The following is a 115343-nucleotide window of genomic DNA, read 5'->3' as shown; positions in this document are numbered from 1 at the left end:
AATTGCTCAAGGAACTGATTGCGTTAGTGCAGTAATGGCTTACGCGGTTCTGGTGGCGCTTTGACTGACAGGAAAACGCATGTCTTTACCGCAACTCTCGCTTTCAGCCGCACGTCATTTGCACCTTGCCGCACAGGGGCTGCTCAAAAAGCCCCGCCGCCGCGCGCAGCCCGCCGATATTCTCTCTACCGTTCAGCGCATGTCGCTCCTTCAAATTGACACCATTAATATCGTGGCCCGTAGCCCTTACCTTGTGCTGTTTAGTCGACTGGGGAATTATCCTCCTCAGTGGCTGGATGACGCGCTCAGTAAGGGGGACTTAATGGAGTACTGGGCGCACGAGGCTTGTTTCCTGCCGCGCAGCGATTTTGCCCTGGTTCGCCATCGCATGCTGGCCCCCGAAAAGATGGGCTGGAAATACCGCCAGGAATGGATGCAGGAGCACGCGACTGAAATAGCACAGCTTATCGAGCATATTCAGCAAAACGGTCCTGTACGTTCCGCCGATTTTGAACATCCGAGAAAAGGGACCAGCGGCTGGTGGGAGTGGAAGCCGCACAAACGCCACCTTGAAGGACTGTTTACATCCGGCAAAGTCATGGTGATTGAACGGCGTAATTTTCAGCGCGTGTATGACCTGACGCACCGCGTGATGCCCCACTGGGACGATGAGCGTGACTTACTCACCCAGGAGGCAGCGGAAGCCATCATGCTGGAGAACAGCGCCCGCAGTCTGGGCATTTTCCGGCCGCAGTGGCTGGCGGATTACTATCGCCTTCGCCAGCCGGCCCTGAAACCGCTACTGGAAATGTGGCAGCGTGAACATCGTGTTATCCCCGTCACGGTAGAAACCCTCGGGGACATGTGGCTGCATTCGGATCTCCTCCCGCTCTTACCCCAGGCTCTGGACAGTAAGCTTCAGGCAACCCACAGCACGGTGTTATCGCCTTTCGATCCGGTCGTGTGGGACAGAAAACGGGCCGAACAGCTGTTTAATTTCAGCTATCGGCTTGAGTGTTACACCCCCGCGCCAAAGCGTCAGTACGGCTACTTTGTGTTGCCTCTGCTGCACAAAGGGCAACTGGTCGGTCGAATGGACGCCAAAATGCACCGCAAAACCGGCACGCTGGAGATTATCGCGCTCTATCTTGAAGAGGGGATCAAGACCACCGCGGCGCTGGAAAAAGGATTAACCTCCGCCATTAGCGAATTCGCACGCTGGCAGGAGGCCCACGACGTGGCGCTGGGTAGGGTGCCTGACGGGTTGTTTAGCACCTGTCGACGTGGCTGGGAAACAGACACTCCCTGAAAAAGGAATGTGTTAAGCTTTAGCGATTACCCATACGGAGGAACTATGGATCACCGTTTACTTGAAATTATTGCCTGCCCGGTGTGCAACGGCAAACTTTACTACAGCCAGGACAAACAAGAGCTGATTTGCAAGCTGGACAGTCTGGCATTCCCGCTGCGCGACGGTATTCCGGTATTGCTGGAAAACGAAGCCCGCTCCCTGGTGGCAGAAGAGAGCAAACCATGAGTTTTGTTGTCATTATTCCTGCGCGTTATGCATCAACCCGTCTGCCGGGTAAACCGCTGGTGGATATCAACGGCAAACCGATGATTGTGCATGTCCTTGAACGTGCGCGTGAGTCCGGTGCTGAGCGCGTTATCGTGGCAACCGATCATCCGGACGTTGCCCGTGCGGTTGAGGCGGCTGGCGGAGAAGTGTGCATGACCCGCGCCGATCACCAGTCCGGCACAGAGCGGCTGGCAGAAGTGGTTGAGAAATGCGGTTTTAATGATGATACGGTCATCGTTAACGTACAGGGCGACGAGCCGATGATCCCGGCGGTCATTATTCGCCAGGTGGCGGAAAACCTGGCGCAGCGCCAGGTCGGTATGGCTACGCTCGCGGTACCTGTGCTCCACGCTGAAGAGGCGTTTAATCCGAACGCGGTGAAAGTGGTGATGGATGCCGAGGGCTATGCGCTCTACTTCTCTCGCGCCACTATTCCCTGGGATCGTGATCGTTTTGCGGTTTCAAAAGAGACCATTGGTGATTCATTCCTGCGTCATCTGGGGATCTACGGCTACCGCGCTGGCTTTATTCGTCGTTATGTCACCTGGGCACCCAGCCCGCTGGAGCATATCGAAATGCTGGAGCAGCTCCGCGTGCTCTGGTACGGGGAAAAAATCCACGTTGCCGTTGCGCAGGAAGTGCCAGGTACGGGTGTTGACACCCCGGAAGATCTTGAGCGCGTCCGCGCCGAATTGCGTTAATAGCGCCCGCATCCCTCCTTACGGGGGATGCTCTCTCCAGGTTATTTTCCCTTTCTTTTCCATAATTGATCTCTGTCGGGTGACATCTTCTGTCCGCGCGCTCATTATAAAAGCAGTAGTCTTAATGGGGGTAATCTCATATGGAACAGCTGCGTGCTGAACTGAGCCATCTGCTGGGTGAGAAGTTAAGCAGGGTTGAGTGTGTGAACGAAAAAGCAGATACCGCACTCTGGTCGTTATATGACAGCCAGGGAAACCCAATGCCGCTGATGGCCCGAAGTTTTACCTCGCCGGGCGTTGCCAGGCAGTTGGCCTGGAAAATGTCGATGCTTGCGCGACAAGGGACCGTCCGCATGCCGACGGTGTATGGCGTGATGACGCATGAAGAACACCCCGGCCCCGATGTCCTGCTGATTGAGCGGTTACGTGGCGTGCCTGTGGAAGCGCCTGCTCGTTCACCGGAACGCTGGGAACAGCTGAAAGATCAGATTGTCGAGGCGCTGCTGGGCTGGCACAGACAAGACAGCGGTGGGCTCGTCGGGCCGGTAGACAGCACCCAGGAAAACCTGTGGCCACTGTGGTACCGCCAGCGGGTGGAAGTGTTGTGGGGCACCCTTAACCAGTTTAATAACACCGGTTTGACCATGCAGGACAAACGTATTTTGTTCCGCACCCGGGAGTGTTTGCCCGCGCTGTTTGACGGCTTTAACGACAACTGCGTGCTGGTTCACGGCAATTTTACCCTGCGCAGCATGCTGAAAGACCCTCGCAGCGACCAGCTCCTGGCAATGGTAGGGCCGGGGATCATGCTCTGGGCACCGCGCGAGTACGAGTTGTTCAGGCTCAGCGACAGCGGGGCCGCAGAGGGGTTACTCTGGCATTATCTCCAGCGGGCGCCGGTTGCAGAAGCGTTTCTCTGGCGCCGCTGGCTCTATCTGCTCTGGGATGAAGTGGCGCAACTGGTCAATACTGGCCGTTTTAATCGCGCCAACTTCGATCTCGCCACGAAATCACTCCTGCCCTGGCTCGCCTGACGCGCCTTTTAGCCATTGCCAGAGGCGTCCAAGTGTTTCGTAACCGACACGATCGCTGTGCATCAGCCATACCGGGGACGGGATCGTCCGTTCCCACGGGTTAAGCGGCGCGTCGATGGCCATCTGGTTAGCCGGCGCGGGGAGGGGATGCAGGCCAACTCTTTCGAAGAAAATCATCGCCCGCGGCAGGTGCGAGGCGGACGTAACCAGCAGGAACGGGGCATCGCCAATCGCCTGCTTCACGGCGGCAGCTTCTTCTTCAGTGTCTTTTGGGCTGTCCAGCGTGATGATAGCGGAACGCGGTACACCCAGCGATTCAGCCACTCTGGCTCCGGCTTCGGCCGTGCTGACCGGGTTTGTTTTTGCCGCCGCACCGGTAAAGATCATTTTCGATCCCGGATTCGCCAGCCACAGGCGAATGCCTTCGTTCAGTCGAGGCAGGCTGTTGTTAATCAGGTTTGAACTGGGCGCCCAGTTCGGATCCCAGGTGTAACCCCCACCCAGCACCACGATATACTTTACCTCCTGATGACCCTGCCATGTCGGGTACCTGTTTTCGACAGGGCGTAACAGGCTATCCGCGACCGGTTGCAGACTCAGCAGCAGGAGGACCAGCCAGCCGACGGTAATAAGCGTTTTGCCACTCTTCTGAAAGCGACTAAACCACACCAGCGCCAGCCCCAGCGCAATGATGATAAGCAGCAGTGGAAGGGGAAGCATCATCCCCCCAATGTATTTCTTCAGGGTAAAAAGCATCCTTTTTGGTTCCTTTTTTAACCATATAGCAGGTGATTACTCGTGATATTACACCAGAGAGGTTCATTCTCCGCGCGGGTGTGACAAAATAGCGGTTTTGCAGTTAGCGAGTGGAACTCTCCCAATGCGGGATCGCAATTTTGATGACATCGCGGAAAAGTTTTCGCGCAACATTTATGGCACCACGAAAGGGCAGTTGCGTCAGACGATCCTCTGGCAGGATCTGGACAACATCCTGGCCTCGTTTGAGGGGCAAACGTTGCGCGTGCTGGACGCTGGCGGCGGTGAAGGGCAGACGGCTATTAAAATGGCCCAGCGCGGTCATCACGTAACGCTTTGCGATCTTTCTGCTGAGATGATCGCGCGTGCGACGCGTGCCGCAGAAGAGAAAGGTGTGAGCGACAACATGCATTTTATACAATGCGCCGCTCAGGACATCGCACAGCATTTGGAAACCCAGGTTGATCTGATATTGTTTCATGCAGTGCTGGAGTGGGTTGCCGATCCGCAAAGCGTGTTACGCACCCTGTGGTCGATGTTGCGCCCGGGCGGTACGCTGTCACTGATGTTCTACAATGCTAACGGCTTCCTGATGCACAACATGGTTGCGGGTAACTTTGACTATGTTCAGGTCGGGATGCCAAAAAAGAAAAAACGCACGCTTTCCCCGGATTATCCGCGTGATCCGCAGCAGGTGTATGGCTGGCTGGAAGAGATTGGCTGGCAGATAACCGGGAAAACGGGCGTCAGGGTGTTTCATGATTATCTGCGTGAAAAACACAAACAGCGTGACTGTTTTGACACCTTAAAAGAATTAGAAACGCGGTATTGCCGTCAGGAACCTTTTGTCAGTCTTGGCCGCTATATTCACGTCACCGCGCACAAGCCGCAGATGCAAGGATAACCTATGAGTGAATTTTCCCAGACAGTCCCCGAACTGGTTGCCTGGGCCAGGAAAAACGATTTCTCCATCTCGCTGCCGGTAGACAGACTCTCTTTCCTGCTGGCGGTTGCCACGCTGAACGGCGAACGGCTGGATGGCGAAATGAGCGAGGGTGAACTGGTGGATGCGTTCCGCCATGTCAGTGATGCGTTTGAGCAAACCAGCGAAACCATTAGCGTGCGTGCCAACAACGCAATCAACGATATGGTGCGTCAACGTCTGCTGAACCGCTTTACCAGCGAGCAGGCGGAAGGAAACGCCATCTATCGTCTGACGCCACTGGGTATCGGCATCACCGATTACTACATCCGCCAGCGTGAATTTTCCACGCTGCGTCTTTCCATGCAGCTCTCGATTGTGGCGGGTGAACTTAAGCGCGCCGCCGATGCAGCGGATGAAAACGGTGACGAATTCCACTGGCACCGTAACGTCTATGCGCCGCTGAAATATTCGGTGGCAGAGATTTTCGACAGCATCGATCTGACCCAGCGTCTGATGGATGAACAGCAGCAACAGGTAAAAGACGATATCGCGCAGTTGCTGAATAAAGACTGGCGTGCGGCCATCTCCAGCTGTGAAATGTTGCTGTCGGAAACCTCGGGTACGCTGCGTGAACTGCAGGATACGCTGGAAGCCGCAGGGGATAAGCTTCAGGCGAACCTGCTGCGCATCCAGGATGCGACCATGGCCCATGACGATCTGCATTTTATTGACCGTCTGGTGTTCGATCTGCAGAGCAAACTCGATCGTATTATCAGCTGGGGTCAGCAGTCGATTGACCTGTGGATCGGTTATGACCGTCACGTGCATAAATTTATCCGTACCGCGATCGATATGGATAAAAACCGCGTCTTTGCTCAGCGTCTGCGCCAGTCGGTACAGACCTATTTCGATGCGCCATGGGCGCTGACTTACGCCAGTGCCGATCGTCTGCTGGATATGCGCGACGAAGAGATGGCCCTGCGCGATGAAGAAGTGACCGGTGAACTGCCACCGGATCTGGAATATGAAGAGTTCAACGAAATTCGTGAGCAACTTGCGGCGATGATCGAAGAACAGCTCGCTGTCTACAAAACCAGACAAGTGCCGCTGGATCTTGGGCTCGTGGTGCGCGACTATCTGGCGCAATATCCTCGCGCGCGCCACTTCGACATCGCCCGCATCGTGGTAGACCAGGCCGTGCGTCTGGGCGTCGCGCAAGCAGATTTCACCGGGCTGCCGCCGAAGTGGCAGCCGATTAACGATTACGGAGCCAAGGTACAGGCGCATGTCATTGACAAATATTGAACAAGTGATGCCAGTTAAGCTGGCACAGGCGCTGGCGAATCCGTTGTTTCCGGCGCTGGACAGCCAACTGCGTGCCGGTCGTCACATTGGCTTAGACGAGCTGGACAATCACGCCTTTTTGATGGACTTCCAGGAGTACCTGGAAGAGTTTTACGCCCGCTATAACGTGGAGCTTATCCGCGCACCGGAAGGGTTTTTCTACCTGCGTCCACGTTCCACAACCCTGATTCCGCGTTCCGTGCTCTCTGAGCTGGATATGATGGTCGGCAAAATTCTTTGTTACCTCTATCTCAGCCCGGAGCGTCTGGCAAATGAAGGCATCTTCACCCAGCAGGAGCTTTACGACGAGCTGCTGGCGCTGGCGGATGAGAGCAAGCTGCTTAAGCTGGTGAACAACCGCTCCACCGGCTCGGATCTTGACCGCCAGAAATTGCAGGAAAAAGTTCGCTCTTCCCTTAACCGTCTGCGTCGTCTGGGCATGGTCTGGTTTATGGGCCATGACAGCAGCAAATTCCGCATCACGGAATCTGTCTTCCGCTTCGGCGCCGATGTGCGTGCGGGCGACGATGCGCGTGAAGCGCAGCTTCGCATGATCCGCGACGGTGAAGCGATGCCGGTGGAAAACCATTTGCAGCTCGATGATGAGCATGAAGAGAATCTGCCGGATAGCGGGGAGGAAGAGTAATGATTGAACGCGGTAAATTTCGCTCACTAACGCTGATTAACTGGAACGGCTTCTTTGCCCGGACGTTCGATCTGGATGAGCTGGTTACGACGCTCTCCGGTGGTAATGGTGCGGGTAAATCCACCACCATGGCGGCGTTTGTTACGGCACTGATCCCCGATCTGACGCTGCTCCATTTCCGTAACACCACCGAAGCGGGGGCGACCAGCGGCTCTCGCGATAAAGGCCTGCACGGCAAACTCAAAGCAGGCGTCTGTTATTCGGTACTGGACGTCATTAACTCCCGACATCAGCGTGTGGTGGTGGGGGTACGTCTGCAGCAGGTCGCAGGCCGTGACCGTAAAGTGGACATTAAACCGTTTGCCATCCAGGGTCTGCCAACCTCCATGCAGCCCACAGCGCTGCTGACGGAAACCCTGAATGAGCGCCATGCGCGCGTGCTGACGCTGCAGGAGCTGAAAGATAAGCTCGAAACCATCGAAGGCGTGCAGTTCAAGCAGTTCAACTCCATTACGGATTACCACTCCCTGATGTTTGATCTGGGCGTTGTGGCGCGTCGTCTGCGCAGCGCGTCTGACCGTAGCAAATACTACCGTTTGATCGAAGCATCGCTGTACGGTGGTATCTCCAGCGCCATTACCCGCTCCCTGCGCGACTACCTGTTGCCGGAAAACAGCGGCGTGCGTAAGGCCTTCCAGGATATGGAAGCCGCGCTGCGTGAAAACCGCATGACGCTCGAAGCCATTCGCGTGACGCAGTCTGACCGTGACCTGTTTAAGCACCTGATTAGCGAGGCCACCAACTACGTGGCGGCGGACTATATGCGTCACGCCAATGAACGTCGTGTCCATCTCGATCAGGCGTTAGAGTACCGCCGCGAGCTGTTTACCTCCCGTAAACAGCTGGTGGCTGAGCAGTATAAGCACGTCGAAATGGCGCGTGAACTGGGCGAGCACAACGGTGCCGAAGGCGATCTGGAAGCCGATTACCAGGCTGCCAGCGATCACCTGAACCTGGTGCAGACCGCCCTGCGTCAGCAGGAGAAGATCGAGCGCTATGAAGCGGATCTCGATGAGCTGCAAATTCGTCTCGAAGAGCAAAATGAAGTGGTGGCGGAAGCTGCCGACATGCAGGAAGAGAACGAAGCACGTGCCGAGGCCGCCGAGCTGGAAGTGGATGAGCTGAAAAATCAGCTGGCCGATTACCAGCAGGCGCTGGACGTGCAGCAGACGCGTGCAATTCAGTATACCCAGGCACTTCAGGCGTTACAGCGTGCAAAAGAGCTGTGTCATCTGCCTGACCTCACCCCGGAAAGCGCTGACCAGTGGCTGGATACCTTCCAGGCCAAAGAGCAGGAAGCGACCGAGAAACTGCTCTCGCTTGAACAGAAGATGAGCGTCGCGCAAACGGCGCACAGTCAGTTTGAGCAAGCGTACCAGCTGGTTGTGGCAATTAACGGACCGCTTGCGCGTAACGAAGCGTGGGAAGTTGCCCGTGAACTGCTGCGCGACGGTGTGAACCAGCGCCATCTGGCCGAGCAGGTTCAGCCGCTGCGTATGCGCCTGAACGAACTGGAACAGCGTCTTCGCGAACAGCAGGAAGCCGAGCGTATGCTGGCGGAGTTCTGTAAGCGCCAGGGCAAAAATTACGATTTCGACGATCTTGAAGCTCTGCATCAGGAGCTCGAAGCGCGTATTGCTGCGCTTTCCGATTCCGTATCCAACGCCAGTGAACAGCGCATGACGCTGCGCCAGGAGATGGAGCAGCTGCAGTCCCGTTCTAAGGTGCTGCTGCAGCGTGCACCAGTCTGGCTGGCTGCCCAAAGCAGCCTGAACCAGCTCAGTGAACAGTGCGGCGAACAGTTTGAGTCCAGCCAGGACGTGACCGAATATCTGCAACAGCTGCTGGAGCGCGAGCGCGAGGCGATTGTTGAGCGCGATGAAGTCGGCGCCCGTAAACGTGAGATCGATGAAGAGATTGAGCGCTTAAGCCAGCCTGGTGGTTCGGAAGATTCACGTCTGAACGCCCTGGCTGAACGTTTTGGCGGCGTGCTGTTGTCCGAAATCTATGACGATGTCGGTCTGGACGATGCGCCGTACTTCTCAGCCCTGTATGGCCCATCACGTAACGCGATTGTGGTCCCGGATCTGTCGCTGATTGCTGACCAGCTGGCAGGGCTGGAAGATTGCCCGGAAGACCTCTATTTAATCGAAGGGGACCCGCAGTCGTTCGATGACAGCGTATTCAGCGTCGATGAGCTGGAAAAAGCGGTTGTCGTCAAAATCGCCGATCGTCAGTGGCGTTATTCTCGCTTCCCTGAGCTTCCGCTGTTTGGTCGCGCAGCGCGTGAAAACCGGATTGAAAGTCTGCACGCCGAGCGTGAGACGCTGTCTGAACGTTTTGCGACCCTGTCGTTTGACGTGCAGAAAACCCAGCGTCTTCATCAGGCGTTCAGCCGCTTTATCGGCAGCCATCTGGGCGTGGCGTTTGAAGCTGACCCGGAAGCCGAAATTCGCAAGCTCAACACCCGTCGTGGCGAGCTTGAGCGTGCGATCTCAAACCATGAAAATGACAACCAGCAAAGCCGCGTTCAGTTCGAACAGGCGAAAGAGGGCGTTGCGGCCCTTAACCGCATCCTGCCTCGCCTGAATCTGCTGGCAGATGACACGCTGGCTGACCGCGTGGATGAGATTCAGGAACGTCTGAATGAAGCTCAGGAAGCGGCACGTTTTGTTCAGCAGTACGGTAATCAGCTGGCGAAGCTCGAACCAATGGTCTCCGTGTTGCAGAGCGATCCGGAGCAGTTCGAGCAGTTAAAAGAAGATTACGCCTGGTCGCAGCAGGTGCAGCGCGAAGCGCGCCAGCAGGCGTTTGCCCTGACGGAAGTGGTGCAGCGCCGGGCCCACTTCGGCTACTCCGATTCCGCGGAGATGCTGAGCGGTAACAGCGATCTCAATGAGAAGCTGCGTCAGCGCCTTGAACAGGCTGAAGCGGAACGTACTCGCGCCCGTGATGCGATGCGTAGCCACTCGGCACAGCTGAACCAGTACAATCAGGTCCTGGCCTCGCTGAAAAGCTCCTTCGACACCAAGAAAGAGCTGTTAAACGATCTTCAGAAAGAGTTGCAGGACATTGGCGTCCGTGCTGACAGCGGAGCAGAAGAGCGGGCGCGTATCCGTCGTGATGAACTGCATGCGCAGCTCAGTAATAACCGCGCACGTCGTAATCAGCTGGAAAAAGCGCTGACCTTCTGTGAAGCGGAAATGGATAACCTGACTCGTCGCCTGCGCAAGCTGGAGCGTGATTATCACGAAATGCGTGAGCAGGTCGTGACCGCGAAGGCGGGCTGGTGCGCCGTCATGCGGATGGTGAAAGACAATAACGTTGAACGCCGTCTGCATCGTCGCGAGCTGGCCTATCTCTCTGCGGATGAACTGCGCTCTATGTCGGATAAGGCGCTGGGTGCCTTGCGTCTGGCGGTGGCGGATAACGAACACCTGCGCGATGTGCTGCGTATGTCCGAAGATCCGAAACGCCCTGAGCGTAAGATCCAGTTCTTCGTGGCCGTTTATCAGCACCTGCGTGAACGTATTCGTCAGGACATCATTCGTACCGACGATCCGGTCGAAGCCATTGAGCAGATGGAAATCGAACTGGGCCGCCTGACGGAAGAGCTGACCTCCCGCGAGCAGAAACTGGCTATCAGTTCCCGCAGCGTGGCGAATATCATCCGTAAAACCATCCAGCGCGAGCAGAACCGAATTCGCCAGCTGAACCAGGGCTTGCAGAGCGTATCGTTTGGTCAGGTAAACAGCGTGCGTCTGAACGTGAACGTGCGTGAAGCGCACTCGACGCTGCTGGAAGTGTTGTCTGAACAGCACGAACAGCATCAGGATCTGTTCAACAGCAACCGTCTGACCTTCTCCGAAGCGCTGGCGAAACTGTATCAGCGCCTTAATCCGCAGATTGACATGGGGCAACGCACGCCGCAAACCATTGGTGAAGAGCTCCTGGATTACCGTAACTACCTGGAAATGGAAGTGGAGGTTAACCGTGGTTCAGACGGCTGGCTCCGTGCGGAGTCCGGTGCACTCTCTACCGGTGAAGCTATCGGTACCGGGATGTCGATTCTGGTGATGGTGGTCCAGAGCTGGGAAGATGAGGCGCGTCGTCTGCGCGGCAAAGATATCTCCCCATGTCGACTGCTGTTCCTGGATGAAGCTGCGCGTCTTGACGCCCGCTCAATTGCCACGCTGTTTGAACTCTGTGAGCGTCTTGATATGCAGCTCATTATCGCAGCGCCGGAGAACATCAGTCCTGAGAAAGGCACCACGTATAAACTGGTGCGTAAGGTATTCCAGAATACCGAACACGTTCACGTGGTCGGGTTACGCGGTTTTGCTCCCCAGCCGCCAGAATCCTTACCGGAAACAACGGCAGACGCGTCCTGAGGCGTTTTCTAACCGTGAGCGGCGCACCAGCGCCGCTTTTTTTTTCGCTTAACTTGTGTTTAAGGCTGCGTTATCTTTAAACTTCTTTACATAAGGTAAGGCAACAGGTTTGCCGTCACCCTATAATAAAAGAAAGCCCCAACGTGATGGGCATGTCGTGAAAACAGGGGGCAAGGGATGTTGCTAAAGAAAAAATGTGGTCGTCAGCTGTCTGCGCTAAGTTTATGCCTGGCAGTGACGTTTGCTCCACTGTTAACCGCTCAGGCCGACGAGCCTGAAATTGTGCCGACTGACAGCACAGCAACGACTGGCACACAGCCAACGTCGCTGTCTCAACCGCTGGAGCAGTCTCCTGCGACGGCCATCATGGCCGGTATTAAACCGTTGCCAGAAGGCATCGACGCGGAATCGCTTCGCCAGCAGCTGCTGTCTGGGCTGCCAGCAGGCTACACGCCTGTCTATACCAGCCAGCTCACGCTGCTCTATGCGGCGCGTGACATGAAACCCATGTGGGAAAACCGTGATGCCGTGCGCGCCTTCCAGCAACAGCTGGCAGAAGTCGCCATTGCAGGGTTCCAGCCGCAGTTCACAAAATGGGTTGAGCTCTTAACCGATCCTGCTGTCACCGGGCAGGCGCGGGACGTGGTGCTTTCCGATGCCATGATGGGGTATCTCCAGTTTGTGGCCGGTATTCCGGTCAATGGTAACCGTTGGTTGTACAGCGATAAGCCTTACAAGCTGGCGACTCCGGCACTGTCGGTAATTAACCAGTGGCAACTGGCACTGGATAGTGGCGATCTGCCGCGCTTTATTGCGAGCCTCGCGCCGGCACATCCGCAATACGCGACCATGCATCAGTCGCTTCTGGAACTGGTCGGGGATTCACGTCCATGGCCGCAGATGCGTGGTACCGCGACGCTGCGTCCTGGACAGTGGAGCAGCGATGTGCCTGCCCTGCGTGAGATCCTCAAACGCTCCGGTATTCTGGATAGCGGGCCTAAAATTGCCCTGCCGGGTGATGATGCGCAAAGCGTTGTTGTCAGCCCGTCAGCCCCGGTGAAAGAGAAAAAAGCCGCCGTTCTGAGTGATAAGCCCGCGGCCTACGATCGGGAGCTGGTTGCAGCGGTTAAGCAGTTTCAGGCTGCTCAGGGGCTGGGTGCTGATGGCGTGATTGGCCAGTCAACGCGCGACTGGCTGAACGTCTCACCTGCGCAGCGGGCAGGGGTGCTGGCGCTCAATATCCAGCGTTTACGCTTGCTGCCAGGGACCCTCTCTACCGGCATCATGGTGAATATTCCAGCGTATTCGCTGGTCTATTACCAGAACGGCAGTGAAGTGCTGGCGTCACGCGTGATTGTGGGACGTCCCGATCGCAAAACGCCGATGATGAGCAGTGCACTGAACAACGTGGTGGTTAACCCGCCGTGGAACGTACCGCCGACGCTGGCACGTAAAGACATTCTGCCCAAGGTCTGGAACGATCCGGGTTACCTGGAACGCCATGGCTATACGGTGATGCGCGGCTGGAACAGCAAAGAGGCGATAGACCCCTATATGGTCGACTGGTCAACCATTACCGCGTCTAATCTGCCATTCCGGTTCCAGCAGGCACCCGGTGCGCATAACTCGCTCGGACGCTACAAGTTCAATATGCCGAGTTCAGATGCTATCTATCTGCACGATACGCCGAACCACAATCTGTTCCAGAAAGATACCCGCGCGCTGAGTTCAGGCTGTGTGCGTGTCAATAAAGCCTCGGAGCTGGCTAATATGCTGTTGCAGGATGCAGGCTGGAACGATACGCGCATCTCTGACGCCCTGAAGCAGGGGGATACGCGTTACGTTAATATTCGCCATAATATTCCGGTCAATCTTTATTATCTGACGGCGTTTGTGGGTGAGGACGGGCGGACGCAGTATCGTACAGATATTTACAATTATGATCTCACGGCGCGATCCGGCGCACAAATTTTGCCAAAAGCTGAACAATTAATCAGGTAAATGAAGCAGTTCGGGAAAATAGGTTGTCGTAAGTAATGGTGAATACGGGGCTATATGGCTGGAGGCCGCGTATTTACTGGGGTTGGGTGCCTTGACGTAGTCGGCTTTGCCAGTTAAGGTGCCCTTCGTGCGCTAAGCATATTTACGATAAACATTGACCTGTAGACCTGATTATCATGGACAAATTTGACGCTAATCGCCGCAAACTGCTGGCGTTAGGTGGTGTTGCGCTCGGCGCAGCGGCCATCTTGCCGACGCCAGCATTTGCCACCCTCTCGACACCTCGTCCGCGAGTTTTAACGCTCAACAATCTCCACACCGGTGAGTCGTTAAAAGCGGAGTTCTTCGATGGCAGAGGCTATATTCAGGATGAATTAGCAAGACTTAACCATTTTTTCCGTGATTTCCGCGCGAATAAAATAAAAGCCATCGACCCAGGACTGTTTGATCAGTTATTCCGCCTTCAGGGCCTGCTGGGTACCAGCAAGCCAGTGCAGCTTATTTCTGGTTATCGCTCTGTTGATACCAATAATGAACTGCGCGCCCACAGCCGTGGGGTAGCGAAAAAAAGCTATCACACGAAGGGACAGGCAATGGATTTCCATATTGAAGGCGTTTCGTTAGCCAATATTCGCAAAGCTGCGTTATCTATGCGCGCAGGTGGTGTAGGATATTACCCAAGTAGCAACTTTGTGCATATTGATACCGGTCCGGTCCGGCACTGGTAATAACGAAACACAGGAGCAGTATGAACTATCGTATTATTCCGGTTACTGCATTCTCCCAGAATTGTTCATTAATCTGGTGTGAGCAAACCAAACTGGCCGCGCTTGTCGATCCCGGCGGTGACGCTGAGAAAATCAAGCAGGAAGTCGCTGATAGCGGTGTCACGCTGATGCAGATTTTACTGACGCATGGTCATCTTGATCATGTTGGTGCGGCGGCGGAGCTGGCACAGCACTTCGGTGTGCCTGTGATCGGTCCGGAAAAAGAAGATGAGTTCTGGCTGCAGGGTTTACCAGCCCAGAGCCGCATGTTTGGCCTTGATGAGTGTCTGCCCCTGACGCCCGATCGCTGGCTAAATGAAGGAGAGCGCGTTAACGTAGGGAATGTGACTTTACAGGTGTTGCATTGTCCTGGGCATACGCCAGGCCATATTGTCTTCTTTGATGACCAGTCCCGTCTGCTGATTTCCGGCGATGTGATTTTCAAAGGTGGCGTAGGACGCAGCGATTTTCCACGTGGCGACCACGGACAGCTGATTCAGTCGATTAAACAGAAGTTGTTGCCGCTGGGCGATGATGTGACGTTTATCCCTGGACACGGTCCGATGTCGACGCTGGGTTATGAACGACTCCATAACCCGTTCCTTCAGGACGAAATGCCTGTCTGGTAACCAGAATAAAAAAAAGCCTGCATTACGCAGGCTTTTTTTATGGGTGCAATTTACAGCACGGCGACGATGGCTTCGCACAGCGGCGCCATATTGTCTGGGGTCATGCCTGCAACGTTGACGCGGCCAGACGCCACGGCGTAGACGCCAAACTCTTCACGCAGACGCAGAACCTGTTCTTTGGTCAGGCCGCTGAAAGAGAACATACCGTTCTGCTTAATAATAAAGCTGAAGTCACGGTCAGCGCCTTTCTCCGCAAGGGTGTTCACAAACAGCAGACGCATGCGCTGAATACGCTGACGCATATCGTTCAGCTCTTGTTCCCAGATAGCACGCAGTGCATCGTTGCTCAGGATAGTCGCAACGACAGAGGCACCGTGTGCAGGCGGGTTAGAGTAGTTAGCGCGGATCACGGATTTCATCTGGCTGAATGCACGATCAACGGTTTCAGTATTCGCCGCAACCAGCGTACAAGCACCGACACGCTCATTGTACAGACCGAAGTTCTTGGAGTAAGAGCTTGCCACGATCAGTTCCTGATGCACGGCAGCAAAAGCGCGCAGACCTTCCGCATCTTCTTCCAGACCACGGGCGAAGCCCTGGTATGCAAAGTCAAACAGCGGCAGCCAGCCTTTTTCTACGGAGAGCTTCGCCAGCTGTTCCCACTGTTCCAGCGTTGGATCAATACCGGTTGGGTTGTGGCAGCAGCCGTGGAACAGCACCACATCACCCGCCTGAGCCTCATTCAGGCTGGTCAGCAGACCGTCGAAGTCCAGAGAGTGGTTAGCTGCGTCGTAGTAAGCATATTCACGGACTTCCAGGCCTGCAGAGTTGAATACGCTCTTGTGGTTTGGCCAGCTTGGGTTGCTCACCCAGACACGCTTAACAGAGGTGTTTTTCGCAAGGAAATCCGCCGCGACGCGCAGCGCGCCGGTACCGCCAGGGGTCTGTGCTGTACGCGCACGCTTGTCGCTCACAATTGCACTGCCTTTGCCGAACAGCAGTTCCTGAGTGCAACGACCAAATTCAGGGATACCATCAATACCGAGGTAATTTTTGGTGGTTTCATTTTCCAGCAAATACTGCTCAGCTTTTTTAACGCTGGTCAGCACCGGGGTTTTGCCGGTTTCATCTTTATATACACCAATACCCAGGTTGATTTTACCAGGGCGGTCGTCGGCACGAAACAGATCGGCCAGGCCCAGAATAGGGTCGGCAGGAGCGGCGGTAATGTTCTCAAACATGACGAAGTTCCATTGTGATTACAGAAGTGAAATCCGCTATCAGGTTAACGGTAGATTTACAAAATGCCAACCGTTTGCGACAAAAAGCGTGCGGCTTTTCAAAAGTCGCCATTTTTTGCTATCAGACATAAAAAAAACAGGGCCGAAGCCCTGTTCATTAAGCATATAACAACGTGGTGTACTGATTAGAACTGGTAGGTTACAGCCATTGCAACCTGGTCGTCTTTACCGTTCACGATACCCACGCTACGAGAGTAGTCGGTGTCGTCGATCAGGTTCAGCTGGTAATCAACATAGATGTTGAAGTTTTTGTTGAAGTAGTAAGTTGCACCCAGTTCAACGAATTTCTGCAGGTCAGCATCGCCGCCAGCGAAGGTGCCACGTTGTGCAAGGTTTTTACCTTTAGACTGCACGTAGGACACGGATGGGCGCAGACCGAAGTCGAACTGGTACTGAGCGATAACTTCGAAGTTCTGCGTTTTGTTTGCGAAAGAACCGTCGTCTTCACGGGTCATGTTACGCGTTTCAGCATAGGTGGTTGCCAGGTAGATGTTGTTCGCATCGTATTTAGCACCAACAGCCCATGCTTCCGCTTTCTCGCCTTTGCCGTCTGCGGATTGCGCGTCAGTACGGTCAGAGTTGCTGTATGCGCCGATCAGGCCGAAACCTTCACCGAACTCATAACCTACAGAGGTACCGAAACCGTCACCGTTAGCGGTTCTCACGTCAGTACGCTCGTTTTTGCCCTGATACTGCAGGCCCAGGCTCAGACCGTCAACCAGACCGAAGAAGTCAGAGTTGCGGTAAGTCAGGAGACCAGAGTTACGGCCAGTCATGAAGTTGTCAGAGTAGTTTGCCCAGGTCATACCTGAGAAAGATGGCGCCATATCGGTGTAAGATTCTACGTCGTATACGATACCGTAGTTACGGCCGTAGTCGATGGAACCTGCATCACCCGCTTTCAGACCGGCGAACGCCAGACGGGTACGCTGAGTCTGGTTGCTTTCTGCCTGGCTTGCCAGAGCACGGTATTCCCACTGACCGAAACCAGTCAGTTGGTCGTTAATTTGAGTCTCGCCTTTGAAACCGATCTGAGCATAGGTAGCGTCGTTGCTGTCAGTGTTGTCACCAGAGGTAACGAAGTCGTGCTCACCAACCACTTTCCCGTACAGATCCAGTTTGTTGCCGCTTTTGTTATAGATTTCTGCAGCGTTAGCTGCACCGGCTACCAGCAGGGCAGGGATTACCACTGCCAGAATATTGCGCTTCATCATTATTTATTACCCTCATTGGTTTTTTTATGACACTCGCCACTGCCGCCAATAAATTCTGTCAATAAATATTTCCGGAACTATTGATGAGAGTTAGGTGTCTTTATGTATCTGACAGGCATCTTTCCATTCATAGAACCGTTTCGCTAGCCTGAAAGTGCTACAATTCTCAAGATTAAGTTACAAAAAGAAATCATGTGTAAACAAATGTGTATTTTTCGGAACTTTGTGAACCACCTCAAATTTCAGTGTCCACTGGCGAATTAAACGGCAGATACTTTGATATCTATATGAAAAGCTTATAATTAATTTAGATAAAGGCAATTCCTATAAACAGAAGCCAAACGGCTCATTTTTTCTTATGACCCGAAAAAGACTTCTGGATGGCTGTAAAACTGGTTGAATTTTGTGCTATTGCTTCAGATTGCAATAAGCGCAATAAGAATAGGGTTTATTTTTTGTGCGTAGATGTTTCGTGGAAACAAAACGTAACAGGTAGTGGTTGTAACGGGGTTGTGGTTTAAAAATGCTGACTTTGCGCTGACGAAAACTGACAATGCAGAATAAAATAATGGCCAGCAATTGCTGGCCATTTGTTATTCAGTCGATTAGAAACTGGCGTTACGCGGTGTGCGTGGGAATGGAATAACGTCACGGACGTTCTGAACACCGGTGACATAGGCGATGAGACGCTCAAAGCCCAGACCAAAACCGGCATGCGGGACGGTACCGTAACGGCGTAAATCGCGATACCAGCTGTAATCCGCAGGATTAAGGCCCATCTCTTCCATGCGTGCGTCCAGAACGTCAAGACGCTCTTCACGCTGAGAACCACCGATGATTTCACCAATGCCCGGTGCCAGGACGTCCATCGCCGCAACGGTTTTACCGTCTTCGTTAAGGCGCATATAGAAGGCCTTAATGTCTTTCGGGTAGTTTTTCACCACAACCGGTGCTTTGAAGTGCTTCTCGGCCAGGTAACGCTCGTGCTCAGACGCCAGGTCAACGCCCCAGTAAACCGGGTTCTCAAACTTCTCACCGCATTTCTCGAGGATGGCCACCGCGTCGGTGTAGTCCACCTGCGCGAAATCTGCTGAGACGAAACGCTCCAGACGTGCGACTGCATCGCTGTCGACACGCTCTGCGAAGAATTTCATGTCATCAGGACGCTCTTCCAGCACCGCTTTGAAGACATATTTCAGCATCGCTTCTGCCAGACCCGCGACATCATCCAGATCTGCGAACGCCACTTCAGGCTCCAGCATCCAGAATTCCGCCAGGTGACGGCTGGTGTTGGAGTTTTCTGCACGGAAGGTTGGACCAAAGGTGTAGATTTTGGACAGCGCGCAGGCATAAGTTTCACCGTTGAGCTGACCAGAAACCGTCAGGAAGGCCTCTTTACCGAAGAAGTCTTTGTCATAGTCCACTTTACCTTCTGGCGTACGCGGCAGGTTTTCCATGTCCAGCGTAGAGACGCGGAACATTTCACCCGCGCCTTCCGTATCGGACGCGGTGATCAGTGGGGTAGACACCCAGAAATAACCCTGCTCGTCGAAGAAACGATGCAGCGCCTGCGCCAGCGTATGACGCACGCGGGCAACCGCACCAATCAGGTTGGTGCGTGGACGCAGGTGCGCCACTTCACGCAGGTATTCGATGCTGTGACGTTTTGCCGCCATTGGGTAGGTGTCGGGATCTTCAACCCAGCCAGTGACTTCAATGGCTGAGGCCTGAATTTCGAAACTCTGACCCTGACCAGGTGATGCCACAACAACACCGGTTACGATAACGGAACAACCCGTTGTCAGGCGCAGAACGTCATCATTGTAATTGGGCAGAGAATTATTAATGACGGCCTGTACAGGATCAAAGCAGGAACCGTCATAGACGGCAAGGAAGGAGATGCCAGCTTTAGAATCTCGGCGAGTACGCACCCATCCGCGCACGGTGACTTCTTGGTCAACGGCGACACGGCCCTGGAGTACGTCGGCTACAGGCACAACGCTCATAATATTCTCTCTGTTAATAGTCGGAAAAAATAAACACTTGTCCACCCTTACTGGGGGGGATATCTATGTTACCTGGCATCCGCCATCAGACAAGCAGATTTCGCAGTCAAAAGAGAAGAATTAAGAAATAAATTGAGGAGAGGGGAGCCTGAAAGGCTCCCGAAAGCGGTTAACTGGCTTTTTTGATCTGCGGCAGATCGAATGCTTTGCGTAATGCGCGCACAAAGGCTTTGTCATGGCAGATGGTTTTACCGGGGCTATCGGAGAGCTTCGCTACCGGCTTACCGTTACATTCCACCAGTTTTATCACGATGTTCAGAGGTTTTACCTGAGGGATGTCGCAGGTCAGGCGGGTGCCAATCCCAAAGCTCAGGTTAATTCTGGAGGTGAAATGACGATAGAGATCGACCGCTTTCGCCAGATCGAGGTTATCGGAGAAGACCAGCACCTTGCTCATCGGGTCAATGCCCAGTTTTTCGTAATGGGCAATGGCCTTTTCACCCCATTCAACCGGATCCCCGGAATCATGGCGTAATCCCTGATAACGTTCGGCAAATTCAGGGCCAAAATCACGCAAGAACGCGTCCATCGTAATACAGTCGGTAAGCGCGATGCCCAGTTGATTGGGATATTCTTCCAGCCACGCGGCCAGTGCGGCGCGCTGGCTGTTTGCCAGGTCCGGGCTTATCTGCTGATGCGCCTGGAACCACTCATGCGCCTGGGTACCCATTGGGGTCAGATCCAGACGACGTGCCAGATCGTAGTTGCTGGTGCCCACGAACCACGGCTCCTGCTGCAGACGCTTCACAATAGCCTGCTGCACTTCGCGAGAGAAACGGCGACGCGTGCCAAAATCCATCAGGCGGAAGCGGGACATATCCAGCCCTTCGGTCAGCGTTGAGAATGCGGCCAGTTTATTTTCCAGCGACGCGACCGCCTGCTCAACGCCGGTTTCCGGCGAACGGTAGCGGTGGGCCAGTTCACTGATCACCGCGAGAAGCGGAACTTCCCACATGATCACTTCACGCCACGGGCCTTCAAGACGAATATCCAGCTTGCCGTTATCATTGACCACGGTCACCTGCTCCGGCTTATAGCGGAAGTCGCGCAGCCAGTTCAGGTAGTCAGCTTTAAAGAAGGGCAGGCCAGAGAGCCACTGATATTCGTCGTCCTGCAGCGTCAGATGCTGCATAGCATCGACCTGTTCACGAATGGAGTCTGCGTAGATACCGAGCAAGTCGTCACCACGGCAGCGGAATTCCGCCGCGACATGGACGTCATAGTAATGGTGGAAAACGGCTTGCTGCATATGCAGTTTATACGCGTCGGTATCCAGCAATGTATGCAGAACAGGAGAAGCGAATTGAGTCATAGGTGCGCAGTAGCATCCTCTCACAGGAGCGTTTAGTACAATAAACAACTCCGGAGTATACCTTGTTTAGTGATTTATTGAACCCCGATCACAACATAAGCGCTCTTTATGGTCGAGGGCATTTTGTGCCCCGTGTTATACAAATGTAGCGAAAAAGGTGTTTGTACCTGAAAAGATGAACATTCTGCATAGCGCGTTTTACACAACAGGAATAGACTGGATTCGTTATTCGACAAACGATGCATAAGGTTTTCTATGACACAACAGCCACAAGCCAAATACCGCCACGACTACCGTGCGCCGGATTACCTGATTAGCGATATCGATCTGACTTTTGACCTGGATGCCACTAAAACCGTTGTCACGGCGGTAAGCCAGCTCACGCGCCAGAGCGCGACGGCTGTGCCGCTGCGTCTGGATGGTGAAGACCTGACGCTGGTCTCCGTGCAGATCAATGATCAAGCATGGTCTGACTATAAGATAGAAGGCAACCAGCTGGTTATCGACAACCTGCCGGAACGCTTTACGCTGCGCATCGTGAATGAAATCAGCCCGGCTGCCAACACGGCGCTGGAAGGGCTTTACCAGTCTGGCGTGGCCCTGTGCACCCAGTGTGAGGCCGAAGGTTTCCGCCACATTACCTGGTATCTTGACCGCCCGGACGTGCTGGCACGCTTTACAACGAAAATCATCGCCGATAAAACCCTCTATCCGTTCCTGCTTTCCAACGGCAACCGCGTAGGTGAAGGCGAGCTGGAAAACGGTCGCCACTGGGTACAGTGGCAGGATCCGTTCCCGAAACCGTGTTACCTGTTTGCGCTGGTGGCGGGTGATTTCGACGTGCTGCGTGATACGTTCAAAACCCGTTCAGGCCGCGACGTCGCGCTGGAGTTGTTCGTCGACCGCGGCAATCTGGACCGCGCGCCATGGGCGATGACCTCGCTTATCAACTCCATGAAGTGGGATGAAGAGCGCTTTGGCCTCGAGTATGACCTCGACATCTATATGATCGTTGCTGTCGACTTCTTCAACATGGGCGCGATGGAGAATAAAGGTCTTAACGTCTTTAACTCCAAATACGTGCTGGCGCGAACCGATACCGCGACCGATAAAGATTACCTGGATATTGAACGCGTCATCGGACACGAGTATTTCCATAACTGGACCGGAAACCGCGTCACCTGCCGTGACTGGTTCCAGCTGAGCCTGAAAGAGGGCCTGACCGTCTTCCGTGACCAGGAGTTCAGTTCCGATCTGGGTTCCCGTGCGGTGAACCGCATTAACAACGTGCGCACCATGCGTGGCCTGCAGTTTGCGGAAGATGCCAGCCCAATGGCACACCCTATCCGTCCCGATAAAGTCATCGAGATGAATAACTTCTACACCCTGACGGTGTACGAAAAAGGGGCGGAAATTATCCGCATGATCCATACCCTGCTGGGTGAAGAGAACTTCCAGAAAGGGATGCAGCTCTACTTCGAGCGTCATGACGGCAGCGCAGCCACCTGCGACGATTTTGTGCAAGCGATGGAGGATGCGTCTAATGTCGATCTTTCCCATTTCCGCCGCTGGTACAGCCAGGCCGGCACGCCGATTGTTACCGTCAAAGACGACTACAATCCGGAAACCGAGCAGTACACCCTGACCATCAGCCAGCGCACGCCGCCAACGGCAGAGCAGGAAGAAAAACACCCGCTGCACATTCCGTTCAGTATTGAACTGTATGACAACGAGGGTAACGTGATCCCGCTGCAGAAGGGCGGCCATCCGGTCCACCACGTACTGAACGTGACCCAGGCGGAACAGACCTTTATCTTTGATAACGTCTATTTCCAGCCGGTTCCCGCGCTGCTGTGTGAATTCTCTGCGCCCGTGAAACTGGAATATAAGTGGAGCGACCAGCAACTGACGTTCCTGATGCGCCATGCACGCAATGACTTCTCACGCTGGGATGCGGCGCAAAGCCTGCTGGCGACCTACATCAAGCTGAACGTTAATCGTCATCAGCAGGGCCAGCCGCTGTCGCTGCCGGTTCACGTTGCGGACGCATTCCGCGCAGTCCTGCTGGATGAGAAGATTGACCCGGCGCTGGCGGCTGAAATTCTGACGTTGCCATCCGCAGGCGAAATCGCCGAACTGTTCGACATCATCGATCCGATTGCCATTGTGGCGGTGCGTGAAGCGCTGACCCGTACGCTGGCGAACGAGCTTGCGGACGAATTCCTCGCAATCTACAACGCCAATAAGCTTGACGCTTATCGTGTGGAACATGCTGATATCGGTAAACGTTCCCTGCGTAACACCTGCCTGCGTTATCTGGCCTTCGGTGAGCGCGAGCTGGCAAACACGCTGGTGAGCAAGCAGTATCACGAAGCAGACAACATGACCGACGCGCTTGCAGCCCTGGCTGCAAGTGTTGCCGCTGAACTGCCATGCCGTGATGCGCTGATGCAGGAGTACGACGACAAGTGGCATCAGGATGGTCTGGTGATGGACAAGTGGTTTATCCTGCAGGCCACCAGCCCGGCGGCCGATGCCCTCAGCAATGTACGCAGTCTGCTGAAGCATCGCTCCTTCACCATGAGCAACCCAAACCGCGTGCGTTCCCTGATTGGTGCGTTTGCCAGCAGCAACCCGGCGGCGTTCCATGCGGAAGATGGCAGCGGTTATCAGTTTATGGTGGAAATGTTGACCGAGCTGAACAGCCGTAACCCACAGGTGGCGTCACGCCTGATTGAGCCGCTGATCCGTCTGAAACGCTATGATGCACAGCGCCAGGCGAAAATGCGTGCTGCGCTTGAGCAGCTGAAAGGGCTGGAAAACCTGTCTGGCGATCTGTACGAGAAGATCGCTAAGGCACTGGCCTGATCGAAAGACCCATCCTCCCTCTCCCGGTGGGAGAGGGAGGATGTCAGCCGTGAGCCGTCATTAACGCTCGCTCGCTGACCCCGCGCTTCATCACCCGATTCAGCACTTCCGCCTCCAGCTCTGCCAGTCTTGCCGACCCTACGCGGCGCGGACGCGCAATATCGACCGTGACATCAAGACCGATTTTCCCTTCTTCTATTAGCAGCACGCGGTCTGCCATCGCGACGGCTTCGCTCACGTCGTGCGTCACCAGAAGTACCGTAAAGCCATGCTTTTGCCAGAGCGCGGCAATCAGGTCCTGCATTTCGATTCGCGTCAGGGCGTCGAGCGCGCCGAGTGGCTCATCCAACAGCAGCAAGCCCGGACGATGTATCAGCGCTCGCGCCAGCGCCACGCGCTGCTTCTGCCCGCCGGAGAGCGCAGCAGGCCATTCATCCGCACGGTTTTCCAGCCCTACGGCGGCCAACGCCTGGCGGGCTTCATCCCGCCAGTTGCCGTTGAGGCCCAGTCCGACATTATCAATCACCGTTTTCCAGGGCAGCAGGCGCGCGTCCTGAAACATCATGCGGGTATCATCCTGAATAGTGGCCAGCGGTGTCGCGCCTGCCAGAATTTCGCCGCCGTTGGGGGATTCTAGCCCGGCTAAAAGGCGTAACAGCGTACTCTTGCCGCCGCCACTGCGGCCCACAATGGCGACAAATTGTCCGGCAGGAATATGCAGATCCAGCGCGTTGAGAATCGTGTTTTCGCCATAGCGCTTCGTGACACCGTTAAGGAGCAGCGGTGTACCCTGAGTCAGTCGGGCAGTATTCATGCTTTAGCCTCCTGTGAAATATAGGCTGGATTCCAGCGCAGCCAGCTGCGTTCCAGCCACTGGGCGCTGACGTCGGCAAGTTTGCCGAGCAGGGCATAGAGGATAATGGCCACCACCACCACGTCCGTTTGCAGGAATTCGCGGGCGTTCATCGCCAGATAGCCAATCCCTGAGTTTGCAGAGATGGTCTCTGCCACAATCAGCGTCAGCCACATCAGGCCGAGCGCAAAGCGCACGCCGACCATTATGGAGGGCAGGGCGCCCGGCAGGATCACATGCATAAAGAGGGCAAAACCGGACAGGCCGTAACTGCGTGCCATTTCGACCAGTCCGCGATCGATGTTGCGGATCCCATGCCAGGTATTAATGTAAATCGGGAACAGCGTACCCAGCGCGACGAGAAAAATTTTGGCGCTCTCATCAATACCAAACCATAAAATGACCAGTGGGATCAGCGCCAGATGCGGCACATTACGCAGCATCTGAATGGAGGTATCGAGCAGCCGCTCGCCCCAGCGAGAAAGCCCGCTGATCAGACCCAGTACCAGGCCGATGCTTCCGCCAATCGAAAAACCAATTACCGCGCGCCATGAGCTGATGGCCAAATGCTGCCAGAGTTCGCCGCTGACGCTCAGCGACCAGAATGCCTCTATTACGCCCTCCGGAGAGGGCAGAATACGGCTCGACAGCCAGCCGGCAGAAGACGCGAGTTGCCAGACAAGCACAATGCCAACGGGTAAAAACCATGGGGCGGCACGTAGCAACCATTTTTGTGTGGGGGCAGACATGGCAACTCCTTAGCTTTGTGCGGCTCTTCGCGGGATAAACTCGTTAGCCACGGCTTCGCCCTGAAGCTGGAGCTGGCGGGGCTGCGGTACGTCCGGGATGGCGACATCCAGATGCGGGAATAACAGCTCGCCCACTTTGTAGGCCTCTTCCAGGTGCGGATAACCGGAGAGGATAAAACTGTCGATACCCAGGTCCGCGTATTCATTGATCCGCGCAGCCACAGTTGGACCGTCGCCGACCAGCGCGGTACCCGCACCGCCGCGCACCAGGCCGACGCCCGCCCACAGGTTCGGGCTGATCTCCAGATTCTCGCGCTTACCGTTGTGCAATGACGCCATTCTGTGCTGGCCGACGGAGTCGGTTTTCGCAAACGCCGCTTGAGCTTTAGCGATAGTCTCATCATCGAGATGCGCGATCAGCCGGTCGGCCGCCTGCCAGGCTTCTTCATTGGTTTCACGCACAATCACATGCAGGCGAATACCAAAGCGTACCTTGCGACCATGCGCTGCCGCTTTAGCGCGCACCTGGGCAATTTTCTCTTTGACCAGCTCGGGCGGCTCACCCCAGGTGAGGTAGAGATCAACCTGTTCTGCCGCCAGATCCTGCGCCACATCTGATGAGCCGCCGAAGTAAAGAGGAGGGCGCGGCTGCTGCACCGGCGGGAAGTAGAGCCTGGCGTCGCGAACGTGAATATGTTTACCTTCGAAGGTGACGGTTTCCCCCTCCAGCAGACGTCGCCAGACGCGGGTGAACTCGGCGGACGCTTCATAGCGTTCGGTGTGATCGAGGAACACGCCGTCACCCGCCAGCTCCTGCGGATCGCTTCCGGTGACCAGGTTAAACAGGGCCCGGCCGTTAGAGAGCCGGTCGAGCGTTGCCGCCTGGCGCGCCGCGACGGTCGGGGAGACCACGCTCGGACGCAGTGCCACGAGGAACTTCAGGCGTTGGGTCACGGGGATCATCGATGCGGCTACCAGCCACGCATCCTCGCACGAGCGTCCGGTGGGGATCAGTACGCCGGTAAAACCGATTCGGTCGGCTGCCTGCGCAATCTGCTGCAGATAGCCGTGGTCAACCGGGCGTGAACCCTCTTCTGTGCCAAGATAGTGTCCATCACCGTGGGTGGGTAAAAACCAGAAAAGATTCAGACTCATGATTTGGTTCCTTCTTTGCCTGCGGGTTGCCAGATGCGTTCGCGAATATTCACCTGTTTTGGAACAAGGCGATTTTGATAGAAGAGATCTGCGGTTTGCTGCTGCAGCGCAGCGACGTGTGCGTCCACCGGGGTAATGGTGGTCTGTGGACGGTGATCGAGATAGCTCGCGATCACCGGCTCAGGTAAGCCCATGGTTTTCGCCAGCAGGGTAATGCTTTCCTGACGTTGGCTTTGCGTTAGCGCATCCGCCTGAGTAAAGGTGTTAAGAACATCCTGAATAAAAGCGCCATTCTTTTCCGCATACGGGCGCGCGGCGAGGTAGAACGAGCCGGTTTGTTTCAGCGTGGTGCCATCTTTTAATACCCGCACGCCACCCTGCAGTAAAGCTGCGGAGTAGTAGGGATCCCAGATAGCCCACGCGTCGACATTGCCCTGCTGGAAAGCGGCGCGAGCATCAGCCGGCGTCAAATAGACGGGTTGAATGTCGGTGAATTTAAGCCCCGCCTCCTGCAGGGCCCGCAGCAGCAGGTTATGCGAGCTGGAGCCTTTCTGGAATGCAACCTTGTGGCCTTTGAGATCGGCGACCGTCTTAATGGTGCTATTTTCAGGGACCAGAATGACCTCAGCCTTCGGCTTGGCCGGCTCAACGCCGACATAAACCAGGTCGGCCCCCGCCGCCTGCGCGAATATTGGCGGAATATCCCCGGTGCTGCCGAGGTCGATGCTTCCGACATTCAGGGCTTCCAGCATTTGCGGGCCAGCAGGGAACTCAATCCAGGAGAATGTGGTCTTCGGGAAGCGTTTTTCCAGAAGCTGATGGCTTTTAGCCAGCACCATACTGACGCTGCCTTTCTGATAGCCGATGCGTAAATGTTCAGGCGCCGTCTCTGCCGCGTGGGCCAGCGAGGTGAGCGCTAACAGCCCGGCCAGTCCGAGACGGGTTAATCTTTTAAACATGGGCGACTCCCTGTGACGGGTTAAACGCCGGGGCGTGGATATCTCTGCGGTGCAGGGCATGCCAGAAGGTTTCCAGGGCGCTGTCGAGGCGGGTTTGCAGATTCGGCGTGAAGCGAGGCTTGTGTTGATAATCGATAACCTGCGAGTCGTCGGCAAAGACGCCGTGGAGGATCTCCTGCGCTTTTAGCGCATTGAGTACCGGCTTGAGGGCATAATCCACCGCCAGTAAATGGGCCACCGTGCCGCCCGTTGCCAGTGGCAGAACCACTTTGCCGTCCAGCGCACGTTCAGGCAGCAGATCGAGCAGGGTTTTCAGGGCCCCGGAAAACGAAGCTTTATAGATAGGCGTCGCCACGATTAAGCCATCAGCCCCTTTAAGCTGTTCAGTCAGCGTTTGCAGCGCCGGACTGTCAAAACGGGCGTAGAGCAGATCCTCGGGGGCGAAGTTATGCAGATTCCAGTGGCATACTTCCACATCCAGAGCATTGAGCTTTTCACGGGCATATTCCAGCAGTGCGCTGGAGCGAGAGGGGAATCGTGGACTTCCGGCCAGGGTTATGACGCGCATGCATGCTCCTTATAACTAATTGTTTGCTTTTATCTAACATTCATAACAATTTTCAGGAGTGTGACACTGCCCGGTTATTCCACTAAATGATTTATCTGCAATTAAAATGCGAAAAAGCGCATAAGAACGGGGCTGCGAGGTAAACGATTGCGTCTAACGGTGTTTTTTTTGCCACAGGTCAATTCCCTTTCCGGGCCGGATCGCACATAATCCCCTCCCGGTTTGCACACCGGGAATCCAGGAGAGTTCATGTACTACCCCTTCGTTCGTAAAGCCCTTTTCCAGCTCGACCCTGAGCGCGCTCATGAATTTACATTCCAGCAGTTACGTCGTATTACCGGAACGCCGCTGGCCGCACTGGTGCGTCAAAACGTGCCTGAAAAACCTGTGCAATGCATGGGCCTAACCTTTAAAAATCCGCTGGGTCTCGCGGCGGGTCTGGATAAAAATGGTGAGTGCATTGATGCCCTGGGCGCGATGGGCTTTGGCTCCATCGAAATCGGTACCGTCACGCCGCGTCCGCAGACAGGTAATGATAAGCCGCGTCTGTTCCGCCTGGTCGAAGCCGAAGGGCTGATCAACCGCATGGGCTTTAATAACCTCGGCGTTGATCACCTTGTTGAGAACGTAAAAAAAGCCCATTTTGATGGTGTATTGGGCATCAATATTGGCAAAAATAAAGACACGCCGGTAGAGCAGGGTAAAGATGACTATCTGATTTGTATGGAAAAAGTCTATGCCTACGCGGGGTATATTGCGGTGAATATTTCCTCACCAAATACCCCAGGTCTGCGCTCTTTACAATATGGCGAAGCACTGGACGATCTTCTGAGTGCCATTAAAAATAAACAAAATGAGCTCCAGGCGATCCACCATAAATATGTTCCGGTCGCGGTTAAGATCGCACCGGATCTTTCTGCTGAAGAATTGATCCAGGTTGCCGACAGTTTAGTTCGCCATAATATTGACGGGGTGATTGCGACCAATACCACACTCGATCGCTCGCTCGTTCAGGGAATGAAAAACTGTGACGAAGCGGGTGGGTTAAGTGGACGTCCGGTACAATTAAAAAGCACAGAAATTATTCGTGCCCTGTCAGCAGAATTAAAAGGACGACTGCCGATTATTGGCGTCGGTGGTATCGACTCCGTGATTGCGGCTCGCGAGAAGATGGCGGCGGGTGCCTCACTGGTGCAAATCTATTCCGGTTTTATTTTTAAAGGACCGCAACTGATTAAAGAAATCGTTACTCATATCTAATCTTTTCTCTTTATCAGACAACCAGGGCTTTATTTCCAGCCCTGGTTGTTTTATATTCCGTCATTGTTGCTTATTTAGTCATTATAGTCTTTTATTAATGGTGTTATAAACGAAGCGGCGAACAGGACATTTTTAGTACAGGAAGTTTGGGGACGGGAGAGAAACATGCGAATTAAACCTGACGATAACTGGCGCTGGTATTTTTGTGACGAGCATGACCGCATGATGCTCGATTTAGCCAATGGTATGTTGTTTCGTTCCCGTTTTGCTCGCCGAATGTTAACCCCGGACGCCTTCTCCCCGTCAGGCTTTTGTGTTGACGACGCTGCGCTTTATTTCTCCTTTGAAGAAAAATGCCGCGACCTGGTGCTTTCTAAAGAGCAGCGTGCCGAACTGGTATTAAACGCGTTAGTGGCTATTCGATTCCTGAAACCGCAAATGCCGAAAAGCTGGCATTTTTTACCGCACAGCATGAACTGGACCCCCGCCACCGGCGATGCGGCAAGCGTAAACCTGAGCGATACCGCTGAAGAGGTGAGCCTGCTGGTGGTTGAGCCTGGCGAAAATGCCGCACTCTGTCTGCTGGCCCAGCCCGGTGTGACCATTGCCGGGCGGACGATGCAACTGGGGGATGCCATTAAGGTAATGAATGACAGGCTGAAACCGCAGCAACGCGTAGACGCTTTCAGCCTCGAGCAGGCCGTTTAAGCTTCCAGCTGTACCGACGTTTTCGGAATACAGCTGCAGCACAGAATTGTACCATCATCGCCAATCGCGGATTTTTTCAGCGCGCTGACTTCCCCTTCGACCAGCTTGATTCGACAGCACCCACAGATGCCTGCCCGGCAGGAGTAAGGTACGCGGATCCCCGCTTGTTCCAGCTGTTCAAGTAAAACCTGCTGATTGTTGCCGCGGATAACGGTGCCCTGCCAGTGAATGTCTACGGGCGAGCTGGCCGGCGTCTCAACGTCGACGAACTCTTCTTCCTGACCTGCGCCATACACTCTTGCGGGTCCACGGGCGAGAATTTCGACTTCGTCGCCCACGCGGATGACGCCGCTTGAGCGCGGAATGAGGTTCTGGCCGAAATCCACATCGCCATTGTCCTGCGCTGTGCGGAATGACTGCAGGGTTTTTAACGGCTCGCCGGAAGGGTGTTTCTGGCCTTTTTCGGGACTGACGGTGGTAAAGATACAGCGGCTGCAGGGCTTCACGACATCAAATACCACGCTGCCGATACGGATCACTTTCCAGGTATCCTCTTCCCAGGCGTCAGCGCCTGTAACAACCAGGTTGGGACGAAACTGCTCTATCTGAACGCTGGCTTTACAGCGACGCTGCAGGTCGCGCAGGGAGGCGTCGTTAGTCAACAGGAAGGGGAAGCCGTCCGCGAATGAGAGCGGGACCGCCTCGTGGCGCTTAACGCGCCGCGTCAGCGCCGGGCCGACCCAGCGCAGCTGCACATCCCGGGAGAAGAAGCCGCTCAGCCAGCGGTTAATGTCATCCGGGGCGATGCGCGCGGTAAAATGATTGCCCCACACTTCCGTTGGCGCTTCGACAGGCGCAAAATCAGCAAAGCGGATCACCACGCTGGAGCCATCCGGCGCGGTGAGATGCAAACCGTCATAAAGCGGGGAAGGGGTAAAGCGAACCATTTGTGGGAACTGGCGTGCGGTAATGAACGTACCGTCAGGTTCGGTGACCATAAAGATACGATCGAAGGCAAATCCGCTCATGTCGGCCAGCGCGTGTGAAACGCCGATCCCGCGCATGGATTTCACCGGATGAATAAAAAGCCTGGATAACGTCGCCACTGCACAGCCCCTCGAATGAAAATAAGCCTTCAACTTTATGACATACACGCCATATTAGCTATAATGCGCGACAATTTTCTAAGAGTAAAAGTGACGATATGAATTCTCTGTTTGCCAGTACGGCCCGTGGGCTGGAAGAGCTGTTAAAAACTGAACTGGAAACCCTGGGCGCGCAAGAGTGCCAGGTGGTTCAGGGTGGTGTCCATTTTGAGGGCGACACACGGCTTATTTACCAGAGCCTGATGTGGAGCCGTCTGGCATCACGCATCATGCTGCCGATGAAAGAGTGCAAGGTTTACAGCGACCTTGACCTCTACACCGGCGTACAGATGATCGACTGGACAGAGATCTTCTCCCCGAATGCTACCTTTGCCGTGCACTTTAATGGCGTGAACGATGAGATCCGCAACAGCCAGTACGGTGCCCTGCGCGTCAAAGACGCCATTGTGGACTGCTTCACGCGTAAAAATAAGGAACGCCCAAACGTCGATCGTGAAAATCCCGATCTGCGGATCAACGTCTGGCTCAACGGCGACACCGCCAGTATCTCTCTGGATCTGAGCGGCGCGGGTCTGCACCTGCGTGGTTATCGCGATCGTACCGGTATGGCGCCCATCAAAGAGACTCTCGCCGCCGCCATCGTGATGCGTTCCGGCTGGCAGCCAGGCACACCGCTGCTCGACCCGATGTGTGGCTCCGGTACGCTGCTGATTGAGGCCGCTATGCTGGCCACCGACCGCGCACCGGGCCTGCACCGCGGCCATTGGGGCTTCGGCGGCTGGGCGCAGCACGATGAGGCGCTGTGGAAAGAGGTCAAAGACGAAGCGCAGACCCGTGCACGTAAAGGTCTGGCGGAGTACACCTCCCATTTCTATGGCTCTGACAGCGACTCACGCGTCATTGAGCGTGCGCGCAGCAACGCCCGCCGTGCCGGTATCGGCGAGCTGGTCACCTTCGAAGTGAAAGACGTGGCGAACCTGACCAATCCGCTGCCAAAAGGCCCATACGGTACCGTTATCAGCAACCCGCCTTACGGCGAGCGTCTTGATAGCGAACCGGCGCTGATTGCCCTGCACAGCCTGCTGGGCCGTAATATGAAAAATGACTTTGGCGGCTGGAACCTGTCGCTGTTTAGCGCCTCGCCAGAACTGCTGAGCTGTCTGCAACTGCGTGCCGAACGCCAGTTTAAGGCGAAAAACGGTCCGCTGGACTGCGTGCAGAAAAACTACCATCTGGCCGAGAAAGCGGCGGACAGTAAACCATCGGGTGTGGCGGAAGATTACGCTAACCGCCTGCGTAAGAATCTGAAGAAATTCGAAAAATGGGCGAAACAGGAAGGTATCGAATGTTATCGCCTGTATGATGCCGATCTGCCGGAGTACAACGTGGCGGTTGACCGTTACGCTGACTGGGTTGTGGTGCAGGAATATGCGCCGCCAAAAACGATTGATGCACAAAAAGCGCGTCAGCGTATGCTGGACGTGATTGCGGCAACAATTTCGGTGCTGGGCATTGCGCCTAACAAACTGGTGCTGAAAACCCGCGAGCGTCAGAAAGGGAAAAATCAGTATCAGAAAATGGGTGAGAAGGGTGACTTTATCGAGGTGGGCGAATACAACGCGCGCCTGTGGGTTAACCTGACCGATTATCTGGATACCGGTCTGTTCCTTGACCACCGTATCGCCCGCCGCATGCTGGGCCAGATGAGCAAGGGTAAAGACTTCCTGAACCTGTTCTCCTATACCGGCAGCGCCAGCGTGCATGCTGGCCTTGGCGGCGCGCGCAGTACCACCACGGTGGATATGTCCCGTACTTACCTGGAATGGGCAGAACGTAACCTGCGCCTGAACGGTCTCACCGGGCGTCAGCATCGTCTGATGCAGGCTGACGTGCTGGGCTGGCTACGCGAAACGGACGAACAATTTGATCTGATCTTCATCGATCCCCCAACGTTCTCTAACTCCAAGCGTATGGAAGATAGCTTTGACGTTCAACGCGATCACCTGCGCCTGATGACCGACCTGAAACGCCTGCTGCGTAAGGGCGGTACCATTATGTTCTCGAATAACAAACGCGGCTTCCGCATGGATCATGAGGGGCTGGCTGCTCTGGGACTGAAAGCACAAGAAATTAGCCAAAAAACGCTGTCCCAGGACTTTGCCCGTAATCGTCAGATCCATAACTGCTGGTTGATCTCCGCGGTCTGAAAGGAATAATACATGTCTTTAATTAGTATGCACGGCGCGTGGCTCTCTTTCAGCGACTCGCCGCTTCTCGACAATGCAGAACTGCACATCGAGGACAACGAGCGCGTCTGTCTGGTCGGCCGTAACGGCGCGGGTAAATCCACGCTGATGAAAATCCTCAACCGCGAACAGGGCCTGGACGACGGGCGTATTGTTTACGAGCAGGATCTTATCGTCTCTCGCCTGCAGCAGGATCCGCCGCGTCACGTGACCGGCAGCGTTTACGATTTTGTTGCCGAAGGTATCTCTGAGCAGGCTGAATACCTGAAGCGTTATCACGAGATTTCTCACCTGGTGATGACCGACCCGAGCGACAAGAATCTTAACGAACTGGCGAAAGTGCAGGAGATGCTCGATCACCACGGCCTGTGGCAGCTCGAAAACCGCATCAATGAAGTGCTGGCGCAGCTCGGACTGGAACCGGACATGGAGCTGTCGGCGCTTTCTGGCGGCTGGCTGCGTAAGGCTGCGCTTGGCCGCGCGCTGGTCAGCGGGCCGAAAGTGCTGCTGCTGGATGAACCGACGAACCACCTGGATATCGAAGCGATAGACTGGCTGGAAGGGTTCCTCAAAACCTTCAACGGGACCATTATCTTCATCTCCCACGACCGTTCGTTTATCCGCAATATGGCCACGCGTATTGTCGATCTCGATCGCGGCAAGCTGGTGACCTACCCTGGCGATTACGATACCTATCTGCTGGAGAAAGAAGAAAACCTGCGTGTGGAAGAGTTGCAGAACGCTGAATTCGACCGCAAGCTGGCGCAGGAAGAGGTCTGGATCCGTCAGGGCATCAAAGCTCGTCGTACCCGTAATGAAGGCCGCGTTCGCGCGCTGAAAGCGATGCGTCGTGAACGCAGCGAGCGCCGCGAAGTGATGGGCAGCGCCAGAATGCAGGTTGAAGAGGCCTCCCGTTCCGGCAAAATTGTCTTCGAAATGGAAAACGTCAACTATCAGGTTGATGGCAAAGTGCTGGTGAAAGACTTCTCCGCACAGGTTCAGCGTGGGGATAAAATCGCGCTGATCGGGCCGAATGGCTGCGGTAAAACCACGCTGTTGAAGCTGATGCTGGATCAGCTGAAGCCTGACAGCGGCCGCATTCACTGCGGGACTAAGCTCGAAGTGGCTTACTTCGACCAGCACCGTGCGGAGCTGGATCCGGACAGAACGGTGATGGATAACCTGGCGGAAGGTAAACAAGAGGTGATGGTTAACGGTAAGCCGCGCCATGTGCTGGGCTACCTGCAGGACTTCCTGTTCCATCCGAAACGCGCGCTGACGCCGGTACGCGCGTTGTCAGGCGGTGAGCGAAATCGTCTGCTGCTGGCACGTCTGTTCCTGAAGCCAAGTAACCTGCTGATCCTCGATGAACCAACAAACGACCTGGACGTGGAAACGCTCGAACTGCTGGAAGAGCTGATCGACGGCTATCAGGGAACCGTGATGCTGGTAAGCCACGACCGTCAGTTCGTCGATAACACCGTGACCGAGTGCTGGATCTTCGAAGGTGAAGGGCGAATCGGACAGTATGTGGGCGGCTATCACGATGCGAAAGGACAGCAGTCGCAGTCTCAGGCGCTAAAACAGGCTAAATCCAGAACCAGTTCCGAACCTGCTGTAACAAAAGCAGAAACTGTCAAGAAAACCTCGGTTAAACTAAGCTATAACCTGCAGCGCGAACTGGAAGGACTCCCTCAGCGTCTTGAAGAGCTGGAAGCCGCACTTGAAGATCTGCAGGCGCAGGTCGCTGATGCGTCATTCTTTACCCAATCGCATGACTATACTCAAAAAGTACTGGCAGAACTGTCCGCGGCTGAAAAAGCCCTGGAAGAAGCATTTGAGCGCTGGGAGTACCTTGAGTCTCTGAAGAACGGCGCATAAACAGGGATACAATATGTGTGACCAGCACCATGCCGACAGGCATATATTATGCTCTCAATGCGATATGCTCGTGGCGTTGCCAGAGCTTGGTCACGGACATAAAGCCCTGTGTCCCCGTTGCGGTACGACGTTGACAACCGAGTGGGACGCACCAAGGCAGCGTCCCACTGCTTATGCGCTGGCGGCGTTGTTCATGCTGCTGCTTTCCAATCTCTTCCCCTTCATTTATATGAAGGTGGGAGGGATGACCAGCCAGGTCGATTTGCTTGAAATTCCGGGGGTTATGTTCTCGGAAGACTATGCCAGCCTCGGCACCTTTTTCCTCCTGTTCGTACAGATCGTCCCGGCTTTTTGTCTGGTCGTCATTCTGTTGCTGGTGAACCGCGTCGCGATGCCCCTCGCACTTAAAATCTGGCTCGCGCGTATCCTGTTCCAGTTAAAAAGCTGGGGCATGGCCGAAATCTTTCTGGCAGGTATCCTGGTCAGTTTCGTCAAACTGATGGCGTATGGCGATGTGGGTATCGGCAGCAGCTTTGTACCCTGGTGTCTGTACTGCGTGCTGCAACTGCGCGCCTTCCAGTGTGTGGACAGACGCTGGGCGTGGGACGATATCGCGCCGGCACCGACGCTGGTGCAGACGGTAAAGGTGGGGGTGCCAGGCATCCGTCAGGGGCTTCGTTCTTGCCCATGCTGCACCGCTGTGCTGCCAGCCGATCTGGATGTGTGCCCGCGCTGCGAAACAAAAGGATACGTGCGACGTAAAAATAGCCTGCAGTGGACAATGGCGCTGCTGGTGACTTCCATCATGTTGTACCTGCCGGCCAATATCCTGCCGATTATGATCACCGATTTGCTCGGTGACAAAATGCCCTCGACAATCCTTGCCGGGGTAATACTGCTGTGGGGTGAAGGCTCCTATCCCGTTGCGGGGGTGATCTTTATTGCCAGTATTATGGTACCCACGTTAAAAATGATCGCCATTGCCTGGCTCTGCTGGGATGCGAAAGGCCATGGCAAACGCGACAGCGAACGCATGCACCTGATTTATGAAGTCGTCGAGTTTGTTGGACGCTGGTCAATGATTGATGTGTTTGTTATTGCCGTTCTCTCTGCACTGGTGCGGATGGGCGGATTGATGAGTATTTATCCCGCGATGGGGGCATTAATGTTTGCGCTGGTCGTTATTATGACCATGTTCGCGGCCATGACCTTCGACCCTCGTTTATCGTGGGATCGTGAGCCTGAATCAAGCCATGAGGAACAGTAAGAGCATGGAAAATAAGAGTGGAGAGGCGAAAGTGCAGAAGGTCAAAAACTGGTCGCCGGTGTGGATTTTCCCCATCGTGACCGCGCTGATCGGTGCATGGATCCTGTTTTATCATTACAGCCATCAGGGACCGGAAGTGACGCTCATCACCACCAATGCCGAGGGGATTGAGGGCGGTAAAACGACCATCAAAAGCCGCAGCGTCGATGTGGGCGTGGTTGAAAGCGCAACCCTGACCGACGATTTAACCCATGTGGAAATCAAGGCACGCCTGAACGCGGGCATGGAAAAACTGCTGCACGGTGATTCAGCTTTCTGGGTGGTCAAGCCGCAGGTAGGACGTGAAGGGATCAGCGGCTTAGGTACGCTGCTCTCCGGTGCCTACATTGAACTGCAGCCGGGTAAAAAAGGAAGCCAGCCGGCGCAATACCAGCTGCTTGACTCGCCACCGCTTGCGCCGCCAGATGCGAAAGGCATCCGCGTGATCCTGGACAGTAAAAAAGCGGGCCAGTTAACGGCGGGCGATCCCGTGCTGTTCCGCGGTTATCGCGTGGGATCGGTTGAAACAAGTACCTTTGATCCGCAAAAGCGCACCATCAGCTATCAGCTGTTCATCAACGCGCCAAACGATCGGCTGGTCACCAGCAACGTCCGTTTCTGGAAGGACAGCGGGATCGCGGTTGATCTGACGTCAGCGGGAATGCGCGTGGAGATGGGCTCCCTGACCACGCTGTTTGGTGGCGGTGTAAGCTTTGATGTGCCGGAAGGGCAAGATTTGGGACAGCCGGTTGCAGAGAAAACGGCGTTCAGGCTTTTTGACGATCAACGCAGCATTCAGGACGCACTCTATACCGATCACATCGACTTCCTGATGTTCTTTAAAGATTCCGTCCGTGGCCTTCAGCCGGGCGCCCCTGTTGAATTCCGCGGCATTCGCCTGGGTACGGTGGGGCAAGTTCCGTTCTTTGTACCGGGTCTGCAGCAGGTACTGGATGACGATTACCGCATTCCGGTACTGATTCGCATTGAGCCGGAACGTCTGCTCAACCAGATTGGCGAGAATCAGGATATTGGTACGCATATTACCGAACTGATGAACCGGGGTCTGCGTGGGTCGCTGAAGACGGGCAACCTGGTGACCGGTGCGCTGTATGTGGATATGGACTTCTATCCAAAAGCCCCGCCGATTACCGGTATCCGGGAGTTCGGTGGTTATAAGATCATCCCGACGGTGAGCAGCGGCCTGGCACAGATCCAGCAGCGTCTGATGGAGACACTGGATAAGATTAACAATCTGCCACTGAATCCGATGATTGAAGCCGCGACCAGTTCGCTCAGCGAAAGTCAGGCAACGATGCGTCGCCTGCAAACCACGCTGGATAATATCAACAAGATCACCGCAAGCCAGAGTATGCAGCAGCTGCCGCAGGATATGCAGAAAACGCTGCGTGAGCTTAACCGCAGTATGCAGGGCTTCCAGCCTGGCTCGGCGGCGTACAACAAGATGGTGGCAGATATGCAACGTCTTGATCAGGTCTTGCGTGAACTGCAGCCGGTTCTGAAAACGCTCAATGAGAAGAGCAACGCGCTGGTGTTCGAAGCGAAAGATAAAAAGGATCCTGAGCCTAAGAGGGCAAAAGAATGAATAAATGGCTATTAATGGTTGGCGCTCTGCTGTTAACGGCGTGCAGTTCAGGCGTGGAGAACAAGAGCTACTATCAGTTGCCTCTTGCAGCGCAAAACGGGGTACAAAGTACCGCCAGTCAGGGAAACCGTCTGCTGTGGGTTGAGCAGGTTGCCGTGCCGGATTATCTGGCAGGCAACGGCGTGGTCTACCAGACCAGCGACGTAAAATACGTGATTGCGACAAACAACCTGTGGGCCAGCCCGCTGGATCAGCAGCTGCGCAACACGCTGGTGGCCAATTTGGGCAGCCAGCTTCCGGGTTGGGTTGTCGCGTCGCAGCCGCTGGGTAACGACCAGGATACGCTGAACGTCACGGTTACGGGTTTCCATGGCCGTTATGACGGTGCGGTGGTGATTAGCGGAGAGTGGTTGCTGAACCATCAGGGCCAGATGATTAAGCGTCCTTTCCATCTTGAGCTGAAACAGCAGAAAGATGGCTACGATGAAATGGTGAAAGTGCTGGCCCAGGGGTGGGCGCAAGAGTCGGCCAGCATCGCCAGGGAGATTTCCCGGCTGCCATAAGTAAAATTCATCGGTAAAAACCGCAGTCGGCCTGTTGCTGATTGCGGTTTTTTTTTCAGTTTCACTTCAGACCGTTACTTGTGCCGGGTCACAATTTTTGTACAAATGATCTTCCAGGTAGCTCACAAATATGACACCCGTATGAATTTTGAACATTGACGCTGCGACTAATTCGGGGTATTCGTTATCTGTGCCTGCGCAAGTTTGTGCAGACACTGTTTTCTTTCCACCAGACAAAAGAATGAGGGAAACGAGGCATGAAGAGACAGAAACGAGATCGCCTGGAACGGGCTCATCAACGTGGTTATCAGGCCGGCATCGCTGGACGATCTAAAGAAATGTGTCCTTATCAGACGATAAATCAAAGGTCACAATGGCTTGGAGGCTGGCGAGAAGCCATCGGCGACAGGGCACTCATAGCCTGATAACGTCTCTTTCAAAAAAAGAAACCTCCGCACTGCGGAGGTTTCGCCTTTATGGGGTCGCTCAACGCGAAATCAGAACGCGGAAGTGTCCTGGAACAGACCCACTTTCAGGTCGTTTGCGGTATAAATCTGACGACCGTCTACCAGCACTTCGCCATCTGCCAGGCCCATAATCAGGCGGCGGTTAACGATGCGTTTGAAGTGAATACGATAGGTCACTTTCTTCGCAGTAGGCAGAACCTGTCCGGTGAATTTCACTTCGCCCACACCCAGCGCACGGCCTTTACCTTCACCACCCAGCCAGCCCAGATAGAAGCCAACCAGCTGCCACATTGCATCCAGACCCAGACACCCAGGCATTACCGGATCGCCAATAAAGTGGCAACCGAAGAACCACAGGTCCGGATTGATATCGAGTTCTGCTTCTACGTAACCCTTATCGAAGTTGCCGCCGGTTTCGGTCATTTTCACGACACGGTCCATCATCAGCATGTTCGGGGCCGGTAACTGTGGGCCGTTAGCACCAAACAGTTCACCGCGACCAGAGGCAAGAAGGTCTTCTTTTGTATAGGATTCGCGTTTATCTACCATGTTCTCAGTAAGCCTTATTTTAGTGAAGGACGCAGGATAGCTAACACGTGTACGCTGAACAAGTCCGATCAGTTTGAACTAAACCAGCCTAACCAGCGTAACGGCCAGGGATAACGATGACGAGCATCCTGCTGCGTCGCCTGAGCAATGCGCTCCTGGATAGTCTGCATCAGGGTTGTTTGCCCTTCGCCGTCCCATACCAGGTTTGTCAGTAAGGGTAGTGCATCATCAATGCCTTCGATGGCCCAGATGGTGAATTGTTCCTGGTCCACGGCATCCAGAATGTCCTGGCTGAGGCTCAAATGGCGCGCGTTAGGGGCAGGAATAATCACCCCCTGTTTGCCGTTTAACCCACGCTGCTGACAAATCGAGAAGAAGCCTTCAATCTTTTCGTTCAGACCACCCACTGGCTGCGCACGACCAAACTGATCGACCGAGCCGGTGATCGCGATGTTCTGATTAACTGGCACTTCTGCCAGAGCGCTGATTAAGGCGCACAGTTCCGCCATAGAGGCGCTATCACCATCGACTTCACTGTATGATTGCTCAAACGTCAGCGAGGCGGAGAAGGGGATTTGCTGCTCAAGCTGCAGCTCTGACATCAGGAACGCCTGCATGATCATCATGCCTTTAGCGTGAATGTTGCCGCCCAACTCGGCTTTGCGTTCGATATCAGTGAACTCACCGTCACCGACATGCACAACGCAACTGATGCGGGAAGGTTCCCCGAAAGCGCGCGGGTGGCCGGGGAATTCAATCACCGACAGGGCATTGATCTGCCCGATACGTTCGCCTTCGGTCTCAACCAGAATTTGTTCCAGCAGAATTTCATCCTGCATACGGTCAGCAAGATAGCCTTCACGCCACTCACGCTGCGCCAGCATCTGGGTAAGCTGCTCACCGGTGAATGCGCCGTTACCGCTGACGACACCCACTTCACGTAACTGCTTGCCGATCCAGAGCGGGCAGAGCGGCAGCGTCTCCTGGTCACCGGTGTAGCGAACCGCTTCGCGGATCAAACCAGGCCAGGCGTCGGCGGCCGGCGTTGGCAGTGCGAAACGTTCCGCAACGCTCAACACCCACTGGCACCACTGTGCCATATCATCGGCATCGGTAATCTGGATGTTATCTTCGTATTCGCTGTAGACCGCCTGCTCAGCCAGTTCGGGCTCCATCTCCTGGAAGTCAGCCAGCGATTCACGATCACCCGTCAGCACCACGGTCAGCGACAGCGGCATTGAAGGAACTGAGACAGGCAGGGGACGAGACTCGTCGTAGCCAACCCAGTCAAAACGCTGCTGGCTAACCACCGTTTTCAGGCGCATCCACAGCAGAGGTTGTGAGAGGAGGGTGCGCAACGAGATGATCAGTACGCCGCCATTGGCGCGGTGCACCAGCCCTGGTTGCAGCGAGAGCTCACCGTTAAACTGGCGCAGACAACCAAAGAGTTGTTCAGCCTCGACCCAGTTAGCGGTAATCACCTCACCCCTGGCAGCAAAGCGGTCGTCGGGCTGCTCTGCCGGTTCGAATGTGACATCATGTCCCGCGATACGATATTGGCCGCCAAAGACGGCGTTCGCTTGCGGTCGCAACTGGCGCATGGCATCACCCAGAAGCGTCAGATATTCCGCTTCTTCCGGGGCCTTGAGCATCATGAAGGGTGATGTTGCCCAGGGGCTTAACACCTGCTCCAGCGCATAATGCAAACGGGGTTGCGTATCGCTAAGGATGAATTCGTGTTCTTTTGCGAGATCGGGTCGTGCAAACAGTTCCTGATAGCTCTCGGTATCCGGAACGAGGTCACGCCATGCAAGTTTCGTAATGGTCAAAGTTGATGTTTTTTAGTTAGATGTAAAAGCGTGGAGTATACCGTAAGCGGGGGGCTCTACCCAAGCAGGATTGGGCATTTCGGCAGGGCGATTGGCTGCATTCACTCACAGGATATGATTTCTTTTCAGCAGATTGCCAAAAAACTGATATTCTGAACAGAGTTACGTGGTAACACTGAGATCGCAATGAAATATCAACAACTGGAAAATCTCGAAAGCGGCTGGAAATGGAAGTACCTGGTCAAAAAGCACCGTGAAGGGGAGCTGATCACCTGCTACATCGAAGCCAGCGCAGCGCAAGAAGCCGTGGATATTTTGCTGACCCTCGAAAATGAACCGGTACAAGTTAACGGCTGGATTGAGAAACACATTAATCCTGCGTTGTTAAACCGGATGAAGCAAACTATTCGTGCGCGTCGCAAACGGCATTTTAATGCGGAGCATCAGCACACTCGCAAAAAATCCATCGACCTGGAGTTTATGGTCTGGCAACGTCTGGCAGGGCTTGCGCAACGGCGTGGGAAAACGCTGTCAGAAACGATAGTGCAGTTGATTGAAGATGCCGAGCATAAAGAGAAGTACGCCAACCAGATGTCGACGCTGAAGAATGATCTTCAGGCTCTCTTGGGTAAGAAATAGATTTTTGTTTTCTTCAGATTCAGATAATAAAAAACCCCGCAATGCGGGGTTTTTTTATAAGACGATAACTTATGCCGCTGGCTGAGTTACAACGTCTTTGATGCCTTTAACTTCGATCTCTACGCGACGATCTGGAGCCAGGCAGTCGATCAGTGCAGCGCGAGCTTTAACGTTGTCACAGGTGTTGCCAGTAACTGGGTTAGCTTCGCCCATACCACGTGGGGAGATCTTGTTAGCTGGGATACCTTTAGAGATCAGGTAATCAACAACAGACTGAGCACGTTTCTCAGACAGTTTCTGGTTGTAAGCGTCAGAACCGATACGGTCGGTGAAGCCCAGAACCACTACAGAACCGTCTTTAGGATCCAGGTTGCTCAGCTGGGTGTACAGCTGATCCAGTGCCTGCTGACCTTCTGGTTTCAGGGTAGCTTTGTTGAAGTTGAACAGAACGTCAGACTTCAGAGTGAAGTGCTTGGTCTGTACTTCTGGAGCTGGAGCCGGCGCTGGAGCAACGATTGGCGCTGCATCTTCCTGCTGGCCGAAACGGTAGGAAACACCTACGCTCAGCATGCCGTTGTCCGGACGAACACCAACGGTGTTGCCGTCGCCGATGTTGTTAACCCACTGGTATTCCAGGCGGGTAGCGATATCACGGGTCATAGCCCACTCAACGCCACCAGCGAATACTGGGGAAACACCGGTGTCATGGTCGTCGCCAGCGATGCTGTTGCTGGAGTCAGCGCGCCATACCATGCCGCCCAGACGAGTGTACACGTCCAGATCGTCAGTTACTGGGTAACCCAGTTTAGCGGTCAGCTGTACGCCCTGAGCTTTAAAAGCGCCGTTTACGTTGTCGCCTTTGTATGGCATACGACCTAACCAGTCGTAACCCATTTCAAAACCAACATACGGGTTAACCTGATAGCCACCGAACGCACCTGCACCAAGCTGGCTCTCGTGAGTAGGGCCATCGTTGTTCAGGCTGCTGTTGTACCAGCCGGTGTCATGGAACTGAGACCAGCCCAGTTTACCACCTGCATACCAGGTATTATCTTTCGGAGCGGCCTGCGCTACGGTAGCGAAGCCAGCCAGTGCCACTGCAATCGCGATAGCTGTCTTTTTCATTTTTTGCGCCTCGTTATCATCCAAAATTCGCCATGAAGGTCTCAATAGAGATTCACGGTTAAATCCTTCACCGGGGGGCGTGGTCAAATATAAATCTACCGATATCTTCGGCTTAGGCCGAGCACCCCTGGCGATGTAAAGTCTACAACGTAGCTGAAAACTTACAAGTGTGAAGTCCGTCAGGCATATGAAAAAAAAAGTTCCGTATACCGATTATTTAACATTTTTCGAACGAGTTTTGTGCAATAAAATTAAGGAGAACCGCACCAGACAAGCCTTGCCGCAGTTTTGGCGCCTGGAACTAAAATCGCATCTTGTGGTCAAAAAAAATTCCAGGAATAATCTTAATTTTCCTCAATGATACAAATTTGAGTGAATTTTTAGGCCAGAAAGTTGTCCTCTGCGATAAGAATCTGGTCGAACCGGACGCATGATCAACCCGATCGCACTACCTTCTTCAGCCGCTTCAGTCAGTCGAAAATGTTCCTCATCGGTCAATTCGTCTGATAACCATCCAATCACCACGCTGTAATTCCCCGTACGTAACGCCCGGATCATCGATTCCACGGTATCGCAGGGAGAGAGTTGGTTAATTTGCATGACCTTTGTCAGCGGCAGGCCCGCGGACTGCACCCATTCACGGCTCAGTTTTTGTTGAGGCGTCAGCCAAAGCTGCCAGCGCGACTGCTGACCAAGCTGTTGTAATAACGGCAACAGCAGAAGTTGAGTGAGCAGGGGCTGGTCTTCACGATAAACCACTTCACTGATAAGCCCTGTCGAAACACGCCCGGTGGAATTCTGCGTGACATTGCCAGCGGAAGAAGAGAGAGAGGTTGAGCGATTTGCATAGCCTGAAGTGTACATATTCATTCCAGCCCTGTAGTTACTGTATGGATATACAGTAACCCCTGTATGCATAAAGATCAACCTCATTTTCGGAAAGCGACTCGCAAAATTCATTCATTATTGATGCGCCTGGAAAAATCATCTTGCTCAACGACGATAAGTTGCCTATTTTCCTGCTAACGGATCCGCTAGTAAGAAATTTCGTTGTTACTTTATGATTTTGAAGGGAAATATCATGAAAAAGATATCTTATGAACGGATTTATAAATCCCAGGAATACCTTTCACCCTTAGGTGAAATCCACCATCGTGCGCTGTTCGGGGGGTATACCCTGGCCGTAGATGATGCCGTCTTCGCTATGGTCTCCGATGGGGAACTGTATCTCCGGGCCTGTGAGGAAAGTGCAAAATACTGTGTAAAAAATGCCTCGTCATTCTTAACCCTCATGAAACGGGGTCGTCCGGTGCTGCTCAATTATTATCGTGTCGATGACGGACTGTGGCAGGACAGAGAACGGCTGCTTCAGCTCTCCTCGTTCGCGCTCAATGCGGCACGAAAAGAGCGTTCGCAGCGTGATCGGCGAAACCGCCTCAAGGACTTGCCCAATCTCACCTTTCAGCTTGAAGTGCTGCTCTTTGAAGCCGGAATCACTAATGAAGAGACGCTGCGGGAGCTGGGTGCCCGTGCGAGCTGGCTAAAGATGCGGGCGAAAAATAAAGCGCTCAGCATTAAAGTGCTGTTCGCGCTGGAAGGGGCCATCGCCGGACTTCATGAGGCGGCACTCCCGGCGGGAATTCGCCGGGAGTTAACGGAGTGGTTTAATGCGCTGCCTGAGCCACAGGAGAATCACTCCTCCAGGTAGCGATCTGCAGTTGCAGTCGGCAAATTTCTGGCAGCAGAGCGATAAGGAGGCCAATCTGCTGAAGAACCAGCGGTGCTTTGCTGTCGCTTCCCGGGTCAATATGCGTTATACGCTGAGCCAGTTCATCCAGCGCGTGTTGAACGCGAGGCTCATCGGCTGGTCGGTGATGAAGCGCGTCATCGACATAGCATACGGCATCATCCAGCAGGGCGAGGATGGCCGGGTGAGTCAATTTCTCACGGTGGGCACCCAGCGTCGAAATATAGCTGGTGAAGGTATGGTTCAGACAGAGCAGGCGGAAAGCCGTTTCCCGAATTTCTGCCGTGGCGCGAGGCTCCGTGGACATGTTAGAGACCACCGAAGCCAGTTCAGCATCACAGTTATGCGCATCGCGGCGTGCGATACGATAAGCCAGACGGTTATCGCGACCCTGATGATACTGCTCAAGGATGGCATCAAGGTATCGACAGTTCGCGTTCATCGCCCTGTCTACCACACGCGGTAAATTACGGAATCGCCAGTCCGGCCAGATAAAACTGACCGCCGCCCAGGCGATAGCGCAGCCAATCAGCGTATCTATCACGCGGGGCAGGGCCACTTCAAATCCTTCACCCAGCAGGTTAAAGCAGAGTAGCACCAGCAGCGTGATGAACATTGTGGCATGCGCATACTGCACATTACGGAAGGCGAAGAACAACACACCGGTGATCACGATCAGGATCAGCTGGCCTTCGACAGAGGGCACGAAATAGAGCACCGGCAGCCCAATAGCGACGCCCACCAGCGTACCAATAATACGTAGCGCAAGGCGGTGGCGGGTGGCGTTATAGTTTGGCTGGCAAACAAACAGGCTGGTCAGCAGGATCCAGTAACCGTGATGTAACCCGGTTATCTGAATGATGGCATAACCCACGCACAGCACCAGTGACATCCTCACCGCATGGCGAAACAGTGCCGATTCCGGCGTAAAGTTGCGGCTCAGTCGCAGCCACATATCGCTGAAGCTATGCACGCTGTCATCAGCAAGCTGATTCTCCACATCTTTATCGGGGAGCGCCATCGCCTGCTCGGATTCAATGGTAGCCAGCTGAGCATCTATCGCCCGCAGGTTATTCAGCAAAAATCCCAGTGCTTTAATATGTTCCGGCGATGATCCACTAGCCTGAACGCGATCGAGCGCCGCATCAAGATGGCTAAATACGCGTTCGAAGCGCGGGTCATGTTGATAGGGCGTACGCAGCAAAATGGAGCGTGCCAGCTGCTGGCATGCCTGAGACTGCATCGACAGCAGGCGCTGGAAGCGGAACATCACGTCGCTGTAGCGGAACTTCTCGCGCAGGGCAGCATACTGAACGTGCGAGGAGCTGGCACGCTCATGTATATCCTGCGCCGCGAAATAGTAGTGCAAGGTTCTTCGCGTTCCGCGCTGACCGCGATCGCCCCGCAGACGGGTAAGCAGTGAGGCTTTCGTCTGGTTAAGCGTGGCGACCAGTTGACCGTTGGCCAGAGCCAAATCGTAAAGCGGAGACTGGCTCTCCTCCTCGATATCCGGATCGAAGAGCCGGGATTTTAGCTCAAGATAGTGGGCCAGTTGCTCAAAGCTGCGGGCAAGGTTGTCCTGAAGAGGGCGAACCGGAAAAATAAGATGCCCGGTTAACGTCAGCAGGTTATACCAGATGGCCCCCAGCAACAGCAGTATGGGTTGCTGGTACCATTGATCGTAAAGGGAAACACCCAGCATGGTGTAAATGGCGATCAGCAGGGCACCAAAGGCGATAGTGGCATAGCGCTGCCCAAGGCCGCCAAGCAAAATAAACCCGCTGGTAGAGAGCGTAAGGCCAATGGCAAACAGCCAGGGCCAGGGGAAGAGCAGCTCCACGGAGGCTGACGCGATAAAAAAACAGACCAGCGTAATTACAAGATTACGCAGGCGCCCGGCAAGGCGATCGTCCAGATCCGCCAGCGCCCCCGCAACCACTCCCAGCGTGAGCGGGATGGTGAGTTTTACGTCATTCAGCCACCACGGCAGAGCAACCGTGCCGCACAGTGCGATAAATATTCTGACGTTATAAAGCCAGATGCTGTTCCAGGTATAACGGCGAAGCAGTGGGCTTAGCATAAGCACGGCCAGTCCTTATTTACTGAAAACGACGACGCGCGTTTGCTTCACGTGCCGCCTGTGCCACTTCTACCGGAACGACCCTGCGCCCAACTGGCCAAAGCGCGATGGCGGCAATCTTAAAGTTCGCGATCCCCACCGGAATACCAATAATGGATATGCACTGGGCAATACCGGCAAAGATATGCATCACACACAGCCACCAGCCGAAGAAAACCAGCCACAAAATATTGAGAACCGTGCCTCCCGTGTTCAGCAGTGCGTTTTTGCTCTCCGGATTCAGTTCGTCAACGTGGACGGCTTCATTCCCGTACGGGATGAAAGAGAGTTTGGTGATTTCCCAGCAGGAGCGGGTCAGGGGGAGCGTAAAAATAAGGACGATGCTCACCAGCGTGGCAAAAAGCCAGGCAAGAGTGGTGGCAAAACCGCCTAACACAAAATTCAAAACATTCAGAACAGTACGCATAAACCCTCAGTTCCTTTCGATATGATTAACGCCCAGTGATTGTAACGTTTTTTTAGGCTGGAGCACCTTAAAACTGGCAGTTAAACTGTCAGGTAAATTATCTCTTCGTGGATTCGGCTGGACATGGAACTGAAAGCAACATCATTAGGCAAACGCCTGGCGCAACACCCCTACGACAGGGTTGTCCTCCTTAATGCCGGAGTGAAAGTCTCCGGAGAACGCCACGAATACCTCATTCCGTTTAATCAACTGCTGGCTATCCACTGTAAACGCGGGTTGGTCTGGGGCGAACTGGAGTTTGTCCTGCCTGACGATAAAGTCGTGCGCCTTCACGGTACCGAGTGGGCTGAGACCCAGCGCTTCCATCATCACCTGAATATGCTCTGGCAGCAGTGGAGCCAGGATATGAGCGTGATTGCCGCTCAGGTACTGCAGCAGGTACTGAACGATATTGCACAAAGTAACGAGCAACAAATGTGGCTCACCCGCCAGCAGACGGCCGGGTTGCAGCAAAAGATTAGGCAGGCGCTGGCGGCACTGCCGTTATCCGTGACGCGTCTTGACGAGTTCGACAATTGCCGTGACGCCTGGCGTCAGTGTCAGGCCTGGCTTGGCGATACAGACAAGAGCCGGCTGGCGCACAACCAGGCGTGGACAGATGCCATGCTGACCCGTTATGCCGACTTTTTCAGCACGGTTGAATCTTCACCGCTTAACCCTGCACAGGCGCGCGCCGTGGTTAACGGCGAGCACTCCCTGCTGGTGCTGGCGGGTGCCGGAAGCGGCAAAACGTCGGTGCTGGTGGCCCGTGCGGGTTGGCTACTGACAACGGGTGAGGCTGTTGCCGACCAGATACTGTTGCTGGCGTTTGGCCGTAAGGCGGCCGAGGAGATGGACGAACGCATACAGGAACGCCTGCATACCCGGGATATTACCGCCAGAACCTTCCATGCCCTGGCGCTGCATATCATTCAGCAGGGCAGTAAAAAAGTGCCTGCCATCAGCAAGCTGGAAAACGACACGCAGGCGCGTCAGGCGTTGTTCATTAAAACGTGGCGTCAGCAGTGCAGTGAGAAAAAGGCGCAGGCTAAAGGGTGGCGTCAGTGGCTGGAAGAAGAACTCAACTGGGACGTACCGGAAGGCAATTTCTGGCAGGATGAAAAACTGGCTCGTCGCCTGGGCTCTCGCCTCGACCGCTGGGTTAGCCTGATGCGGATGCACGGCGGATCGCAGGCCGAGATGATTGAAAGCGCGCCGGAGACGATCCGCGCCCTGTTTTCGAAGCGGGTTAAGCTGATGGCTCCGATACTGAAAGCCTGGAAAACCGCGCTGAAAGAGGAAAATGCCGTCGATTTCTCCGGTTTGATCCATCAGGCCATTATCATTCTTGAGAAAGGCCGTTTTGTCAGCCCGTGGAAGCATATCCTGGTGGATGAATTCCAGGATATCTCGCCGCAACGTGCCGCGCTGCTCTCGGCGTTAAGGGCGCAAAATAAACATACCTCGCTGTTTGCGGTGGGCGATGACTGGCAGGCTATCTATCGCTTCAGCGGGGCACAGCTCTCCCTGACGACTGCATTCCATCACTATTTTGGCGAAGGCGATCGCAGCGATCTGGATACCACCTACCGCTTCAATTCCCGGATTGGTGAAGTTGCCAACCGCTTTATCCAGCAGAACCCGCATCAGCTGGTAAAACCGCTAAATAGCCTCCGGGCCGGGGACAAAAAAGCCGTTACCCTGCTGGTGGACGATCAGCTGGAGCCGCTGCTGGACAAACTGAGCGGCTATGCGAAGCCGGATGAACGTATTCTGGTGCTGGCACGCTATCACCATCTTAAGCCTGCGGCGCTGGAAAAAGCCGCGACCCGCTGGCCGAAGCTGCAGCTCGATTTTATGACCATCCACGCCAGCAAAGGACAGCAGGCCGACTATGTGATAGTGATGGGGCTCAAAGAGGGGAGCGATGGTTTCCCTGCTCCGGCACGAGAGTCGGTAATGGAACAGGCGTTACTGCCGGTCCCGGAAGATTTTCCGGACGCCGAAGAGCGGCGTTTGCTGTACGTGGCGATGACCCGCGCGCGTCATCGCGTGTGGCTGCTGTTCAACAAAGAGGAGCCGTCGGTGTTTGTCGATATTCTGAAGAGTATTGATGTGCCAGTGGCGAGGAAGCCTTAACGGGATAGCGGAGCGGTAATATTGCAGGCCCGGTAAGCGTGTCGCCACCGGGCAAAAAACTACTTCAGTCTTTCGGAAAGATAGCGCTGATAATCCGGGATCAGGATCTCAACCGGTGAGTTGAAGTGCGGGGATTCAATGATGAAATCTGCCGTCGACAGGTTTGTCGCCACCGGAATATTCCATACCGTTGCCAGACGCAGCAGGGCTTTGACATCCGGGTCGTGCGGAACCGCATTCAGCGGATCCCAGAAGAAAATCAGTACATCAATTTTCCCTTCAGAAATCTGAGCGCCGACCTGCTGGTCGCCGCCCATCGGGCCGCTCAGCATGGCATTGACCTCCAGACCCGTTTCGCGGTGGATCAGGTTACCGGTTGTCCCGGTCGCTGAGAGAGCATGCTTTTCCAGCAATGGCTGATGGCGGCGAACCCAGTTAAGCAGCATTTGTTTACAGTGATCGTGCGCAACCAGAGCAATGTGTTTGCGTTCCGGTAGCGTGCGTGTTGTCAGTTCCATAATCTTATCCATCAGGTTAACTGACTACACGATGACGGGAACCGCCTGACGCTGCAAGAGAAAGGCGAAAAAAATGTGGCTTATGATGAAGGTTGTTGCTTCACCCACTGTAAAAAACGCGCCCGGGTCTCAGGATCGGCCTGCTGGAACCAGAATTTAAGACGCTGTTCCGTCAGCGTCTGGGACTGTGGCGGAATAACATCCAGCTCTGAGACACCGGACAGCAGCGTACTGTCGTCGGCCATCCTGGTGGCAAACTGTGGAAGGGAAGCGCGTTTGCCCGCCTTGTTATAGATTTCGGTCGCGGCCTCGTAATCGGTGCCTTTCGGGGACGAGGTTAACGCCAGAATATCGAGTTTTACCGGAATCGGCATTGAATCCCCGTCCAGCAGTTCAAGGCGCGGAGAGGCGTCAAAGGCCGCCGACTCTTTTTCGGTTTCAAGACGCGGGAGGGTAATGTTCACCTGACTGACCCGCTGGGTATTAAAGCTGACAATCAGCGGCGCAGAGATATACATGCGTTGTTCATGATTAGCGAGGCCGATGGTTTTTTCTACCCGCAATACCAGCTGGTGTGGCCCATTATCAAGTTCGATGCTGTCCGCACCGCGCAACAAGGAACTGGACACTTTTTTTCCGTCCAGCACCAGCAGATCAATATCCGTTGTAAGCCGTAGCGTGGTCGCAAAGACGCAAACTGGCATCACTAACGCAATCACAGCAGTGGCAATGCCGGTTTTCATAGAGGGCTCCTGTTGAAATGACTCGGCCGCGGTAATGTATCCAAATATTTCGATAATCACGTTTACTAACATATAGACATATTCTGCCGTTTTGCCCTCATGCATCTGCATGGGATGCATGGTTGAGATGTGCGCTTTGACGTACACTCATAAAAAAGCCTGGAGGAAAACCATGAAAGAGAACGAAATTGCCGAGATTCTGACATCGACGCGCACGATTGCACTGGTAGGGGCAAGCGATAAACCGGATCGCCCAAGCTACCGGGTGATGAAATACCTTCTCGATCAGGGCTATCACGTCATCCCTGTGTCGCCGAAAGTGGCCGGTAAAACCTTACTGGGTCAGCAGGGATACGCCACGCTGAACGAGGTACCTGAAAAAGTCGACATGGTGGATGTTTTCCGCAATTCCGAGGCAGCGTGGGGAGTGGCACAAGAGGCCATCGCCATCGGCGCGAAAACGCTGTGGATGCAGTTGGGTGTCATTAACGAGCAGGCGGCGGTGCTGGCGCGAGAAGCCGGTCTGACGGTGGTAATGGACCGATGTCCGGCGATTGAGATTCCCCGTCTGGGGCTGGCGAAGTCATAAAAAAAAGCCCGTTTATCGGGCTTTTTTTACACGCTTAGTTCCGCAGGCGCGGGGCCTGTAACTGTTTGCGGATAGTCTGAGCAAGTTCATCCATCGTGGGTTGCTCTGGATGCTCATCCTGCAGTTCGCTACTCAGCTGCGCTTCAGCAAGGTAGGTGTGAACGGGTTGTCCATCATCCCCCTCCATCACCACATGATACCAGGGCGCGGCGCGAAGCTCTGCGTTAACCGCCAGCTCATCCGCTGACGGTTCATCAAGGGAATACTCCGGGTCGATATCCACGACCACACCCAAATACCCTAGCAAAGTGTGGCGGACCTGCTGGCCGATACCGAATTTGCTGGCAATCATAGTCACCTCCCGGGAAACACTACTTACACGTTATGTGCGGGCAATATTTCTCTTTTCAAGTTACATGACGCGACAGGCAAACCCTTTCAGATACAGCCCTTCCGGGTAGGTAGCGATCACCGGGTGATCGGCTGCCTGACGGAACTGTTCTATAAATTGTACATCACGACCAGCATCTATTGCGGCATCAGCGATGATTTTCTGAAATAAATCTGTGGTCATCAGGCCGGAGCAGGAGAAGGTGAGAAGCACTCCACCCGGGTTCAGCAACTGGATGGCCAGCATGTTGATATCCTTATAGCCGCGGCAGGCACCCATCAGCTGACTTTTGTTCTCCACAAACTTCGGTGGATCCATCACGATGACGTCGAATTTCTCGCCCTGATCGCGATACTTACGCAGCAGTTTGAAGACGTCATCGCGAACAAACTCGGCTTTGCTCAGATCCAGCTTGTTCAGCTCGACGTTTTGTTTCGCCACGTCCAGCGCTTCCTGAGAGGTATCAACGCTGACAACCTGGGCACAGCCGCCCATCAGCGCCGAGACGGCGAAGCCGCCGGTATAGGAGAAGCAGTTCAGCACGCGTTTGTCGGCAACATACTGGCGAGTGGCCAGGCGGCTGTCACGCTGGTCCAGGTAGTAACCCGTTTTATGGCCGCCCTGGATATCCACCAGCAGCTTCATACCGTGCTCTTCGATTGGCAACAGGGCAGGCGGCAGTTCACCGGTGACCGGACCTTGCGTCAGCTCCATGCCCTCTTTTTTGCGCACTGCCACATCACTGCGGTCATAAATGGCGCATTCCGGGAAAACCGATTGCAACGCGCTGATCAGCGCAGCACGTTGATATTCAGCCCCTGCGCTTAACAGTTGCAGTACCAGGAAGTTACCGAAGCGGTCGATCGTCACGCCAGGCAGACCGTCAGACTCACCGGCGATCACACGGTAGCTGTCCAGACCGTCACGCTTTGCCAGCCACTCACGCCACTGCTGCGCCTGCTGTAAACGACGAACGAAGAAATCAATATCGATCGTTTCATCTTTATCAAAGGTCCAGACGCGAGCGCGGATTTGGGACGCTGGCGAATATGCGCCTCGCGCTAACCATTTCCCCTGATGGTCAACGATATCGATGGTCTCTCCGAGGCTGGCTTTGCCTTCCATACGGGCTACTGCACCGGAAAAGACCCAGGGATGGCGGCGCAATAATGACTTCTCGCGCCCTTTGGCTAACACTAAACGTACACTCATAATTTGCTATTCTGTCGATTCCAGGGAAATGGCGCGTAGAGTAGCACATTCAGCAAGTCGCAATCATCTGCGGATGCCTTTGAGCGTTTCGGCACAAAATCAAATCGCTTAGGCACAGTACTGCGCTGCAGTGGGCTTTACAGTAGGGTTTCCGGTATAGCAAAGGGAAACACAAATGAAAAAGCGCCGTGCGATAGCAGTAACCACCCTGGTGGTGGTCAGTTTTCATGTTTTAGCGGCATCGTCTTTCACCATCAGCAGTCAGGATCTGGCCAGTGAACGCCCGTTGTCGCAACAGCAGGTGTTTGACGGGTTTGGGTGTCACGGTGGGAATCACTCTCCACAACTGGCGTGGAAAAATCCGCCTGTCGGGACGAAAAGTTTTGCCGTCACGGTATTTGACCCTGATGCCCCTACCGGAAGTGGATGGTGGCACTGGACGGTGGTCAATATTCCCCTCCAGACGCTGACGCTTCCCGCCGATGCCGGAAACCCGAAGGGTGAGACATTACCGGCCGGGGTTGTGCAGGGGCGTAATGATTTCGGTTATTCTGGTTTCGGCGGCGCATGTCCGCCCAAAGGGGATAAGCCGCACCGTTATCAGTTTACCGTCTGGGCGCTGGATGTGGATAAATTGCCTGTCGACAGGAATGCCAGCGGCGCGCTGGTGGGTTTTATGCTTAACAGTCACGTCCTGGCAAAGGCCAGCTTAACCGTTACCTACAGCAGATAAGGATGGCATGGTGCAGGGAGTCCAGTTTCAACATAAACATTTGACGGCTGGTGAAGTGAGTGCCAGTAAAATGCATCACCTGCACCAGGTTAAACTCTTTCTTCCTGCCATTTGCCATATCACTCACGGCAGTAAAGTGATTGTTCAGGACGATAACCGCCTGGTGGCGACGAAAGCGTCGCTGATCATTATTCCCGCCAATACGCCGCTGGAGATCATAAATCAACCCGCGAATGGTCTCTTTCGCTCTGACTTATTGATGTTGTCACCGGAGCTTCTGGCGGAGTTTAAAACGCATTACCTGAAATCCTGGCCGCGCACAGAATTACATTCCCTCTGTGCTCCCCTGAGTGAGGGGCTGGCATTTATGTGGAGTAGCCTGCTGCATGCCGTGCGTCAGGATTTACCGGAGGCGTTACAAAAGCATCAGGCTTTCGGACTTTTGCTGGCATTGCTTCATGACGGCGTCGCAGGGCCGTTGCTTATAGAGCGTAATAGCCACCTGTCCGAGCAGGTGCGGCAGTTCATCATGCTGTCGCCCGCCAGGGCCTGGACTGCACAGGATGTTGCCAGCCGCCTGGCATTGAGCGTGCCGACGCTACGCAGACGGTTACGCGAAGAGTCGCAGAGTTTTCGCCAGATTGTTGAGGAGGTGAGGATGGCCGTTGCGCTGTCACACTTACAGTCAACCCGGTTACCTATTGGTGAAATCGCATTACAATGTGGTTATCTTTCCAGCTCTCGTTTTACTGCCCGTTTCCGGCAACATTATGGCTGTTTGCCGAAAACGCTACGTTAAGGAGTAGAAAAATGTCAAAAATCTGCACAATTGCCTGGGTACACGGCATGGTTCAGGGTGTCGGATTCCGTTACAGCACGCAGCGCGAAGCTATGCAGCTGGGGCTCACGGGATACGCGCGAAACAGGGATGATGGCAGCGTTGAGGTGGTTGCCTGTGGTGATGCGGAGCAGGTTGAAAAGCTGGTGGCATGGCTGAAAGCAGGTGGGCCGCGCAGCGCGCGGGTTGATAAGGTTTTAACCGAACCCCATCAACCCGGCCGGGAATACGTTAACTTCGGTATTCGCTACTAAATGCATTTCACCGGTTTTGGCAGGCCGGCGATTTTGGTGGCCTGTTTTGCCGGACCTTTCGGGAACAGGCGATACAGGTAACGGCTGTTGCCTTTCTCTTCACCGAATTTATTGGCCATTGCCTTGACCAGCATGCGGATCGCCGGGGAGGTGTTGAATTCGAGATAGAATTCGCGCACAAAACGCACCACTTCCCAGTGTTCCGGGGAGAGGGCGATACCTTCGTTTTCGGCGATTTTTTCCGCCAGCGGCTCGCTCCACTGGCTGCTCTCTGTCAGATAACCGTCGTTATCAGTTTCAATCTCTTTACCTTCAAAACTCAACATAGTCATTCACGCGTCAGTCAAAAACCGCAGCAGTGTACCAAAAAACAAAGCCCCGCATAAGCGGGGCTCTGGTTCACAGCATTGTTGATTAATCGCGGCTGGCGAAGCCCAGGATGCTCAACAGGCTGACAAAGATGTTGTACAGCGATACATACAGGCTCACGGTGGCGCGGATGTAGTTCGTCTCACCGCCGTGAATGATGTTGCTGGTTTCATACAGGATTGCGCCAGAAGAAATCAGAATAAACACGGCGCTGATCGCCAGGTGCAGGGCAGGCAGCTGCAGGAAGATGTTTGCCACCATACCTACCAGCACCACCACAATACCTGCCATCAGCATACCGCCGAGGAAGGACATGTCCTTACGGGTGGTCAGCACGTAGGCCGAACAGCAGAAGAACACCAGCGCGGTACCGCCCAGCGCCATGCCAATCACGTCGCCCATACCGGCGGACAGATAGGCGTTAAGGATGGGCCCCAGGATATAGCCCAGGAAACCCGTAAAGGCGAACGCGGACAGAATACCCACCGGTTTATCAGCAGTTTTGTAGGTCAGGAACATCAGACCATACATCCCCACCAGCGTCAGGATCAGACCCGGTGATGGCAGCATCAGCACGGTGCTGGCAGTTGCGGTCATCGCCGAGAATGCCAGCGTCAGGCTGAGCATGAAATAGGTATTGCGCAGCACCTTGTGGGTACTGAGTAGCGATGTGCGGTCGCGTGAAGAAGTAATTATACGATCCATGAGTCACTCTCTTATGACAGATGTAATTAGCGGAAAGAATAGGAAACGGCGCGCCAGTCTCAAAGTGGTTTTACCCATCTTTACTCAGGACGTTAGCGTTACTGTTGGTTGTTTATTCTTCAGAAAACCTTTTCAGCAGAATGAACAACGGTTTGCTTCATTTATTCAGATCAAGCTCTTATAGGTTACTGAAAAATATTGCGTTATTACACGTTGAGCGCTAAGTGTTATTTCCGGATCGTCAAAAAACAGACAATAAGGCGAAGGAAATGAAACCACAAGCACGCACGCGCTTTACACTCTCTTTGTTAACGGCAGGGATCCTGTGCGCCAGCACGGCGACCTGGGCGGCTAACGTGCCAGCAGGAACACAGCTGGCCGATAAACAGGAACTGGTCAGAAACAACGGTAATGAACCGGCCTCACTTGACCCGCATAAAGTCGAAAGCGATGTCGAATTCAATATTATCAGCGATATCTTCGAAGGGTTGGTTAGCGTTTCTCCGACTGGCGAAATACAGCCACGGCTGGCAGAAAAATGGGAGAACAAAGACAACACCGTCTGGACTTTTCATCTGCGTCCAGGCATCACATGGAGTGACGGCACCGCGATTACCGCGCAGGATGTGGTCTGGAGCTGGCAGCGTCTGACAGACCCCAAAACCGCCTCGCCGTATGCCAGCTATCCGGGCAACATGCATATTGTTAACGCCGCTGATATCGCTCAAGGGAAAAAAGCACCGGATACGCTGGGTGTAAAAGCCATTAACGATACCACGCTTGAGGTCACGCTGACTCAACCTAATGCCGCATTCCTTGCCATGCTGGCCCACCCGTCGCTGGTGCCGGTGGATAAGGTGCTGATTGGTCGGTTTGGTGATAAGTGGACCAAACCGGAGCATATCGTCACCAGCGGAGCGTATAAACTGTCGCAGTGGGTGGTTAACGAGCGCATCGTGGCGGAGCGTAACCCGCGCTACTGGGATAACGAACATACCGTTATCAATAAGGTGACCTATCTGCCGATCACCTCCGAGGCCTCGGATGTAAACCGTTTTAAAGCAGGTGAAATCGATATTGTTTATACGGTGCCGATCAACCAGTTTGCCCAGCTCAAGAAAACCCTGGGTAGCCAGCTGGATGTCTCCCCGCAGCTTGCCACCTATTACTATGAATTCAACACCACCCGGCCGCCGTTCAACGACGCGCGTGTACGTAAGGCGCTGAACATGGCGCTGGATAAAGAGATCATTGCCGGGAAGGTATTAGGGCAGGGGCAGCGTCCGGCGTGGCTTATCAGCCAGCCAGATATTGGCGGTGTGACGCTCCAGAACCCGGACTATGCCAGCTGGCCGATGGATAAACGAATCGAAGAAGCGAAAAAGCTGCTGGCCGAAGCCGGCTTTAACGCCAGCCATCCGCTGCGTTTTAACCTGCTCTATAACACCTCTGAATCGCACCAGCGCATCGCGATTGCCGCCAGTTCGATGTGGAAGAAAAACCTCGGGGTGGAGGCGAAGCTGCAAAATCAGGAATGGAAAACGATGCTCGATACGATGCATACCCACGACTTTGACGCAGTGCGCTACGCCTGGATTGCCGATTACGACGATGCTGCCACTTTCCTGAACAACTTCCGTACCGGTGACAGCGAAAACACCAGCCAGTACAGCAATCCGGAGTATGACCAGGCGCTGGTGAACGCCGCGAAAGCCAAAACACCGGCAGAGCGCGGTAAGTTCTATCAGCAGGCGGAAGATTTGCTGGCGCGCGATGTGCCTGCCATTCCGGTTTATCACTATGTCCGCACGCACCTGGTCAAACCGTGGGTGGGAGGATTCACGCCGGACAAGCTGGGGTACTATTTCACCAGGGACATGTATATCAAAAAACACTGATCATGAACGCTGAATTTTGTGCTGATAAAATGGCCGATACGTTGTCTATTCAACCGATTAAACGCGTTTTGGCTATTTTTAAAGCGAACGAATGCGGTCACTCTTTACAGCATGCGGAGAGGTGTTTATAGTTCGCCTCACTTAGGAAGTGTGGCCGAGCGGTTGAAGGCACCGGTCTTGAAAACCGGCGACCCGAAAGGGTTCCAGAGTTCGAATCTCTGCGCTTCCGCCAGACATAAAAGCCCTGCGATAGTCATATCGCGGGGCTTTTTGCTTTTAAGGGGCATGGATAGCACCCGCAGAAAAAAATAGAAAAATTCCTGCTTTACAAGGCGCTAATAGATGTTTATAGTGCGCCTCACTTTGGAAGCGTGGCCGAGCGGTTGAAGGCACCGGTCTTGAAAACCGGCGACCCGAAAGGGTTCTAGAGTTCGAATCTCTACGCTTCCGCCAAATTTGAAACCCAGGCCGTTATGCGACCTGGGTTTTTTGTTTTTGTCGGTTTTCAGTATGCCATTGCCGTCTGGCTTGCGTCGGTGGGGCTAAGAATCCATCGGACGAATTAGTAACCGGCATCTGTTACATCTTGCTCCTGGTGTTCCAGGATAATGCCAGCGATGATGTCATTGGGGTTATCCACCCGATCTGGTCGTTTTATGACGTGAGTCGTTCCCTTCTCAAAATAGTTAATAGCAAACATCTCATCTTCATAACGATCGCAATGCCTGTTTTCATCAATGAGAGCATTCAGTCGTCTGGTTACATTTTCATGGTTATCGGATGTAGCCACGCGATCTAAGGGAATCAGCTTCACAGATACGCCCTTATGCATATAACTTACGGAACGATGGACACCCTTCCGAATTTTTTCAAACTACACAGAACAGGTTGTTGTTCAAGGTCGTACCCACTCCTCGAACGATACCTGAGATGTACATATCACGAGTACTGGGGCGAGGCATGCAAAAATCCCCTGCGATATTTGTTTTTCTGATGAAAATAATAAGACCCATTTAAATAAATAATAAAAATGGTGAAGGCCAGTAAATGTCGCCAATTTTTCACACAGGCAGGCACGTTCTGCCTTTCATTTTTTGATAAAAGTACAAAATCAGATATTTCATGTGATTGATGAGATTTTATACAAACTTGCCCCTAAATTAAATTGATCACTTACTGTACACCCTTATTTCATAAGGGTTAAAGGGGTGTGCAAGAAAATTCTTATAAATCAGAAAGATGATCTTTGGCTGTCAGGATTTCTACTGGAAACATTTTGTTACATTTTTTGATTTCCGATCGAGTGGGGAACGTTCCTACACTCCGGCCATTGGGTCTTATCCGAAATTTTTTCATTTCAGACAAATACTCAAAAACACAATGTCGATATGCTGGTGAATGGAATGTGCCCGCTTTTAATTCCGGGGTTTTGATTTTCGTCCGATGACGTGAGCCTGGAAGTTGTTCTGGCTGGGTTTGCCTTTCTTATTAATTTCTCACTGGCATTGACCGTTTTTATAACTCCAAAAAACAGGGATAGCCATGTCTAACTCTTCTTTTCAGTCCGAAATACCCAAGGCACGTATTAATTTAAAGCTTGATTTGCATACGGGCGGAGCGAGCAAGAAAACTGAGCTCCCACTGAAATTACTGGTGGCGGGAAACTTCAGTAATGGTCAGGAGACTGCACCACTATCGGAGCGCAAAAAAGTTAATCTGAATAAAAACAACTTTGACTCTGTACTTTCCGAATATTCCCCAATCGTAAATATTACCGTTAAAAACACGCTTGCTGGTGATGGCAGTGAAGACAACATCAATCTGACATTCCAGAGTATTAATGATTTCTCTCCGGAGCAGGTTTCGCGGCAAATACCTCAGCTGAAGGCCATGCTCTCCATGCGCAATTTGCTTCGCGATTTAAAAGCAAACCTGCTTGATAACCAGGCTTTCCGAAAAGAGCTGGAAAAAATTCTTCTCGATCCTGCATTAAGTGCAGAACTCAGAGCCGAACTCTCAGCCCTGGCTCCGAAACAGCCATAACGGCCATATGCTTTTAACGGATTAATAAGGAATATGTTGATGTCTGTAAAAAATGAGAATGCCGCGGGTAACGAGAGTGTAGTGCTTGAACGTCCTGCAGCAGGCGGGGTATATGCGTCCCTGTTTGAAAAAATCAATCTTAACCCTGTCTCTGAGCTAAGTGCGCTTGATATCTGGCAGGATGCACAGGCGATGTCGGATGCAACAGCAGACGAACGTTTAACTGCCGGCATGAAGGTGTTCCTGGAATGTCTGACAAAAGCGGGCTCAAAAGTTGAGAAACTCGATAAAAACCTGATTGACCACCATATCGCGGAACTGGATTACCAGATCAGCCGTCAGCTTGATGCTGTTATGCATCATGAAGACTTTCAGGCGGTAGAAAGTCTGTGGCGCGGTGTGAAATCTCTTGTCGACAAAACCGATTTTCGCCAGAACGTGAAAGTTGAACTCCTGGATATGTCTAAAGAAGACCTGCGTCAGGACTTTGAAGACTGCCCGGAAATCGTCCAAAGCGGGCTGTATAAACATTCATATATTGATGAGTATGATACCCCCGGTGGCGAGCCGATTGCTGCGCTGATTTCCGCTTACGAATTTGATGCGTCTGCGCAGGATGTAGCCCTGCTGCGCAACATCTCTAAAGTGTCTGCTGCTGCACATATGCCGTTTATCGGTTCTGCCGGCCCGAAATTCTTCCTGAAAGACAATATGGAGGACGTGGCGGCCATTAAAGATATCGGTAATTACTTTGACCGCGCTGAGTACATCAAGTGGAAATCCTTCCGCGAGACGGATGATTCCCGCTATATCGGTCTGGTCATGCCGCGTGTACTGGGGCGCCTGCCTTATGGTCCGGATACCGTACCTGTGCGTAGCTTCAACTACGTCGAAGAAGTGAAAGGTCCGGATCATGACAAATACCTGTGGACCAACGCCTCGTTTGCCTTTGCATCCAACATGGTACGCAGCTTCATTAACAACGGCTGGTGTGTACAAATTCGTGGCCCGCAGGCCGGTGGCGCCGTTCAGGACCTGCCTATTCATCTGTACGACCTCGGTACCGGCAATCAGGTAAAAATCCCGTCTGAAGTGATGATCTCGGAAACCCGCGAATTTGAGTTCGCGAATCTGGGCTTCATTCCACTTTCCTACTACAAGAATCGCGATTACAGCTGTTTCTTCTCGGCGAACTCCACGCAGAAGCCGGCCACGTATGACACCGCTGATGCTACTGCCAACAGCCGCATCAACGCCCGTCTGCCTTACATCTTCCTGCTGTCGCGTATCGCGCACTACCTGAAGCTCATTCAGCGCGAAAACATCGGCACCACTAAGGATCGTCGTCTTCTGGAGCTGGAGCTGAACACCTGGGTTCGCGGTCTGGTGACGGAAATGACCGATCCCGGCGATGAGCTGCAGGCGTCCCACCCACTGCGCGATGCGAAAGTGGTGGTGGAAGATATCGAAGATAACCCGGGCTTCTTCCGCGTGAAGCTGTACGCCGTGCCGCACTTCCAGGTAGAAGGGATGGACGTCAATCTGTCACTGGTATCCCAGATGCCGAAAGCCAAAGCATAGGGCAGGAGCAGGGATGAAAATATATCGTCCACTGTGGAACGAGGGGGCTTTACTGTCCCCTCAACAGTTCCAGCAGCAGGCTGAATGGGAGTCTTTTCGCGGTGCCGGTGCATCAGCGCTAGCATCCCCATTCCCCTGGGGGGTAGAAAAGATTGAGTTTAATGACAGCCTTCTTTCGTCTGGTCTGATCCAGATTACGCAGCTACGCCTCTGGCTGGACGATGGATCGCTGATTGATGCTCAAAGGAGCGATCTGCCTCCACGTCCACGGGAGTTAGATGCCAGCCAGCTGGCAGGTCTCGATTCCGTAACCGTTGTCATCGCACTGCCTCACATGCTGCCGGGTATTGCCAACGTAGAACAGGAAGGTGTTACCGCAGACCGCCCGCTCCGCTATCGCGAGGAATGGGTGACGTTGCAGGATGCCTTCGGGTCCGAAGAAGAATCCATAGCCGTTGCCCGGTATAATTTCACCATCCGGTTTGCCCATGAAAGCAATGATTCCTGGAAAGTGTGCCCGGTGGCCAGACTGATCCGTGATGGACAAAATGCATGGCGACTGGATCCGTCCTTTATTCCGCCCGTTGCGTCTTTTGCGGCAAGCCCTGTCCTTCGCGAACGTCTGGTGCTACTCAATCGTCAGTTACGCTCCCGGCGCCAGCGTCTGATGACGATGCGTCGTGAAAGCAACGAAAGGCTCGCCGATTTTGCCGTCGCCGATGTTTCCCTTTTCTGGTTGCTGAATGCACTGAATTCTCACGCCAGAGTGCTGACAGAATACGAACGTTTTCCTTCCCGGCCACCTGAACAGGTGTGGGCGGAGCTTGCACGTCTGGCAGGCAGTATGCTGACCTTTTCCCTGAACCATGATCTTGACGCCATTCCGGGTTATGACCACGAGGAACCGGCCAATGCGTTTCCTCCGCTGTTTGATCTGATAACGGGTTTGCTGGAGGCCAGTCTGCCATCCCGGGTCATTGCCCTGGAAATGTCACGCCCGGACGGACAGACATGGAAAGCCAACCTCCACGATATCCGCCTGCGTGAAGAGGCCGACCTCTGGCTCTCTGTGCGCTCCGATATCCCGGCCTGGCAGGTCGCCGAGAAATTCCCTGCACTCTGTCAGGCAGGTTCACCTGATGATGTCAGCGAGATCTATGGCGCGGCACTTAAGGGTATCCCGTTGATCCCGGTGAGCAGAGTCCCGGCAGCGTTGCCTGTACGCATGGAAAACCAGTACTTCGCACTCGATATGGAAAGCCCCGCTGCGCATGAAATGCAGGAGCAGGGCGTGTGCATGTTCTATGTGCCTGAGTTGCTTGGTGCTCTTGAACTAGAACTGTTCGCGGTATTGCGCTCATGAGACAGGATATCGACATCGACCAGCTGATGACGGAGACCTGGCTCACCGTCACTATGCTTAAAAAAGGTGCCGTTACGCTTAATGGCACTGCGCTTTACAACAAATGCGTTAAACAGGTTGAAAGTGTGCGAGAAGCGCTGGAGCGTGCCGGGTATGACGACGCCAGTGTGGAGCATATTTCCTACGCACAATGTGCCTTGCTGGACGAAACGGTGATGAGCCGTAAGTCTGAAAAAGGCGAGGAAGGAGAGGAGCCGAAAGTTGATGAAGGCCAGGTGGCCTGGCGTAAAGCGCCGCTTCAGGCCCGTTTTTTTGGCTCATTCCGGGCAGGCGAAGCGTTGTGGGATCGGATTGCAGAGGTTCTGCGTCAGCCCTCACCTAACCCGGCCGTTTTAACCTGCTATCACCGGGTGATAGCGCTGGGTTTTCAGGGGTTATACAGTCTGAAAACGGTCAGCCAGTCGGAGCGTGATGAGGTAGTGAAAGCCCTTTCTGAACGGGTTTCTCCGCCTGATGCAGACCTGTCTCTGGTTGTTAACCGGATGGGGAAACATCGTTGGAGTCTGATGCGCTCAGTCTGGTTCTGGATAGCGCTCGCCGTCATTCTTACCGGCGTTATCTGGTGGGGTGGTCACCTCTGGCTCCAGTCACTGTTGTCGGCACAAATACCGGAGCTGCATGGCTAATGCGTAGAACAGTCATCATTCCGGTCGTCCTCCACGCCCTGGTAGCCGTTGCCACGTTGCTGTGGTTGCTGTGGTATTTCATCCCGACAGGCAACGTTTTTAAAGGCCTGGTCACTCTGCTGATCCTCCTTCTGGCAGGCTGGACTGTTTTTAAAAACTGTCGGAGTGAAGAGCACACATCTGACGTTACCCTCCCGGCTGCTGAACTGCCATTACTCGATACCCAGAGCCCCGTTGTACTGGTGTGTGGTGACATGCTGGAAGCGTTGTTCCAGGGAGGCCCTCTGCGTAAAACAGCCCAGGGATGGTGGCTTCGGGCCGGTGACGTCAGCCGGTTAACTGACGTTGTCCGCAGCATACAGAAACAATTCCCTCGACAGGTTGGTCAGCTTTCGGTGATGTATCGCTGCCTGCCAGATGAACATCAGGATGAAGCGGTACTGCGCTCCACACTGAAAACGCTCCGCCAGCAGTGTAAACAAATTAAATCCCTGACGGGTTTCACACTGCCGGTGGTGGTGAATGCCGAATTTTCCGGGCCCGAAACGCCGTGGATCATCGTTCGCGGTGACAAGCCGATAGTCTGTCCGGTTAATGATTCGCCTCAGGCGTTTATTGACTGGCAGCAGGCGGAAGACAATATCCTGCTACTGCCAACTGTCAGCCAGGCATTTTCCTTTATCCGTAATACGCTGACTGACGAGCTGGAGAAACCGGACCGGCTAACGCCGCTTGTACGTGTTTTTTCCGTGGCCATGCGCCTCGGGGTGGTCAATCCTGAGGCTCAGTCAGTCTGGTCCACCTGGCTTTGTGCCCGGACCTGCTTGCACTTTTCCCGCCAGCCCGGTCAGTCAGTTCTGGCAACCCTTTTCCCGGATGCCGTTCTGCCACTTCTGGCACCTTTTGCATCAACCGTTCAGGGGGGGCAGCGTACCCGCCGCCTGGTGCTGCTGATGTGGCTGTGCGCGCTGACCGCATTGGGTATTTCCGCGCTCAATAATCGTGACCTCATCCGTCAGGTGAGTGCCGATTTACAGCGCTGGAACGCGATCCCGATGAATCACTACCGTCCTAAAGCAGACTCGCTGGCTGCTCTGAAACAGGATGCACTTCTGCTTGAACGCTGGCAACGGCAGGGAGAGCCTTTACGTTACAGCCTGGGCTATTACCCGGGACAACGCCTGTGGCTGGCCTTGCAGCAGGCCATTGATACCTGGACACCTCCACCTGCCCCTGAACCAAAACCGGTCCCGAAAATAGTTCGTCTCGATAGCATGTCGCTTTTCGATTCCGGCAAATCAGCGCTCAAAGAGGGGTCAACCAAAATACTCGTCAACGCGCTGGTGGGGATCAAAGCCAAACCGGGCTGGCTGATCGTGGTCAGCGGCCACACAGACAATACCGGTAGCATACAGCTCAATCAGACCTTGTCTTTACAACGCGCTGAAGCCGTCCGTAACTGGATGCGTGATACCGGGGACGTCCCGGAGAGTTGCTTTGCCGTTCAGGGCTACGGCAACAGCCGACCGATTGCTTCAAACGATACGCCTGATGGCCGTGCGCATAACCGGCGTGTCGAGATCAGTCTGGTACCGCAGGCTGACGCCTGTCGTCTGCCAGGCTCAAAACATGCGTCACAGGATGTACGTGACGTTTCAACTCAAGAAATGGAGAAGTAAACATGGCAATCCCAGTTTATCTGTGGCTGAAAGACGATGGCGGCGCTGACATTAAGGGCTCTGTAGATGTGAAAGATCGCGAAGGAAGCATCGAAGTTGTTGCTCAGGAACACACACTGTATATCCCGACTGATAACAACACTGGAAAGCTGACCGGAACCCGCATTCACACGCCGTTCCTGTTTACCAAGGAAATCGACTCTTCCAGCCCGTATCTGTACAAAGCCGTGACCACGGGCCAGACCCTGAAGTCTGCTGAGTTCAAGTGGTACAAGATCAACGATGCCGGTCAGGAAGTTGAGTATTTCAACACCAAACTGGAAAACGTCAAGCTGGTGAAAGTTGCACCAAAAATGCACGACATCAAGGATGCTTCCTTCGAGAAGCATAACCACCTTGAGCAGATCGAGCTGCGCTACGAAAAAATCACCTGGACCTACAAAGACGGCAACATCATTCATTCCGATTCCTGGAACGAAAGAACCACCGCGTAAAAACCAGGCGGACAGTTTCCCTCTGTCCGCCTTTTATTTTGTTCCGCACAGCGCCTGCCAGACGGACGCTTTGCAGAGCAGTTTCACCATTTATCGGCATGAACCTTATGGGCATCGGTTGACGGCCAGGGGCGGTAGCGTGCCTGAACACGAGGGAACGACATGGAACATCATTCAGCAGTCCTGTTACGACGACTTAACCCTTACTGCGCCAGAGCGCTGGAAGGTGCAGCCTCTTTATGCCAGACCCGTGCGCATGCAGAAATCACACCTGAGCACTGGTTGTTAAAATTACTGGAGCAGGGCGAAGGTGATCTGACCGTTCTCGCCCGCCGTTATGAATGGGATATGGATACCGTCTGGCAGTCACTCCTGAGCTGGCTGGATGCACAGCCACGTTCTGTCCGCACCCGACCGGAGCTCTCAGCGTCTCTCCAGACCCTGCTGAAACAGGCCTGGCTTGCCGCCACGCTTGCCGGAGATGAGCAGATCCGCAGCGTACATTTGCTCGCGGCCATGGTTGAGACGTCCGGACTGACACGCTGTGATGGCCTCTGGCCTTTGATGACGCTGACCACCAGCCAGCTGGAAAGGTTACGTCCCTTACTGGAAGCCCAGTCGGATGAGCGGCATGACGTTGCGCTCAGTGAGAAGCCTGGCAATGTCAGCATTATTGGGCGGGCCGCACCGTTACAGCATGAAGCACAACACCAGGCTGAAGGCGTAAGTGCGCAGCCTGCCGTTTCACAGGAAGAGTCCGTTCTCAATCGCTTTACGGTCGATGTGACCGCCCGTGCCCGGGAAGGAAAGATTGACCCGGTCTTTGGACGCGATAACGAAATCCGTCAGATGGTGGACATTCTCTCCAGACGCCGTAAGAACAACCCGATCCTGGTCGGTGAACCCGGCGTGGGTAAAACGGCCCTGGTTGAAGGACTGGCGCTGCGTATCGCTGAAGGTAATGTGCCCGAAAGTCTTAAGCCTGTCATCGTCAGGACCCTGGATCTGGGCTTGCTTCAGGCGGGAGCAGGTGTAAAGGGTGAATTTGAGCAGCGACTGAAGAATATCATCGACGCCGTCCAGCACTCCCCGGTGCCGGTGCTGCTCTTTATCGATGAAGCACACACCATCATTGGTGCCGGTAATCAGGCGGGCGGGGCAGATGCAGCCAACCTGCTGAAACCGGCACTGGCTCGCGGTGAACTGCGCACCATTGCGGCCACCACCTGGAGTGAGTACAAGCAGTACTTCGAACGTGACGCAGCCCTGGATCGCCGGTTCCAGATGGTCAAGGTTGATGAGCCCGATGATGACACCGCCTGCCTGATGCTGCGTGGCCTGAAATCACGCTATGCCGAACACCACGGTGTACATATTACCGGCGATGCCGTCCGCGCAGCGGTGACGTTGTCTCGCCGTTATCTGACCGGACGCCAGTTGCCAGATAAAGCAGTGGACCTGCTGGATACCGCAGCGGCCCGGGTGCGGATGAGCCTGGACACGCTGCCGGAACAGCTTACCCGGTTGCAGGCTGAACTGACTGCGCTTGGCATGGAGCAGCAGGAGTTACTGGAAGATATTTCGCTGGGTAACAGTGTTGATGCCAGTCGTCTGCCGCAGATTGAACAACGGACCCTGGCGCTCAGTCAGCAAAAAATGGCCCTTCAGTCACAGTATGAGACCGAGAAGCAGCTCACCGACTCGCTGAAAGCCTGCCGTGAAGACATTAGCCGCCAGGAGGAACTCTCCGCCCTTCAGCACGAGCTTTCTCAGATTCAGAATAACAGTCCACTGCTGGGTCTGGATGTTGATGTCCGCACCGTCGCGACCGTGATCGCCGACTGGACAGGGGTTCCTCTCTCGTCGCTGATGAAGGACGAGCAAACCGAATTACTGACGCTTGAAGAACAGCTTGCAACCCGTGTAGTTGGCCAGAGTCCTGCACTGAATGCCATTGCCCAGCGCCTGAGAGCGTCAAAAACCGGACTGACGCCGGAAAACGGTCCGCAGGGTGTTTTTTTACTGGTGGGTCCAAGCGGAGTGGGTAAAACAGAAACCGCACTGGCGCTGGCTGACGTTATGTATGGTGGTGAAAAATCGCTCATTACTATCAACCTGTCGGAATACCAGGAGTCGCACACCGTTTCGCAACTGAAAGGCTCTCCACCGGGGTATGTAGGATACGGCCAGGGCGGCATTCTCACCGAGGCTGTGCGTAAGCGGCCCTACAGCGTGGTGCTGCTGGATGAAGTGGAGAAAGCACACCGGGATGTGATGAACCTGTTCTATCAGGTGTTTGACCGGGGCTTTATGCGCGACGGGGAAGGGCGTGAAATTGATTTCCGCAATACCGTGATCCTGATGACGTCCAACCTGGGCAGTGACCCGCTGATGCAGTTGCTGGAAGAACAACCAGAAGCCACTGAGAGCGATCTGCACGAGTTGTTACGTCCGATCCTGCGCGATCACTTCCAGCCAGCGCTGCTGGCTCGCTTCCAGACGGTGATATACCGCCCGCTGGCAATAGATGCCATGCGTACCATCGTCGACATGAAACTGGCACAGGTGAGCACGCGGCTGCAACGTCACTATGGCATTTCCACTCACATTGGCGAAAGCCTCATCGACACCCTGACGACTGCCTGTCTGCTGCCGGATACCGGTGCCCGCAACGTGGACAGCCTGCTTAATCAGCAGATTCTGCCGGTTCTGAGCCAGCAGTTACTAAGCCATATGGCAGCAAAACAAAAGCCTTCCTCGCTACAGCTGACCTGGGATGATGAAGAGGGCATTGTGCTGGCCTTCGATGAAAATACAGAAGTGGTGGCGTCATGACCGATTCTTTAATAAGCAAGGCAAACAGCCAGATACAACAACTGCTGGGCCAGTCACGCTATCGCGTTGACGTGCATGGCTGCACTGAGTTTCTGGATGTGGTGTGCTTCAGTGCGGTGGAGTCACTCAGCCAGCCCTGGCGGTATGACGTGGCGGTGACCTGCACCTCTGCGGATATCGCCTGCGACACGTTACTGCTGAAACCGGCGTCATTTATTTTCCAGACCCCCGTGTTTGACGGGACACCAGCGCTGCCGGTCCGGGCGATATTCGGCGTGGTTAAGTCATTTCGGCGCGTGTCCACCTCGAATGATGAGACCCGTTACGCACTGACGATCGTTCCCCGTATCGCCCTTCTGGACTATACGAAAGGGAGCGAAATCTACCTCAATCAGTCAGTTACAGAAGTGGTTGAACGGGTATTGCGTAAGCACGGACTTGAAGGTCCTGATTTTGAGTTCCATCTGTCTCGTGACTATCCGGCCCGCGAACTCATTACCCAGTGGCGGGAAACCGATCTGGCATTTATCCAGCGCCTGCTGGCGGAGGTGGGCATTTACTGGCGCTATGAAATGGACAGCCGTCTTGAGCAGGACGTGGTGATTTTTCAGGACAGCCAGCAGCAATATGAATTTGGTGTCACGCTGCCATTACGCAACCAGGCCGGGATGAGTGACAGCGGGCAGGAGAGCATTTGGGATATTCAGACTGCATATAACGTGGTAAGCGGAAGTGTGGCCACCCGTGACTACAACTACCGTGATGCACTGACGCCTCAGGACAGCACCGAAAGTATTTTCAGCAAAGAGGGGATCACCACCGGGGAAACGTATCATTATGCGGAGCCTTTCCTGACAGCAGGTGACGCTGAAAGTACAGAGACCGGGGCATACTTCGCCCGTCTGCGTCACGAACGTATTCTGAACGCGCAGTATCACGTCAAAGGTCATTCCTCTAGCCCTCATCTGGCTCCGGGTCAGGTACTGGAAACGGACGGCTCATTACCCGATGCCGTAAAAGGCGGTATCGTCATCACCACGGTACGCACCAGTGGTTCACGCAAAAGTAGCTTTACGCTGACGTTTGAGGGCATCCCCTACAGCGAAACCGTCTGCTGGCGTCCGGCATTACTTAATCGCCCGGTCATATCCGGCTCGCTTCCGGCCCGGGTGGAAAGCACTCAGAAAGGCGATACCTACTCCTGGCTCGACCCGGAAGGGCGCTACCGGGTGAAACTGGACTTCGACCGCAACAGTCCGGAACAGGGCTATGCTTATTTGTGGCTTCGGCTGGCAAAACCCTATGCCGGTGATACCTACGGATTCCACTCCCCGCTTATCGACGGAACGGAAGTGGCCATCGTATTTGACGGCGGAGACCCGGATCGTCCCTACATCGCCTATGCCTTGCATGACTCAGAACATCTGGACCACGTCACCAGTGACAATAATACGCGGAACGTCTGGCGCACTCCGGCGAACAATAAGTTGCGGATGGAGGATAAGCGCCAGGAAGAGCATATCAAGCTCGCGACGGAATACGGCAAAACGCAGCTGAACATGGGACACCTGGTCAACAGCCAGCGTGAAAAGCGCGGGGCCGGTTTTGAACTGCGAACGGATGAACATGGCGCTGTACGTGCGGCAAAAGGGCTGTTCCTGACGGCGGATGCCCAGGCCAAAGCCCAGGGACCGGTTCTGGAAATGGCGCCTGCGATTAACCAGATTAACCAGGCCAACAGCCAGATGCAGGCCCTGAACAGCGCCGCTGAAGCAGCCGGTGCCCTGGTATCCGACATCAGCACCCAGATTAGCCTCGTAACCGACAAAATCAAAGACCTCCAGTCTGCGGTCCTGCTGGGGAGTGCTCCACAGGGCGTGGCATTTACCTCAGGTGAACACCTTCAGCTCAGCAGTACCCGCAATACCATGATCAATGCAGGGCAGCATCTTGATGTCGGTGCGATGAAAAATTTGTCCGTGAGCGTTGAAAAAGCGCTTGGTCTGTTTGTGCATAAAGACGGGGCGAAGCTGGTTGCCAACCAGGGTGACATCGAGATTCAGGCTCAGCACAACACGATGGCCCTGTTTTCTGAAAAGCAGCTGACGGTGACCAGTAGTGAAGACGAAATTATTATCAGCACGCCTGAAACACTGACGCTTAACGGTGGTGGGTCTTACCTGAGGCTGAGTAAGAACGGTATTGAGCATGGCTCTGAAGGGATGATGATAATGAAAGTGGCTAGTTACCTGGTGCCGGGGACCGGTGCCAGCCAGCAGATGGATACACCGGACTTTAAAGTGACGAACGTCACGGTCACAACTAAAAACTCCGCCAAATGGACGAGTGAATAACAAGGAAGGTTAGTTATGGCTGCAAAGATGCCCAAAATCAGCTTTCCCGTGCCCTCAAACAAAAAAGGTCATCCCTTTTCCTCTGTGGAAGAGTTGTTATCGATGATCGGAGGGGAAAGCTCAGGATTGTATCTGGTGGGAAGTCAGGGAATGTGGCATGGGGGGATCCATATTACTGATGCCACTATTCCCTGGTGCGCCCTGAGTACTGACAGTAGAGCTGAGAATGAATATTGTCGCGAGCTCTATAAAGGGGAACAATTTATTCGTTGTATGGCGGACGGTGAGATAGTTGCCTGGCGCGTCAGTAAGGACTATGAGAGTGCTGGGATTGAATGGCGCGGTGAAAAATTGTTCCTTTCGACCTCATTTGTGCTGGTGAAACATTATATCCAGCCGGGTGATACAGAAGAGAGCGGACTGACATTTTTCACTCTGTATATGAATCTGGCGCCTTATGCTGCTTATAAACAACAGGGCAGCCTGGCGGACAGAAAAGTGGCTGGCGTTCAGCGCTATTACTCCAGTGCGGAAGATTTGCAGACAGGGCGCGCAGCCGGAAAACTGGGGAAAGACACCGTAGTCACGCTGAGTGACACTATTGTGACCCGCAGCAGCGACCAGCGTCAGTTTACCGAAGTAACCATTACCCGTGAGACGAAGAATACAGCAGGAGAAACACTTGCCGCAGGCACCCGAATCTGGACGGTATCAGACCAGGGGTATCTGAAAGCAACAGAATCGGTGCCCGTTCCGTCCTGGTGGGCAAAATGTTCTCCGGCTTACACTAATGAGTCAGAAGGCGTTGTGAACTGCACTTCGCGTACAAACTGGGCGTACTATCTGAGCAGTGACGATGTTCTCCAATATAAAAATGCAGGCAGTCTGGTAGCCGATTTTCCGCTTTCATACGAGCCCGGTAATACCGCACAGCAGGTCATACGTCCAGGTAAGAATCCAGGCGATGCAGCTAGAACATTCAGTCTGGTCACTCTGGGCCGGGATAAGGATAAGTTGAAAAAGGGCGACCGGGTATGGGTAGTATCAGACGGCGACAGTCTGACGCCTGTTGCACCGGCAGCATCCGGTAGTGGACCCGTTTTTAATGATGTGTATGTACCTTCAGAGCCTATACCGATCAATGCCGGAGACAGTCTCGGGCATATGGGTTTTTATCAGCTACCGGAAGAAAATGGCAAACGCTCGCGCTACCAGGTACATATAGAATGCCTGAGCATGGATGATATGGAGAAATTCATCACCAATCCAGGAAGGGTGGGGGAAGATAATCCGGTTTATCTGACGTGGCAAGCCGATGCACCGTTGTTTGAAAAGGGTGAGCAGGGGATGGTTGCGGGCAGTCGTAAAACAAAGATATCGGGTATTGTTACGCTTGCAAAAGTGCCGGGTGCCGATGCTGAGGGGAACGCACTGACAAATAACCGGGATGCGGCTTATTTTCAGATACGTCAGGAAGGTGGCTGGCTATCTGCCACCAGTGTTCAGAAAGTGTCGCAGTATGCGTTAGGCGAGCTCGGGTTTGTGACGCTGAATAAGGCACCGGAGAGTTTTGACCTGATTGATGGCATAAAACAACCGGATAACGTGGTGAAGGGGATTCTGGAGCAGTTGTATAAAGCGGCACAGGATGAAACTCGGACCACCCACGCACTCAATAAGTACAACTACAAGCGCCTGCTGGAGTTGATTGACAGTAACCAGGATGGGTATTACTCGGAGCAGGAGTACCTTCAGGCGATTCACAATGTTTCCTACCGTGATCATCTGTACCGGGTGATAGCAAAGCATGCCAGTGAATGGTACTACGGCAAGGACGATCAACTATGGAAGACCTATCTGGATACGTTAACCACGGATGCGCCGTTGTGGAAAACATATCTGGAAGCGTTTCTGGTTAAAATGACGTGGATGAAAGCAGTATCGGAAAAGGGTGTGGTGCTGGGGCCTGAGGTGTGGCATATGCATCCGGTCGTTTTTCTTAAAGCTATAGGGACTAGTAATGGTGTTACTTATAATCAGTTAAATACTATTTTCCCGCAAGCTTCTGATGCTAATTTAAATATAGTCGTTGCTGAACTTCAGGGGAGGTTGGAAGAGTTTAAGTTAGATACTCCAACGAGGTTGCGTCATTTCTTCTCCCAGATTAAAGGAGAGGTTGGCCCTCAAATGAAAGGAAAAACAGAAGGATTTCAATTTTCACCAGCAACTTTAAGGTCGTTTAGCCGGTATTATCGAGAGCATCCGGTTGAGTCCGAAAATGATGGCTATGAGAAAAACTCTGCGGGGAGAATTATTCGCCGTGCGGATGAGCAAGCCATAGGTCGTAAACATTACTTAAGATTGAATGGTAATAGACAAAATAATCCAGATGATGGCTATAATTTCAGAGGTCGAGGGCTCATTCAAGTTACCGGATATGAAAAATACATTGGATTTATGGAGGGATATCATGAATACTGGAGTGATGAAGCACCAGACACTGTTTCAGAACCTGAAAAAATAAATACAATGCCTTATGCTATCCGAAGCGCTTTATGGTTTTGGTTGCATTACGAAGTTTATTCATTAGATAAAGGTAACGGTTATAGTGATGTTGTTGCTGTTACAAAAAGAGTAAACGGTGGGAATATGGGGTTAGCGGAACGACAAGAGGCTTATTTATTATGCGAACAAGTATTTCAATGAGAAAATATATAGTATTTTTAGCGGGAGTGCTTTGCTTTTTTTTGTCGGCAGGCGCGATGGCAACAAAGCAGAATGTGACTAATATTATCACTTGCTCATTACCTGGAGAAGGAGTCAAAGAAGCTTTATTTTTCATTGATAATATTACAAAAGAAATAAATTATAATTTTAAAAGAGATGGAAAAGTAGAGCTAAATGTTATTTTTAACGAAGCGAATAAACTAAGGCGCACCAGAGATAACGAAATGGGGGTTACTTATTATGGATTCAAGCGCGGTAAATATAGTTATGTTATTAATGTAATTGATGGTTCTGAAAATAATGAATATACGATGTCATTTGACATCCTAAAGAATAAACGAATTATTCAATCAAGGGATTGTTTACCTAGTTCATTCAGAAGTGATGATATTGTAAGTGATTATATTGTTGACATTCCTTATGTGAATAAAAATGGGTACTTTTTCCCATGAGTCGCCTTAAATGCTATTTTTTTGTTGCAGGGCTTAATATAAACTCACCCGCCTCAAACCTGTAAGTGTGAGTGTGTTTCAAATGAAATTAAATGGCTGGAGGAGTACAAACTAACAAGAAGAATGACCGATTCTACACTCCGTTATAATTCATTAAAGGCTAAATTATGATTTATCGCATATCTATATTTATTGTGTTATTCACCAGTTTTTTTTCCGTAAGCTATGCAGATGTCGTAATCAGTTCTCCAACTGAAGGGAGTTTGACTTTTTCACAGAAAAAAAATGGTGAACATTATGAGGATAATTCATGGGGCAAAATTTTTTTTCCAATAAAAATTACTCTGCTGATCTCAGTCGGGATGACCGTTTTTACATTGAGGATGGCTCTTCAAAAGTCTCACCCTCAGGAAAATACCTGATTGTTAATAGTGTCTCAGGTGGAACTGTTGAGTTCGGAGATGGAACGTCGAAGTATACAGAAAGGGCTTATTGTAGTGTTATTGATATGAGCAATGGTTGTATTGTAAGTGACTGGGATGGAGAAGCATGCGGATATACCTGGACTGAAGGGAAAGATGTACTGGCCAGTTCTGAAGAAGTTGGTGCTGATATTTTTGATTTCAATACTATGCGGCCTTCAATTATTAAAATGAAAGACAAACTTTCTTCGCTTGATGCCAGAGGTGCAAGTAACTTGCTCCGTTGTGATGCCCCCTCCATAGAAAATATAGATAAATACCAACAATTAGCAAGGGAGAATAAAATTAATAAAAAACTTGCATTAGATGCAATATTATCATTTTTGCACACCCGTAAAGAAGAATTATCAATTACTGAAAGGGCAAATTTATTTTCCGCCCCGAACAATAACAGCCAAACTAAAAATTACCTGATCCCAGGTGATAAAATAAAAATCATACAGTACTCATCAGATAGGAAATGGGTGAATGTAGGTTACATTAATCACAAAAACATACCCCTAATCACTTGGATCAAGTCCGATACTATAGCCAAATGATTTTATAGCGAGGGAGTGACAGCAAAATTATCACCCCTTCGCTTAATTAAAAAGGAATTTCGCATTTTATCATTTGTTCGAGATCAGGCCACTCAATAATTTCGAAAAATCACATACAACCTAACAATGAGACCGTAAATAATGCTCCAGATTATCCGAAAAGGCGATCAAACCACTCACGGTGGTTCAGTCATGACCTGTTCTGCCACAATGATATTTGGCGGGGTTGGCGTGGCGCGTAAAGGTGACATGGTTTCCTGCCCGATACCAGGTCATGGTCTTACAACGATCATAGAAGGTAACCCGGATTACCTTGATAACGGGATCCCTGTAGCCTTTCACGGCCACAAGTGCGGTTGCGGTTGCACATTGATCAGTTCTTTTGTACCAGCTAAGGTTGCCTGAGTATGCCCGTGTTGCTGGATGCTATCCCCGATAAAGCGGCGAAAGTGCCGCGACCCGATACCCGCCGTTGGCTACTGTTCCTGGCATTTGTCATGTCAGGGGGGATTGCGTTAGCGCTCTGGAACTGGACGACGGAGCGAACAGGTTTTATTTTCTGGTTTACCGCGCTGGGATTACCCTTCTGCACATGGGGACTTTTTTTCTCCGTTCGACGGTTCGCATATAAAGCAGGGCAGGTTGGGTCTGAGTCCAGGAATGTGGAACGGGAGAAACTGATTGAACGTGAAACGCGCCGGGGTCAACGCTGCGCGTGGATACTCGGTACTTGCATTCAACATATTTCCGGAAATAAACCAGGGATGCTTAGTAATGCGGTTATGCATCCCACACCGACAACCGGGATATCCACGCCACGTGGAGGTACCGCTGCCGTCAGATATGCAGCCCTCACGGCCTTTCAGACCGACTTAGAGAACGAAATTATTTCCACCGCGTCAACGCTCGTTGCCCATGTACAAAAAATTACCGACACCCTGCCTAAGGATATTCCCTGTTGTGTGATGCTGGACTGCGACGACGATATCCTGGAACCGGTGGAGAAACACCTCAAAAATGAACTCGCTGCAAAAACAGGGCGAGTTTTCAGGCTTCTTGCGGGAAAAGGTCTTGTTGCGTTTGATGCCTGGCTGGATAACCGATGGGAGCATCCGGGCATTCTTGTCGCAATGACGTTTTCATTGCCAGCGCAGCCTAATGTAAATGACGCTGATGCAATTACTCTTGTGGTGCTCAGCAACCGTAAGGCTATTGGTTATCCAGATGCGGTATGCCTTCATCGTCCTGAAAAGGGCCTTGAACACACGCTGGGAAAAACACTGCAACGGGCAATATTATGGGCTGGGAAAAGTTCTGAAGCACTAAATGCTGGTTGGCATACCGGACCAATCACATCCAGGGGGAGCGCGTGGAATAAAGCCTGCGAAGATAACGGAGTAATGTTCAGCTTGTCAGAAGACAATCGCAGTATTGATCCGGCACTGGGATATGCCGGTCGTGCCGCCCCCTGGCTTGCCATAATTCTTGCCTCGGCTGTCTGTAACGAGAATGGCCCCCAGGTTATCGCCGCACAACCCGCCGCTGACAAAGACGACATCTGGGTAGCGGTCATCACCAAAGAAGAAGTTCGCAAGGGAACGCCCAAAAATGTCTAAGGTAAAAGTAAAAACACTCATCGGCTCCGTTGTGACTGTCGCCTTTTTTCTGACGGTCATCGTGGCATTTCTCTTTTATGCCTTTCCGGAAAATGTCGCCTCGGCCACGGGGTTTGGGCCGTATGACGGGCAACGGATCCTCACGTTCAGTGCCATCCTGGTTGCCGCGATGCTTTTATTCGGCTGGCTGATTGAGAAGGCCTTCGACTTCGCAGGTAAATCGGGGCTGTATTTCCACTGGAGTCAGAAAAAGGCGCAGATGGTCGCCCCGGCAACAGGCACCATTGCGAGCGAAGATGATGAAGAAGAACCTGTCTTCAGCGAAGACGCCGTGTCCGAACACCTGCGCTTTCGCTATGGACGCCGCTGGCAGCGTAAGGTGCGAATCCTGCTGGTGATGGGTAATCCGGACGACGTCCAGAAAGCGGCCCCAGGCCTGTCTCATGACCTCTGGCAGGAAGGCGACGGCAACGTGCTGATTTATGGCGGTGATGCGCAGTCACTCCCGGATGAGATCTTCCTTTCAAAACTGGTACGCCTGCGATCCGGGCAACCGATTGATGGCATCATTCAGGTGATGAGTACCTCAGCGCTCCCGACGGACAGCGAGCGGGATGCCTTCTTGCGTTGCCGCCAGAAAGCCGACCATCAGCTTGGCTGGCAGGCGCCTGTCTGGCTGTGGCTGACTGATAAGGCTACCGGTGTTCATCAGGACGCGGAAACGACTGCGACAGGGGTCATATTCGGGCCGGAAGGCACCGTGAAAGGTGCGGGTGAAGGGTTTTCTACACTGGCGCTACACCTGCAAAAAGCAGGTATGGCACAGATAATGAATAATCCGGCTGACTTTGGTCTTCTTCAGTTGTCCCTCCGACTGCGGCAGGAGCTGAAAGCCAGTCTGGCTGTTTTACTCAGCGGGCTGATGCAGGGATCTGCGGCCTGGCGTTTACGTGGTGTCATGTTCAGCCCCGAACTGGCCGTTGCCGGAACGGTACCAAATACACGCCTCGACACACCGACCTGGAAAGCCGTCATTGATGACTGTGATGCCGTCAGCGGCAGAAAGCTGGGCTTCGACTGGCTGAAGATGCTGCGGTTAATTCTGCTTTCCCTGATTGTTCTGTGGGGGGCCGGTACACTGCTGTCCCTGATCGTTAACCGTACCCAGATTTATCAGGCACAGGAAACGGCGAGTCAGGCAGCGGATACCACAAAACCCCTGGCAGAACGCCTGCACAACCAGCTCGTACTCCAGCAAGCCATTGCCCGTCTGCAACACCGTGAGGCGACCGGCGCTCCATGGTACACCCGATTTGGTCTTAATCAGGACAGCGACACGCTGGCCGCACTCTGGCCGCTGTATGCGAAAAACAACGCACAGCTGATGAGGGATGCCACCGCAGATAGTCTCAGGCAGCAGCTGAATGCTTTTGTGCAACTGCCTCCTGCCAGTGATGCCCGAATGCAGGGCACACAGCACACCTATGACGTGCTCAAAAGTTATCTGATGCTGGCCCGTCCGGACAAAGCGGACGCAGGCTGGCTGGCAAAAAACGTGCTGAAAGCCTTACCGAAACGCCAGAATGTGCCGGATGGCATATGGCAGGACATTGCACCTAAACTGCTGGGCTTTTATGCGCAAAACCTCCCGGCACATCCGGAATGGAAAATTAATCCTGACGCGGAATTAATCAGCACGATCCGTCAGATCCTGCTTAAGCAGGTAGGTCAGCGTAACGCTGAATCTGGCCTGTATCAGGACATGCTAAAGCGCGTGGCCAGCAACTGGCCTGATTTAACGCTTGCCGATATGACAGGCGACACCGATGCCTCAACGGTATTCAGCACTGACGAAGTCGTCCCCGGTATGTTTACGCGTCAGGCCTGGGAAGAGCAGGTTCAGGATGCGATTAACGAGGTCGTCAAGACACGCCGTGATGAAATTGACTGGGTACTGACGGATAAGACGCACCAGACAGGGAGCGATATCTCCCCGGAGGCGCTGAAAGCCCGCCTGACTGAACGCTATTTTACCGATTTTGGCAATGCCTGGCTGAACATGGTCAACAGCATTCAGTGGCAGGAAGCCACGTCACTTTCTGAGGCGATTGCCCAGCTCAACCTGATCGGCGATGTCCGTCAGTCGCCGCTGGTGGCACTGATGAACACGCTGGCCTGGCAGGGCAAAACAGGGCAAAAGGGCGAGGCACTGGCCGATTCGATTGTCGATTCGGCGAAAAAGCTAATCGGTCAGAAAAAAAATGCCAGACAGTTTATTGAACAGGCACAGGGCCCAAAAGGGCCGCTCGATGAGGTGTTTGGACCGCTGATGGGGCTGATGGAAGGTAAAGAGGGCACCGGTGCCAACGGTAACCTCAGTTTCCAGTCCTGGCTTGCCCGCGTCACGCAGGTACGCCTGAAACTCCAGCAGGTTACCAGCGCCCCGGATCCGCAGGCCATGTCGCAGATGCTGGCCCAGACAGTATTCCAGGGCAAAGCAATCGATCTGACCGATACCCGCGACTATGGCAGTCTGGTTGCGGCGAGTCTGGGGCAGGAGTGGAATGGATTTGGCCAGTCGTTATTTGTGCAACCGCTTGATCTGGCCTGGCGGCAGGTACTTGCCCCGGCTGCGGGAAGCCTCAATGCCCGCTGGCAGTCGACCATTGTTGAACAGTGGAATAAGGCCTTTGCGGGACGCTATCCGTTTAAAGCCACCGGCAGCGATGCCTCGTTGCCGTTGCTGGCTCAGTTCCTGCGTAGCGACTCGGGTCGAATCACGACCTTCCTGAAAACGAATCTTGGCGGGATCCTCCACCAGGAGGGAAATCGCTGGGTCGTTGACCTTTCCGCAAGTCAGGGGATGGTTGTCAGCCCGGATTTCCTCCGGGCGATTAATCAGCTGGCGGAACTGTCAGATATCGTGTTTTCGCAGGGCGATGCGGGTGTTCACTTCGAACTGATGACGCGTCCTTCACGGGATGTTGCCAGAGTGCAGTTTACCCTTGATGAGCAGAACCTGGATTACTTCAATCAGATGGAAAGCTGGCAAAGCTTCACCTGGCCTGGAAACACTTACTATCCTGGCGTGTCGCTCAGCTGGCGTAGTGTGAACAGCGGCATGCAGCTGTATGCCAGTAACCAGGGCAACTGGGGGTTCATTCGCCTGCTGGACAAGGCTCTCATCACTCCGCTTGACGCCAGCCGTACACAACTGGTGTGGATCACCGCCGATGGCAACCCTCTGAAGTTTGTGATGCGTAGCGAGCTCGGTACAGGTCCCCTGGCATTGCTGAAACTTCAGGGATTCACGCTGCCCGACACTATCTTTAGCGTCGCAGCTGGCGGAGAAGAGCGCCAGTAATGATGGGCGGGAAAATTTACCTGGCACGGGCTTTCGCAAAACAGGTTGAAGGCTGGTCTCAGGGTATTTGCAGCAAAGTGAACCGATGGCACGAAACTGAATCCTCATCCCCATGCCAGTTTATGACCTTTCGGTAGTGTCGCGCATGGCTCAGCGACTGGCTGAAGCATAATCCAGCGCCAGGTACACCAGGGGACAGCACCTCCGCGCCCCATCGGCGCCTTCGTCCCCATGTCAGAAAAGCCCACAGGTAAAGCTACTGGAAGGCCAAACCCACTCAGGGGGAGGAGAAAAGTATGCTGCTGAAATGGAAGCTACCGCAAATCGTCAATGGTAAGGACGACGATTCTCTGGAAGCGGTCGTGAGGTTTATGAAAGAGACAAACAAACGGGAAAAAGAATGAGCTCACCGGAAGAACTGTTAACCGCCTGCGCCACCAGGCAGGAAGAAAGGCAGCGCCTCATCTCGCGGGCAAATGATGCCCTGTCGCTCTGGGATAACTGGCTGCACCCGTTCACCTCCGGGGCAGAAACCGGGGACGATCCCGCATATGATGATAATTTTCAGCTGATGCGTGAGGAGATCAACAAGCTTTCAGGTACCGATTCAGCGTTATTGTGTGAGCTGGCCCAGAAGTGTCTTTGCGAATGCGCCAAAGACATTCGTGTCGTGACCTGGTACGTGCAGGCCCGACTCAGCCGCGACGGTGAAAAAGGGTTATCCGAAGGCTTACTGCTGCTTGTCGCGATGCTGACCCGCTACGGGCAGGCATGCCATCCCCGGCGTCCCGTAGCCCGTAAAGCTGCGCTGGAGTGGCTGAACAGTGCAAAAGTGATTGATGCACTGCTGTTATGGCCCGAGGTGGACAGCAATGATGCCGGTCTGACGGCTGGCGTCATCAGCCTGCTTGAATCCAGAGTGGCTGACTGGCCGGAAGCCGAGAAACCGTCTTTTGCAGGCCTTTGTACCGCTCTTGAAAACCGTCTGGCACGTTCGGGTGGCATGGAAGCGCTGGTCCCCCAGAACAGCAGTGCCCAGGAGCACGGGCGTGAACCTGCCCATTCTGATTCACCGCAGCTGTCAGCCGTGAAATCTGGCCGCGATTTACTCGACCAGGCAAAGTTACTTTCCCGCTGGCTAAGCGAGCAGCCGCAGGGCTGGCAGGCTTCTCATCGACTGATAAAGACCGTGCGGTGGGATACGGTCGATCAGATCCCTCCGCTGGACAGTAGCGGGCGCACCCGCCTGGTACCGCCTAAACCCGAGTATCGAGCTCAGTTGAAGCGCCTTTACCTTCAGAAAAACTGGGTCGAGCTGGTTGAGCAGGCCAGCCAGATGTATTGCGAAGGCGTGAATCATTTCTGGCTCGATCTCCAGTGGTATCTCTGGCAGGGGCTCAGCCATGCGGGTCAGCCCTGGGATACCTGGTCAGACTCCGTCCTGTTCGATCTGCGGTTGCTGCTTAAACGCCTCCCGGGCCTTGAAGGGCTGGCATGGAATGACGGCACTCCCTTTGCCGACGAAGTCACTACTGCCTGGATTGCTGAAAAAGTGAATGAAGAGGGCCTGATATACGGCGATGAATCCGCTACCGTCGTTAATGGTCAGGCGGACGATGTGCTGCTTCTTGAGTCCGAAGCCATGGAAAAGGGAGACACCGAAGGGCCTGAAGCAGCGCTTGCCTGGCTCCAGTCCCGACCGGGGATGGATACCCCGCGCCATCGCTGGCTGATACGCCTGCTCATGGCCCGGGTGGCAGAGCAGTATGGCCGAAACGATATGGCGCTTCATCTGCTTGGTGAACTCACTACCCGTGCGCCACTGCTGACGCTGGAAGACTGGGAGCCCGCTCTGTTATTTGAAGTCCAGGCCCGACGCCTGAAGCTGCTACGCATGAAAGCCGGTCGCAGCGAATCTGATAAAGCCCGTCTGATGCCTGAGATGGATACGCTATTGGCAGGTCTGATCGCCATTGACCCGGCCCGTGCCATGGTGCTCTGTGGCTAATGTTCTCTTTAATAATTTTCAGGAATGCCGTGCATGGATGATTTAACCCTGCGCTATTACGAAGCAGAGATGCGCTACCTGCGAGAAGCCGGTAAAGAGTTTGCCCGGGCTCATCCGGATCGTGCTGCGATGCTTAATCTGGATAAACCCGGCGCCCGCGATCCTTATGTGGAACGCCTGTTCGAAGGCTTTGCTTTCCTGATGGGCCGTCTGCGTGAAAAGCTTGATGACGACCTGCCAGAGCTGACCGAAGGTCTGGTGAGCCTGCTGTGGCCACACTATATGCGGACCATCCCGTCGCTGGCCATCGTCGAGTTCTCGCCTGACTGGCGTAGTCTGCGTCAGGCCGAAATGCTGGCTGAAGGCTTCTCCGTTCTGTCTCGTCCTGTCGGGCCGCACAAAACCGCCTGTCAGTACCGGACGACTCGCGATGTGCCCCTGCAACCACTGCATCTTGCGGACGCCCGCCTGCATACGGAAACCGATGGCCGCTCTGCTATCCGTCTGCGCTTCGAATGCCCAGAAAAAGTGGACTGGAGTCAAGCCGGGATCGACAAAGTCGCCATATTCCTCAACGCAGAGAGTCCGATCAGTTCAGCACTGCATCTGGCAATGTCCCGTCGCATCCACGCCATGTATGCCCGCCATGCAGGGACATATACCGAACGTCATCAGTTTGATGGCTGGTGTAAACCCATGGGCTTTGATGACAATGACGGCCTGTGGAAGAAAGCCGATACAGCCTTCAGCGGCTACCAGCTACTGCTGGAGTATTTTAGCTTCCGTCCGAAATTTATGTTTGTTGAGCTGCGCGGTCTCGACACCATCGGACTCACTGAAGCCAGCTCCTGGTTTGAAATCGACATCGTGCTCAGTGAAGCCTGGTCATCCGATCTGCCTTTTGAGACAGAAAACTTCCGCCTGCACTGTGCACCGGTCATTAATCTCTTCACCCTGGAAGCCGACCCGCTGACCCTGGATCCGCTCGATAATGAATATCTGCTCAGGCCGCTGCGTCTTCAGGATGGTCACACCGAGATTTACAGCGTCGATAACATCCACGGTACGGTGAAGAATGGCAAACACCCCTATGTACCGTTCACCAGTTTCCGCCACCGTGGCGGCATGATGCGCCACGATGCCCCTGAGCGTTACTTCCACACCCGCGTGAAACGCGGCCCCTCTGGTCTGTATGACACATGGTTAATTCTCGGGGGCCGCTCGTTCGAGCTGGAGCAGTTGTCCGATAAACCAGAATCCCTTTCGATGCGAATAACCGGTACCAACGGGCAGCTTCCGCGTAAGGCACTGGAAAGCACACTACTGGACAGAGCCGTGAAAGCAGGCAAAGTGCCCGTCAGGGTACTGAACCTCTCGGCCCCCACCATGCCACTGTATCCCCCGGCAAACGACCGTTTCCACTGGCGGGTGATGAGTCACCTCGGATCAAACTTCCTCAGTATGATGGATAACCCTGAAGTCCTGCGGGGGACGCTGGCGCTCTATGACTGGACCGACGATGAAATGAACCGTCGTCGGCTAGAAGCAATCGTCTCCGTGAAGCACACCCTGATCCGCCGTTTTGAGAAGGGTTTTATGCTCCGGGGCGTGGACATTGAGGTCACGCTGAATATGGATAATTTTGCAGGCGAGGGTGATGTGCATCTCTTCGGGGAGATGCTGCACCGGTTCTTCGCGCTCTATGCCGATATTCACCTCTTTAATCAGCTCACGCTGGTGCTGCAACCGACAGGGAAACGACTGAGATGGCGCGAGAATCACAGCCAGCACGTACCGGGCTGACGCTGGCCCTTAACAAAGATATCTGGCGGGCCAATTTCTATCGTTTCTGCCAACTGCTGGAGCAGGAAAATCCGGACGCCCCGAAACTGGGTACCACCAGCCATCCGGGCGACGATCCGGTGCGTTTCAGGCCCTGGCCTGGTATGGGTTTTCCGGTCAGTACCCTTAAAGCGGTTGAAACCGATGAAGACCATCCGGAATTGCCGCCGACCGTCCGCACCACATTCCTCGGCATGTATGGCGTGGATTCGCCTCTGCCGACGTCCTACCTGGACGACATTGCGCAGCGCCGTGAAGGACACGAGGCGATCACCTCATTTCTGGATATTTTCAGCCACCGGATCACCACGCAATATTACCGGATCTGGCGAAAATACGCCTATCCGGCGACCTTCGAGGCAGGTGGCCGCGATGCCATATCACAGTGTCTGCTGGGGCTGGTCGGCCTTGGTATACCGGGCACGGTTGAGCAGGTGGCAACGCCGGTTTCACGCTTCCTGGCCCTGCTGGGCACCATGCGATTACCCACCCGCAATGCTGAAGGCATCCGGGCCCTGGTGAGCCTGCTGGCACCGAATACCCGGACAATTATCACCGAACCCGATCCGGTTAAGGTGCATATCGATAACCGTAGCGGGCTGGGTATCGGGAGCCAGATCCGTCTTTCGCAGCGAGCCACGCTGGGTAAAACCGCAAAAGAAGCATGCAGCCGGGTCCTGGTGTCACTGGAGACAGCGGATCCTGACGAGGCGGAAGGCTGGTTACCCGGTGGTGTCCTTCATACCGATTTGATGGTCCTGCTGCGTGTCTACCTCGGCTACCGCAGTGACGCCCGAGTGCGCCTCACCGTGCCTGTGCGATTGCTCCCTGAGCCTCGTCTGGGTAATGGCAGGCGTATACAGCTGGGCAGAACCGGTTTACTGGGTCTGAAGGAAGGCAAACTCAATACGCCACGGGAAAGTCTGACCGTCAACCTGGGTTGCTATGAAGGGCTTCACTATTCTGTATTGCAACCCGCAGAAGACGGACATTACCGCTTCGACTAATCACGTATTCCCTCTCTCAATAAAGGAACTTTTGAATGGCAACAGTAACCCGCTGGTGGGCGCTGACGCTTATTGCCTGTGGTCTGCTCGCAGGCTGCGGTCTGACGCAGACCGTCACGGACGGTACGGTCAGCATCACGAAATCCATCTTCTATAAGAAAATTAAAACGCTGCATCTGGATTTTACCCCACGCACGGCCATTAACGCCGATGCCGCACAGACGCCGCTGGCAACAATGGTGCGGGTTTATCTCCTCAGGGATCGGAAAGCGGTTGATGCCGCCGATTACCAGACGCTGCTGCGCAATGCCGATACGGTACTTAAGGACGATGTTCTGGCATCAAAAGAGCTGCTGGTGATGCCCAACGGCAGCGTTTCTCTGAATATGCCCATGGATGAAGAAGCACAGTTCGTGGCGGTGGTGGGGCTGTTTAACCGACCGGATCAGAAGGACAACCGCTGGCGTCTGGTACTGACCCGTGACGACCTCGATCCGGACAAACCCCGGACCATCGAGCTGGGTGAAGGCTGGCTCAGCCTCGTGCCGGTAAAGGAGTGACATAATGGATAACTGGCTGGCGCTTTTTGACGGGCAGACTCGCTATTTTCTGGATATCAACGACAGCCAGGTAAAACCGGATGTTCTGCGATTTCGGGGCAGGGAAGCACTGAGCGAACCGTTCAAATGGGATATTGAGTTCACGACCCAACAGGCGAATATCCCCCCTGAACAGGTCCTGATGAAATATGCCTCTTTCCGGATGCGGAGCGGTAAAAATGTCCACGGTATTATTACCCGCCTGGAATGGCTGTCCACCTCAAAGGATCAGTCCCACTACCGTCTTACGCTCAGTTCCCGCCTGTCGCTCCTGGGATACACACGACAGTGCGCGTTATATCAGAACCAGTCCGTTCCTGAGGTGGTGGAGCAGGTGCTGCGCAAACACGGGCTGGAGGGGCCCGATTTTGAATTCCGCCTGGAGCGCACGTACCCGCCGCGTGAAATTATCACCCAGTGGCGGGAAACGGACCTTGAGTTTATCCGGCGCATTCTGTCTGAAGTGGGGATTTACTGGCGTACGGTGATGGACGACGTGCGCGGTCTGGATACGTACATACTGGCCGACAGCCAGCTCAACTACCAGTTTGATGTGCGCCTGCCCTACAGCGAGCCATCGGGTTTGTTTGACGGTGCGGAAGAGTCGGTCTGGGATGTACGAACCTGGCACACCCTTGCCACCGGCACGGTCGCCACGCGGGATTATAACTACCGGACAGCCTCCACACCGATGGATGCGACGGTCAGCGCGCGTAACGACGCGGTCACCACCGGAGAGCATTACCGCTACGCAGCGCCTTATCGTGAAGCAGGTGATGACACCAGCCCGGAGCCGGAGACCGAATCCGGCGCGTTCTGGGCCCGGCTCCATCATGAGCGGGAGCTGAACAGAACGACCCGCATTCACCTGTTCAGCAACGCTGCCCACCTTGCGCCGGGACAGGTGCTTGAGCCGCAGGGCGATGTCATAACTGCCCTGAAAGAGGGCGTTATCCTCACCCTGGTGACCTACCGGGGGGCCCGTGATTCCCGTCTGCATGTGTCGGTCTGGGGGATGCCTTATACCGAACGCTACTGTTTCCGTCAAACTGAAATCCCGCGCCCTGAAATCCACGGCACACTTCCGGCCCGCGTCGAGAGCCGGGAGAAAAATGACATCTACGCGCACCTGGATGAGCAGGGTCGCTACCGGGTAAAGCCGGACTTCGACCGCGAAGGAACAGAGCAGGGCTTTGGGTATCTGTGGCTGCGTATGGCGAAGCCGACTGTCGGTGACACGCTGGGCTGGCATACGCCGCTCATTGACGGCACTGAAGTGGCCATTGCGTATAGCAATGGCGATATTGACCTGCCGTACATCGCGTACGCACTGCACGACTCCGAACATCCGGACCTCGTGAACCGGGATAATCACACCCGAAATATCCTCAGAACACCCGCTAACTCAAAATTGCGGATGGAGGACAAACGTGGCGAGGAGCATATCAAGCTCGCCACGGAATACGGCAGGACGCAGCTCAACAGCGGGCACCTGGTGGACAATCAGGGCAAATCCCGCGGCACCGGTAGCGAACTGCGCACTGATGAACACGGGGTTATCCGCGCCGGAAAGGGGCTGTTTGTCAGTGCCGATGCGCAGGCGAAGGCGCAGGGCGAGGTACTGGACATGAGCGCCGCCCTCCAGGAAATCGACCGGCTTAACCAGCAACTGCAGCAGCTGGAAATGGCGGCAGAACAGGCGCAGGCGCTGAAGGCGGATGTCGACAGCCAGGTACAGATGTTTGAGCAACGCCTGAAACCACTTAACGAGACAGTTCTCTTCTCGGCGCCGGAAGGCATGGCCCTGACCAGTGGTGAAGATATGCAACTGGCCGCAGCACGAAACGTGGTCGTCAACGCCGGGGGCGATATCAGCGTCGGAACTATGGGCAATCTAACCACGCTGGCCGGAGAAAAACTGGGGCTCTTTGCCCGCACCGGCCAACTGAGCATCAAATCCGGAGAAGGGCCAATAGATATCCAGGCGCAAAACGCCAGCCTGCGGTTGTTTGCAGAGAATAAGCTGACGGTGAGCTCGGCGAGTGACATCTCCCTGGCCGGAAAAAAACGTATCACGCTGATCGGCGGCGGAAGCTATCTGCGACTTGAGGCCGGGAAGGTCGAGTATGGTACGACGGCGTCGTATATGCGCAAAGTTAAAAGGACGATGGCGGCGGGAGCTGCGTCACAACAGCCGGAAATGCCCTGGCTTGCCGACCCGGTTAAATCCACTGCCAGTGTGCTGATGCAATATCTGTATCACGACGATGTCCCGGTAGTGGGCGCGCCTTTCAAAGTGACTCTTGCTGATGGCTCTGTCCGGGAAGGTAACCTTGACGGTGCGGGATATCTGCATCTGGAAGACGTCCCGCCGGGGAGTGTGCAGGTGGAGTTCGGGCCGGATATCCGGAATTATTTACGTAAAAATAAGATCGATAATCAGTCGTTTGTTGGGACATCTCTCAGCGAGGCAGACATTGACTCACTGATAGCGAAACACAGCGGAGGTGTGGAATGAGTGGGGTGAGCGTTGCTTGGTTTAAGGAAACCAGCCTGGAAACTGGACAGTGGATCTGGGGTACGCTTCAGGGGGCATTTAATGAAAAACAGACCATCGGGCAGATCATCGTTGATGCGGTGCTCGGCATGATCCCGCTGGTCGGCGATGTAACGGCAGTACGCGATCTGATTGCTGTTTCGATAGGACTGGCGAAAGAACCGAAGAAACGGGAAAGCGTGACTGAATGGGTATTTCTGGTGATCCTGCTGTTTGCGCTAATCCCGGTAATTGGTGGCGTGATAAAAGGCGTCGGACGTCTGGCCCTGCGTGTGACAACAAAAGCGGCAGAGAATGTGGAAACCCTTGGCGCTGTGATTAAGTTTCTGAACCGTATCGGCGAAGGTGATGCGGTGAAGTGGCTGAATAAGCAGAATGTCGTTGAGTATCAGGCAGAGTTGATTGAAAAGATGAGTGATTTTTGCAACACGATGATCACAGCCATCAATCAAATCCTGAAAGCCCGCGTCGGGCGGATGTTGCCGGAGAAATGGCAGGCGGACTTACTCCGGGTACGGGATGGTTTTACGGCACTGCAACAGCTGGCATCGAGAATGATCCCGCAGGCGCTGAAAGAGCTGGATGCGAAACTGCGAGTGTTACAGGCGCTGGTGTATAAAGGTGAAATACATACGATAGCAACGGGAACAGGACGCGCTGAGGTCCGGCGTGAGGCTGAGGCGTATTTGATTGAACGTCCGCTGCGGGAAGCGCTGAAGCAAGGGACGCGGTATCCGAGTGTTCATGCGGAGGAATTATATAAAACGACATTGCGTCGAAAATACTCTAAAGCCGGGTATCCAGATTTGATAAGAAGTAAAGGGAAAAGTCCTGCTTTTGGTAATAAGCCAGTATTTACATCCATCGCCTCATTTAGTGGTGACATCACGGCTAAAAGCGCCCGTGATATGGCGGGAAGCACTATTTTTCGTGCCTTTGGTAATCCCACAGATTTGGCTCCTAATGGTTCGTGGGCTGCTGGTGGATTCTGGGGGTATCAAAAAGTGCCGGGCAGTGCTGAAGAATGGCGCCAGTTATCGGCGGTACTGGATGAGTGGAACGGCAACGGTTTTCTGGTGGTGCTGCATCTGCCGGAAGACCTGGCAACTCGTATGCCGGGTAGCAACGCCTGGCATGGGAAAATAGCTGAACAGTTCGGTAGTGCAATTCCAGCTCAATATCTGAAAGGTGGTGGCGAACAGGTGATTATTAATCTGGATGAGATGCTTAAACAAGAGGTTAACCGTATTGGGGAACAGGTCAAAGCTATCGGACAGGCTGCCAGTGTTGAAATTAATGGCGTAAAGGCTGAGTTTTATCCCACAAATTGGCAGGATGTTAACGGCGTGCATGGCTACAGTAAACCAGAAGGGATAGAGCCTCCATATGCCACGACCACGCGTGAATTGCATGATGATGAACTGCGCAGCAAAGTGACAGATCGGACGATACTGAATGCAGCCCGTTTTGAACGGCAGACAACCACAGGGAGTGAACAATGATAACCATTGAAAAAACAAAGTATCCAATGACGGATGAACAAGTGCGCCGCAAACTGTTCTGGTTGTTACAGCGACTGAGCAGCTATACCCTTTGGCAGCGCAAACGGGATGCCTGGGCCTATTTTGTGCAGAAATATGAAGAAGCGTTAAAGACCTGGCCGGAAGAAAAAACATATGGTTTTCATCCAAAGAATATTATCTGGGCCTATGATGCGCTACGTCTCTATGACGAAGGACTTGCAGAATTGGCTGTGGGTAATCGGCAAGTATGGCAGTTAAAAACTGGTGAATTTGAGCAGCTTGAGCGAGCGGTTGGATTGATCGACAGCTTTTTTTACCCTCTCTGTCATGAACGAGGCTCTCAGCAGGAACCTTACCCACCAGATATAGAAAAGCTCAATAAGCTGAAGATTGCAGCAAAAATACATGGTGACTATCTAATGTATCCACCACATGACAATGTATGCAACTTTTTCGATGCTGCATATTTATTAGAATTAGATAATTATGAATATAATTTTAATAAGTTAGCGTATCCGGCTTTCCCGAAAAACTTGTCTCCTGTTCCGGAGCGCAGTGATATTATTATTAAAACCGATGACATGGTGCCCTGCGACGGCATCTGGGAACCGGTAAAGATTCATTACAACCATAAGCTATTGATTATTAAAGACGGCATCAGCGGATTTAATAATCTCGGGCCGTATAATTATTTTATTCGTGGAATGAATGCTCCCCGCCAGGTGTATTACGACGTATTAATTGAAAGTGATACAGAAATGGTTATCCCTGACGACCCAATCCGTTACCGGGACGTTCACTGGCGTCTGGTCTGGGAAGATACCCGCTACTGTGACGGAATTATCCCTGATGAATCAGAATACTTTCTGGATGATGCGCCAGGCAAACGCATTACCTGCCCGAGCGGGGAGCTTTGTCCGCATTCAGGCCTCTGGGCGACCATAGCCGGAGGACATCAGCAGTTTGTTGATGTTCAGGCCGGGCAGTTGATGCCAGAAGCAACCAAATATCAGAGCAATATATATGCGGCTGAAATTCATCTTCCTGCGTTATGGAGCCTTTTACACCGGGATGATGAGGGGAGTGTTTATATAAAGGATAGTTGAATATCTGGTTAGCGTTTTTCGACGGACAGACCCGATATTTTCTGGATATCAATGACAGTTCGGTGAAGCCGGATGTTCTGCGCTTTCGCGGCAGGGAAGCGCTGAGCGAGCCGTTTAAGTGGGATATCGAGTTCACCACTTCGCAGAGTAACATTTCCCCTGAACAGGTCCTGATGAAATATGCCTCTTTCCGGATGCGGAGCGGTAAAAATGTCCACGGTATTATTACCCGCCTGGAATGGCTTTCCACCTCAAAGGATCAGTCCCACTACCGTCTTACGCTCAGTTCCCGCCTGTCGCTCCTGGGATACACCCGACAGTGCGCGTTATATCAGAACCAGTCCGTTCCTGAGGTGGTTGAGCTGGTGCTGCGTAAACACGGGCTGGAGGGACCCGATTTTGAATTCCACCTGGAGCGCACCTACCCGCCGTGTGAAATTATCACCCAGTGGCGTGAAACGGACCTTGAGTTTATCCAGCGTATTCTGTCTGAAGTAGGGATTTACTGGCGTGCGGTGATGGACGACGTGCGCAGTCTGGATACGTACTTACTGGCCGACAGCCAGCTTAACTACCAGTTTGATGTGCGCCTGCCCTACAGCGAGCCGTCGGGTCTGTTTGACGGTGCGGCAGAGTCGGTCTGGGATGTACGAACCTGGCACACCCTTGCCACCGGCACGGTCGCCACGCGGGATTACAACTACCGGACAGCCTCCACACCGATGGATACCACCGTCAGTGTTCGCAATGACGCGGTGACGACCGGGGAGCATTACCGTTATGCCGCGCCGTACCGTGAAGCGGGTGACGACACCGACCCGGAGCCGGTCACCGAAAGCGGGGCATTCTACGCCCGACTCCACCATGAGCGTGAGCTGAACAGGACTGCCTGTATTCACCTGTTCAGCAATGCGGCACACCTCACTCCCGGGCAGGTGCTGGAGCCGCAGGGCGATGTCATTGCTGCCCTGAAGGAAGGCGTGCTCCTCACGCTCGTGACCTTCCGGGGCGCCAGGGATTCCCGTCTGCATGTGTCGGTCTGGGGGATGCCTTATACCGAACGCTACTGTTTCCGCCCAACTGAAATCCCGCGCCCTGAAATCCACGGCACACTTCCGGCCCGCGTCGAGAGCCGGGAGAAAAATGATATCTACGCGCACCTGGATGAGCAGGGTCGCTACCGGGTAAAGCCGGACTTCGACCGGGAAGACTCTTCTGTTCATTAAGATCCTGACTTATATGAAAGCAACAGACAGTGAAAAAATATGGAATGAGGGCAGCTCTTGCTATGCTATTACTTACATTCCTGACTACAATCCTTTTGGCGGGGTGGGGAGGGTATTACGTCTTTTTTCAAATCAATCATTTTTCGTTGTCTATGACAAAACTGGAAAAAATGAAAAGTTCAGCTTGGCATTTTTGGGAATATCAGTTCTCTGATTTAGTTGCACCTGAATGGTCAGGCATTGATTTTCTTTCCCCATCTGACAGCGGGTTTTCAGGCTGGATTTTACCTGAATGCAAAAAATAAAAAATTAGTAAAACTAATAATAGCCTTCCTTGGATGTATTATCGTTCTAGCAGTGCATCATTTTGGTTACGAATGGTACATAACTTACTTTACACCAAGGAGTAGGGGGTAGGACTCGGATTTTTAATCTTCTATATGAGATGCATTATCATACCCATTACATTTCTGGCAACATCTATAAAACCAAAGCACTCTTCAGTAATCTTTGGCCTGGTTATTATCTTTATGCTTTATTCTTGGTATGGAACAAATCCACTTCGAGTAATATTGATGTTTTGTTCCTCATTATCCGGTTGTTCAATAATTATTTTTGCAAAAAAATCCTTGAAAGAAAGATAAGGTAATTCACATCCCTTAGAACCTAAACCTCTATCATTTAAAATAATATGCTATATTATGAATCAAAAAACGCCCTCTTTATATGAAATTCTTACCGGCAACTTTACAGGGGATCTTCCCCTTGAAGTTGTAAACGAAGAAGACCAGGTTATTTTATCTGTACTGGATAACATCCAGCGTATTTTGAACGCCCGAGCCGGGACCATATCCCATTTACCAGATTATGGTTTGCCGGACATGACCAAAATTCTGCAAGGCATGCCGGGTACAGCCCACGAGCTGATCGATACGCTGGCCGGTGTCCTGCTCAAGTATGAACCCCGTTTGCAGTCCCTCAATGTAACTTTACTCGAACAGCACGTGCCAGGAGAGTTGCGTTATGCCATTGATGCTGAGCTTAAGGGCATTGGCCTCGTACGTTACGGCACCGAGTTTATGCCCGAAGGACGCGTGATGCTGAGGCACCTGAAGCAACAGCAGTATCTCGATACCGCAATTCGTGTGTAAGGCCAGACAGCTTTCATCAGTTCCAACACACAGTAAGAGTCAGGCCGATATTGCAGATTTTTGCCATCGAATGCGCAGCTTCAGGAGCAAATGGACGCGTGGCTGGAGGGTACCGGATTGAACGAGGGGACGCTGAATACATCCGTTACGGATCTGCTGGTGGAGTACGGGGCTCTTGAGATTACCGATATCTTTCTGTGTGTAGATGACCAGTCTGTGAAATTTACACCAGTATTTTTGTACGGCCAGGGCGTGACCGGATGCGTGGAAGTGACCCTTCATGCAGAAGGCTGCGTGATCTCTCTGGGGCGCCTGTTCATACGGGCAGGTCATTTCAGTGACTGGACCTTTAATCCCCCGGGGATGTTGCTGCGCACAGTACAACCTTTTGATCAAAGTACTTCTTTTTGTCTGATTTTAGCGCTTCTTTCATAGCTGTTAACCTGGCAGTACCAGCAGACTTGTGGTGAAGCTGCATAAACAGGAAGTACAGCACCGCAACCTTCATTTGGATATTCAGCCATGAATGACATCAATCCACGAAAAATCAAAACCGGTGGCGATCCGCGCACGCTAGCGGATTATGCCACCCTGCGTGATGAACTGAGTAAACTGACACATCCGGCCCGTCCGGATGTGAACTGGCATTATGTCGGAAAACTCTGCCTTTCACTGTTTGAGCAAAACGGTGTGGAGTTACAGACGGCGGCCTGGTACACGCTGGCACGGACGCAACTGGCCGGCTTATTCGGCCTCAATGAAGGCCTGGCGATACTGGATGCGCTGATAAGCCATCAGTGGGGCACACTATGGCCGCAGCCGGTACATGCCCGCATGGAAATCCTCAGCAGTCTGAACCAGCGTCTTCAGCAACGGATGCGCTCGCTCCCGCTCAATTACAGCGACCTCAGACAACTGTATCGGGCTGAGCAACTGCTTGGCAGTCTGGGGGAGGTGCTTCAACGTCTGGAGCTTAAGCATCTGAGCCAGCTCGATACGTTGCGTTCCCTGATGCACAACAGCGCTGTCCGGCTGGAAAACAGCAACGATACAACCAGTACCGGGTCGAATATTCAGTCTGGTATTGTCCTGCCTGCCACCGTAAAGAATGGTGCAGTAATATCAACAGGCTCTCATACCGGTAGTCTCTCTGAAGAGACCCCTGCGCCAGACAGCCCAGTGAAGTGGGTATTCGTTGCACAGCCAGAACACCACGCTAATGTGGAAGTACTGACGGCAATGCCCACTCAGGTAAAAAAGTGGAAATCCTTCGCTGCCGGAATGTGTACCATGCTGATAATAAGTACGGGCGCAGTGTGGAGCTGGCAATTTCTTCACCGACCAGACCCGCTACAGACTCAGCTTGCTGCCTCATTGGCTCCGTTACCTGCACCTCTCGCGCCTGAAAAACTGGATATGTTGCGTCAGCAATCTCCGTCATCACAAACAATGATAGAACAAACACAGCAGCAGCTTGCCCGACTGGATAAATTGCCTCCTGACTGGAATATTACTTACAGCCGAAAACTTACAGAACAGGCTCAGGTGCTGTGGCCGGAGCAAGCCAAACCCCTGATACAACAGTGGCAGCAACACCTTAATGCTGCCGCATTACCGGTAGAACAGCTCAATGGCTGGTATAAGGGGATGTCAACGCTACAAAAATTGAGTGACCGGCTGAACGGGCTTGATGAGCAGAAAGGCAAATACATGACGGTCAGTGAACTGAAGTCGGTTGTATTTTCCGTCCGGCAGTCTTTTAACCAGTCCATACCGGCTGAAGAGCAACTGCGTATCTTGTCAGAAAATCCTCCTGGTGTACCTTTACCTGCAGCTGCGAGATCTCAGTTGGAGATGCATCTGAAACAACTGGCAGCCCGATATGCTGAAATAAAACGGAATGCATCAGAGTAAATCCATCGTTAAGATACTTTAAAACTCGTCATTATGACGGGAAGTTTCACGGATATTTCCCCCTTTTAAGATGATGACGTGTCAGGCCAGTTATGCTGCCATGAGGGATCGTTTTATCGTCTGGTCTGCTGTTTTTTGGGATGATATCGGTGATTATGGACATGCTTTTTTCTCCGAAACCCTGTATGCCATTTGTTTTGACTATCCGTGGATCCCGCCAAATTTAAACACCCTGCGATAGCAATATCGCAGGGTGTTTTCGTTCTACAACCCAATCACCAGTTCCCCTGAATGGCTTCGCGAGCAGCACAGCGCCACCTGCTGGTCTGCCGCGCTTTTCTCCGCCTCCGACTGCACGCTATCCCGGTGATCCACTACGCCGTCGATAACCGGCGTCAGACAGGCACCGCAAATCCCCATTTCACAGGAGAGCGGTACCGCCACGCCGTTTTCCAGCAGCACCTGCGCGATAGTTTTGTCCGCCGGCACTGGCCAGCGCTCGCCGGTTGATGCCAGCTTGACTGTAAAAATCTCGCCCGTTTCATTACAGTCGGCGGGCATAACGGGCTGGAATGCTTCGCTGTGAAGATTGCTCTCCGCCCAGCCTCTCGCGAGGGCGACCTGATACACTTTCTCCATAAAGCCTGCCGGCCCGCAGACCCAGGCATGGAAACCGGGCGCGGGCGTGGGCATGTGCTCTGCCAGCGCAGTGCGCGGGCTGATGGTATGGATGACACACTCGCCGTGTTTAAATTGCATGAGTTCACGCGCAAACGCCGCGTTGCCATGCTCTTTAACGTAATAGTGCAGCGTAAACGGGGTGCCGGAAGCCTCCAGCTGCCGGGCCATCGCATACAAGGGCGTTATGCCTATCCCTGCCGCCAGCAGCAAGAAGCGTTCAGCCTCGTGCAGCGCAAACAGATTGCGCGGTGAGGAGATAAACAGTTTCTGCCCCGGACGTAGCGTCTCGTGAACATAGCGTGACCCGCCGCGCGAGGCGACTTCACGTCCTACGCAAATAAGATAGCTCTCGCTGTCACTTGCCCCGGTCAGCGAATACTGGCGAATCAGCCCGCAGGGCAGATGCACGTCAATGTGCGCCCCGGGCTGCCAGCCCGGCAGGGCTTCACCGCATTCTGACACCAGCCTGACGGCGAGACTCTTATCCCCCTCACGCCAGAGACCGTCGACAATAACGCTTAACATTTCGCTCATCACGTTCCTCCGTCACACCAGGAAAAACTCGCCGAAGCCCATCTTTTTCAGCCCCCGGCGGTAGGCAATCGAGCTTTTATCCGCAGGGATATGGGCTTCCAGAGTCAGATCCAGCGGCAGGCTTTCCGGGCGCTGCGTCTCAACCATCAGGCGGTCTTCTTCAAAAATACGCAAATTGAAGGCGTGCACTTCCTCTACCGGAATATGCAGGTCAAAGTTGCGCGCGATAGGGGCGAACATGCGGGTTACCCGTGAAGAGACGGGCGAGGCGGCGTTCATGATCACCAGCCTGGCTTCCCCCGGAAAATGGATCGTCAGCGTGGCGGTAAACGGCAGATGCATTTCAAAATGACGCAGCCACTGGAAGCCTTCCGGGGCCTGGACATCGGAGCTGGCGGGGTAGTTGCTCACCGAGCTCCAGTAATCGGCAACAAAGCCAAACGGCGTCTCCTGGGGCTGATAATGGGGAACCAGCGGATTATTGGGGTCAGCAAAGGTGTCAGTGTGGATCCAGGCAAAATGCGCCACGTCCAGAAACCCTTCCACCTGACGGCCGGCGAAGCCATTCACTTCAAACGCCGGGCAGTTGATCTGCTGAAATCCGTCGTTATCCCAGTGCGGCATGGTGGGCAGCGGCATTGGGTTATCCGGATCAAACGCCAGGCAGGTCCAGATCAACCCAAAGCGCTCCTCCACGGCATAGTTAATCAGGTTAAGCTTCGCGGGAACCGGCTGGTCAGGGCTGGACGGAATGCGGTTGCAGCGTCCATCTTCACCAAAGCGTAAGCCATGATAAGGGCAGATAATCCCGTGTTCATCGTGAAAGCCCAGCGTCAGCGGTACGCCGCGGTGCGGGCAAACGTCCCGGGCGACCACAACCTGGTCTTTGACGCGGTAGATAACCAGTTGTTCGTCGAGCAGGGTGGCTTTGACCGGTGCCGCGCCGATGTCGCAGGCGCGAGCAACCGGATGCCAGCATTTTGCCAGACGCAGCCAGTCCTCTGGCTCAAACGTACAATGGGCGGGTGGAGTCGGTTGTATTTTCATGGTTGTCCCTCTCGCGTTCAGCCTAAAGGCCCGGCCTGAATGGTGTCGCACAGACCGTTAATGATGCGATCTCCGGTCTCCTCTTTGAGCTCCTGGTACCAGGCCCGGGTCAATGCCATGTCTTTGCCATGCGTGATATCACAGCGTTTACGGGCCTTAAGCACCAGGTCACGGACCCGGTCACAGCGCAGCGCTTCGTACTGCCGCAACGCCAGTGCGATGTTGTGGTTCTCGCGCAGGCATTCACCCAGCACCACGGCGTCCTCCATCGCCGCGCATCCGCCCTGGCCGATATCCGGCGTGGTGCTGTGCGCGGCATCGCCAAGAAGCGCCACGTTGCCGCGCACCAGGGTGTCGAACGGTTCAATGTCGTGGATTTCGATACGGTTGGTGGTCTCGGGATCCAGCGCGGCGATGAGCTTCTGCACCGGTGGCGCCCAGCCGCGGAAATAGCCCGTGAGATCGGCGCGAAGGGTAGTGCGATCTTCCGCCAGCCCGAGGGGGAGCGGAACATCAAAAAAGAAATAGAAGCGTCCGCCGGCGACGGGCATCAGCGAAACGCGCTTGCCCTCGCCGACGAAGGTGGTCCACTGGTGCGCAGGGGCAATCTCTTCATCAATCTTCACCAGCCCGTTCCAGTTGACGTAACCGGCGTAGCGGCGCTCGGGCGTATAGCCCAGCACGTACGGGCGAACCGCGGAGTGACTGCCATCGGCGGCAATCAGGAAATCCCCCGTCGCGGTAGTACCGTCGGTGAAGGTGACGGTGACGCCAGTCGCGTCCTCACGGACGCTTACAACGCGTTTGCCGAACTGAACGTTCTCGTGCCCCCAGAAGTTCAGCATTTCGCGCTGCAGTTCCGTACGCGACACGGGGCAGGGGCGACCGCCCGTGCGCTCGACCAGCGGGGCAAGGCTAAAGCGGGTGAGGGTATCGCCGCGCCGGTGATCCTTATAGGCCATAAAGCGCATGGGGCCGCCGTAGGTCTCGATGATGTCGCCCATCCCGAGGTGCTGCATGCATTTCACCCCATTGGGCCAGATGGAGATGGCTGCACCGACGGGCTTCATCTCTTTCACGGCCTCAAACACGGTACAGTCGATTCCCGCCTTCTTCAGCGCTACAGCGGCGCTCAGGCCGCCAATGCCCGCGCCAATAACGATTGCTCTCATGCTTCTCTCCTTTTGCAGGGTGTATAAAGGGAAGAGCAATTTGCGTACCAGGCTGCAGAGTGGCGAAAAGCGCGTTGTATGGGGTGGTTTTGCACTGCTAAGGTGCGCAAACGCGGTGAGAATGCCTTTTTATGAATCAATAATTTCCTGTTGTGCGATCCGGAATCGACTGTTTCATGGGGGATGGCAAGAGTGGCGTAGTTTGTGCAAAGCGAGAAAACGACGATATGACGGGAGCGAGTATGATTGCACTGCAAACTTTTAATCAACTGAGCCACGAAGAGGCGCTCGCGCGGTTGCAGCCCTGCGTGGCGTTGCCCGACTGGGCCGATGCGCTGGTGCAGGGGCGGCCCTATTTACACCGCAAAGCACTGTTCGACGCCGCCCGGACACTGGCGCAAACCTGGGATGAAACGGCGCTTACGCAGGCCCTGAATGCGCACCCGCGTATTGGTGAGAAACCGACGGGAGCCCAGGCGGAGGCGGTGCTTTCGCGCCAGGAGCAGGGCGCCGTCGACAACCGCGACAGGCAGCTGGCACAGGCACTGCAGGAAGGGAACGCTCGCTACGAGGCCCGTTTTGGACGCGTGTTTTTGATCCGCGCGAAAGGCCGTAGCGGTGAGGAGATTTTACGCGCCCTCAACGCCCGGCTGGAAAACAGCGATGCGCAGGAGGTACAGGTCGCACTGGAACAGCTGCGGGAAATTACGCTGCTTCGGCTGGAAGGAGTCATTGACAAATGAGTACGTTAAGCACGCATATTCTTGATATTTCGACGGGAAAACCGGCGCAGGGCGTAAGGGTTTATCTTGAGCAGGACGGCGTCGTATTGGCCACTGCTTTCACTAACGCCCAGGGGCGCATCACCGCGTTTATCCCTTTCCTGCCTGCAGGACGTTACCGGCTGGTGGCCGAGATTGGGGCTTGGTTCACCGAAACCGGCCGCGACACGCTTTACCCCTGCGCACAGATCGATTTTGTGACGGGAGAAACGGCAGACGAGCACTTCCACCTGCCGTTTGTGATTGCGCCGGGCGGGTGGTCAACCTACCGCGGCAGTTGACCACACCTGCACACCGTTGACCCAGGTCTCGCTAATATTGCGCTCGTCGCCCAGGGTCATCAGCACAAACAGCTGCTCATAAATGTCCTGACAGCGCCGGTGACGCAGGCGCTGTAGCGGCGTAACGGCCGGGTCGATGACGATAAAATCGGCCTCTTTGCCGGGGGCGAAATTGCCAATCTTATCGTCCAGCCTCAGGGCGTGAGCGCCGCCCAGCGTGGCGTGATAAAACGCTTCGCTGGCGCGCAGGCGGTAGCTCTGCAGCTGACCCACCTTGTACGCCTCCCCGAGGGTGCGCAGCATGCTGAAGGTGGTTCCGGCACCCACATCGGTGCCAATGCCCATACGCACCTGGTGTTGCCAGCAGGCGGGTAAGCGGAACAGTCCGCTGCCAAGAAACAGGTTCGAGGTGGGGCAAAACGCCACCGCCGAGCCGGTATCGTGCAGACAGCGCCACTCGCTCTCATGGAGGTGGATCCCATGGGCAAACACGCTGCGTTCGCCGGTCAGCCCGTAATGATGATACACATCCAGATAACGTTCATGTTCCGGCCACAGATCGCTTACCCAGGCCACTTCATTTGGGTTTTCGCTCAGATGGGTCTGCATCCAGGTGTCGGGAAACTCCTCTCTGAGCAGGCTGACCGCGGCCAGCAGTTCCGGTGAGGAGGTCGGGGCAAAGCGTGGCGTAATGGCGTAGCCCAACCGTCCACGGTGGTGCCAGCGCTGGATCAACTCGCGCGTCTGCCGGTAGCTCTCTTTCGCGGTTTCACTCAGGTAGTCAGGCGTGTGGCGGTCCATCATCACCTTCCCGGCGATAAGGCGCATGTTAAGGCGCAGGGCCTCGGTGAACAGCGCCTCGACCGATTCAGGATGCAACGTACAAAACACCAGCGCGGTGGTGGTGCCGTGGCTGACCAGTTGGTTGATGAAAAACGCCGCGATCTCTTTCGCATAGGCCTCATCGGCAAACTGGCTTTCTACCGGGAACGTGTATGTGGTCAGCCACTCCAGCAGCTGCTCACCAAAAGCGCCAATCATCTCCGTCTGCGGGTAATGAACGTGGGTATCGACAAAACCCGGGAGCAGCAGTTTGCCGCGCAGGTCGGTGTACCCTTTGTAGGGATCAAGATACTGCTCGCCCTCCTGCCAGGCCATCTGCGCCAGAATTTTGCCGTTATGGATGAACAACAGCCCGTCTTCAAGGTAGCGCGCCTGTTGGGCGATAACGTCTGCACTGTTGCAGACCTGGGCAATATCAAAAAATGCACCGCGGATCGCAGTCTGGTAGTCCATCATGATTCCTGCCTTAGTGTTTGCGTAGCGGGGTGATGAGACTGAGCAAAAACGGTGCCAGAATGAAAAAGGCCGCAGAGGAACTGCGGCCCGGAGGAAGGGTTACTCTTTTTGCGTCGCCACGCGGGGGCTGAACGACGAGGCGCCTGCCGCTTCACGATCTTCCCGCGCCAGCCAGCGGTAGGTGACCCCGCCCAGGAAGACGCCGATAAACCAGCTAAAGTTGGCCACTTCATGCAGGGAGGGAATAAAGCTTATCACCAGTCCAACGGCAACGGATGGCACCAGCGCGCCGATGGCTTTCGGGTTGAAACCGTTGCGATACCAGTATTTGCCTTTTGGCGTGTCATCAAACAGATCGTCTACGGAGACCTTGCCGCGCTTAATCAGGTAAAAATCGGCAATCAGAATCCCGAACAGCGGGCCAATAAACGCCCCGAGCACGTCCAGAGTGTAGTGGATAAGCTCCGGCGAGTTAAACAGGTTCCACGGGGTTAACAGGATAGAGCCGACGGCGGCGATCATCCCCCCGGTGCGGAAGCTGATTTTTTGCGGTGAACAGTTAGAGAAATCAAACGCCGGGGAGACGAAGTTCGCCACGATGTTGATCCCGATGGTGGCGGTGATCATGGTCAGCAAGCCAATGGCCACCGCCAGATCGTTGCCCACACGGCTGACGGTTTCAATCGGGTCAGTGATCATGCGGCCAAACAGCGATTGCGTACCCGACACAATCACCACGGTAACGATGGAGAACAGCAGGAAGTTAAACGGCAGGCCCCAGCGGTTACCGCGGCGGATCTCCCCCATGCTTTTACCGTAGCGGGAGAAGTCACCAAAATTGAGCAGCGGGCCGGAGAAGTAAGAGACCACCAGCGCCGTGGCGGTGATCATCTGCCAGGTCTGCTCACCGGCGCTCAGGGATTTGCTGGCGAGGGTAAAGGAGATGCCGTCAAAACCGGTCTTGTATACAATCCATCCCGCCAGCGCCAGCATCACCACGTAGACCGCCGGACCGGCGATATCAATAAAGCGCTTAATGGCGCTCATGCCGTGCCAGAAGACCATCGCCTGCAGCACCCACATGATAGCGAAACAGATCCAGCCAAGATGCGACAGGCCCAGGAACGAACCGGTGGTGAGCGTCGCGAGTGAAGGCCAGAACTTAAGCGCCACCAGCATCAGCGCGTTGGCGGCCAGGTAAGTCTGAATGCCGTACCATGCGAAAGCAATCAGCCCGCGGATCACCGCCGGAATATTGGCCCCGAAAACGCCAAATGCCTGACGGCAAATCACCGCGTAGGGTACGCCTGCCATCTGACTCGGTTTCGCCACCAGGTTGGCGCACAACTGCACAATGCAAATCCCTATCAGCAGGCAGAGCAAGACCTGCCAGCTTGCCAGCCCGAGCGTAAAGAAGCTCGCGGCAACAACATAACCCCCCATGCTGTGGACGTCCGACATCCAGAAAGAAAAGATGTTGTACCAGCTCCAGTTCTGGTCACGCGTCGGTGCCAGATCCTCATTGCAAAGCCGTGGGCTGTAAACCGCACCGGAATCAGCGGCCGTACCGTGCTGCGCGTTTTGTCTGTTTGGCATGAAACCTGCTCCTGTGAATGAAAACCCGTTAAGTGGGAGTGCAGACGGTGTTGCAGGATCCAGGCCAAAATAATAAATCTTGTATGCAATATTTTATTTTTATGTATACGATTCGATAGCGAAAAGTAAAAATCGGAGTGGTGAATGAACAACATAAACAGCCTGCAGACCGCGCCAGACCTGCATGACAAAGATGAATCCATCTTTCAGGCGCTGATGACCGCGATAGTCGAACATCAGTTGCTCCCGGGAAGTAAATTGCCTGAAGAGGCGCTGGCTGAAGTCTTCGGCGTGAGCCGTACCGGTATTCGCAAAGTGCTGCAACGACTCGCCGCTGTGCAAATGGTCACCTTAACGCCCAAACGTGGTGCACACGTGGCCAGCCCGACGGTAGAAGAGGCGCAGCAGATCTTCCGCACGCGCGCGCTGCTTGAGGTGGCTAACCTGCCGGACGTGCTGGCCCACTGTCAGCCGCCACATCTGGCTGCGCTGGAAGGGATTATTCGCCAGGAGCAGCAGGCGCACGAAGCGTATGACGGTCCCGCCGCAATCCGCCACTCCGCCAATTTCCATATTCAGCTTCAGGCCATTTCAGGCAATCAGGTGCTGACAGAGATGGTGACCGGCCTGAGCCAGCGGTCGTCGCTGGTGATCGCAGCCTGGGGCGCGCCGTGGCGTCAGGGCTGCCGCTGCAATGACCACGAGCAACTGGTGGAACTCTTGCGCCAGAAGGCGCTCCAGCCCCTGAGTGAGGCCTTAATGCACCATTTTGAACATATTGTCGCCAGTCTCTGTTTCGAACGGGCCGGTGAGTGCCTGCCTGATTTTGCCCGGCTGTTCGCCAGCCACAAGGAGTCGTAATGTCGTCTGTTTGTATACAAGTGATTAACCCCAACACCAGCCTCGCGATGACGGAAACCATCGGCGCCGCAGCCCGCGCGGTAGCAGCACCGGGAACGGAGATCCTCGCCGTCTGCCCGAGCGCAGGTGTGCCCTCGATAGAAGGTCATTTTGATGAGGCCATCGCCGCCGTGGGCGTTCTCGAACAGATAAAACGCGGACGGCAACAGGGCGTGGATGGACATGTGATTGCCTGCTTTGGTGACCCCGGCCTGCTGGCGGCGCGCGAGCTGGCGCAGGGGCCGGTCATCGGTATCGCAGAAGCTGCGATGCATATGGCCACGCTGGTGGCAACGCGCTTTTCCGTTGTGACCACGCTGCCGCGCACGCGGATTATCGCCCGTCATCTGTTGCACCAGTATGGTTTCCAGGACCACTGTGCAGCCCTGCATGCCATCGATCTGCCGGTGCTGGCACTGGAAGACGGTAGCGGCCTGGCTCAGGAGAAGGTGCGCGCGCGCTGCATCCAGGCGCTGAAAGAAGATGGCTGCGGCGCGATTGTGCTCGGCTGCGGTGGAATGGCGACGCTGGCGCAGGAGCTGACGCGCGAGCTGCACGTGCCGGTGATCGACGGCGTCAGTGCGGCGGTGAAAATGGTCGAGTCGCTGGTGGCGCTGGGGCTGTCAACCAGCAAACACGGGGACCTGGCTTTCCCGGAGAAAAAAGCGTTGAGCGGACACTTTCAGGCACTGAATCCATTTTAATTGAGGGGGGGGGTGATAATGGCGCTTTTTAACGAAGATTATCCGCGGGACTTACGCGGCTATGCAGGCAAGCCGCCGCACGCGCAGTGGCCGAACCAGGCGCGCATCGCCGTGCAGTTTGTACTCAATTATGAAGAAGGGGCGGAAAAACACGTGCTGCACGGTGATGCCGGCTCAGAACAATTCCTCTCGGACATCATTGGTGCGGCCAGTTATCCGGACAGACACATGTCGATGGACTCCCTCTATGAATACGGCAGCCGTGCCGGGTTCTGGCGGATCCATAACGAATTCTGCAAGCGTGGCCTGCCGCTGACGGTCTTTGGCGTGGCAATGGCGCTGGCGCGACATCCCGATATCGTCGACGCCATCAAAGCAGCTGATTACGACGTGGTTAGCCACGGCTGGCGCTGGATCCACTATCAAAGTATGGATATCAACCAGGAGCGCGAGCACCTGCACAAGGCCGTGCATGTCCTGACTGACCTGTTTGGCAAACCGCCTGCCGGCTGGTACACCGGGCGTGACAGCCCAAACACCCGTCAGCTGGTAGTGGAACATGGGGGCTTTGACTATGACAGCGACTACTATGGCGATGATTTACCGTTCTGGACGCAAGTGGCGTGCAGCGACGGCACGCGCAAACCCCACCTGATTGTGCCGTATACGCTGGATGCCAACGACATGCGCTTCGCGACCGCGCAGGGGTTCAACACCGCCGAGCAGTTTTATACCTACCTGAAAGACAGCTTTGACGTGTTGTACGAAGAAGGGGAACGTGCGCCGAAGATGATGTCCATCGGCATGCATTGCCGTCTGCTGGGGCGTCCGGGGCGTTTTCGTGCACTCCAGCGGTTCCTCGATTACCTTGCGCAGCACGATCGGGTATGGGTCTGTACCCGCCAGCAGATAGCCGATCACTGGCGTGAGGTGCACCCGTTTCAACAATAACGATCCAGCAGTGCGCCGGGGGGCGGCGACGCCTGTCCCGGCCTGCTGCTTATCTGATGGGAAAAGAAGCAGGCTGGGCAGGGTTATTAACATTACGTCATCACGCTCACCTGCGCCGCCACAATCCGCCAGCCGTACGGGAAGCGTACCCATGTCTGCTGCTGGCGACCAATCCGCTCCGTTCTTTCGCGGGTGAATTCGGTGCTACACACGGCGTAATCCTCTCCGAAGGTGGTGATTACCGTATGGTGCAATGTCCTTTGCAGACCCGCGGACGGGCGCGCCGCCCGAAAGGCGCGGATTTCCTCAATGCCGTACAGGTTTTCGCCCGCACCGAGACGCACCGTGTTTTTGTCGTGCCAGAACAGCTCATCCAGCACCGGAATGTTGTTGCTTACCAGCGCATCTTCATAGCGGTAAAAGGCTGCGGTCACTTCTGCAACGACCCACGGAAGGTTAATGTCATCGTGATTTATCATGGAGCCATCTCCGCCGGCCGGGCATCGGTTATTCCGCTTGCTTCCAGAACCCGCGCCACACGCAGGCAGGCTTGCTCGTTAAACGGTGCGGCGATCAACTGCAGGCCAACAGGTGCGCCCTGAGCGGTGCGCAGCGGGACGGTGGTAACGGGTAAACCTAAAAACGAAATCGGCTGCGTCAGCATGCCCATGCTGGCGCGAACCGGTAACGGCTGGCCGTTGATCTCCATAATCTCTTCGCCAATTTGCGTTGCACAGCGCGGCGTGGCCGGGGCGATCAGCACGTCGGCCTGCGCAAACAGCGCTTTAAACGCCTGTCGGGCCTGCGTGCGAAAACGCTGGGCCTGAATATACCAGGCAGAAGGGATCATCGCGCCGGCCAGAAGCCGTTCGCGCGAATGGGGTTCAAAACGCCCGGGCTCGCGGCGAAGCGCGGGCAGGTACTGATTTCCGCCTTCCGAGGCGCTGATGATAAACGCTGCGGAGCGGGCCAGCTCGGCATCGGGGAATTGCAGCGTTTCCTGCACGTCGAGAGCTTTTGCCACCCGCGCCACGGCGTCCCGCATGTCGCTGTCGCACCAGGTACTGAAATAGCCGCCGAGCACCGCGCAGCGCAAACCATCCAGACCGCGGTCGAGCAGGGGCCGGGTCTGCTCCCGGGAGCTCTCCGCCTGAAATCCGTCGCTGGTATCCCGACCCTGCAGTGCATCGTACACCGACGCCAGATCGCTCACGCGACGGGCAAACGGCCCGATGTGATCCAGACTGGCGACAAACGGATGGCTGCCGGCGCGTGACAGACGACCAAAAGTGGGCTTAAGACCGTATATTCCGCACAGGGAGGCCGGTACGCGAATCGACCCGTTGGTGTCGGTACCGAGCGAAAAATGGACCAGTCCGGCAGCGACCGCGGCGGCAGAGCCGCCGGACGATCCTCCGGCAATGCGCGTCACATCGTGCGGGTTACGCGTTGCGCCGTAGTAACTGTTTTCCGTCGTAAAGCCGTAGGCGTAGGCATCCATGTTGACCATCCCCGACAATAAGCCACCGGCACTGCGCAGCTGGCGTACCGCAAAGCTGTCAGCGGTAGCGGGGGGGCGCTGGCTGAACAGCTCTGCACCGGCAAGGGTCGTATGCCCGGCGACGTCGAACAGGTTTTTCACCGCGTAGGGAATGCCCGCCAGTGGCGGCAGAGGGCGTTTCTCCCGACGCAGGGTGTCGATATTCTCGGCTTCGGCCAGCATGCGTTCTTCCGTGACGGTGGTCCAGGCGTTGATATGGGGATTGATGCGCGTAATGGCTTCCAGGGTCTGGCGGGCGATGTCATGGGCGCTCAGGTCGCCTGCACTCAGCGCCTGCTGGATCTCACTGATACTCATCTCGTGTAGCGTCATGCTTTGTATACTCCTGCGATCTCCAGACGGTCATCAAGCGGCAGCGCCATCAGCGGGGCGGCCATCGCCGCGATACGGCAGAACTGCACATAGAGTTCTGCCCGGCGGGCGTCATCCAGCTCAACGCCGAGCACGGACTCCATTTGCGCCAGATAGGCATGCCAGTCAGGTTGTGTGGTATTCATCAGTCTCTCCTTAAAATCCGGCGGCGGCGCCGTTGCTGCGCGGGTCAAATGCCCCTTCAAACAGCCCGTTAGGATGGCGAACAATCGCACCCGCGTGGCCCATGGCTTCGCTGAATGCCGGGAAGCACTCCACGTCGTGGCCCAGCGCCTGCAGGCGCGCGACGGTCTGCGGCGTAAAGCGGCCTTCCACCTTCAGGGTGTCGGACGTCTGTCCCCAGGTGCGCCCCAGTAACCAGCGCGGGCGGGCGATGCTCTCCTGCAACGATACCCCCTGCACCACATAGCGGGTAAACAGGGTGGCCTGAGTTTGCGGCTGGCCGTCACCGCCCATCGAGCCGTAGACCATGACGCGTCCGTCATGCAGACGCGCGGCTGCCGGGTTCAGGGTGTGGAACGGTTGTTTTCCTGGCGCAAGCGCCAGCAGGTGACGGGGATTGAGGCTGAATGAGGCTCCCCGGTTTTGCCAGACGATGCCGGTATCAGGCAGGACCACGCCGCTGCCGAACTCGTGATAAATGCTCTGGATAAACGACACGGCAAGACCGCTGTTATCCATTACCCCCATCCAGACCGTATCACCAGGGCCTTTGCCGCAGCCCCACGGTGCGGCCTGGTTATCATCGACCTGGTCGGCGAGGGCGGCCAGTGCGGCAGGATCCAGCAGACTCTGGATATCGGTTTTCAGCTCGCGCGGATCGGTGATATGGGCATCGCGCAGACCAAACGCCAGTTTGGTGGCCTCTACAATGCGGTGAACGGTGGTCGCTTCGTCAGCATCGGCCATGGACAGGCGGTCGGTTATCCCGAGGATCGCCAGCGACACCAGCCCCTGCGTTGGCGGCGCGAGGTTCCACACTTCACCCTGTTGATGCTGTAATTTCAGCGGCGTGGTGCGCCGGGCGACATGCGCGTTTAGGTCAGCCAGGGTGATGGGCAGCCCCAGCGTTGCCATGCCCCGGGCCAGACGCTCCGCCAGCGGGCCGCGATAAAAACTGTCCAGACCGTCTTCTGCGAGGTGCGAGAGCGTGGAGGCCAGCGCCGGTTGATAAAACCGGCTGCCGACCTGCGGCGGTTTGTCGTCCGTCAGCCAGGTCTCTGCGAAGCCGGGCAGGTCCTTCAGTTCATCCAGCTTACTGGCCGTGGCGGCGGCCTGAGACGCGGTCACCGGCGTGCCGTTTCGGGCATAGTCAATGGCGTCTGCCAGCAGGCGATTCAGGGGAAAGCGGTGCCCGTCAGCGTGCGCGAAACCTTCAGTGCTTCGTCCCAGCCGCTCACCGTTCCCGCCACGGTCAGCGCCGCACGAGGCCCGCGATGGGGGATCTGAGAGACATCGTCATAGGCGGCAAGCGTCGCCAGTGAGCCAGCTGCGCCGCTGGCGTCAATGGCAACCGGTTCGCCATCGGGCGGCACGATAAGCCAGAAACCATCCCCACCGAGACCGTTCATGTGCGGGTAAACCACGGCAATGGTTGCGGCGGCGGCGACCATTGCCTCAATCGCGCTACCGCCTTCACGCAGAATGGCCAGGGCGCTCTGGCTGGCAAGATGGTGGGGCGCCACGGCCATTCCGTGTACGGAGACATTACTTTGCATGGAGAGTCCTCATAACCCAAAAGTCATAAGGTGCTGCAAAAGCTGTTCCAGTTATGAATGAAAAGTTTCACGTCAGTCGTAACATAACGTTTTAACAAGCTGGCATGCTTAATGAAAGGTATAGTGAGGTGAAACAAAAGTTACAGAGGCTTTATGGAACAGCTTGATGAACGTCTGAAAGCGCAATACGCGTCGTTGTCACCGCAGGAGCAACGGGTGGCTGATTTTATTTTTGATCATTTCGACGACCTCATTAGTTATAACAGCGCCGAGCTGGCGCAGCTGAGCGGGGTGTCGAAAGCCACGGTGAGCCGTCTGTTTAAGCGTCTGGGCTATGAGAAGTATAAAGAGATGCGCGACGAACTGCGCACGCTGCGCCAGAGCGGCATGCCGCTGACCGATAACCGCGATGCGGTGCAGGGCAACACTCTGCTGGCGCGGCATTATAAGCAGGAGATGGCAAACCTTACCCAGTGGGTCAACGCTCTGGATGCTCAGCAGTTTGCCGAGGCCATGGCCTCAATGGTGAAGGCGCGGCGGATTGTGATTATCGGGATGCGCAACGCCTATCCGGCGGCGCTGCACCTGCGCCAGCAGCTGTTGCAGGCGCGCGGACAGGTGCTGCTGCTGCCGCAGCCGGGGCAGAGCCTGAGCGAGGAACTGGTCGATCTCACGCCCGACGATCTGGTGATTATGATGGCGTTTCGCCGTCGCCCGCGGATCGTACGGCCGCTGTTGCAGCAGCTTCAGCACAGCGGTATTCCGGTTCTGCTGATGTGTGAGCCGCAGGCACACAGCCTGTTTCCGCTGACCAGCTGGCAGCTCTGCGCCCCGCTGGACAGCGTCTCGGCGTACGACAGCTACTCGTCGGTCAACAGTCTGATCAACCTGCTGGCTAACGCCTTCCTGCATGAAATCCTCGATAAAGGCCGTCCCCGGATCCACAATATCGCCTCCCTGTATCAGCAACTGGACGAACTGGAACAGCGATAATGGGGCATCAGGCTGGTGCTTTGCATTAAAATAGTGCAGAAGAGCGGGGCGGAAAAGGGAGGCCTTTTCCGCCCCGCTCTCGTTTTATCAGGCCTTCAGAGAAAATTTCCCGTTTCGCTTCATCTGGCACATTAGTTGCAAAATCTAATTCAAAGAATCTTTTGTTTCATGTTAACGTTACGGGGAAGCACCATGAAAAAGTTATTGATTGCACTGACCGGGGCCGTCTGTCTGTTTGCAAACCTGCCAGCAAAAGCTGACCAGCTTCAGGATATTGAGAAACGCGGCACTCTTCGTATCGCCGTCCCGCAGGATTTTCCTCCGTTTGGTTCAGTCGGGACCGATCTCCAGCCGCAGGGCTACGACATCGACATGGCGCGCTATCTGGCAAAACAGATGAAGCTCAAGCTGCAGCTGGTGCCGGTGACCAGTGCCAACCGCGTGCCGTATCTGCAAACCGATAAGGTGGATCTGGTGATCTCAAGCCTCGGCAAAAACGCCGAGCGTGAAAAGGTGATTGATTTTAGCCGTGCCTATGCGCCGTTCTTCCTCGGCGTGTTCGGCCCGAAAGGGGCTGAACTGAAAGATGCTGCTCAGCTGAGTGGAAAAACCATTGGCGTGACGCGGGGTGCGGTGGAGGACATGGTGCTGACCAGCCTTGCGCCGAAAGATGCAGACGTCAAACGCTACGAAGACAATAACACCACGCTGTCGGCTTACCTGTCCGGTCAGGTCCAGTACGTGGCGACAGGTAATCTGGTCGTGGCGGCGATTTCCCGCCAGAACGCCGCCAAAGCCCCGGTTCCGAGCTTTATGCTGAAGGACTCGCCGTGCTTTATCGGGCTGAAGAAAAACGAACCGGCGCTGAAAGCGAAAGTTGATGCGGTGATCGAGCAGGGAATTAAAGACGGCACCCTGAATAGCCTCTCTGAGCAGTGGCTGAAAGCGCCGTTGCCGGCAAGCCTGGGCGTGTAAGGCGATGACAGAGCAACTCCATTTCTCTGCGCTCTGGCCGTACTGGCCGGCGCTGCTGGCAGGGCTGTGGGTCACCATTCAACTGACGGTGATGGCAACCCTCGGCGGGCTGGCGATCGGTATTTTCGGGGCGGCGATTCGCAGCGGCCGGACGACGTGGTTTAGCCGGATCTGGGGCGGCTACGTGGAGATTATCCGCAACACGCCCTTTGTCGTGCAGCTGTTTTTCATTGTGTTCGGTCTGCCGAATCTGGGGCTGAAGATGACGGCGGGCGAAGCGGCGCTGCTGGCAATGGTCGTCAACCTGGGCGCGTACAGCACGGAGATTGTCCGTGCCGGTATTCAGGTTACGCCCAAAGGACAGTGGGAGGCCGGCCGCGTGCTGGGGCTTACCCGCCTGCAAACGTTTATACGCGTGGTGCTGCCACCGGCACTGCAGCGTATTTATCCGGCGCTGGTCAGCCAGTGCATTATCGTTATGCTCGGTTCGTCGGTGGTGTCGCAGGTCTCCTATGAAGAGCTGACTTTTGCCGCCAACCTGATTCAGTCAAGAACGTTCCTGAGCTTTGAGGTCTATCTGGTGACCACCGGAATTTACCTGGTGCTGTCAATTACCCTGCGCCAGCTAATGATGGCGGCAGGACGGAAGTGGCTGGGGGTACAGGCATGATGACCACCTTTACCGACTGGGACATTATTCGCAATCTGCTGCTCGCCGGACGCTGGACGGTGCTGCTGTCGCTGGTGGCGTTTGTCGGCGGGGCGGCGGTAACGCTGCCGCTGTTGCTGTTGCGCCTCACGGGTGGGCGTACGGTAAAACGTCTTATTCGCGGCTATATCGAACTGTTTCAGGGCACGCCGCTGCTGATGCAACTGTTCCTGGCCTTCTTCGGCGTGGCGCTGTTGGGTATCGATGTTTCGCCGTGGACCGCCGCGTCGCTGGCCCTGACGTTCTACACCAGCGCCTTTTTGCTTGATATCTGGTTTGGCAGTATTCGTGCGCTGCCGAAAGGGCAGTGGGAGGCGTCGCGCTGTCTGGGGCTGACCTTCGGCCAGACGCTGTTTCGCGTGGTGGCTCCCCAGGCGTTACGCATCGCCATCGCCCCAACGGTGGGGTTCGCCGTGCAGGTGATTAAGGGGACCGCGCTGGCATCCATTATCGGTTTTATCGAGCTGACCAAGGCCGGGACGATGCTGACCAACGTGACCTATCAGCCGTTTAAAGTCTTTGCGCTGGTGGCGCTCGGCTACTTCATTCTGTGTTATCCGCTGTCGCGCTACAGCCGTTATCTGGAGACTAAATTCAATGCCTCTCATCACCATTAATCAGGTGCAGAAGTACTACGGCGATAACCACGTGCTCAAGGGCGTGGATCTGGACATCGACATGGGCCAGGTCATTTCAATTATCGGGCGCAGCGGTTCGGGTAAAAGCACGCTGTTGCGCTGCATTAACGGCCTCGAAGGGTATCAGGACGGCAGCATCAAGCTCGGCGGCATGACCATTACCGACCGGGATTCCCAGGCGCGTGAAATCAGCCGCTCGGTCGGCATGGTATTTCAGAACTTCAACCTTTTCCCGCACATGACGGCGATGGAAAACGTGATGCTCGCGCCACGTCGGGTGCTGAAGAAAAGCGCAGCAGAATGTCAGGCACTGGCGCAGCGCATGCTGGAGAAAGTCGGGCTGGGTGACCGTCTGGATTACTACCCGTCAAGCCTCTCCGGCGGCCAGCAGCAGCGCGTGGCGATTGCCCGTGCTCTGGCGATGTCGCCTAAAGTTTTACTCTGTGACGAGATAACTTCCGCGCTCGACCCGGAACTGGTGGGCGAAGTGCTCAAGGTGCTGGAACAACTGGCCGCTGAGGGGATGACGCTGATCCTGGTGACCCATGAAATGAATTTTGCCCGCGAAGTGGGCGACCGCGTGGTGTTTATGCATCAGGGGCGCGTCTGGGAGCAGGGCGACAGCAAAACACTGTTCGCTAACCCACAGACCACTGAGCTTAAACAGTTTATCTCCTCCGTGCGCGGCCTCAATTAACTAAGGACTAAAAAATGGATATCGCTCAATTTCCGCAAATCAATCCGCCACAACGTCTGCTGATGGGGCCGGGGCCGATCAACGCCGATCCGCGCGTATTGCGTGCCATGTCGAGCCAGCTTATCGGCCAGTACGATCCGGCGATGACCCACTACATGAACGACGTCATGGCACTCTACCGCGGCGTGTTCCGCACGGAAAACCGCTGGACGATGCTGGTGGACGGCACCTCCCGCGCGGGAATTGAAGCGATTCTGGTATCGGCCATTCGTCCGGGGGACAAGGTGCTGGTGCCCGTTTTTGGTCGCTTCGGCCATCTGCTGTGCGAAATTGCCCGCCGCTGCCGCGCAGAGGTCCACACCATCGAGGTACCGTGGGGTGAGGTGTTCACACCGGATCGGGTGGAAGATGCCATTAAACGCGTGCGTCCGCGCCTGCTGTTAACCGTGCAGGGGGATACGTCCACCACCATGCTGCAGCCGCTTGCGGAACTCGGGGCAATCTGCCGTCGTTACGATGTCCTGTTTTATACCGATGCTACCGCGTCGCTCGGCGGCAACGCCCTGGAGACCGGTGCCTGGGGACTGGATGCGGTCTCGGCGGGGATGCAGAAATGTCTTGGCGGTCCGTCCGGCACCTCGCCTGTTACCCTGAGCCCGCGGATGGAAGAGGCAATCCGTCGCCGCAAATGCATCGAAGAGGGGATCCGTACCGATGCCCATCGCGACGGCGACGAAGAGATGATTTACTCCAACTATTTCGACCTCGGCATGGTGATGGATTACTGGGGACCCGAGCGTCTGAACCACCACACTGAAGCGACCACCGCGCTGTTTGGCGCCCGCGAATGTGCCCGCCTCATTCTGCAGGAAGGGCTGGATAACGGTATCGCCCGCCACAAGCTGCACGGGGATGCGCTGCTGAAAGGTATTCAGGCGATGGGACTCGAGACCTTCGGCGACCTCAGGCACAAGATGAACAACGTGCTGGGCGTGCTTATCCCTCAGGGCGTAAACGGTGACCAGGTGCGTAAACTGATGCTGGAGGATTTCGGCATTGAAATCGGTACTTCGTTTGGTCCGCTGCACGGCAAAGTGTGGCGTATTGGCACCATGGGCTATAACGCGCGTAAAGACTGCGTGATGACCACCCTGAGTGCGCTGGAGTCGGTACTGAACTACCTGAAGTTTTCCACTACGCAGGGTGCCGCGATGCAGGCCGCGTGGGATCATTACCGCACTGAGACGGCGCTATGAATCACGCGACACGCCAGCAGGCGGCAGAACGTGTGATGGCCCGCGCCGATGCGCTAGCCGCCATCAGCGAAACCCAGGATTCCCTTACCCGCGTGTATCTCTCTGCCCAGCATCTGCAGGCTAACCAGCTGGTCGGGCAGTGGATGAACCAGGCGGGCATGACCGTCTGGCAGGACAGCGTGGGGAATATCTGCGGACGTTATGAAGGCGAGCAGGAGGGCGCACCGGCGGTATTGCTTGGCTCGCATCTGGATACCGTGCGCAATGCCGGACGCTACGACGGGATGCTGGGGGTGCTGGCGGCCATTGAAGTCGTTGACAGCCTGCACCAGCAGGGAAAACGGCTGGCGCAGGCCGTTGAGATTGTCGGCTTTTGCGATGAAGAGGGTACCCGCTTTGGTATCACGCTGTTGGGCAGCCGCGCCCTGACGGGCACCTGGCCTGCGGGCTGGCTCGACACGTGCGATGCCAGAGGTATCAGCGTGGCGCAGGCGATGGTACAGGCAGGGTTAGATCCCAGCCGTGTCGCGATGGCCGCCCGACGCCCGGATGATTTCAGCGCCTGTCTGGAGCTGCATATTGAACAAGGACCGTGTCTGGAACAGGCCGGTCTGGCGCTGGGCGTGGTTGAAGCCATTAACGGCGCGCGTCGTCTGAACTGCCGCTTCACCGGTGAGGCCGGCCACGCCGGGACCGTGCCGATGGCGCATCGTAAGGACGCGCTGGCCGCCGCCGCCGAATGGATGGTGCTGATTGAAAGCACCACCCGTCAGCACGGCGGCAACCTGGTGGCCACGGTGGGTGAGTTGCGCTGTCTGCCTGGTGCGGTAAACGTCATCCCCGGCGAGGTCGCGCTCTCGTTAGATATTCGCGGCCCGCAGGATGCGCCGCTTGACCTTCTGCTTACTGCACTGCTGACGCAGGCGCAGGCGATAGCGGCCCGTCGCGGAATACATTTTGCAGCCGACGAATTTTACCGAATCGCCGCCACGCCATGCGATACACGTCTGCAGGCGCTGCTGGCGGAGGCTGTAGAATCGGTGCAGGGGAAGACATTATCGCTGCCGAGCGGTGCCGGTCATGACACCATCGCCCTGGCGGAGCGCTGGCCGGTAGGGATGTTGTTTGTGCGGTGTAGGGGAGGCGTCAGCCACCATCCGGCGGAATCGGTGATGGCTGAGGATGTCGCGCTGGCGGTTGATGCCTTTTCGCGTGCGGTGATGCGTCTGGCGGGTTAAGCGACCGAGCGTACCGCTTCATCGATGTCGGCACTCACCCGCACATCCTGCTCGTCAAACACCATGCAGTGGCGATCGTCAAAAGCCACATCAATTTGCTGCCACGGTGCGAATTTCACATCGCCCGGCAGCAAAATCTTCACATTGTCGTGGCCGTAGCACTGACCGAAGAGGTAGGTGTTATTGCCCAGACGCTCAACCACTTCA

97 protein-coding genes, 2 tRNA genes and 4 pseudogenes (2 of these 103 running past the window's edge) are annotated in these 115343 nt (G+C 54.7%); 69 read left to right on the top strand and 34 right to left on the bottom strand.

The window, feature by feature from the left end; translation table 11 throughout:
- The 5 genes from lpxK to ACMVME_RS05295 form a co-directional block, all read left to right on the top strand.
- Positions 1-35, top strand: the 3' end of a protein-coding gene (lpxK, locus tag ACMVME_RS05315; RefSeq protein WP_068794461.1) for a tetraacyldisaccharide 4'-kinase. It extends 943 nt beyond the left edge of the window; the window shows 35 of its 978 coding nt (coding positions 944-978); its start codon lies beyond the left edge, outside the window; it ends in the stop codon at positions 33-35.
- A 44-nt stretch (positions 36-79) separates the two neighbouring features.
- Positions 80-1309 carry a winged helix-turn-helix domain-containing protein gene (locus tag ACMVME_RS05310; RefSeq protein WP_068794462.1) on the top strand — a complete coding sequence of 410 codons (1230 nt, stop codon included), beginning with the start codon at positions 80-82 and terminating at the stop codon, positions 1307-1309.
- 45 nt (positions 1310-1354) lie between these two features.
- Positions 1355-1537 (top strand): protein YcaR, encoded by a 183-nt coding sequence (gene ycaR / locus ACMVME_RS05305; RefSeq protein WP_006174474.1) that lies wholly within the window; start codon positions 1355-1357, stop codon positions 1535-1537.
- Positions 1534-2280: a 3-deoxy-manno-octulosonate cytidylyltransferase gene (gene kdsB, locus ACMVME_RS05300; RefSeq protein WP_032677803.1), complete on the top strand. Its 747-nt coding sequence runs from the start codon at positions 1534-1536 to the stop codon at positions 2278-2280. Before ycaR ends, kdsB begins: the two co-directional genes overlap by 4 nt.
- Positions 2281-2420: 140 nt before the next feature.
- Positions 2421-3314 (top strand): YcbJ family phosphotransferase, encoded by an 894-nt coding sequence (locus tag ACMVME_RS05295; protein WP_014169395.1) that lies wholly within the window; start codon positions 2421-2423, stop codon positions 3312-3314.
- On the opposite strand, the gene elyC is transcribed toward ACMVME_RS05295, so the two are convergent.
- Entirely contained in the window at positions 3291-4070 is a 780-nt protein-coding gene (gene elyC / locus ACMVME_RS05290; RefSeq protein ID WP_068794463.1) for an envelope biogenesis factor ElyC, read from the bottom strand. The genes ACMVME_RS05295 and elyC overlap by 24 nt on opposite strands.
- 124 nt (positions 4071-4194) lie before the next feature.
- Here elyC and cmoM point away from each other — a divergent pair, with 124 nt between their 5' ends.
- The 7 genes from cmoM to ACMVME_RS05255 all read left to right on the top strand — a co-directional run bounded on the left by cmoM (position 4195) and on the right by ACMVME_RS05255 (position 14833).
- Complete coding sequence (gene cmoM, locus ACMVME_RS05285; protein ID WP_068794464.1) at positions 4195-4974, top strand: tRNA uridine 5-oxyacetic acid(34) methyltransferase CmoM; 780 nt, start codon at positions 4195-4197, stop codon at positions 4972-4974.
- A 3-nt stretch (positions 4975-4977) separates the two neighbouring features.
- Positions 4978-6300: a chromosome partition protein MukF gene (gene mukF / locus ACMVME_RS05280; protein WP_014169399.1), complete on the top strand. Its 1323-nt coding sequence runs from the start codon at positions 4978-4980 to the stop codon at positions 6298-6300.
- The gene (gene mukE / locus ACMVME_RS05275; protein ID WP_014169400.1) at positions 6281-6985 is read left to right on the top strand and encodes a chromosome partition protein MukE; all 705 of its coding nucleotides are present in this window, start codon (positions 6281-6283) and stop codon (positions 6983-6985) included. The genes mukF and mukE overlap by 20 nt, the downstream gene beginning before the upstream one ends.
- Positions 6985-11436 carry a chromosome partition protein MukB gene (gene mukB, locus ACMVME_RS05270; RefSeq protein WP_068794465.1) on the top strand — a complete coding sequence of 1484 codons (4452 nt, stop codon included), beginning with the start codon at positions 6985-6987 and terminating at the stop codon, positions 11434-11436. The genes mukE and mukB overlap by 1 nt, the downstream gene beginning before the upstream one ends.
- A gap of 177 nt (positions 11437-11613) precedes the next feature.
- The gene (ldtD, locus tag ACMVME_RS05265; RefSeq protein WP_014169402.1) at positions 11614-13437 is read left to right on the top strand and encodes a L,D-transpeptidase; all 1824 of its coding nucleotides are present in this window, start codon (positions 11614-11616) and stop codon (positions 13435-13437) included.
- 176 nt (positions 13438-13613) lie between these two features.
- Complete coding sequence (locus ACMVME_RS05260; protein ID WP_014169403.1) at positions 13614-14165, top strand: YcbK family protein; 552 nt, start codon at positions 13614-13616, stop codon at positions 14163-14165.
- A gap of 20 nt (positions 14166-14185) precedes the next feature.
- A complete protein-coding gene (locus tag ACMVME_RS05255) occupies positions 14186-14833 on the top strand; it encodes an MBL fold metallo-hydrolase (protein ID WP_020884810.1) in 648 nt (215 codons plus the stop codon).
- A gap of 50 nt (positions 14834-14883) precedes the next feature.
- Here the strand turns inward: ACMVME_RS05255 and aspC are convergent, their stop codons facing one another.
- From aspC to pncB, 4 genes are all read right to left on the bottom strand, one after another.
- Positions 14884-16074 carry an aspartate transaminase gene (gene aspC, locus ACMVME_RS05250; protein ID WP_068794466.1) on the bottom strand — a complete coding sequence of 397 codons (1191 nt, stop codon included), beginning with the start codon at positions 16072-16074 and terminating at the stop codon, positions 14884-14886.
- A gap of 185 nt (positions 16075-16259) precedes the next feature.
- Positions 16260-17348: a porin gene (locus ACMVME_RS05245; RefSeq protein ID WP_014169408.1), complete on the bottom strand. Its 1089-nt coding sequence runs from the start codon at positions 17346-17348 to the stop codon at positions 16260-16262.
- Positions 17349-17953: 605 nt separating this feature from the next.
- Complete coding sequence (asnS, locus tag ACMVME_RS05240) at positions 17954-19354, bottom strand: asparagine--tRNA ligase (protein ID WP_032677806.1); 1401 nt, start codon at positions 19352-19354, stop codon at positions 17954-17956.
- A 169-nt stretch (positions 19355-19523) separates the two neighbouring features.
- The gene (gene pncB / locus ACMVME_RS05235; RefSeq protein WP_025204545.1) at positions 19524-20726 is read right to left on the bottom strand and encodes a nicotinate phosphoribosyltransferase; all 1203 of its coding nucleotides are present in this window, start codon (positions 20724-20726) and stop codon (positions 19524-19526) included.
- Positions 20727-20981: 255 nt separating this feature from the next.
- Between pncB and pepN the strand changes: the two genes are divergently transcribed.
- Positions 20982-23594 carry an aminopeptidase N gene (gene pepN / locus ACMVME_RS05230; RefSeq protein WP_014169413.1) on the top strand — a complete coding sequence of 871 codons (2613 nt, stop codon included), beginning with the start codon at positions 20982-20984 and terminating at the stop codon, positions 23592-23594.
- A gap of 43 nt (positions 23595-23637) precedes the next feature.
- Here the strand turns inward: pepN and ssuB are convergent, their stop codons facing one another.
- From ssuB to ssuE, 5 genes are read right to left on the bottom strand one after another with little or no spacing between them, the layout of a single operon-like run.
- Positions 23638-24408, bottom strand: coding sequence for an aliphatic sulfonates ABC transporter ATP-binding protein (ssuB, locus tag ACMVME_RS05225; RefSeq protein ID WP_032681326.1), 771 nt, complete (start codon positions 24406-24408; stop codon positions 23638-23640).
- Positions 24405-25196 (bottom strand): aliphatic sulfonate ABC transporter permease SsuC, encoded by a 792-nt coding sequence (ssuC, locus tag ACMVME_RS05220; RefSeq protein WP_014169415.1) that lies wholly within the window; start codon positions 25194-25196, stop codon positions 24405-24407. The genes ssuB and ssuC overlap by 4 nt, the downstream gene beginning before the upstream one ends.
- Before the next feature lie 9 nt (positions 25197-25205).
- Entirely contained in the window at positions 25206-26351 is a 1146-nt protein-coding gene (gene ssuD, locus ACMVME_RS05215; RefSeq protein ID WP_014169416.1) for an FMNH2-dependent alkanesulfonate monooxygenase, read from the bottom strand.
- Complete coding sequence (locus ACMVME_RS05210; RefSeq protein ID WP_020884802.1) at positions 26348-27310, bottom strand: sulfonate ABC transporter substrate-binding protein; 963 nt, start codon at positions 27308-27310, stop codon at positions 26348-26350. Before ACMVME_RS05210 ends, ssuD begins: the two co-directional genes overlap by 4 nt.
- Positions 27303-27878, bottom strand: coding sequence for an NADPH-dependent FMN reductase (gene ssuE / locus ACMVME_RS05205; protein WP_068794467.1), 576 nt, complete (start codon positions 27876-27878; stop codon positions 27303-27305). Before ssuE ends, ACMVME_RS05210 begins: the two co-directional genes overlap by 8 nt.
- Before the next feature lie 249 nt (positions 27879-28127).
- Between ssuE and pyrD the strand changes: the two genes are divergently transcribed.
- Together pyrD and zapC are read left to right on the top strand one after the other, a co-directional pair.
- The gene (gene pyrD, locus ACMVME_RS05200) at positions 28128-29138 is read left to right on the top strand and encodes a quinone-dependent dihydroorotate dehydrogenase (protein ID WP_068794468.1); all 1011 of its coding nucleotides are present in this window, start codon (positions 28128-28130) and stop codon (positions 29136-29138) included.
- 165 nt (positions 29139-29303) lie between these two features.
- Positions 29304-29846 carry a cell division protein ZapC gene (gene zapC, locus ACMVME_RS05195; RefSeq protein ID WP_025204541.1) on the top strand — a complete coding sequence of 181 codons (543 nt, stop codon included), beginning with the start codon at positions 29304-29306 and terminating at the stop codon, positions 29844-29846.
- Here zapC and ACMVME_RS05190 read toward each other — a convergent pair.
- Positions 29843-30952, bottom strand: coding sequence for a YcbX family protein (locus ACMVME_RS05190; protein ID WP_068794469.1), 1110 nt, complete (start codon positions 30950-30952; stop codon positions 29843-29845). The two genes, zapC and ACMVME_RS05190, sit on opposite strands and share 4 nt — an antisense overlap.
- A gap of 98 nt (positions 30953-31050) precedes the next feature.
- Here ACMVME_RS05190 and rlmKL point away from each other — a divergent pair, with 98 nt between their 5' ends.
- The 6 genes from rlmKL to rmf all read left to right on the top strand — a co-directional run bounded on the left by rlmKL (position 31051) and on the right by rmf (position 38979).
- Positions 31051-33159 carry a bifunctional 23S rRNA (guanine(2069)-N(7))-methyltransferase RlmK/23S rRNA (guanine(2445)-N(2))-methyltransferase RlmL gene (gene rlmKL, locus ACMVME_RS05185; RefSeq protein WP_032677814.1) on the top strand — a complete coding sequence of 703 codons (2109 nt, stop codon included), beginning with the start codon at positions 31051-31053 and terminating at the stop codon, positions 33157-33159.
- Between the two features lie 12 nt (positions 33160-33171).
- Positions 33172-35079: an ABC transporter ATP-binding protein gene (locus tag ACMVME_RS05180; RefSeq protein WP_014169423.1), complete on the top strand. Its 1908-nt coding sequence runs from the start codon at positions 33172-33174 to the stop codon at positions 35077-35079.
- Between the two features lie 13 nt (positions 35080-35092).
- Positions 35093-36346: a membrane integrity-associated transporter subunit PqiA gene (gene pqiA / locus ACMVME_RS05175; protein ID WP_020884797.1), complete on the top strand. Its 1254-nt coding sequence runs from the start codon at positions 35093-35095 to the stop codon at positions 36344-36346.
- Between the two features lie 4 nt (positions 36347-36350).
- A complete protein-coding gene (gene pqiB, locus ACMVME_RS05170; RefSeq protein ID WP_020884796.1) occupies positions 36351-37991 on the top strand; it encodes an intermembrane transport protein PqiB in 1641 nt (546 codons plus the stop codon).
- Positions 37988-38554 carry a membrane integrity-associated transporter subunit PqiC gene (gene pqiC / locus ACMVME_RS05165; RefSeq protein WP_025204538.1) on the top strand — a complete coding sequence of 189 codons (567 nt, stop codon included), beginning with the start codon at positions 37988-37990 and terminating at the stop codon, positions 38552-38554. The genes pqiB and pqiC overlap by 4 nt, the downstream gene beginning before the upstream one ends.
- A 257-nt stretch (positions 38555-38811) precedes the next feature.
- Positions 38812-38979, top strand: a complete 168-nt coding sequence (rmf, locus tag ACMVME_RS05160) for a ribosome modulation factor (RefSeq protein ID WP_013097261.1) — start codon at positions 38812-38814, stop codon at positions 38977-38979.
- A gap of 72 nt (positions 38980-39051) precedes the next feature.
- On the opposite strand, the gene fabA is transcribed toward rmf, so the two are convergent.
- Positions 39052-39570 carry a bifunctional 3-hydroxydecanoyl-ACP dehydratase/trans-2-decenoyl-ACP isomerase gene (gene fabA, locus ACMVME_RS05155; protein ID WP_014169427.1) on the bottom strand — a complete coding sequence of 173 codons (519 nt, stop codon included), beginning with the start codon at positions 39568-39570 and terminating at the stop codon, positions 39052-39054.
- A 68-nt stretch (positions 39571-39638) separates the two neighbouring features.
- A complete protein-coding gene (locus ACMVME_RS05150) occupies positions 39639-41399 on the bottom strand; it encodes an AAA family ATPase (RefSeq protein ID WP_032677815.1) in 1761 nt (586 codons plus the stop codon).
- A 186-nt stretch (positions 41400-41585) separates the two neighbouring features.
- Here ACMVME_RS05150 and matP point away from each other — a divergent pair, with 186 nt between their 5' ends.
- The gene (gene matP / locus ACMVME_RS05145; protein ID WP_014169429.1) at positions 41586-42038 is read left to right on the top strand and encodes a macrodomain Ter protein MatP; all 453 of its coding nucleotides are present in this window, start codon (positions 41586-41588) and stop codon (positions 42036-42038) included.
- 69 nt (positions 42039-42107) lie between these two features.
- Here matP and ompA read toward each other — a convergent pair whose 3' ends face one another.
- Together ompA and sulA are read right to left on the bottom strand one after the other, a co-directional pair.
- Positions 42108-43163: a porin OmpA gene (gene ompA / locus ACMVME_RS05140; RefSeq protein ID WP_020884794.1), complete on the bottom strand. Its 1056-nt coding sequence runs from the start codon at positions 43161-43163 to the stop codon at positions 42108-42110.
- A gap of 354 nt (positions 43164-43517) precedes the next feature.
- Complete coding sequence (gene sulA, locus ACMVME_RS05135; RefSeq protein WP_032677816.1) at positions 43518-44027, bottom strand: SOS-induced cell division inhibitor SulA; 510 nt, start codon at positions 44025-44027, stop codon at positions 43518-43520.
- 217 nt (positions 44028-44244) lie between these two features.
- On the opposite strand from sulA, the gene ACMVME_RS05130 reads away from it, so the two are divergent.
- Positions 44245-44871 (top strand): TfoX/Sxy family DNA transformation protein, encoded by a 627-nt coding sequence (locus ACMVME_RS05130; protein WP_032677817.1) that lies wholly within the window; start codon positions 44245-44247, stop codon positions 44869-44871.
- On the opposite strand, the gene yccS is transcribed toward ACMVME_RS05130, so the two are convergent.
- Both yccS and ACMVME_RS05120 read right to left on the bottom strand, forming a co-directional pair.
- Positions 44828-46990, bottom strand: a complete 2163-nt coding sequence (gene yccS / locus ACMVME_RS05125) for a YccS family putative transporter (protein ID WP_068794470.1) — start codon at positions 46988-46990, stop codon at positions 44828-44830. The two genes, ACMVME_RS05130 and yccS, sit on opposite strands and share 44 nt — an antisense overlap.
- 19 nt (positions 46991-47009) lie before the next feature.
- Positions 47010-47456, bottom strand: coding sequence for a YccF domain-containing protein (locus tag ACMVME_RS05120; protein WP_025204535.1), 447 nt, complete (start codon positions 47454-47456; stop codon positions 47010-47012).
- 123 nt (positions 47457-47579) lie between these two features.
- Between ACMVME_RS05120 and helD the strand changes: the two genes are divergently transcribed.
- A complete protein-coding gene (gene helD / locus ACMVME_RS05115) occupies positions 47580-49634 on the top strand; it encodes a DNA helicase IV (protein ID WP_032677818.1) in 2055 nt (684 codons plus the stop codon).
- Between the two features lie 59 nt (positions 49635-49693).
- On the opposite strand, the gene mgsA is transcribed toward helD, so the two are convergent.
- Both mgsA and csgI read right to left on the bottom strand, forming a co-directional pair.
- On the bottom strand, positions 49694-50152 hold the full coding sequence (gene mgsA, locus ACMVME_RS05110; RefSeq protein WP_020884788.1) for a methylglyoxal synthase: 459 nt from the start codon (positions 50150-50152) through the stop codon (positions 49694-49696).
- Between the two features lie 80 nt (positions 50153-50232).
- The gene (csgI, locus tag ACMVME_RS05105) at positions 50233-50895 is read right to left on the bottom strand and encodes a curli synthesis inhibitor (protein WP_032679662.1); all 663 of its coding nucleotides are present in this window, start codon (positions 50893-50895) and stop codon (positions 50233-50235) included.
- A 172-nt stretch (positions 50896-51067) separates the two neighbouring features.
- Here csgI and ACMVME_RS05100 point away from each other — a divergent pair, with 172 nt between their 5' ends.
- Positions 51068-51484 (top strand): CoA-binding protein, encoded by a 417-nt coding sequence (locus tag ACMVME_RS05100; RefSeq protein WP_025204532.1) that lies wholly within the window; start codon positions 51068-51070, stop codon positions 51482-51484.
- A gap of 34 nt (positions 51485-51518) precedes the next feature.
- On the opposite strand, the gene hspQ is transcribed toward ACMVME_RS05100, so the two are convergent.
- Both hspQ and rlmI read right to left on the bottom strand, forming a co-directional pair.
- Positions 51519-51836, bottom strand: a complete 318-nt coding sequence (gene hspQ / locus ACMVME_RS05095) for a heat shock protein HspQ (protein WP_013097248.1) — start codon at positions 51834-51836, stop codon at positions 51519-51521.
- 60 nt (positions 51837-51896) lie between these two features.
- Entirely contained in the window at positions 51897-53087 is a 1191-nt protein-coding gene (gene rlmI / locus ACMVME_RS05090; RefSeq protein ID WP_032677819.1) for a 23S rRNA (cytosine(1962)-C(5))-methyltransferase RlmI, read from the bottom strand.
- A gap of 175 nt (positions 53088-53262) precedes the next feature.
- On the opposite strand from rlmI, the gene ACMVME_RS05085 reads away from it, so the two are divergent.
- The 3 genes from ACMVME_RS05085 to yccX are packed head-to-tail and all read left to right on the top strand — an operon-like array spanning position 53263 to position 54912.
- Positions 53263-53820, top strand: a complete 558-nt coding sequence (locus tag ACMVME_RS05085) for a kinase inhibitor (RefSeq protein WP_032677820.1) — start codon at positions 53263-53265, stop codon at positions 53818-53820.
- 7 nt (positions 53821-53827) lie between these two features.
- Complete coding sequence (locus ACMVME_RS05080; protein ID WP_063156184.1) at positions 53828-54619, top strand: helix-turn-helix transcriptional regulator; 792 nt, start codon at positions 53828-53830, stop codon at positions 54617-54619.
- 11 nt (positions 54620-54630) lie between these two features.
- Positions 54631-54912: an acylphosphatase gene (gene yccX / locus ACMVME_RS05075; protein ID WP_020884783.1), complete on the top strand. Its 282-nt coding sequence runs from the start codon at positions 54631-54633 to the stop codon at positions 54910-54912.
- Here yccX and tusE read toward each other — a convergent pair.
- The gene (tusE, locus tag ACMVME_RS05070; RefSeq protein WP_047742553.1) at positions 54909-55238 is read right to left on the bottom strand and encodes a sulfurtransferase TusE; all 330 of its coding nucleotides are present in this window, start codon (positions 55236-55238) and stop codon (positions 54909-54911) included. The genes yccX and tusE overlap by 4 nt on opposite strands.
- Positions 55239-55326: 88 nt before the next feature.
- Positions 55327-55986, bottom strand: coding sequence for an FtsH protease modulator YccA (gene yccA, locus ACMVME_RS05065; RefSeq protein WP_014169445.1), 660 nt, complete (start codon positions 55984-55986; stop codon positions 55327-55329).
- 269 nt (positions 55987-56255) lie between these two features.
- Here yccA and ACMVME_RS05060 point away from each other — a divergent pair, with 269 nt between their 5' ends.
- From ACMVME_RS05060 to ACMVME_RS05050, 3 genes are all read left to right on the top strand, one after another.
- Positions 56256-57884 carry an ABC transporter substrate-binding protein gene (locus tag ACMVME_RS05060; RefSeq protein ID WP_068794471.1) on the top strand — a complete coding sequence of 543 codons (1629 nt, stop codon included), beginning with the start codon at positions 56256-56258 and terminating at the stop codon, positions 57882-57884.
- Between the two features lie 144 nt (positions 57885-58028).
- Positions 58029-58116: transfer RNA gene (locus ACMVME_RS05055), tRNA-Ser, on the top strand.
- A 133-nt stretch (positions 58117-58249) separates the two neighbouring features.
- Positions 58250-58337: transfer RNA gene (locus ACMVME_RS05050), tRNA-Ser, on the top strand.
- A 109-nt stretch (positions 58338-58446) separates the two neighbouring features.
- On the opposite strand, the gene ACMVME_RS05045 is transcribed toward ACMVME_RS05050, so the two are convergent.
- On the bottom strand, positions 58447-58698 hold the full coding sequence (locus tag ACMVME_RS05045) for a DUF4942 domain-containing protein (RefSeq protein WP_309892135.1): 252 nt from the start codon (positions 58696-58698) through the stop codon (positions 58447-58449).
- Between the two features lie 728 nt (positions 58699-59426).
- Between ACMVME_RS05045 and tssB the strand changes: the two genes are divergently transcribed.
- The 26 genes and pseudogenes from tssB to ACMVME_RS04915 all read left to right on the top strand — a co-directional run bounded on the left by tssB (position 59427) and on the right by ACMVME_RS04915 (position 95032).
- Positions 59427-59927 (top strand): type VI secretion system contractile sheath small subunit, encoded by a 501-nt coding sequence (gene tssB, locus ACMVME_RS05040; RefSeq protein ID WP_068794473.1) that lies wholly within the window; start codon positions 59427-59429, stop codon positions 59925-59927.
- A gap of 33 nt (positions 59928-59960) precedes the next feature.
- Positions 59961-61508: a type VI secretion system contractile sheath large subunit gene (tssC, locus tag ACMVME_RS05035; protein ID WP_068794474.1), complete on the top strand. Its 1548-nt coding sequence runs from the start codon at positions 59961-59963 to the stop codon at positions 61506-61508.
- Between the two features lie 13 nt (positions 61509-61521).
- The gene (gene tssK / locus ACMVME_RS05030; RefSeq protein ID WP_068794475.1) at positions 61522-62871 is read left to right on the top strand and encodes a type VI secretion system baseplate subunit TssK; all 1350 of its coding nucleotides are present in this window, start codon (positions 61522-61524) and stop codon (positions 62869-62871) included.
- Positions 62868-63557, top strand: coding sequence for a type VI secretion system protein TssL, short form (gene tssL, locus ACMVME_RS05025; RefSeq protein ID WP_063925129.1), 690 nt, complete (start codon positions 62868-62870; stop codon positions 63555-63557). Before tssK ends, tssL begins: the two co-directional genes overlap by 4 nt.
- Positions 63557-65236, top strand: coding sequence for an OmpA family protein (locus tag ACMVME_RS05020; protein ID WP_068794476.1), 1680 nt, complete (start codon positions 63557-63559; stop codon positions 65234-65236). The genes tssL and ACMVME_RS05020 overlap by 1 nt, the downstream gene beginning before the upstream one ends.
- Positions 65237-65238: 2 nt before the next feature.
- Positions 65239-65730 carry an Hcp family type VI secretion system effector gene (locus ACMVME_RS05015; RefSeq protein ID WP_001007312.1) on the top strand — a complete coding sequence of 164 codons (492 nt, stop codon included), beginning with the start codon at positions 65239-65241 and terminating at the stop codon, positions 65728-65730.
- Between the two features lie 162 nt (positions 65731-65892).
- A complete protein-coding gene (gene tssH, locus ACMVME_RS05010; RefSeq protein WP_068794477.1) occupies positions 65893-68565 on the top strand; it encodes a type VI secretion system ATPase TssH in 2673 nt (890 codons plus the stop codon).
- A complete protein-coding gene (locus tag ACMVME_RS05005) occupies positions 68562-70919 on the top strand; it encodes a type VI secretion system Vgr family protein (protein ID WP_068794478.1) in 2358 nt (785 codons plus the stop codon). The genes tssH and ACMVME_RS05005 overlap by 4 nt, the downstream gene beginning before the upstream one ends.
- Before the next feature lie 15 nt (positions 70920-70934).
- Entirely contained in the window at positions 70935-73625 is a 2691-nt protein-coding gene (locus ACMVME_RS05000; RefSeq protein ID WP_068794479.1) for a glycoside hydrolase family 19 protein, read from the top strand.
- Positions 73604-74098 carry a hypothetical protein gene (locus ACMVME_RS04995; RefSeq protein WP_228175727.1) on the top strand — a complete coding sequence of 165 codons (495 nt, stop codon included), beginning with the start codon at positions 73604-73606 and terminating at the stop codon, positions 74096-74098. The genes ACMVME_RS05000 and ACMVME_RS04995 overlap by 22 nt, the downstream gene beginning before the upstream one ends.
- A 310-nt stretch (positions 74099-74408) precedes the next feature.
- Positions 74409-75119 (top strand): hypothetical protein, encoded by a 711-nt coding sequence (locus ACMVME_RS04990; RefSeq protein ID WP_050594881.1) that lies wholly within the window; start codon positions 74409-74411, stop codon positions 75117-75119.
- A gap of 141 nt (positions 75120-75260) precedes the next feature.
- The gene (locus ACMVME_RS04985; RefSeq protein WP_071993110.1) at positions 75261-75524 is read left to right on the top strand and encodes a PAAR domain-containing protein; all 264 of its coding nucleotides are present in this window, start codon (positions 75261-75263) and stop codon (positions 75522-75524) included.
- A 2-nt stretch (positions 75525-75526) separates the two neighbouring features.
- Entirely contained in the window at positions 75527-76735 is a 1209-nt protein-coding gene (locus ACMVME_RS04980; RefSeq protein WP_068794480.1) for a hypothetical protein, read from the top strand.
- On the top strand, positions 76728-80099 hold the full coding sequence (locus ACMVME_RS04975) for an ImcF-related family protein (protein ID WP_068794481.1): 3372 nt from the start codon (positions 76728-76730) through the stop codon (positions 80097-80099). The genes ACMVME_RS04980 and ACMVME_RS04975 overlap by 8 nt, the downstream gene beginning before the upstream one ends.
- Positions 80100-80499: 400 nt before the next feature.
- Entirely contained in the window at positions 80500-82107 is a 1608-nt protein-coding gene (gene tssA / locus ACMVME_RS04970) for a type VI secretion system protein TssA (RefSeq protein WP_068794482.1), read from the top strand.
- 33 nt (positions 82108-82140) lie between these two features.
- Positions 82141-83910, top strand: coding sequence for a type VI secretion system baseplate subunit TssF (gene tssF / locus ACMVME_RS04965; RefSeq protein ID WP_068794483.1), 1770 nt, complete (start codon positions 82141-82143; stop codon positions 83908-83910).
- Positions 83874-84956 carry a type VI secretion system baseplate subunit TssG gene (gene tssG / locus ACMVME_RS04960; protein ID WP_068794484.1) on the top strand — a complete coding sequence of 361 codons (1083 nt, stop codon included), beginning with the start codon at positions 83874-83876 and terminating at the stop codon, positions 84954-84956. The genes tssF and tssG overlap by 37 nt, the downstream gene beginning before the upstream one ends.
- Positions 84957-84991: 35 nt before the next feature.
- The gene (gene tssJ, locus ACMVME_RS04955) at positions 84992-85516 is read left to right on the top strand and encodes a type VI secretion system lipoprotein TssJ (RefSeq protein ID WP_068794485.1); all 525 of its coding nucleotides are present in this window, start codon (positions 84992-84994) and stop codon (positions 85514-85516) included.
- A gap of 4 nt (positions 85517-85520) precedes the next feature.
- Positions 85521-88073 (top strand): type VI secretion system Vgr family protein, encoded by a 2553-nt coding sequence (locus tag ACMVME_RS04950; protein ID WP_068794486.1) that lies wholly within the window; start codon positions 85521-85523, stop codon positions 88071-88073.
- A complete protein-coding gene (locus tag ACMVME_RS04945; RefSeq protein WP_414743392.1) occupies positions 88070-89614 on the top strand; it encodes a hypothetical protein in 1545 nt (514 codons plus the stop codon). Before ACMVME_RS04950 ends, ACMVME_RS04945 begins: the two co-directional genes overlap by 4 nt.
- The gene (locus ACMVME_RS04940) at positions 89611-90741 is read left to right on the top strand and encodes an Imm72 family immunity protein (protein WP_068794487.1); all 1131 of its coding nucleotides are present in this window, start codon (positions 89611-89613) and stop codon (positions 90739-90741) included. Before ACMVME_RS04945 ends, ACMVME_RS04940 begins: the two co-directional genes overlap by 4 nt.
- Positions 90738-91955 (top strand): annotated as a pseudogene (locus ACMVME_RS04935) (type VI secretion system Vgr family protein); the annotation flags it as partial. The gene ACMVME_RS04940 and the pseudogene ACMVME_RS04935, both read left to right, overlap by 4 nt.
- A 41-nt stretch (positions 91956-91996) precedes the next feature.
- Positions 91997-92272, top strand: a complete 276-nt coding sequence (locus tag ACMVME_RS04930; RefSeq protein WP_126547669.1) for a hypothetical protein — start codon at positions 91997-91999, stop codon at positions 92270-92272.
- Between the two features lie 396 nt (positions 92273-92668).
- Positions 92669-93118 carry a type VI secretion system baseplate subunit TssE gene (gene tssE, locus ACMVME_RS04925; protein ID WP_014169450.1) on the top strand — a complete coding sequence of 150 codons (450 nt, stop codon included), beginning with the start codon at positions 92669-92671 and terminating at the stop codon, positions 93116-93118.
- Positions 93119-93208: 90 nt separating this feature from the next.
- Complete coding sequence (locus tag ACMVME_RS04920) at positions 93209-93553, top strand: hypothetical protein (RefSeq protein ID WP_104440251.1); 345 nt, start codon at positions 93209-93211, stop codon at positions 93551-93553.
- A gap of 87 nt (positions 93554-93640) precedes the next feature.
- Positions 93641-95032, top strand: coding sequence for a VasL domain-containing protein (locus ACMVME_RS04915; RefSeq protein ID WP_068794488.1), 1392 nt, complete (start codon positions 93641-93643; stop codon positions 95030-95032).
- A 264-nt stretch (positions 95033-95296) separates the two neighbouring features.
- Here ACMVME_RS04915 and ACMVME_RS04910 read toward each other — a convergent pair whose 3' ends face one another.
- From ACMVME_RS04910 to hpxO, 3 genes are read right to left on the bottom strand one after another with little or no spacing between them, the layout of a single operon-like run.
- Entirely contained in the window at positions 95297-96247 is a 951-nt protein-coding gene (locus tag ACMVME_RS04910; protein ID WP_333053560.1) for a PDR/VanB family oxidoreductase, read from the bottom strand.
- Between the two features lie 12 nt (positions 96248-96259).
- Positions 96260-97294, bottom strand: coding sequence for a molybdenum cofactor-independent xanthine hydroxylase subunit HpxD (gene hpxD / locus ACMVME_RS04905; protein WP_032677828.1), 1035 nt, complete (start codon positions 97292-97294; stop codon positions 96260-96262).
- Positions 97295-97311: 17 nt separating this feature from the next.
- Positions 97312-98466 carry an FAD-dependent urate hydroxylase HpxO gene (hpxO, locus tag ACMVME_RS04900; protein WP_068794490.1) on the bottom strand — a complete coding sequence of 385 codons (1155 nt, stop codon included), beginning with the start codon at positions 98464-98466 and terminating at the stop codon, positions 97312-97314.
- Positions 98467-98708: 242 nt separating this feature from the next.
- Between hpxO and uraD the strand changes: the two genes are divergently transcribed.
- Together uraD and uraH are read left to right on the top strand one after the other, a co-directional pair.
- Positions 98709-99209, top strand: coding sequence for a 2-oxo-4-hydroxy-4-carboxy-5-ureidoimidazoline decarboxylase (uraD, locus tag ACMVME_RS04895; RefSeq protein ID WP_032681297.1), 501 nt, complete (start codon positions 98709-98711; stop codon positions 99207-99209).
- Positions 99206-99529 (top strand): hydroxyisourate hydrolase, encoded by a 324-nt coding sequence (gene uraH, locus ACMVME_RS04890; RefSeq protein WP_014169459.1) that lies wholly within the window; start codon positions 99206-99208, stop codon positions 99527-99529. The genes uraD and uraH overlap by 4 nt, the downstream gene beginning before the upstream one ends.
- Here the strand turns inward: uraH and guaD are convergent.
- Both guaD and ACMVME_RS04880 read right to left on the bottom strand, forming a co-directional pair.
- Entirely contained in the window at positions 99509-100828 is a 1320-nt protein-coding gene (gene guaD, locus ACMVME_RS04885; RefSeq protein WP_032681296.1) for a guanine deaminase, read from the bottom strand. The two genes, uraH and guaD, sit on opposite strands and share 21 nt — an antisense overlap.
- A gap of 99 nt (positions 100829-100927) precedes the next feature.
- Positions 100928-102424, bottom strand: coding sequence for an NCS1 family nucleobase:cation symporter-1 (locus ACMVME_RS04880; protein ID WP_032681295.1), 1497 nt, complete (start codon positions 102422-102424; stop codon positions 100928-100930).
- 144 nt (positions 102425-102568) lie between these two features.
- Between ACMVME_RS04880 and ACMVME_RS04875 the strand changes: the two genes are divergently transcribed.
- The 3 genes and pseudogenes from ACMVME_RS04875 to puuE form a co-directional block, all read left to right on the top strand.
- Entirely contained in the window at positions 102569-103285 is a 717-nt protein-coding gene (locus ACMVME_RS04875; protein WP_020884746.1) for a GntR family transcriptional regulator, read from the top strand.
- A pseudogene (gene hpxA, locus ACMVME_RS04870) lies at positions 103285-104162 on the top strand (allantoin racemase). Before ACMVME_RS04875 ends, hpxA begins: the two are co-directional and overlap by 1 nt.
- Positions 104062-104979: pseudogene (gene puuE, locus ACMVME_RS04865) on the top strand (allantoinase PuuE); the annotation flags it as partial. The pseudogenes hpxA and puuE, both read left to right, overlap by 101 nt.
- A 92-nt stretch (positions 104980-105071) precedes the next feature.
- Here puuE and hpxZ read toward each other — a convergent pair.
- The 4 genes and pseudogenes from hpxZ to hpxW all read right to left on the bottom strand — a co-directional run bounded on the left by hpxZ (position 105072) and on the right by hpxW (position 108630).
- Positions 105072-105458, bottom strand: a complete 387-nt coding sequence (gene hpxZ, locus ACMVME_RS04860; RefSeq protein WP_032681293.1) for an oxalurate catabolism protein HpxZ — start codon at positions 105456-105458, stop codon at positions 105072-105074.
- Positions 105455-106852, bottom strand: coding sequence for an AtzE family amidohydrolase (locus tag ACMVME_RS04855; RefSeq protein ID WP_014169466.1), 1398 nt, complete (start codon positions 106850-106852; stop codon positions 105455-105457). The genes hpxZ and ACMVME_RS04855 overlap by 4 nt, the downstream gene beginning before the upstream one ends.
- Positions 106849-107037, bottom strand: a complete 189-nt coding sequence (gene hpxX, locus ACMVME_RS04850) for an oxalurate catabolism protein HpxX (protein ID WP_014169467.1) — start codon at positions 107035-107037, stop codon at positions 106849-106851. Before hpxX ends, ACMVME_RS04855 begins: the two co-directional genes overlap by 4 nt.
- A gap of 10 nt (positions 107038-107047) precedes the next feature.
- Positions 107048-108630, bottom strand: a pseudogene (hpxW, locus tag ACMVME_RS04845) (oxamate amidohydrolase).
- Between the two features lie 153 nt (positions 108631-108783).
- Here hpxW and hpxU point away from each other — a divergent pair.
- The 7 genes from hpxU to hpxK all read left to right on the top strand — a co-directional run bounded on the left by hpxU (position 108784) and on the right by hpxK (position 115136).
- Positions 108784-109623 carry a MurR/RpiR family transcriptional regulator HpxU gene (gene hpxU / locus ACMVME_RS04840; RefSeq protein ID WP_032681291.1) on the top strand — a complete coding sequence of 280 codons (840 nt, stop codon included), beginning with the start codon at positions 108784-108786 and terminating at the stop codon, positions 109621-109623.
- Positions 109624-109815: 192 nt separating this feature from the next.
- Complete coding sequence (locus ACMVME_RS04835; RefSeq protein WP_020884739.1) at positions 109816-110598, top strand: transporter substrate-binding domain-containing protein; 783 nt, start codon at positions 109816-109818, stop codon at positions 110596-110598.
- Between the two features lie 4 nt (positions 110599-110602).
- Positions 110603-111268, top strand: a complete 666-nt coding sequence (locus tag ACMVME_RS04830; protein ID WP_014169471.1) for an amino acid ABC transporter permease — start codon at positions 110603-110605, stop codon at positions 111266-111268.
- Positions 111268-111924, top strand: a complete 657-nt coding sequence (locus tag ACMVME_RS04825; protein ID WP_025204495.1) for an amino acid ABC transporter permease — start codon at positions 111268-111270, stop codon at positions 111922-111924. Before ACMVME_RS04830 ends, ACMVME_RS04825 begins: the two co-directional genes overlap by 1 nt.
- A complete protein-coding gene (locus ACMVME_RS04820) occupies positions 111905-112642 on the top strand; it encodes an amino acid ABC transporter ATP-binding protein (protein WP_032677837.1) in 738 nt (245 codons plus the stop codon). The genes ACMVME_RS04825 and ACMVME_RS04820 overlap by 20 nt, the downstream gene beginning before the upstream one ends.
- A gap of 14 nt (positions 112643-112656) precedes the next feature.
- Positions 112657-113898 carry a pyridoxal-phosphate-dependent aminotransferase family protein gene (locus tag ACMVME_RS04815; protein ID WP_414743391.1) on the top strand — a complete coding sequence of 414 codons (1242 nt, stop codon included), beginning with the start codon at positions 112657-112659 and terminating at the stop codon, positions 113896-113898.
- Positions 113895-115136 carry an allantoate amidohydrolase gene (gene hpxK / locus ACMVME_RS04810; protein WP_032681289.1) on the top strand — a complete coding sequence of 414 codons (1242 nt, stop codon included), beginning with the start codon at positions 113895-113897 and terminating at the stop codon, positions 115134-115136. The genes ACMVME_RS04815 and hpxK overlap by 4 nt, the downstream gene beginning before the upstream one ends.
- Here the strand turns inward: hpxK and ACMVME_RS04805 are convergent.
- On the bottom strand, positions 115133-115343 hold the final stretch of the coding sequence (locus tag ACMVME_RS04805; protein WP_032681288.1) for an ABC transporter ATP-binding protein. 905 nt of this gene lie beyond the right edge of the window; only the last 211 of its 1116 coding nucleotides appear in the window; its start codon lies beyond the right edge, outside the window; its stop codon occupies positions 115133-115135. The genes hpxK and ACMVME_RS04805 overlap by 4 nt on opposite strands.

The sequence above is a fragment of the Enterobacter cloacae complex sp. 2024EL-00711 genome, from assembly GCF_047529885.1.
GTDB lineage: Bacteria > Pseudomonadota > Gammaproteobacteria > Enterobacterales > Enterobacteriaceae > Enterobacter > Enterobacter ludwigii.
Note: the sequence above shows the minus strand (reverse complement) of the source record. Positions and strands in the feature narration are given on the sequence as shown.

What these genes read in the sequence shown, in the direction of transcription:
- ACMVME_RS04980 (WP_068794480.1), top strand. Translation starts at nt 75,527, where the DNA reads ATGCCCGTGTTGCTGGATGCTATCCCCGATAAAGCGGCGAAAGTGCCG.
- tssF (WP_068794483.1), top strand. Translation starts at nt 82,141, where the DNA reads ATGGATGATTTAACCCTGCGCTATTACGAAGCAGAGATGCGCTACCTG.
- yccX (WP_020884783.1), top strand. Translation starts at nt 54,631, where the DNA reads ATGTCAAAAATCTGCACAATTGCCTGGGTACACGGCATGGTTCAGGGT.
- ACMVME_RS05120 (WP_025204535.1), bottom strand. Translation starts at nt 47,456, where the DNA reads ATGCGTACTGTTCTGAATGTTTTGAATTTTGTGTTAGGCGGTTTTGCC.
- ACMVME_RS05130 (WP_032677817.1), top strand. Translation starts at nt 44,245, where the DNA reads ATGAAAAAGATATCTTATGAACGGATTTATAAATCCCAGGAATACCTT.
- mukF (WP_014169399.1), top strand. Translation starts at nt 4,978, where the DNA reads ATGAGTGAATTTTCCCAGACAGTCCCCGAACTGGTTGCCTGGGCCAGG.
- rlmKL (WP_032677814.1), top strand. Translation starts at nt 31,051, where the DNA reads ATGAATTCTCTGTTTGCCAGTACGGCCCGTGGGCTGGAAGAGCTGTTA.
- tssC (WP_068794474.1), top strand. Translation starts at nt 59,961, where the DNA reads ATGTTGATGTCTGTAAAAAATGAGAATGCCGCGGGTAACGAGAGTGTA.
- cmoM (WP_068794464.1), top strand. Translation starts at nt 4,195, where the DNA reads ATGCGGGATCGCAATTTTGATGACATCGCGGAAAAGTTTTCGCGCAAC.
- ACMVME_RS05085 (WP_032677820.1), top strand. Translation starts at nt 53,263, where the DNA reads ATGAAAAAGCGCCGTGCGATAGCAGTAACCACCCTGGTGGTGGTCAGT.
- ACMVME_RS04985 (WP_071993110.1), top strand. Translation starts at nt 75,261, where the DNA reads ATGCTCCAGATTATCCGAAAAGGCGATCAAACCACTCACGGTGGTTCA.
- ACMVME_RS04815 (WP_414743391.1), top strand. Translation starts at nt 112,657, where the DNA reads ATGGATATCGCTCAATTTCCGCAAATCAATCCGCCACAACGTCTGCTG.
- ACMVME_RS05245 (WP_014169408.1), bottom strand. Translation starts at nt 17,348, where the DNA reads ATGATGAAGCGCAATATTCTGGCAGTGGTAATCCCTGCCCTGCTGGTA.
- pqiB (WP_020884796.1), top strand. Translation starts at nt 36,351, where the DNA reads ATGGAAAATAAGAGTGGAGAGGCGAAAGTGCAGAAGGTCAAAAACTGG.
- csgI (WP_032679662.1), bottom strand. Translation starts at nt 50,895, where the DNA reads ATGAAAACCGGCATTGCCACTGCTGTGATTGCGTTAGTGATGCCAGTT.
- rlmI (WP_032677819.1), bottom strand. Translation starts at nt 53,087, where the DNA reads ATGAGTGTACGTTTAGTGTTAGCCAAAGGGCGCGAGAAGTCATTATTG.
- ACMVME_RS05000 (WP_068794479.1), top strand. Translation starts at nt 70,935, where the DNA reads ATGGCTGCAAAGATGCCCAAAATCAGCTTTCCCGTGCCCTCAAACAAA.
- ACMVME_RS04820 (WP_032677837.1), top strand. Translation starts at nt 111,905, where the DNA reads ATGCCTCTCATCACCATTAATCAGGTGCAGAAGTACTACGGCGATAAC.
- hspQ (WP_013097248.1), bottom strand. Translation starts at nt 51,836, where the DNA reads ATGATTGCCAGCAAATTCGGTATCGGCCAGCAGGTCCGCCACACTTTG.
- ACMVME_RS04940 (WP_068794487.1), top strand. Translation starts at nt 89,611, where the DNA reads ATGATAACCATTGAAAAAACAAAGTATCCAATGACGGATGAACAAGTG.
- ACMVME_RS05015 (WP_001007312.1), top strand. Translation starts at nt 65,239, where the DNA reads ATGGCAATCCCAGTTTATCTGTGGCTGAAAGACGATGGCGGCGCTGAC.
- yccS (WP_068794470.1), bottom strand. Translation starts at nt 46,990, where the DNA reads ATGCTAAGCCCACTGCTTCGCCGTTATACCTGGAACAGCATCTGGCTT.
- pyrD (WP_068794468.1), top strand. Translation starts at nt 28,128, where the DNA reads ATGTACTACCCCTTCGTTCGTAAAGCCCTTTTCCAGCTCGACCCTGAG.
- ACMVME_RS04910 (WP_333053560.1), bottom strand. Translation starts at nt 96,247, where the DNA reads ATGAGCGAAATGTTAAGCGTTATTGTCGACGGTCTCTGGCGTGAGGGG.
- ACMVME_RS05180 (WP_014169423.1), top strand. Translation starts at nt 33,172, where the DNA reads ATGTCTTTAATTAGTATGCACGGCGCGTGGCTCTCTTTCAGCGACTCG.
- uraH (WP_014169459.1), top strand. Translation starts at nt 99,206, where the DNA reads ATGAGTACGTTAAGCACGCATATTCTTGATATTTCGACGGGAAAACCG.
- ssuB (WP_032681326.1), bottom strand. Translation starts at nt 24,408, where the DNA reads ATGAATACTGCCCGACTGACTCAGGGTACACCGCTGCTCCTTAACGGT.
- ompA (WP_020884794.1), bottom strand. Translation starts at nt 43,163, where the DNA reads ATGAAAAAGACAGCTATCGCGATTGCAGTGGCACTGGCTGGCTTCGCT.
- tssE (WP_014169450.1), top strand. Translation starts at nt 92,669, where the DNA reads ATGAATCAAAAAACGCCCTCTTTATATGAAATTCTTACCGGCAACTTT.
- tssK (WP_068794475.1), top strand. Translation starts at nt 61,522, where the DNA reads ATGAAAATATATCGTCCACTGTGGAACGAGGGGGCTTTACTGTCCCCT.
- fabA (WP_014169427.1), bottom strand. Translation starts at nt 39,570, where the DNA reads ATGGTAGATAAACGCGAATCCTATACAAAAGAAGACCTTCTTGCCTCT.
- ssuC (WP_014169415.1), bottom strand. Translation starts at nt 25,196, where the DNA reads ATGTCTGCCCCCACACAAAAATGGTTGCTACGTGCCGCCCCATGGTTT.
- ACMVME_RS04875 (WP_020884746.1), top strand. Translation starts at nt 102,569, where the DNA reads ATGAACAACATAAACAGCCTGCAGACCGCGCCAGACCTGCATGACAAA.
- ldtD (WP_014169402.1), top strand. Translation starts at nt 11,614, where the DNA reads ATGTTGCTAAAGAAAAAATGTGGTCGTCAGCTGTCTGCGCTAAGTTTA.
- ACMVME_RS05255 (WP_020884810.1), top strand. Translation starts at nt 14,186, where the DNA reads ATGAACTATCGTATTATTCCGGTTACTGCATTCTCCCAGAATTGTTCA.
- ACMVME_RS04880 (WP_032681295.1), bottom strand. Translation starts at nt 102,424, where the DNA reads ATGCCAAACAGACAAAACGCGCAGCACGGTACGGCCGCTGATTCCGGT.
- ACMVME_RS04990 (WP_050594881.1), top strand. Translation starts at nt 74,409, where the DNA reads ATGGGGCAAAATTTTTTTTCCAATAAAAATTACTCTGCTGATCTCAGT.
- tssH (WP_068794477.1), top strand. Translation starts at nt 65,893, where the DNA reads ATGGAACATCATTCAGCAGTCCTGTTACGACGACTTAACCCTTACTGC.
- ACMVME_RS05210 (WP_020884802.1), bottom strand. Translation starts at nt 27,310, where the DNA reads ATGTTTAAAAGATTAACCCGTCTCGGACTGGCCGGGCTGTTAGCGCTC.
- ACMVME_RS04995 (WP_228175727.1), top strand. Translation starts at nt 73,604, where the DNA reads ATGCGAACAAGTATTTCAATGAGAAAATATATAGTATTTTTAGCGGGA.
- tssA (WP_068794482.1), top strand. Translation starts at nt 80,500, where the DNA reads ATGAGCTCACCGGAAGAACTGTTAACCGCCTGCGCCACCAGGCAGGAA.
- mukB (WP_068794465.1), top strand. Translation starts at nt 6,985, where the DNA reads ATGATTGAACGCGGTAAATTTCGCTCACTAACGCTGATTAACTGGAAC.
- ACMVME_RS04830 (WP_014169471.1), top strand. Translation starts at nt 110,603, where the DNA reads ATGACAGAGCAACTCCATTTCTCTGCGCTCTGGCCGTACTGGCCGGCG.
- kdsB (WP_032677803.1), top strand. Translation starts at nt 1,534, where the DNA reads ATGAGTTTTGTTGTCATTATTCCTGCGCGTTATGCATCAACCCGTCTG.
- ACMVME_RS04950 (WP_068794486.1), top strand. Translation starts at nt 85,521, where the DNA reads ATGGATAACTGGCTGGCGCTTTTTGACGGGCAGACTCGCTATTTTCTG.
- ACMVME_RS05060 (WP_068794471.1), top strand. Translation starts at nt 56,256, where the DNA reads ATGAAACCACAAGCACGCACGCGCTTTACACTCTCTTTGTTAACGGCA.
- guaD (WP_032681296.1), bottom strand. Translation starts at nt 100,828, where the DNA reads ATGATGGACTACCAGACTGCGATCCGCGGTGCATTTTTTGATATTGCC.
- ACMVME_RS04920 (WP_104440251.1), top strand. Translation starts at nt 93,209, where the DNA reads ATGGACGCGTGGCTGGAGGGTACCGGATTGAACGAGGGGACGCTGAAT.
- hpxO (WP_068794490.1), bottom strand. Translation starts at nt 98,466, where the DNA reads ATGAGAGCAATCGTTATTGGCGCGGGCATTGGCGGCCTGAGCGCCGCT.
- ACMVME_RS04825 (WP_025204495.1), top strand. Translation starts at nt 111,268, where the DNA reads ATGACCACCTTTACCGACTGGGACATTATTCGCAATCTGCTGCTCGCC.
- pncB (WP_025204545.1), bottom strand. Translation starts at nt 20,726, where the DNA reads ATGACTCAATTCGCTTCTCCTGTTCTGCATACATTGCTGGATACCGAC.
- ACMVME_RS04915 (WP_068794488.1), top strand. Translation starts at nt 93,641, where the DNA reads ATGAATGACATCAATCCACGAAAAATCAAAACCGGTGGCGATCCGCGC.
- ACMVME_RS04835 (WP_020884739.1), top strand. Translation starts at nt 109,816, where the DNA reads ATGAAAAAGTTATTGATTGCACTGACCGGGGCCGTCTGTCTGTTTGCA.
- zapC (WP_025204541.1), top strand. Translation starts at nt 29,304, where the DNA reads ATGCGAATTAAACCTGACGATAACTGGCGCTGGTATTTTTGTGACGAG.
- ACMVME_RS05260 (WP_014169403.1), top strand. Translation starts at nt 13,614, where the DNA reads ATGGACAAATTTGACGCTAATCGCCGCAAACTGCTGGCGTTAGGTGGT.
- asnS (WP_032677806.1), bottom strand. Translation starts at nt 19,354, where the DNA reads ATGAGCGTTGTGCCTGTAGCCGACGTACTCCAGGGCCGTGTCGCCGTT.
- ssuD (WP_014169416.1), bottom strand. Translation starts at nt 26,351, where the DNA reads ATGAGTCTGAATCTTTTCTGGTTTTTACCCACCCACGGTGATGGACAC.
- tssL (WP_063925129.1), top strand. Translation starts at nt 62,868, where the DNA reads ATGAGACAGGATATCGACATCGACCAGCTGATGACGGAGACCTGGCTC.
- tssG (WP_068794484.1), top strand. Translation starts at nt 83,874, where the DNA reads ATGGCGCGAGAATCACAGCCAGCACGTACCGGGCTGACGCTGGCCCTT.
- tssJ (WP_068794485.1), top strand. Translation starts at nt 84,992, where the DNA reads ATGGCAACAGTAACCCGCTGGTGGGCGCTGACGCTTATTGCCTGTGGT.
- pqiA (WP_020884797.1), top strand. Translation starts at nt 35,093, where the DNA reads ATGTGTGACCAGCACCATGCCGACAGGCATATATTATGCTCTCAATGC.
- tssB (WP_068794473.1), top strand. Translation starts at nt 59,427, where the DNA reads ATGTCTAACTCTTCTTTTCAGTCCGAAATACCCAAGGCACGTATTAAT.
- ACMVME_RS05080 (WP_063156184.1), top strand. Translation starts at nt 53,828, where the DNA reads ATGGTGCAGGGAGTCCAGTTTCAACATAAACATTTGACGGCTGGTGAA.
- aspC (WP_068794466.1), bottom strand. Translation starts at nt 16,074, where the DNA reads ATGTTTGAGAACATTACCGCCGCTCCTGCCGACCCTATTCTGGGCCTG.
- pepN (WP_014169413.1), top strand. Translation starts at nt 20,982, where the DNA reads ATGACACAACAGCCACAAGCCAAATACCGCCACGACTACCGTGCGCCG.
- ACMVME_RS05295 (WP_014169395.1), top strand. Translation starts at nt 2,421, where the DNA reads ATGGAACAGCTGCGTGCTGAACTGAGCCATCTGCTGGGTGAGAAGTTA.
- sulA (WP_032677816.1), bottom strand. Translation starts at nt 44,027, where the DNA reads ATGTACACTTCAGGCTATGCAAATCGCTCAACCTCTCTCTCTTCTTCC.
- ycaR (WP_006174474.1), top strand. Translation starts at nt 1,355, where the DNA reads ATGGATCACCGTTTACTTGAAATTATTGCCTGCCCGGTGTGCAACGGC.
- ACMVME_RS05100 (WP_025204532.1), top strand. Translation starts at nt 51,068, where the DNA reads ATGAAAGAGAACGAAATTGCCGAGATTCTGACATCGACGCGCACGATT.
- ACMVME_RS05020 (WP_068794476.1), top strand. Translation starts at nt 63,557, where the DNA reads ATGCGTAGAACAGTCATCATTCCGGTCGTCCTCCACGCCCTGGTAGCC.
- elyC (WP_068794463.1), bottom strand. Translation starts at nt 4,070, where the DNA reads ATGCTTTTTACCCTGAAGAAATACATTGGGGGGATGATGCTTCCCCTT.
- yccA (WP_014169445.1), bottom strand. Translation starts at nt 55,986, where the DNA reads ATGGATCGTATAATTACTTCTTCACGCGACCGCACATCGCTACTCAGT.
- helD (WP_032677818.1), top strand. Translation starts at nt 47,580, where the DNA reads ATGGAACTGAAAGCAACATCATTAGGCAAACGCCTGGCGCAACACCCC.
- mgsA (WP_020884788.1), bottom strand. Translation starts at nt 50,152, where the DNA reads ATGGAACTGACAACACGCACGCTACCGGAACGCAAACACATTGCTCTG.
- matP (WP_014169429.1), top strand. Translation starts at nt 41,586, where the DNA reads ATGAAATATCAACAACTGGAAAATCTCGAAAGCGGCTGGAAATGGAAG.
- rmf (WP_013097261.1), top strand. Translation starts at nt 38,812, where the DNA reads ATGAAGAGACAGAAACGAGATCGCCTGGAACGGGCTCATCAACGTGGT.
- ssuE (WP_068794467.1), bottom strand. Translation starts at nt 27,878, where the DNA reads ATGCGCGTCATAACCCTGGCCGGAAGTCCACGATTCCCCTCTCGCTCC.
- uraD (WP_032681297.1), top strand. Translation starts at nt 98,709, where the DNA reads ATGATTGCACTGCAAACTTTTAATCAACTGAGCCACGAAGAGGCGCTC.
- mukE (WP_014169400.1), top strand. Translation starts at nt 6,281, where the DNA reads ATGTCATTGACAAATATTGAACAAGTGATGCCAGTTAAGCTGGCACAG.
- tusE (WP_047742553.1), bottom strand. Translation starts at nt 55,238, where the DNA reads ATGTTGAGTTTTGAAGGTAAAGAGATTGAAACTGATAACGACGGTTAT.
- ACMVME_RS05005 (WP_068794478.1), top strand. Translation starts at nt 68,562, where the DNA reads ATGACCGATTCTTTAATAAGCAAGGCAAACAGCCAGATACAACAACTG.
- hpxZ (WP_032681293.1), bottom strand. Translation starts at nt 105,458, where the DNA reads ATGATAAATCACGATGACATTAACCTTCCGTGGGTCGTTGCAGAAGTG.
- hpxX (WP_014169467.1), bottom strand. Translation starts at nt 107,037, where the DNA reads ATGAATACCACACAACCTGACTGGCATGCCTATCTGGCGCAAATGGAG.
- ACMVME_RS04945 (WP_414743392.1), top strand. Translation starts at nt 88,070, where the DNA reads ATGAGTGGGGTGAGCGTTGCTTGGTTTAAGGAAACCAGCCTGGAAACT.
- hpxK (WP_032681289.1), top strand. Translation starts at nt 113,895, where the DNA reads ATGAATCACGCGACACGCCAGCAGGCGGCAGAACGTGTGATGGCCCGC.
- pqiC (WP_025204538.1), top strand. Translation starts at nt 37,988, where the DNA reads ATGAATAAATGGCTATTAATGGTTGGCGCTCTGCTGTTAACGGCGTGC.
- hpxU (WP_032681291.1), top strand. Translation starts at nt 108,784, where the DNA reads ATGGAACAGCTTGATGAACGTCTGAAAGCGCAATACGCGTCGTTGTCA.
- ACMVME_RS05310 (WP_068794462.1), top strand. Translation starts at nt 80, where the DNA reads ATGTCTTTACCGCAACTCTCGCTTTCAGCCGCACGTCATTTGCACCTT.
- ACMVME_RS04975 (WP_068794481.1), top strand. Translation starts at nt 76,728, where the DNA reads ATGTCTAAGGTAAAAGTAAAAACACTCATCGGCTCCGTTGTGACTGTC.
- ACMVME_RS04855 (WP_014169466.1), bottom strand. Translation starts at nt 106,852, where the DNA reads ATGACGCTACACGAGATGAGTATCAGTGAGATCCAGCAGGCGCTGAGT.
- hpxD (WP_032677828.1), bottom strand. Translation starts at nt 97,294, where the DNA reads ATGAAAATACAACCGACTCCACCCGCCCATTGTACGTTTGAGCCAGAG.